We start from the raw sequence: 115343 nt of genomic DNA on the forward strand, positions 1-115343 counted from the left end.
AGCGGTGAACGTCAGCACCGTGACCGCAGCGGGGGTGGGTTCGCTGCGGTGCTCGTCGACGAGAGCGTGCAGGGTGCGGCCGTCGAGCAGGGGGACGTCCGCGGCGGTGACCAGCACGGTCCCGCGGAAGTCGGCGGGCAGGGCGGACAGGCCGCATTCGACCGCGTGCCCGGTGCCGTTCTGCTCCTCCTGGACGGCGATCGCGATCGGGCGGCCCAGTTCCGCCTCGAGGGCGCCGACGGCCAGTCCGACGCGTTCCTTGTCATGACCGACGACGGTGACGAGGTGCGTCGGATCGACCTCCGCGGCGGCGTGCAGGGAATGCGCCAGCATGGTGCGTCCGCCCAGGGCGTGCAACACCTTGGGGGTCTTCGACCGCATCCGAGTTCCCGCGCCGGCGGCGAGGACGACCACGGCGGTCTGCACTGGCATGAAGCTCCCTCTGGGTCGTTCCACTCTTGCTGTTCTCGACAGCTCCACCTGCAGGAAATAGCTCCGCAGGCTTCTGCTCCGCCGCCAGGACTCGAACCTGAACTATCTGAACCAAAATCAGAGGTGCTGCCATTACACTACGGCGGATTGCCACACACACGGGGTGTCACGCCCGTTTGCGCGAGAGAATCCTCGCATGCCGACCCGCCGCCCGTCGAACCGCTGCCGAAATTTGTCTCGGTCGTCCCGATAGAGTGGGTGCTACCTGCAGTGTTTCCGCGCTGCCCGCGGCACTTCGTCGTCGCGAGTGTCAGGAAAGGATGGTGCCTCGGTGCCCCGACCCACGGACGTGGACGCGACCCCCGAGCGAGCGGTCCGCACCCGGATGACCGGCACGCAACGCCGGGAGCAGTTGATCGAGATCGGTCGAGCCCTGTTCGCGGAGCGCGGCTACGAGGCGACGTCGATCGAGGAGATCGCGCAGCGGGCCCACGTCTCCAAGCCGGTCGTCTACGAACACTTCGGTGGCAAGGAGGGCCTCTACGCCGTGGTCGTGGATCGGGAGATGTCGCGGCTGCTGGAGATGGTGACGTCGTCGCTGAAGCAGAACCGCTCCCGGATCCGGGTCGAGCGGGTGGCGCTGGCGCTGCTCACCTACGTGGAGGAGCACACCGACGGATTCCGCATCCTCGTCCGCGACTCGCCGGTGGCGGCGCCGGACGGAACGTACTCGAGCCTGCTCAACGAGGCCATCGGCCAGGTCGGGCACATCCTTGCAGGCGACTTCGCGCGGCGTGGGTTCAATCCGGAACTCGCCCTGCTGTACGCGCAGGCGCTGGTCGGAATGGTGTCCACCACCGCGACGTGGTGGCTGGACGAGCGGACGCCGCCGAAGGAGGTCGTCGCCGCGCATCTCGTCAACCTGTGCTGGAACGGGCTGACCAATCTCGAGGCGGATCCACAGTTGGGCACCGATCGGCCCCGCGCGACGCCGTAGTGAACGTGTTCTCGTTTTCCGACTCGCGGTTCAACTTCCGGAGGGCTGAGCCTGTCAAGTGCTAGGGTTCGCTGGAGTTTGCGCGCCCCGTCGGGGGGGTTGTTCGGGAGGCAGTCGATGGCGAGACAGGTTCGAGCAGAGGTAACTCGGGCTTCGGTCCTCATGGCGGCGGCCGACGTGTTCTTACGGCTCGGCTACGCGAATGCGGGTCTCAACGAGATCATCGAGCAGTCGGGTGTGACCAAAGGCGCGTTGTACTTCCATTTCAGTTCGAAGGAAGACCTCGCCCGCGGTGTCATCGACGAGGGACAGATCCGTCTCACAGCAGGTATGACGTCCGTGAGCGACGGGCCGACGCCGGCGCTGGAGGCGCTCGTCGCCCTGTCCTACGTGGCGATCGAGGCCGCGAGTGCCGATCCGATCGTCGCGGCGATGTTGCGGCTGCAGCACGAGATCGGTGACTACCAGGGCACGCACGGCAACGTCGTGACGTCGTGGCAGCAGGGTTTCGAACGTCTGGTCACCCGCGCACTCGAGGAGGGCGACATTCTCGCGGAGGACGACGTCTCGGCCGCGACACTGTCCACATTCCTGCTCGGGTCGCTGCTCGGGGCTCACGTCGTTGCGAGCGCGACCGGCGCCTTCGAGGATCTCCCACGTCGCATGGAACGGGTCTGGTACTTCATCCTTCCCGGTCTGGTCGAGCCGTCGAAGCTCGTGTACTTCCGGCAGTTCGCCTCGCGCCGCCTGCTGCGCTGAGTGCCTTCTCGAACAGCTGACTCACCGAGCGCTGCGGCGCAGGGCGCGCGTGATCGCCTGTCCGATCTCCGCGGTCGTCGTGGGTGCCACCACGCGGAGCGCACCAAGGTAGACGACGAGGAATCCCAGCCCCTCGAGGGCGATCACGCCGAGTCCCACTGCCGTGGGGAGCTGATCGGAATGCATCACGAAGTGTTCCAGAGGCGCGATCAGGGCGTACGCGAGCAGGGACGCGATCGTGGGCGGCAGCATGCGCCTCGTGATGTCCGCAAACGACACGCCGACTATGGGGCGTGCGAGCACGAGGCCGGTGACTCCGACGACGACAGCCGACACCGAGATCGCTAGTCCCACGCCCGCGAGTCCGAACGGGAGCAGGAGCACGAGTAGGGGGATGCCGGACAGCAGGCCCGCCACAATCATCCAGTTGATGCGATCTGCGCGACCCGCCCCTTTCATCGACTCAGCGCTCACCGAGTTCATTGCCTCGCCGAGCCCGAAGCCCGACATGGCAACCAGCGCGACGCCGGCGGTACGCCATGGCTCACCGAGTAAAACTACTGTGAGTGGTTCGCCCACAGCGGCCAGAACCGCGGCCATCGGCATCGCCGCTACCCAAACCCAGCCAAGCGCACGCAGAAAGGCCTGCCTGAATCGAAGTGGGTCTTCGGCGATCCGCGAGAAGGCGGGGAATAGGACACAGGAACAGATCTGCACGATCGCGAGACCTGGGAACATCGCGATCCGTCGACCGTACCGGTAGTTGCCGATCGCTGAATCGGTGAGACGATGGCCGATCAGCATGAGTTCGACCGCGTCCCGAACGCGCGTCACCACACCGTCCAGTAGTAGGGGGAAGGCGAATACTGCCATTTCTCGCCAGATGCGGATCGAGAAGCGACCACGACCCGGGCGCCATCCGCAGAGCCACCAGCTGGCAAGTATCCAGGTTCCCATCGATGCGTAGTAGCCGATGACGAGTGACCACACGCCGTAGCCCAATGCAGCGAGGGTGATCGCGACGATCGCGAACGTGACCGCCACGGCGGGATCGACTATGACGCGGCGTGAGAACTGGAATCGTCGGTGCATGAGCGCATCCGGCACGGTGGTGACGGCGTGCAGCAGCATGATGCCTGACGTCGTTGCGGCGACGACCCCGACAACAGGATTGTCGAACACTCGACCCACGACGGGAGCCAAAGCTAATGCCGCGAGACTTGCGATCACACCGTTGGCGAGCGTTACCCAGAACACGGTGTCAGCTGCGTCGTCCACATTCTGGCGGCGTTGGATGAGGGCCTGGTTGAGTGAGCCCTGCGCAAACTCTGTCAGCAGAACTGTCAGCACTGTCCCCGCGGCAAATACGCCGACTTCGGCGGGACTGAGGAGGCGCGCGAGGACCAGTGTCTGAACCAAGGCCACGGTCTGGACGATGATCAAGCCCGCCCCCGACACCGTCGCACCCCATCGCAATGTCCGGCTCAGGCTGCCGACCGCGTCCGCTGAGCTCCCCTCAGCCGCGGTTCCGGGGGTCCCTTCGCTTGGGGCGACCATGTGCGGCTTGCTATCTACTGCCAGTCGACTGGCCGTCGGATGTCCTCGCGGCAATGCGCTGGACGACGGCCGTGGCTCGCTGCTTGGTCGGATGGATGCGTCGCACCATACGCGGAGCGACCGCAAGCGCTGCCACGACGAGGGCGGCGCGCAACGTCCGTCGCTGATGGAGCGCCACCTTCGCCGCAGACCGAGCCGCCACGGTGTCGCCCATGAGAAGGGACGACCGGGCGCGCCGCAAGGCCTGGTAGTACCGGACGTTTCGTAGCGCGCACTGAACGGCCTCGCGGTGCTCGAGGCTGCTCGACCGTCGCGCGACTAGTGTGTAGGTGCGCTCAATGCGAGATTCGAATTCCTCCACGAGTTGCGGGTCGTGTGACTGCGAGTCGGCGCGTCGGCGGAAGAGGCACAGCCGGTCCGGAAAGGTCCGCACTTGGTACCCAGCCTCGAGTAGCCTCAGCCACAGCATGATCGACTCGTCGATGTCGGTCGTGTCGGATTGGTAGCCACCTACCGCCCGCCACGCCTCGCGGCGAATCGCGCCGGTGTAATACGGGATTCTTCCCGTCAGTGCCTCCGTGAGGGTCAAGTAGTGGCCTGCGGGATGGGCGTCCGGAAACCCGATCGAGGCCTGATGGGTCCCCGTCAAGACATTCGCCTCCTCATCGAAGATGCAGGCGTCGCACCCAATCGCATCGACGTCCGGCTCCGCCGCGAGAATTTCGCCCATTCGTTGGCAGAAATCAGGGCGCAGAAGGTCGTCGCTGTTGAGTACCGAGAAGTAGCTGCCTCGAGCGGCGGCTGCCGCAGCGTCCACGCCGCCACCGATGCCACGATTTACCTGGCGGATCAATCGAATTCGCGGATCGGTCGTGTAGTGCCTGACGATGCTCGCCATGTCGTCGGACATTCCGTTGTCGACGACGATCATCTCCCAATCCGTGCGCGTCTGTTTCAGCACAGACTCAACGGTCTCGCCCACATATGCCTCGGTCCGATACGCGGTGGTCAGGATGCTGAACGTTGGCTCGGTCCGCACGGTTACCACCCGATCCCCACATAGCCGACGCGGAGGCGGCGACTTTCGGCGTTGGGGAGGCGGACGAGGTCGACGACCACCTGGTGTTGCTCCGCCCGGTCCAGAGCGGCGATGACTTCGGGGTCTTTCGAGCCGGCGACGAGTACCTCGCTGTGATCGAGAACTCGGTCGACGTCGTCGGTGAGGAGGTGGCCGATATGGGGTAAACGTTCGTCGATGTAGGACCGGTTGCCGCCGATCAGCCGAGACAGCGAGACGTTCGAGTCGTAGATCAGGACGTCGTAGCCCTTGCCGAGGAGTCGCTCGGCCAATTCGACTACAGGACTTTCGCGTAGGTCGTCGGTTCCCGGTTTGAAAGCGAGGCCGAATATCCCGACTTTGCGCTTGTCCAACGAGGTGACAATATCCACCGTGCGACGTAGCTGAGATTCATTGGATACCAGCACATTTGAGATCACAGGGATGTCGATGTCATGTTGGCGCGCAGCGTGCAGTAGAGCGCGCAGGTCCTTCGGGAGGCAGGAGCCTCCGAATGCGAAGCCCGGGCGGAGATAGGCAGGGCTGATGTTGAGTTTCGTGTCGGCCAGGAAGACGTTCATGACTGCGTGGGAGTCCAGGCCGAACGAGGCGCAGACGGCGCCGATCTCATTGCTGAACGCCACTTTCAGGGCGTGGAAGCTGTTGTCGACGTACTTGCTCATCTCGGCGACGGCGACGGGTACTCGAAAACGTTGCCCGTGCAGTCCGTCGTAGAGGCTCATCACGATTGTGCCGGAACGCTCGTCGCTCTCGCCGACGACAATCTTCGAAGGTGCGAAGAAGTCGCGCACGCTGGTGCCCTCGCGGAGGAACTCCGGATTGACGCAAACTCCGAAATCGCGCCCGACGTGCTTCCCCGATTCCCGTTCGAGAATCGGGATCAGGATCTCCTCGCACGTGCCGGGCACCATCGTGCTGCGGTAGACGATCACGTGCCATCCGGCCTTCTGTGCGAGCGCCGCCCCGATTTGTTCGGTCGCCCGCTCGAGGAACGCGGTGGAGATCCCGCCGCCCGGCCGCGACGGCGTGCCGACACACACCATGGTGAGGTCGGAGTCGAGAACTGCCCGCTCGGGGTCGTCCGAGACCGTGAGGTTTCCGGATTCGACTGCGCGAGCAGTCACGTCGCCGATCCTTTCCTCGACCACCGGCGCGAGGCCCCGTCGTACCACCTCGGTCTTCTGGGGATTTACATCTACGCCGATGACGCGATAGCCGCGCGAGGCGAGGCACGCTGCTGACACGCAGCCGACGTACCCTAGACCGAAGATGCTCAGTGTCGGTTGTCGGTCGAATCCGCTCGACCGCTCGATCGCATTCATCTCACAAATTGTAGACTTCAAAGTAGGCAAATGGGGTAAAAAACGTACTTGTGGTTTGTTTATGACGGGCATACAGTAGCTTCAGTATCCGAGACGTTCGCAATGCTCGAGCTGACGGTGCCGATCTCCGGCTGCAGCTCTGCATCGCCCATCGGTTGAATTCGTGCCGCGCACAGTGGCGAACTCGTACGCGGACACGTCTCGAATCCGTCAGGGGAGGACAGATGACGAACACGCTGCAAGCTCAGATCCGACGGATCCGGGGTCGCGCCTGGCTGGTCGTGGCAGTGACCGCGATTTCCGTCGGCGGCGCGCTCGCTGCGGTGATGACCGCGGATACCACCTATACCGGCAAAGCCACGCTGACGATCGACTCTGAGGCGCGGTTGCCTGAGCAGGACGTTGCGATCGCGCGGAGCTACGCGGACACCTTGAACTATGCGCCATACCAAGAAAAGCTGCGCGAAGCCGCCGGGTTACCGGAGGACGTCACATTCACGGCCGGTACGGCCGCATCGGGTCCGATGGTGATAGTCGAAGCCACCACGAATGACGAAGCCTCCGCGTCGGCGTCTGCGTCGGTGATTGCCGAGGCCTTCCGTGACGACTTCAACGCGAGTTGGCGCGCCGGCCGGGACAACGCCATTGCCGAGCTGATGGCCAAATGGAACGAGGAGTTGCTGGCGCTGGGCGACCTCCCCCCGGAAGGCGGGGAGACCGCATTACGCACGGTAGCCGTCAATGCGCTCCGGGATCGGATCGGTCAACTCGAATCCGACACGACTGATCAAGTCCAGATTCTGCAGTCTGACGCCGGTGTGACGGAAAACTCTCCGAGCCAGGTCCGTACGATCGGACTGGCGCTGGTCGGCGGCTTTCTCCTCGGCTGCGTCCTCGCTCTGGTGATCGCCGCCGTCGAGAACCGAGTCACCACGGCCGACGATGTCCGAGAACTCGTGGGGCTCGACACGTTGGCCGAGGTGCCACGCGGTGGGTCGGCGGCGGCGGAAAGTGTGCGGCAGAAGCGATTCAGACAGCTGGCCAATGTAGTAGCCCCACCGGCCCCTCCCTCGACGGCCGCCGGGAAACACGAGTCGAACACACTATGGCGCATGCTGAAGAACGCGGCGCACCCCGCAAGTGCTTCCAGCAGGTCGACCGTTCCGGCCGTACTCGCTGTTGTCGCTCCGGTCGCGACCGACGGTACGACGCAGGTCGCTGCGGCACTCGCAGAGCAGAGGGCCGTTCGCGGCGATCGCACACTCCTCATTCGCGCCGACTTCCACCACACACGGCAGGATGAGCGGCAACCCGGCGAGGCCACCGACGCGATCCCCGGTGTCGCCGACTTCCTTTCGCGACACGGGGTCGCAGACATCGACCACCTCGTCCGGGCCGGGATCACGAGTCGCCTTCGGGTGATGGAGCCCGGTCACTATTCGGGCGATCCGTACGCTCTGTTCACGCGTGATCGGCTCGACGCGCTTGTGCAGGCGACCCGCGGCACCGCGGATCTCGTCGTCGTCGAGGCGCCGCCGATCAACGAGGTGGCGGAGGGCCAGGTGATCTGTGCCTCGGTGGACGGCGTCATTCTGGTGTTCGAAAGGGCGGTAACCCGTGGGCCGGATGCAGTGAGGGCGTGCGAGTTGTTAGACCAGGTCGATGCGACTGTTCTCGGTGCGGTCGTGGTCGAATCCCGCACGGCCAAGGCGCCGTCGTCGCGCCGGCGCGTACCTCGGTGGCTCGTACCGTGGCGGCACGCCGAGCCGACGGCCGTGGACGAAGTGCTGTCCACAGGTGAGCCGGATGCACCCCCCACTGACATGCGGGACGAGTTGCGAGCCACGGTGCCGGGTGCGGCCCCGGCGAGTGCGGGGAACGGGGCGAAGCCGACCGTGCCGGATGCGGTGCCGGCGAGTGCGGGGAATGGCGCGAAGCCGACCGTGCCGGATGCGGTGCCGGCGAGTGCGGGGAATGGCGCGCGGCCGACCGTGCCGGATACAACCCCGAAGAGTGAGGGGAATGGGTCGCGGGCGAGCGAGCCGAATGGGATTCCCGATGCGACACAGCCTATCGACCACCCGGAAATGGCTCTGTCCGAACAGGTCTCCTCGAACTCACCCGAGCCGAATCACGCGTGACGGGCAACCGCGATGAGCCTCCCGCACGAGTACATCGGGGTAACGAATCGACCGCGTGCTGTTTTCCGGCGGGGTTACGCCGCCGTCGGTCGCCGCTGGTGGTCCGTCGCTGCCCTGGCCGGAGTGGCAGTCGTCTTGCTCGGACTCTCGGTACGGTCACCCGATCGGTTCGGCGTTCTCGTCGTGCTTCTCGGTTTGGGTTGCATTCTCGTCTTCGTCGGGTTACGCGATCCCGTGTGGGCGGTGTTCTTCCTCCTGATCGCGACCTTCACGCGCCTGGCATTGCCCGACATCCTGCCCGTCGACCCGTTCCTCATCGCGTTTGCCGGTGTCATCGCCTCGGTGGCGATCGGGATCTCCGCGCGCACGATCACCATGCCCGCCCTGGGGCCGGTGGAGGCGGTGATGGCGCTCTATGTGGTGTGGAACATCGGGTCCATGGTTGCGCTGCACACGTATCAGGCGACCGTGCCGACAACTGGTGAGGGCATTTCCATCTGGCGGTTCATCCTCAACGGCACGGTGATCCCGTTCGTCCTGTACTTCGTCGGACGGTCCGTCTTCGACACCGAGGCGTCGGTACGTCGACTCCTCTGGCTCGTGCTGGCGCTGAGCGGCTATTCGGCCGCGGTCAGCATCATGCAGTTCCGGGGTCCGACCTCCCTGGTCTGGCCGCGATACATCGTGGAAAGTCCGGCCTGGGACAGCCGCGCGGTCGGCATATTCAATCAGCCCGTCGTCAACGGCCTGATCCTCATCGTGGGTTTCGTGGTCGCAATGTTCCTCGCAGCCCAGAAGGGTGGGCCTGCGTGGCGCCGGGTGGTCGTGGTCGTGGTCGCGTTCGCCTCCGCGTACGGCATCTATCTCACCCACACCAGGGTGGTGTGGCTGGCCTTCGCTCTGGTTCTGGTCGGGGGCGCGGCGTGCGCCAGAGGATTCCGGTCGGGATTCGTCATCGGCCTGGTCGTCTCCGTACTTCTGGTGGCGACGCATTGGGCCACCTTCACGAGCTCGGACCGCGCTGCGGGGGGCGTGGGGTCGGAAAACGAGCTGGATGACCGGCTGAACACGATTGCAACGTCCCTCGGGGCGGCCCACGAAAGGCCGTGGGCGGGATGGGGGATCGCACGGTTCGCGGCAGTCAATACCTACCACCATTCCCAATGGTCCGACGACATCCCGTGGGAGCGCGGATTCGGGATCGCCTCGCACTTGAACGAGCTCGGCATCCTTGTCGAGCTGGGACTGGTCGGGTTGGCACTGTGGCTGACAGTGCTCGGTCTCGTGCTACTGCGCCTGATCCGCTCCTACCGGACGCTGCCGACCGATGGTCTGTGCAGTTCCCGTCTCGGCTTCGTCGCGTTGACCGCGTTTCTCGTGCTGATCGTCACCGGTCTGACAGTGGACCTGCGGTTCTTCGACTTCCCGAACGCGGTGGTCATGTTGCTCGCAGGCGTCACGATCGGCTGGGCCCGGAGATACACCCACGTGGCGGATGCCGGCGCCGAGAAGGACAGGAATCAGGAAGCGGTGAGGACGTGACGAGGCAACGGGCGGTATGGGTGTCGACCAGTACCGAGACACGCGGAGGCATCGCGACCTTCGTGCGGACGATGCAGCAGACCGCATTGTGGACGGACTGGAATATCCAGCACATCGCGACCCATCACGACGGATCCGTCGCCACCAGGATCCTGGCCTTCGCCCGGGGAGCGGTGGCCTTCACGGTGACGCTCCTGCTGGACCGGCCCGACGTCGTGCATATTCACACCGCTTCCAACGGAAGCTTCGTGCGTAAGGCGACTCTCACCTGGATCGGCCGGGCCGCCAGGGTCCCGGTCGTGTTGCATTTGCACGGCGGCGAATTCGACCGGTTCCACGACCGGTGTCCGCGCCCGCTGCGTCGAGTCATTCGGGCCACCCTGGAGAATGCCGACGCAGTCGTGGCCCTGGGCGGCAGTTGGCGGGCGAGGCTCGCCAGAATCGCCCCGTCGGCTCGAATCATCGTCGTCCCCAATGCTGTTCGACCGCAGCGGGCGGTAAACCAACGGCCGTCGGATCACGAGCCTGTGAACGTGGTGTTTCTCGGTGACGTGCTCGACCGGAAGGGGACCTTCCTGCTCCTCGACGCCTGGGCCAAGATAGTTGCGAATTCAGGAAGCGATCGACCCGGGTTGCTCACGATCGCCGGGGACGGCGAGGTGGAACGCGCACGCACGACGGTCGCCGGCCTCGGCCTGCACGACAGCGTGAGGGTGGTGGGATGGCTCCCGCATCACGAGGCGTCCGAACTCCTGGACCGGTCGCAGATCCTCGTTTTGCCCTCCCGAGCCGAGGGCCAGCCAATGGCGATCCTCGAGGCCATGGCGCGCGGTCTGTGCGTCGTCGCCAGTGACGTCGGAGGGATCCCCGACCTGATCGACGACACGTGCGCGGTGGTCGTCCCGGCCGATGACCTCGACCGCCTCACGTGCGCTCTGAGCCGGGTGCTGCACGACCACGACAGCCGGCGCCGGCTCGGAGCGAGCGCCTGGCAGCGCGTCGCCGACGAATTCGACGCCGATGTGGTCTCGCGCCGTTTCGACGCTCTGTACCGAGAGGTGAGACGATGACCGACCGCCCACTCACTGTGCTGTACGTGGTGCCCGACCTCGGCGTGGGTGGCGCCGAGCGTCACGCCACCACGTTGTTGTCGCATCTGGATCGGTCCCGGTTCACGCCGTCGGTGATCTGTCTCGGACAAGAGGGAGCCTTCTTCGCAGACCTGACCGCTGCCGGGATTCCCGCGCGGGCATTGCACCGGGCAAAGCGTCGGGCGCTTTCCGCCCTCGTCGACCTCGTGCGCGAGATGCGCCGTGCAAGTCCGGACATCGTCATCGTCCGCGGATACAGCGCCGAGATTCTCGGTCGGATCGCGGCCGTGATCGCGCAGGTTCCCCATGTGGTCGTCTGGGTTCACAACTGCGGTGACATCGAGCGCCGCAGCCTCACGAGAAGGTTCGCGGACCGTCTGCTCAGGCCTGGCACCACCGCGTACTTCGGTGTCGCGCACGCGCAGGTCGAGTACCTCGTCGACGAATTGCACCATCCGCCGGGAAAGGTGCGGGTGATCCACAATGGCGTAGATCCCGCACTGTTCGATCCGGCCGGTGACCGGGGCATTCTGGCGGAGTTCGGAATCGCGGGACATGATCCGGTGGTAGGCATACTCGCGGCATTGCGTCCGGAGAAGGATCACGCCATGCTTCTTCGCGCCGCGCGCATGGTGGTCGACGAACTGCCGCACACGCGTGTGTTGATAATCGGCGACGGTCCGCAGCGCGGGGCCCTGGAGAAGCTGACAAGCGAACTGGGCCTGGTCGACAACGTGGTCTTCACCGGTTCGCGCTCGGACGGACCTGCGCTACTGGGCGCTGTGGACGTCTTCGTCCTGAGTTCGTACAGCATCGAGTGCTTTCCGATGGCCCTGCTCGAAGCCATGGCCGCAGGTCGACCCGCCGTCTGCACGGCAGTCGGCGGCATTCCCGAGATGATCTTGGACGGAATCACCGGGCATCTGGTCCCGCCCCGTGACGCGCATGCGCTCGCGAAGGCACTTGTGCGGGTGTTGTCCGATCCGGCTCGGGCGCGGGAGATGGGGCTTGCCGCCCGGGCCCGGGTGGAGAACGAGTTCAGTCTTCGCCACAGTGTCGACGAAGCTCAGTCAGCTCTCGAACAGGTGGCGGGACGGGGAGCCGGGTCGACTCCGGTCCGGCTCGGCGTGGTTCTCGATCGCACATTCGTCGGCGGTGTGGAGATCCTCCTGCTGAACCTCTTCCGGAATTTCGATCCGATGCTGGTTCAGCCGCGATTGATCTGTCTTCGCGAGGCCGGTCCGCTCGTGGACGAGTTCCGTGCTGCCGGGTTCGGCGTGGAAGTCCTGGAGCGCACCGGTCGATACGATCTCCGCACCCTGCCGCGCCTGATTCGCAGCCTGCGACGCGACCGCACGGATGCTGTCCTCGTCACCCATCACCACCGGGCGTCGCTGGCGCTCGGTCGAGTTGCCGCGAGGTTGGCCGGAGTGCCGGTCAACGTCGTCGCGGCGCACGACATGGAGTTGACGTCGGTCGGCAATCGGGTCCTCCCTTGGTGGGCAGTGAACACGATGTTCCTGTCCGACGCGCTCGTACTTCTGTCTCCGCGGCAGGGCGCCTACCTTCGAGCGGAAGAGGGGGTCGGCCGCTACCCGTGGCAGCGGACCCGTAATGCCGTCATCCCCAACGGCATTACGCTCCCTCCCGTCGCCGGCAATCGGGACCGACTGTGGGCCCGGCGAGAACTCGGACTCGGCGAGGAAGATTTTGCGGTGGGCATCGTGGCGCGACTCAGTGCGCAGAAGGCGCACCAAGTTCTGCTACAGGCGTTCAGTGCCCTCGCGCAGAAATGTCCTCACGCTCGCCTCGTGGTGATCGGCGGTGGTGAGCGTGAGGGTGAACTCCGTTCTCTTGCTGCAACGCTCGGGATCACCGAGCGCACCAAGTTCGCCGGATTCCGGCGGGATGCGCAACGATTGCTGCCCGGACTCGACGTGTCCTGCCTGTCATCCGTCCACGAAGGAGTTCCGATGGCGATCATCGAGTCCATGGCCGCCGGCCTTCCCGTGGTAGCAACCCGGTGCGGGTCCGTGCCGGACATGATCGTCGACGGCGTACTCGGCTACCTCGTACCGGTGGGGGACGCAGACGCTCTCGCACAGCGACTTCTCGAGTTGGCGGAAGATCGGAACCTGCGGGCGCGCATGGGAAGGCAGGGGCGCGCATGGGCGGAGGAACACTATCGGATCGAAGGCACGGCGCGGGGATACGAACGACTGCTCACGGAACTGGTATCCCGATGACATGCCACATTCTGATACTCGTCGAAAACCTCTCAGTGCCGTTCGATCGGCGAGTGTGGCAGGAGAGCAGGGCCCTGACGGACGCGGGCTACCGGGTCACCGTGGTCTGTCCGATGGGTTCGAATCAGGACCGGAAGCGGGAGGAGACGGTCGAGGGCGTCCGGATCCTCCGCTACCCGCTGACGGCCGCGACCGGGGGGCCAATCGGCTATCTGCGGGAATACACGCAGGCGCTGTGGCATACCCTCCGCCTGGCGCTGCGGGTGCGGCGCGCGGGTCCGATCGACATCGTGCAGGCCTGTAATCCCCCCGATCTGCTGTTCCTCATCGCGCTGGTGCTGCGCCCCTGGGGAACTCGATTCGTGTTCGACCACCACGACCTCTCGCCTGAGCTGTTCCTCTCCAGGTTCCCTGGCCGGGGTCGTGTGCTGTACTGGGCCACCCGGCTGTTCGAGCGACTCACGTTTGCGGCCGCGGACGCCGTGATCTCGACCAACGAAAGCTATCGGCGTATCGCGCTCGAGCGCGGCAGGATGGCGCCCGATCGGGTGACGGTGGTGCGGAGTGCTCCCGATCTTCGCCGGTTCGTTCGGCGGGAACCCGACGTTGAACTTCGCCGAGGCAAGCCGTATCTTGCTGCCTACCTCGGTGTGATGGGGCCGCAGGACGGCGTCGACCATGCGTTGCGGGCGATTGCTCATCTGCGCTACACGCTCCGTCGTGACGATGTCCACTACATTTTCATGGGTTCCGGAGACTCTTTCGACGATGTGGTGGCTCTCTCGGACAAGTTCGGGCTCCGTGACGTCGTGGAGTTCACCGGGCGGGTATCGGACGAGTTCGTCCAGCGGTGTCTGTCGACCGCGGACATCTGCCTCTCGCCCGACCCTCGCAATCCGCTGAACGACGTCTCGACCATGAACAAGGTAGTCGAGTACATGGCAATGGGTTGTCCGTTGGTGTCGTTCGACCTCGTCGAGGCAAGGGTGTCGGCGGGAGACGCCGCGCTGTACGCCCGGGCCGACGACGAGGAGGCGTTCGCGGAAGCGATCGATGAGTTGCTCGGTGATCGTCGGCGCAGACACGAGATGGGTGAACTCGGGCGCAGGAGGGTCCGGGAGCAACTGTCGTGGGCGACGTCGAGTCGTGCGCTGGTGGACTTCTACGAGGCACTGTCGAATGCGCGGACGACCGTCCTCGCGGACGACCGACGTCTCACTCCGGGGACCGGAGAAGCACGAGCCCATCCTGAGGGACGAGCGTGACCTCGTCGACCGTCTGCCCGTTGTTGGTCGCAGGATCCTGGGTTCCCGTCAACCGTTGGTACGGCCGTTCCAGTGTGATGTTCGCCGGCTCGGTGCCGGTGTTGAGAAGAACGATGCCGTTGTCGAAGTCGCGGCGGAACACACCCTCGCTTGTGGATCCGAATCCGTCGGCGAATTCCTGACTCATTGCCGCCGGACACGGATTCGCCATCAGGGGCTGACCCAGATATCCGCGCCCCAGCCCGCCGCCGTCCATCTCGTCGTAGTACGATAGTTCGCTGTAGTCGATACCCATCGGCGCCCAGTATCCGTTCTGAAGCAGCGTAGCGGCCAGGAAGAAGCGTGCCCGCCGAAAATCCTGTTCGGTGCCGGGCGCGGTTCGACGCTTGTCGATCGTGATAGTGAGGCCTGGAAGGCGGTGCCCCGTTCCGGAACTGACTTCGACGTAGCGGTCGATGTCCGTCAACGGTGCCGAACGGACCTCGGGATCGGCAAAGCTCTCCCACACGCGGCCGTCGAGTTGGCCGCCCCGCAATGTGCGCTCGCCGTTGGCGACGACGACGGCGCCGGGCATGCGCTGGCGCATCCGCACTTCCGCCCTGTCGATGCCACGTTCCCAGGGACCTCCGACGCCGTAGATCTGGTCTTCCGACTCGTCGGTGCCGTTGAGGTCGATGTCCCAACGGTCGTGGTCGGCCCCGAAGATCCGATCCCCCCACACGTCGAGGAAGATGCCGTCCCATACTCCCGTGGACCACACCGAGTCGACGACCCAGTCGGCCGCGTAGTCGGCGTAGATCCGACCGTCGAGTGACGGTGCCTGATCAGTGAGGTTCGCCATCACCGTGTGCGGCCATTGGCTTACGCGGGATCCGTCCTGTGTGGTGGCGAGCCACTGGGCGGGAAAGGTGCTGTCCGTCGCAGTGTCGAACTGCCACAATTTGTACCTGTCACCCCAGTAGTCACGCGTGCCGAGCTGTTCCGGATAGTCGACCACGTTCACGTACGCGAGCAGCCGAACACCGGGGTTGAGCGCACGGATCTCGTCGAAGAACGTGCGGGGGACGCGATGGGCCCACTCGTGGTCGAGGACCACGACGTCGTAGCGGGCGAGTTCCTCGACCGGGGGCAGTACGTGCTGATCCAGGTAGGTCGTCGCCGTTCGCGGGAACGGAAGCGAAGGTGGACCGGCAGTCCCGCAATCGACGGGTCCGCGTTCTTCCTTCTCGCACGCCCCGGCCAGGACGCAGGCGGGCAGGACGACCGCCAGCGCCAGATGGAGGAGTCGGGACCGTCGGCGTATCCGAGGGCCCTGCGCACCGGACACCGGGTCAGTATCTCACCGCAGGGCGACGGTGTCCCGCCCCACGGTTTTCGACCACGGCGGCCTTCAGCTTGCCGCTCGGGGGCCGTGGAATGGCCGGAAGGGCCCGCAAGGTCACCTCCTGTCCGGGGCCGAAAAGCCTGTCCACGTTGCGGCGGGCCTTCAGCTCGACCGCGTCCGAGTCGAATCCGGTACCGGGAACGATTCTGATCTCGAACCGGCCCGGTGCAAGCTGCGCGATCTGTGCCTCGCGTAGTCCGGTGAGATCGTCGATGACCGTCGCAGGGAGGGGGAGAAGGCGACCGTCCGCCGCCGTGAAGGTGTCCTCGGTTCGGCCGTCCACGGGTCCGATCAGCGCAAACCGCCGTCCGCAGGGGCACGGCCCTGCCGGTGCCGGTCCGACCTCGTCGCCCGTCCGATACCGGAAGAGTGGGAATCCCCAATTGTGCAGGGCGGTGCCGACTATTTCCCATCGGTCGGGGACTCCTTCGACGGGAAGGAGTTCGACGATGCCGTAGTCGGGAAAGATGTGGTAGCCGCCCGACTCGCAGGCACCCGCCATGGCGACCCGCTCGGTTTGACCGTAGTGATCGACGATCGGCCCGGCGAACACGGCACGTATCAGCGACCTCTGACCGGGAGTCGTCATTTCGGACGAGGTGATGACGGCGGTGACGGGGAGGCATTCGCCGCGATCACGCAGCAGAGCTGCCAAGAGAGCGATGCTCGACGGCCACCCTTCCACCGCCTGCGGTCGGAAATGCCGGATCCGGTCGAGGATTCCTGGCACCTTCTGCGGCGTCAGATGGTAGCTGGACACCCACAGCTGTCGTCCACCCGCGACGTTCTTCACCGGCACACCTTGCTGCCGATCCGCGTAGAAGTCGCTGCCGCGCAGAATCACTCGGCGCGCGCCCGCGGGTAGCCCGAACCATCGCCATTGGCGCTCGAGAATCGACAACTCGAATATCGAGGAGCCGGGTGTCCGGAATGTGGTCAACGGGCGCCCGGACGTTCCGCTCGAATGTGCGGGCCACATCAAGCGGCGCGGATACACGCAGAACCGTTCCGGATTCTCGACGAGGTCGGCTCGGCTCAGCAGCGGCAACCGGCCGAGGTCGCCGATTGTGCGGATCGACCGGGGGTCGATGCCTGCCTCGGCGAACCAGTCGCGGTAGAACGGCGACTGCACGGCGGCGACCTGCACGAGTCGCCGGAGACGGCGTTCCTGGAATCGGGCGATCTCCTCGGCCGGTGCGCGCTCCATCGACGACAGCGAACGGCACATCGTCCACCGCAATGGGTGAGCGCGCCGGATGCGGTGCTGCACGTTCTGCAGCGATCCCGTGGGTGCCATCTGGACCTGCCTTCGTACTGCGTCGTATCGTTCTAACGGACATGTGAGCAACGGCGTTCACACGTTCCACTCGGAGAGGGGGGACGGTGATGGGCCTGGCCTGGTATGCGCGCCGGCTGCGGTCGATGACACCCCGCGAGGTCGCGTGGCGGGCCGGCCGAGCGGGCCGGGATCTCCTGGCGCCGAGCCTGGACGGACTCACCGATCAGGAGCTGTTCGGCGCCGACGATCCGCTGGCCGAGACCGCGCTGCAACGGTTTCGGGAGAATATCGGACGCCCCGTGCTCCTGTGCCGAGATCGGGCTCTCGAGATCGCGCGAGACCATCCCGATCAGGTCGCGTCCGTCATCGCCGCCGCTGATCGCGCGGTCGAGGGACATGTCCGTTACTTCGGCTACCCGGAGGTGACGTTGGGCCGGCCCGTCGACTGGAATTACGATCCTGTCGCCGACGTCCACTGGCCCCGAGTCCCCGCGTCGAGGATCGATCACCGGACGTCGGTGGGTGATCCGAAGTGGATCTGGGAACTGGCAAGGCTGCAGCATCTGCCGTGGCTTGCCGAGGCATGGTTGTTCACCGGGGACGAACGCTATGCTGCCGCGGCCTTCGACCAACTCGACTCGTGGATCGACCAGAATCCGCCGGGCATCGGGGTCGCCTGGCGTGGCGCGTTCGAGGTCGGCGTCCGTGCGATCTCGATCGCGGTTGCCCTTCAGGGGCTCCGGGAGTCGCGACTGCTGACGCCGGAGCGCTTCCGGAAGATCACCCGAGTGCTGTCGCAGGGCGCTGCACGGTGCCGGCGCGACCGTTCCCTCTACAGTTCTGCCAACAACCATCTTGTCGGAGAACTCGCCGGGCTCGCGACCGTCGCCATCCTGTTTCCCGACGTGGGTCCCGCCCCTCGCTGGGAAAGACATACGATTCGCGCACTCGCCGTCGAGGCGAACCGGCAGATCCTGCCCGACGGTGCCGGTGCGGAGCAGGCTGTGGGCTACCAGATATTCACTGCAGAGTTGTTGCTCACGGTGGCAGTGCTGCTCGACTCCAGAGGTGACCGACCACCGACGGAGATCGTCGACGCACTGAACCGCAGTGCGGACTACCTGGCCGCGTTCGTCGGTGACCGGGACCCGGATCCACGGTATGGCGACGACGACGAGGGTTTCGCGCTGCGTCTCGGCCCCGAGCCACTGCGCACTGTCCGTGATCATCTCGGTGCCGTCGCGGCGTTCACCGGCAACGCGGCGGCGACCCGCGTCGGACGGGAGACAGTCTCCTCGGCATGGCTGCGTCGCACTGCCGGAGTAGGCAACAGCGAGGACGTTTCGCCCGGTGATTTCTTTGCGCCACAGGGCGGGATGGTGGTGTTGCGTTCGGGGGAGCGGCGGTTGACGGTGGATGTCGGTCCCCTGGGATATCTGTCTCCCGCCGCTCACGGTCACGCCGACGCCCTGTCGATCACGCTCAGCGTCGGCGGGGACGAACTGATCGGCGATCCCGGTGCCGCGAGCTACTACGGACATCCGGACTGGCGCACGGTGCACCGTGGAACGCGGGCCCACGCCACCGTTACCGTGGACGGGTTCGATCAGTCGGTCATCGGCGGACCGTTCCTGTGGACCCGGCACGCCCGGACCCGGGTGCGCTCCGTGGACCTGATTCGCGGGGTGGTCGATGTCGAACACGACGGATACCGCCGCCTGTCCGATCCGGTTGCCCACCGCCGATTCGTGATCGCTCCCAGCGAATGGCAGGCGGTGGCCGTGATCGATGTGATCACGGGTTGCGGAACACACGAGGCCCGGACATCCTGGCCGGTGCACCCGGCGCTCGACGTCACGGCCGCCGGCAACGAGCATCTCGTCACGCGGACCGGGACATCGGTTCTTCAGATTCTCCATGGTGCCTCCCGGGACCTCGTGCGCGAGGAGTGGAAGGGGGAGAAGACGACCGGGCTCGGCTGGTGGTCGCGGCGACTGGAGTCGCGCGAACCGTCCTGGCTCGTCGGGGCCCGCACCGTCGGGTCCGTACCTCTCGCCATGGCCACCGTCCTCACTCCGCTCGGCAGTCGCGGCGCCCATGCATCGCATCTCGAGGTCGCCGTGAATGCTGCGGAGATCACGGTCGCATGGCGCGTCGGCGAGACCGGATACCGAATCGAGATAGATACCATCGCGGGGTCCGTCCGCTACCGCGACAGCTGAGCGATGATCGCGCCGCCGGCCTCGACGTCCTGACCGAGATGCCAGTACGTGATGCCGTACCTTTCGTGCCACGCCAGAAGCTGTTCTGCGCACTCGGCCACGGTGCCTGTGAGTACGGCCGGCGAATCCTTCAACATGTCGCTCGCTTCGGCGAGGTGTCCGCTGAAGGAGGACCTGCATTTCGGTCCGTGTGACGGCGCGTCGGTGATGTCGACGTGATAGCAGGTGAATTGGAAGGTCGGCGTGGGCCTGCCCGCCGCCGCAGCCGCCGCGCGAACCCGCTCGATCTTGCGATCGACGCACTCGGCGGTCAGGTCCAGGACGGCGGCCGGATCGAGCGTGGGTGTGGTTTGCCGCAGGTGGATTCCGGCGATGTCGGCGACTCGTCCCGCGAGTTCGAGCATTCGCGGACCCCCACCGCCCACGAACAGAGGAGGTCCGCCGAAGCCGGACCTGCGGGGTAGTGACTCCATATTGTCGACGGCATAGTGCGAGCCGGTGAAGTGCACGTGCTCGCGTGAGAAGTATTGCCGGACGATCTCGAGAGCTTCGGCCAGACGGTCGATGCGTTCGGCAGGTGGGTCGAACGGCAATCCCACCGTCCGGTAGTCGTGCTGCTTCCAGCCGGCGCCGATACCGAGTTCGAGACGTCCGTCGGACAATGCGTCGATTGTCGCCGCCGCCTTCGCGAGCAGAGCGGGGTGATGCAGGTCGTTCGTCAGAACCAGCGACAGAACATGCAATCGGGTGGTGCTCGCCGCAGCGAAGGCCATCGCGGCGAGAGGTTCGAGCACCCAGCCGTCGGTTACGTGCTCCGACACGGCCACGGTGTCGTAACCGAGGTCCTCTATGCGGCGGAGTTCGTTCCGCCAGGACCCGGCATCCGCACGCAGCCGTGGCATGGGTGCAATGAATCGCAGGTTCTCCGGCACGAGCAGTCACTTCCCTCCGGCTTGCTGGGACCGCCGCGTACCAGCGGACATGTCAACGGTCGGAACAACGCGGTTCACTCATGCGCTACGAACTCGCTCGGGGCCCTGTCGCCCGGACGGGTACACCAACCTTGCCACGCAGTCCGAACTATCGAGTCCAGGTCGTGACGGACGCACCAATCCAGATCGGCGTGGATCCGGTCTGCACTGGCTACGACCCGGGGCGGATCACCCGGGCGGGGTTCGGTGACATCCCACTGAAAGTCGACTCCGCTGGCGTGTCGGATCGCGTTCATCATCTGCAGCACACTTGTGCCGGTGCCGGTCCCGACGTTATAGGTGACAGCCAGCTTCGCGACCTCCATGCGTTCGACCACGGCTGCGTGGGCGTCGGCCAGGTCTGCGACGTGGACATAGTCGCGAATGCACGTTCCGTCCGGAGTGGGATGTGCACCGCCGAAAATCTGAGGCCGGGTGCCCTCCGCAACCGAGCGGAAGACGCGCGGTATCAGGTTGCTCTCCCCGCGGTCCGCCAGGCATGGGTCGCCCGCGCCGGCGACATTGAAGTATCGGAGCGATGCCCAGCTGAGCTCGGATGTTGCGGCGGTGTCGCGGATCATTCGCTCGCCCATGAGCTTGGTCCAGCCGTACGGAGATTCGGGCTCCGTGGGTGAATTCTCTGTCACCACGCCATCGGACGGTGTTCCGTACACGGCGGCACTCGACGAATAGACGAGCCGCTTCACGCCGGCGCAGGCCATGGCAGTCAGCAGATCGAGTATGCCGACGACGTTCTCATGGTAATAGGCGAGGGGCCGAGCGACCGACTCTGCGACCGCCTTCTTTCCTGCGAGATGAACTACGCACTGCACGTGGTTCGTTCGCATCACCCGAACCAGCAGGTCTGTGTCGAGGACCGATCCGACATACAACGGTGTGTCTCGACCCAGCCGGTCACCGATACCCGTGGAGAGGTCATCGAGCACCACCGCATCGTGGCCGTTGCTTTGCAGTGACCGCACGACGTGCGCTCCGATGTATCCGGCACCACCTGTCACCAGAATCCTCATAGCGTACTCCTGGGTTGCGCCACAGTTGGTTTCGCACATGCGCTAAATACTCCAGGTTGCCGACGGGACTCCTCTGCTCCGGTGAGCATCGAGTACTCCTGTGGCATGTCCACAACCCATCTGCCGTCGAGTTCGGGGAGTTCTCGTCGCACCTCCGCGTACAGATCCGGGAGCGTCAGGAGTACGAAATCGGGATCGGCCGAGACTAACTCGGCAGGGGAGATGATCCGAAGATCCGTGCCCGGCATACGCCGGCCCTGTTTAGCGCAGGATGCGTCTGCCACCGCCTCCACCAGGCGTCGGTCGACGCCCGCCCGGCTGAACAGGGCAACAGCCCGCGACGCCGCGCCGTATGCGTAGACGCGTTGCCCGCGGTCGGCCATCGTGGCGAGCCAGGTATGCAGCGCACCGGCGTGACCGTCCGCAGCCTGCTGCAGGGTCCGGAGTGTTCGCGGCTCGCACACCCCCAGGGCGTGTTCAGTCGCAAGGATAGTGCGGACGGTGTGCGATGTGTCCGAGCGGACTCCGTGCCGCGCGGCAATCAGGACGGTGCCGCCGTAGAGGTCGAACTCCCACGCGTGCGACACGCGCATCCCCACGTCCGTGAGCATCCGCTGCAGGGCGGTCAACGAGTAGTACGCATAGTGACCGTGCCGCAGCGCGTTCCACTGGCGGTGTGTGACTATCGCAGCGAGAGAGTGGAATTGGAGCAGAAGGACACCGTCACTTGCCGTCGCGTTCACTCGTTCCCGCAGTGCCGACCGCTGGCAGGCCTCGTGCATGAGGCCGAAGCAGTCGAGGACGACCGAGGCAGGTCTCCCCGGGGGCGGCGGGCAGAATCCGCGCGCCGCGAGCAGTCCGAGCCAGCTACCGCCGTGCGGGCTGCCGAACTCGAGTACGGTGTCACCGTCGAGGAATCCTGACATCGCGACCGTCCGGACCGCGTCGGCAGCCTGTGTCCGCAACGCCAGCGGCTCGACGCCTTGTGGCTCCTCGGGCGTCGTGTCGTCCTCCGCGAGTTGCGCGAGACCGCACCGTCGGCACAACTCCATTGCCAGCGGATGCGCCGACTCGCACGTGTCGATCGCCGACCACTCCGGCGGGAAGTGGTCCGCCGCCGGTGTTTGCCCGAGATCGAGCACCCTGACGGTGTCGGATCCGGCACATGCGCGGCAGATCATCGTGGCCACCCTGACTTCCGGAAATTCCTGACGTGCCCGTCGCGATGCGGCACGATGGTGATGTGCGCGTGGAAACCACGGAACTCGAGGACGTCCTGCTCTTCACTCCCGAGCCGTTTAGGGACGGGCGGGGACTCTTCACACGGACGTTCGATGCGCAGATCTTCGACGACGCCGTCGCGCGTCGGCCATCCTCGGGCCGATCGGTCCGTGCCGCGGACTTCGTGCAGGATTCGCAGTCGCGATCGGTGCGCGGCGTGATCCGCGGCATGCACTGCAGATCGGGGGACGGTGAGGCCAAGCTCGTGCGTTGTGCGCGCGGAGCGATATACGACGTGCTCGTGGACGTGCGGCGGACGTCGACGACCTTCGGCCGGAAACAGGCGTTCAGGCTCGACGACGACAGCTTCTCGCATCTGTTTGTGCCACCGGGATTCCTCCACGGTTTTCAGGCCGTCACCGACTGCGACGTCTGTTACCGGATCGACCGCGGCCACGATCCCACCGAAGATCTCGCGGTGGCCTACGACGATCCCAGCCTCGGGATCGAGTGGCCGCTCCCGGTATCCGCTGTGAGCACCCGCGATGCCTCGGCGGGCAGCTGGGAGGCTCTGCTCCGGTGTCTCTGAAGACCGTACGATGCCGATGTCAGCCATGGCCGGCCCCGACACGGAGAAATCGGAGTGACTCGTCGAGTCTGCCCGAGGCGCGCAGCGTCTGCAAGTGAGCCAGCCGGGTGAACCGCGTGGTGAACAGCTCTTCGGTGAGCCCCCACCGCACATAGTTCTCGTACAGTTCGACCGCGCCGTCGGCGACGGTCCACTGCGGTGTGTATCCGTCGAGCGCCGTCCGGATCGCGCTGAAATCGACTCGATACGACCGCGGATCCGGGCCAGTCTCTCCGGTGACGGCGACGGTCGAGTCGGGCACAGCCGCCGCGGCGGCTTCCGCGATCTGCGCCACGGTGACGTTGTTGGTCTCCGTGCCCACGTTGTAGGCGCGGCAGTGAACAGCGTCCACAGGCGCGACGAGTGCGGCGCAGAATGCGGTGGCGATGTCGCGGGCATGTACGAGCGGACGCCATGGCGTGCCGTCCGACAGCACACGCACAGTGCCGGTGAGCATCGCGACGCCGACGAGGTTGTTGAGGACGATGTCGGCGCGAAGACAGGGCGAGAACCCGAACGCGGTCGCGTTTCGCAGAAAGACCGGCGAAAACCCCGAGTCGGCGATGGCGGTCACGTCTTCCTCGACCCGCACCTTGCTCTCCGCGTATGGGGTGAGTGGGCGGAGTGGCGCCGATTCGTTCACCAGGCCCTCGCCCGCCGAGCCGTAGACCGAGCACGTCGAAGCGTACAGGAAGCGTTGCACCCCAGAATCTTTGGCAAGGTGGGCGAGTCGCACCGACGCGTGATGATTGATGTCGTAGGTGATGTCGGGGGCGAGTGAACCCAGCGGGTCGTTCGACAGCGCGGCGAGATGGATCACGGCGTCGAAGCCGGCGAGATGTGACTGCTGCACGTCGCGGATATCCGCGTCGATCGACGGAACCTCGGAAGAGCCGGGTCCGAGGATGCAATCGGCGAACAATCCCGAGTCGAGCCCGACGACGTCGTGACCGGCAGCGAGCAGATACGGAGCCATGACCGAGCCGAGGTAGCCACGGTGTCCGGTGAGGAGTACTCGCATGTCAGGTCCTTCCGAATCGGATGGCCGCCTTCTCGAGGACGAAGGCCTCGGCGTGCATCCGCCGACACTGGACACCCCGCAACCGGGTGACGCCGAGGAATGCTTCTTCGTCGAACCAGTCGCGGTCGATCTGGGATGGGTAGTGCTTCAGGAGAACCCGGGCCTTCTCCTCCGCCACCGCTCGAATCAGAGGATGGAAGACGGTGGGTTGGGGGGTGTCCGCTTCCCACTTGAGGATCTCGTATCCCAACACGAGATGGTCCCGAAACACGGTCGGTACGAGTTCGGCCAGTAACCGGTGATCCTGGTGGGCGTCCTTGCGGTGCGGTGCGAACACGATGTCGGGCTCGCACCGCCGCCGGAATCCCTCGAGCGCAGTCTTGATCGGTTCCCAGTATCCGGGCGCGTGGCCGTCGGGAACGTCGAGGACATCGAGTTCGATGTCAGCGCCGGGGCACAATGCGGTGAGCGCGTGCCGTTCCTCTATCTCTCGTCGGGAGTCGTCGCCCGACAACACCAGAGCGCGCACCCGGAGTCCGGGCGACATCGACGCCAGAGTCAGCAGCGTCCCGCCCATACCGATCGCGATGTCGTCGCAGTGCGCACCGAGAACGGCGATCTCGGCGACACCTGGAGCGCGGAGGTCGAGCATGGGCTATGACACCGCCTGCGGTTGCTCCCACACCATCCACGGATGGATCCCCTTTGCGTAGTTCGCGTCGAGTTCCGCCCGCTCCTTGAACGTATCGGCAGGCTTCCAGAAGCCGTCGTGGCGGTATCCGAACAGTCGGCCCTCGCCTGCGAGGGTTTCGCAGACATCCGCGACCAGATCGCCACCTGGTGGAAGAAGTTCGAAGATCTCGTCGCTGAGGACGAAATAGCCCCCGTTCTCCCAGATCGGTAGCCGACTGACCGGAATGATCTCCTTGACCTCTCCGGACTCGGACACGTTCACGCAGTGGAACGAAGACTGCGGTGGGACGACGAGCATCGACGCCGCGGCGCCGGATTCGTGGAACTTCGCGACCACGTCGTCGAGGGGAGCGTCGGTCAGGACGTCCGCATAGTTCGCAAGGAAGTACTCGTCGCCGTCCAGATGCCGGCGCACGCGGCGCAGTCGTTCACCGATCGCTGATTCCAGACCCGTGTCGACGAACGTGATGGACCAGTCGCTGATATCGGAATGCAGCAACTCGATCTTGTTGGCGTGGAGGACGAAGTCGTTGGACTCCGCTTCGCGGTAGTCGAGGAAGAAGTCTTTGATCGCTTCGGCGCCGTAGCCGAGGCAGAGGATGAATTCCTTGTGCCCGAAATGGGCGTAATAGTGCATCACGTGCCACAGCAGGGGCCGGGGTCCGACCATCTGCATTGGCTTCGGAATGGCGTCGTTACCGTCGTTGCGCATCCGCATGCCGTAGCCGCCACAGAACAGGACAACTTTCATGTCGTGAGCCTCCTTGCCGCGCTGTCGGGTTGAAGTGTCGCTGTGTGTAGGGAGGGGAGCGGGAAGACGAGTTCTCCGCCCCACTCGCCGATATAGCGCAGCTGTTCGGTCAGTTCCGCCTCGAGATTCCAGGGCAGCACGAGGACGACGTCGGGGCGATCCTTCTCGATCTGCCGGGGATCGAGTATCGGGATCCGGGTGCCCGGCGTGTACCGACCATGCTTGTAGGGATTCCGGTCGACCGTGTATTCGAGGAGGTCGGGACGAATTCCGCAGTAGTTCAACAAAGTGTTTCCCTTGCCGGGAGCGCCGTAGCCGACGACGGTCCTGCTCTGGGCCTTGCAGTCCAGGAGGAATCCGAGCAGTTGCTGTCGCACGGCCCTCGCGCGCGGTTCGAGCTCGAGGTAGCCGTCCACGTCGTGTAGTCCGGCCGCTGCCTCTTGGCGCAGCACCTCGGCGACGCGACGAGTCGGCTCGCATTCGACAGTGTCGGGACGCGCCCAGAGCCGTATCGATCCGCCGTGCGTTTCCAGCAGCTCCACGTCCACGACGGCGAGGCCTGCAGTCGCGAGTACCCGGGTCGCGGACAGCACCGTGTAGTACTGGAAGTGCTCGTGATACACCGTGTCGAACTGCGCGAGCCCTACCAGGTTCAGGGCATGGTGAACCTCGATGCTCAGCCAGCCGTCGTCGGCGACGAGGGTGCGCAAAGCGCGAGTGAAACCCCGAAGGTCGGGAACGTGTGCGAAGACGTTGTTCGCGACCACGAGGTCCGCGGGGCCGTGGTCCGCCCGGACGCGCAGCGCGAGGTCCTCGTCGAGAAATGCCGTGAGAGTGGGGACCCCGCGCTCGCGGGCGACCGCGCCGACGTTGCGCGAGGGTTCGATTCCCAGGCAACGGGTGCCGGCGCCGACGAAGTGTTGCAGCAGATAGCCGTCGTTGCTCGCCACCTCGACTACCGACGACGTGACATCGAGTCCGAGCCTGTCCACGGCCGAGAGGACGAACAGCCGCGCGTGCTCCACCCAGGAGTCCGAGAAGGAGGAGTAGTAGGCGTAATCGGTGAACGTGTCCTCCGGGGTGATCAGGGCGGGAATCTGCAGAAGCAAGCAGTCTTCGCACAGGCGGAGATGTAATGGATAGGTGACTTCCGGAACGTCCAGCGCCGGTTCGGTCAGGAACAGTTCGCAGGGCGGAGTCGCACCCAGATCCAGGATGCTGCGCAAGCGATCCGAGTCGCACAGTCTGCAGCGCATGGGCCGTCTCCCTTCCCCAGACCAGGAAGTCGCGACGGAACCTGTGAGGCATGTCACACCGCTGGTCTCCTTCACTCAATAAACCACACCTGAGGTCCATCCACAAGCCTCAAAACCAACTTGAAGTTTGTTAAATGGCAGAAAAAGAGTTTCCCGGGTTTATTGAATAACTGCGCAACCAAGGCGTGTGGGGTGTTAGTTTCGCCACGTCAGGGATTCCGGCACCAATGGCGCAGCCGGTGGATACCGGACGGGGTATGGTGAAATCTCATCCGCTGAATTAATTGCGGGGGAATGGTAATTGCCATTGAGAGCCTGAAGTGCCGATGACATCGGAGGGTGCCCGATGCCGTTCGTCATAGTCGAACGCAAAGAGACGCTGGTCGCCGGACTGGCCGTCCGCAGCCCGAAGAGGGCGCTGGGGAAAGCGCGCGACAAGGATCTCGAAAAGACGTGGTCCACCCTGCTGGCGCAGAACGTGGACAGGCCTCTGGCGTCCGCCTATGTCGACCACGCTCCCGAGATCAACTCGTACTACACGCAAATCGTGGGCTACGAGTGCACTTCGATCGATCAGGTCGGGCGCGGGCACCTGGTCTCACGGATTCCTGCGGGAACCTATGCGAAGTTCTCCTCGGTCGGAACCTTCCCCGACCTCTTCGACGCGCTCTGGGGGCAGATTCGTGATGCGGAGGAATCGCGGCAGATCGAACGGTCCTACACCGGCGACTTCGAGTTCTACCCGCACGCGTTCGGGATCGATTTGTATGTGGCGATAGTGCCACCCGCGACGATGCAGGGGCCGCAATGAGTTTCGAGATCGTCAAGCGTGAGTCCGCCGACTTCGGAGGGCTCGTTCTGCCGCGCACGGAGCTCGGTTCGTCGGCGCATTCGACCGATCTGATGAAGTTCACCCGCGAGCGCATCCAGCAACGCGGCACTGCCGAGCTGGTCACCGTATATGTCGCGGTCCCGGATCTGGGGTGGACCGCCGTGATTGGATATCGGTGTACCGACCTCGGTCAGCTCGAGGTCGGTGACGTACTGGTGCGTATCCCGGCCGGCTACTTCGCCAAGTTCACGCCCGACGGACGGTCGTCCGACCCGATCGAGGACGTGTGGATTCAGGCCGAGCTGGCGGAGAAGGAAGGGCGCATCGAGCGCGCCTACGCGGAGGAGATCGAGGTCTTCCGCGCTCCGAGCAACGTCGAGCTGTTCATTTCTCTCGCCTAAATTCGCGTCGACAATTACCGACCGGAAGTTTGTTTTCGAGCGCATTTGTGGCATCTCAGGTGACAAATCCGGTGTAAACGCGGAAAATAAGTAGCCGCGGGGCTGTGACCGGGTTCGTGTGTCCAGTTCTTGGGGTCTTTACGTAACCCGTGAGTCCCCGGAATTGCCGCACCGACTCCGATGGGAAAGCCAATGCCAGTTGAACAGCTGTTGCGTCCGCAGGTCGACGCACGGTCGACAGACACGCTAATCGACCAAACACTGAGCGTGTGGGATCCACGATCGGAGTGTCGCTTCGTCGTCGCCCGGCCCTCCGAGGAGCCCGAGCTGTGGGAAGCATATCTCGAGGGAGCGGTAGCGGGCTATCGCAAGTACGGCGCCGAGAAGGCGCTCGAGTACCGCCTGATTCAGGACGGCGACAGCACCGCGATCTTCTTCGTCGCGATCGAGCCGAATGGCTCCGTCGCAGCGGGTGTCCGCACGCAGGGACCGTACATTTACGCTGGTCAGGCGCATGCGATCACGGAATGGGCAAACGATCCCGGGGCTCCTGCCGTCCGCCGGATGATCGAGGACCGGCTGCCGTTCGGTGTCGTGGAGGCGAAGGGCGCATGGGTGTCGGACACCGCCGCCCGGCGCGGTGAACTCGTCGGCGCCCTCGGTCGTATTGCTACCTTCTCGATGGATCTGCTCGACGTCCAGTTCATGCTCGCGACCGCCGCATCCCACGTCTTGGACACGTGGCGAACCACCGGCGGGGTAGTGGCCGACCATATTGCTCCCGTGCCCTATCCGGATGAACGCTACGAGACACGGCTGATGTGGTGGGATCGGAGTAGGCGCAGGGGCCGCGCCGAATCCATGCAGCTGGCCCAACTGTTACTCACGACGTCCGGACCGACGCCGTCGGCAGCCATCGCCACGGGGACGGGAGGAGACGTCGTCCGGCCGATGCGGAGCGTCTCGTGAACGAAACACACGGTGAGTACACCGCACTGCTGCTCGACGAGGGCCACTCCGGGGACGCGGCGGTACTCGACCGCCTCCGCCGCGACCCCGCGGTAGTCTTCGTCGATCGACTCGACCATCAGCGGGACGCGCTGCGTTCCCTCGTTCCCGCGCCGGGCCCAGATGTGCTCGATGAGGCTCCGGTGTGGGCGTACTACTCGTGGCGACGGACCGTGGTGCGTCTGCTCGGTCCTACGTCGTTCCGGCTGTTGCGGCTGGACCGGAATCGGAACAAGATCACCGCGCGGGAGCAGGAACGCCTCAGGGACGTCACCGTCGGGATCGTCGGTCTCAGTGTCGGTCACGCCGTCGCGTTGGCTCTCGCGCTGGAAGGCGCGTGCGGCGGCTTGCGGCTCGCGGACTTCGACACGCTCGAGCTGTCCAACCTGAACCGGGTTCCCGGCACCGTTCTGGACCTCGGCGTGAACAAGGCGGTGGTCGCCGCCCGCCGTGTCGCGGAGATCGATCCCTACGTCACAGTGACGTTATGGAAGGACGGTGTCGACGTCGAATCGGTCGCCGACTTCTTGGACGGCACGGACGTGGTGATCGACGAATGCGACTCCCTCGACGTCAAGGTGTCCCTGCGGCGGGAGGCCCGGCGCAGGGGATTGCCGGTGCTGATGGCGACCAGTGACCGGGGTCTGCTGGACGTCGAGCGTTTCGACGTCGAACCCGACCGGCCCTTGTTCCACGGAGTGATCGGTGACGTCGACGTGGAATCGCTGGCGGGGCTCGGCTCGCGGGACAAGATTCCACTCGTGTTGCAGATTCTCGACGCCGGACAGTTGTCGGCAACGATGGCGGCGTCGTTGGTGGAGGTGGACGAAACCATCACCACGTGGCCTCAGCTCGGGGGCGAAGTGCTGCTCGGCGGGGCGGAGGTCGCGGCGGCGGTGCGGCGCATCGGGCTCGGGCAGCCGCTCGCGTCGGGTCGCTGCCGGATGGATCTGGACGATCATCTCGATGCCCTCGCCGATCCACCGCTGCCGCAACCTCTGCCGGAGCAGCCGGTGAACGGGGCCGCGGCCCCGCCGCAGGACGCTGTCGACGCCGTCGTGAATGCCGCGGCCCGCGCGCCTTCCGGCGGCAACGTCCAGCCGTGGACGATCGCGGCGGACGACGCGGGACTGACCATCTCCCTGGCCCCGGAGCACACGACGGCCATGGACGTCGGGTACCGCGGCAGTTGTGTCGCGGTCGGCGCCGCGCTGCACAACGCCCGGATCGCCGCGTCCGCCGCCGGGCTTCTCGGCGCGGTGACGGTCCACGACCGCGGTTCGGGGCTTCCCGTCGCCTCGATGACGTTCGGCAGCGGGAACGACCGGGAACTCAGCGACCGCTACCAGCACATGCTCGACCGGACCACCAACCGCAGGCTGGGCGTCCCCCGGCCGTTGGACGATTCGCAGGCCGGCCTTCTCGCCGAGGCCGCGGCTCGCGAAGGCGCCCGCCTCTGCCTGGTCACCGACCGGGACGACATCGCGGCGATCGGCGCCATTCTGGCGGAGTCGGACCGTATCCGTTTCCTCACACCCACCCTGCACCGCGAGATGATCGGCGAGTTGCGGTGGCCACCCCGGGATTCGATCGACACCGGCATCGACGTGCGCGCGATGGAACTCGACTCGGCGGAACTGTCGACGCTCGCGCTGTTGCGGAGCCCCGAGGTCATGGAACGACTCGGCGCACAGGACGCGGGACAGGCGCTGGGCAAGTCCACCGCGGACCGGATCGCCTCGAGCTCGGCTGTCGCGGTCGTCGCGGTTCCGGGCAGTACCTCACGGGACTATGTGCGCGGCGGTGAGGCGACCGAAAGTGTGTGGATCCACGCGCAGGCGCTCGGCCTCGCCGTCCAGCCGATTTCGCCGGTGTTTCTCTACGGTGTGGAAAGTGCGGAACTCGAACAACTCTCACCGCAGTATGCGGCACCATTGGAGAGGCTGCGGGAAGAATTGTTCGACGTCGTCGGAGCGAAGGCTGGTGAGGCGCTCGCCATGGTGCTACGGCTCAGCCATGCGCCGGGCCCGTCGGTTCGGAGCGAGCGCCGCGCCGACCGGGTGCGAAGGCGGATATCGTAACGAGAGGAGGGCCCGTGAACACCGAGAAGCAAACCGAAAAGCTCGAGACCCTGGTGACAACCGTGGCGTCCCGGCTCACGCCTGTCGACGCGGTCTCGTTCAAGGCCGTGGCCACCCGCGTGCTGCAGGATCTCGTGGAACACTTCGAGGTCGACACCAGTTTTCTCCGGTTCACCGACCACGAGATCGCGGCTACGGTCCTGGTCGCGGAATACCCTCTTCGGCCCTTCATCCCCGACCCCGACCCACTCGGCGTCGTCTACTTCAAGGATGCCGATCCGACGTTCGCTCAGATCGAGCACCAGAAGGAAGTCGCCATCTTCCGTCCGGAGGTGTCCGGTCCGGATTACAACGAACGGGTCCGCGAGGCGTCGGGGGTGCCGCAGGTGTCACTCGCCGCCGTTCCGCTGCTGTCCGGCGAGACGACGACGGGCACGCTCGGATTCATCAAGTTCGGCGACCGTGACTGGACGCCGCCGGAGCTCGACGTCCTCAAGGCGATCGCCGCCCTGCTCGCCCAGGTCCAGGCCCGCATCGTCGTAGAGGAGCAATTGCGCTACTCGGCCGATCACGATTCCCTCACCGGACTCAGCAACCGGCGCGCCCTCTACCACCACCTGGACACCCGCCTGGCGTCGACCGAACCCGGGCCGGTCGCCATTCTGTTCTTGGACCTGGACCGCCTGAAACCCCTCAACGATTTCTTCGGGCACGGGGCGGGCGACGGGTTCATCTCGACGATCGCGGACCGGCTCAGATCGACCAGCGAGGCCGACGACCTCGTCTCGAGGCTGGGCGGCGACGAATTCGTGCTCGTGCTCGGAGGATCGGTGTGTCTCGAGGAGGCGGAGAGGCGGGCGGAGCACATCCGCGACGTCGTGACCGAACGGGTGCGTCTCGGCCGCGAGGTGGTCAGCCGCAGTGTCAGCATCGGGGTCGCGGCGGGGCGTCCGGGCAAGGCCACGACGAGTTCGCTCCTCAGCCAGGCCGACCAGGCCGTCATGGTTGCGAAGACCAAGGGCGGTAACGCGATCAGCGTCTTCACCGACGAGATGCAGGAGGAGAGCGAGAAGCGCAACATGATCGAGCTCAGTCTGCGTGCGGCCATCGCGGACGAGTCGCTGTTTCTCGAGTACCAGCCCGAGGTCGACCTGCGGACCGGCCGGATCATCGGGGTGGAGGCCTTGGTGCGGTGGAATCATCCGTTGCTCGGGCTGCTGCAGCCGGGCTCGTTCATCGACGTCGCCGAGGCGACGAACGTTGCGGGCGAACTCGGGCGCTGGGTCATCCGGAAGGCCTGCCGGCAGTGGGCCGACTGGCGGTCGCAGGCGCCCGAGCTGGATCTGGATCTCCGCGTCAACGTCTCACCGGGACAGTTGGCCGGTCTGGACTTTCTCGACGTCGTCGCGAACGCGTTGACGGAGTTCGACCTTCGCAAGGGCGCACTGTGTCTGGAGATTACGGAGAACGCGGTGCTCAGTGACCTCACCTGGACGCGTGAAGCGCTCGAAGGGCTGCATGCAATGGACGTGGAGGTCGCGATCGACGACTTCGGCACCGGGTACAGCTCCCTCAGCCACCTCAAGGCACTGCCGGTGGGGACGTTGAAAATCGACAAGGGTTTCGTGATGAACCTGGATACCAATCCGGAGGATCGGGCGATCGTGAAGTCGATCATCGGCCTCGCCGAGTCGTTCGGCCTGGAATTGGTGGCGGAGGGCGTCGAGAACGTGGAGTCGGCCCGGCAACTTCTGGAAATGGGATGTCATCGGGCCCAAGGATTCCTGTTCAGCCGCCCGGTCTCGGCGGAGAAGGTCGGCAAGCTGCTGGCCGCAGGCGCAATTGAGGTCGGGCTGTAGCCTTCTGCCTGACACCTAACCGTACCGAAAGTTCGGTTTGCTAGGAATACAATAATTGAAGACATTTGATTGCAGCTATAACAGACCTGGAGTATGTTTTGGAGGTAGTAATCAACTCCACGGCGCGATCAGATCGTTGCGGTGGCGGGCGGGTACCGAGCATGGGTTTGACCAATGTGCGAATGTGGAAGCGATTTCGAGACGCTGAGCGTGTCCGAGCGGACGCAACTTCTCATCAGATCCCAATGCGCACATGGCCGCAGGGGGGCGGGGGTCCCGACCATTCCCGGTCGTTCCGTGCCCGAACCCCCCTCGCCGCGGCCGTCCTGGGAGCGCACGTACTCTCAGGCCGCGATGGGCAGCGATCTGGTCAGCGTCGTCGCTGCCGACCTCTTCGTCACGGTCGTCTACCGCCAAATCCCTCTCTGGACGTGGGCCGGGAGCCTCGCGGTCGCGGTCGCGGTTCCGGTCCTGACGATGCTGTCCCTGGCGTTGGCGCATGCGTGGGATCCGCGCATTCTCGGCAGCGGAGCCGAGGAGTTTCGCAGAGTGGGACGGGCGTACGTGTGGGTGATCGCGGTGATGGCCGTCGCCGGGTACGCCCTGGGTACGGCGAACGGCCACTCGTGGGTGTTCGGCGCTCTTCCGCTCGCGGCGGCGCTGTCGGTGCTCGGACGCTACGTGCTGAGGCGGGCACTGCGCAGGCGCCGGAGATCGGGAGGCTATCTGCGATCCGTCCTCGTCGCCGGCGACGTCGACGAAGTGCTCGAATTGATCAAGCGCACGCCGGACATCTCGCAGGCGGGGTGGCGCGTGGACGCCATCTGCCTGGCCGACGTGAGACCGGGTGAACAGCTTCCGCTCGCCATCGACGACACTCCTGTGATCGGCACGGAGAAGGACATCGTCGGCATCACCAGGCTCCATTCTTTTCAAGCGATCGCGGTTCTCCCCTCGAGCGGCTGGACCCCCGCTCGCACCGAGCGGTTGAGCTGGGAGTTGGAGGGTACCGGTACCGATCTGCTGATCGCGCCCGTGCTCATGGATGTCGTCGGTCCGCGCTTGCACATCGCCCCCGTCGCGGGAGTCCCGTTGATGCAGTTGAGTGCGCCGACATACTCGGGCCCGGCGTGGGTGATCAAGAATGTCTTCGATCGGATCTTCGCTCTCGTCATCGTCATCGCGATCGCGCCCGTTCTTCTCGTCATCGGCGGGGCGATCCGCGCCAGCAGTCGTGGTCCGGCGTTGTTCAAGCAGACTCGCGTCGGACGGGACGGCGAGGTGTTCACGATGTACAAGTTCCGCAGCATGGTGGTGGATGCGGAAGCTCGAATCCGTGAGCTCGCGGCGTTCGACGAGGGCGCAGGCGTCATGTTCAAGATGCACGACGACCCTCGGGTCACCCGGATCGGCAGGTTCATTCGCCGCTACTCGCTCGACGAGCTGCCGCAGTTGTTCAATGTCGTATCGGGCAGTATGTCGCTGGTAGGTCCGCGGCCGCCGTTGGAATGCGAGGTAGCGCGTTACGGCGACGACGGCGCGCGGCGTCGGCTGTTCGTCAAACCGGGGCTCACCGGACTGTGGCAGGTGAGTGGCCGGAGCAACCTCAGCTGGGAGGAGTCGGTGCGCACCGACCTGCACTACGTCGAGAACTGGAGCTTCACGCTGGATTTGCTGATCCTCTGGAAGACCGTTCGCGCTGTGCTGCGACCGGAAGGCGCGTACTGAGGGTGTGTCGGTCCGGCGCCGGTCATGGGCGTGCGAGGCGGTAGGGCGGTCGTCTGGCGAGACTGCGGACAACCCACGGACATCATCGGCTTCGAGGAGACAGCGTTACAGACTCAGGGTATGTTTATGCCCACACCGAAGGACCTCTTGTCTTTATTTGGCAAAGTGCGGTAACTTCTCGAAGGGTTTGCTGGAGAGTCGCTGAGAGTGGCTTCCCGCACGAAACGTGGGACTGTCGAAGACTGGAGCAGGGGGATCGATGTCTGGTGGTTCGGTGTCGCCGATCCCCGAGTCCCGCATCGGGTGCGACGTGATGACGGTCGGGCACGTGCGAAGCAGTGTCGAGCGCTTCGGCGACCGCTATCTGAGCAGAATCTTCACACCCCACGAATTGGAAACCTGCGCAGGACCTGCGCGGGTCCAACGGCTGGCCGCCCGATTCGCGGCCAAGGAAGCCGTGGTCAAGGTGTTGCGGCCAGGGGATGTCGCCCTGCCGTGGCACACCATCGAGATCCGGCGCGAGAGTTGGGGCGGATGCGGAGTGCGACTGTCCGGCAACGCATCGGCACTCGCCGAGCGGCAGGGGCTCGGCGGGTTCGACGTCTCGATCTCGCACGAGGCCGACGTCGCGATCGCGATGGTCACCGCGTCCCGGCTGGGCACGCCCCCCGATCACGAAGGAGAACGCCACCCATGAGCGAGCACACCATCCGCAAGGTTCTCGGCGACCACGCCCGGCTGTCCGTCGACGCCGCGAGCATCGCCGTCGGCGCCGATCTCTACGAACTCGGTCTGACATCCCACGCGAGCGTCAACGTCATGCTGGCGCTGGAGGATTCGTTCGACATCGAATTCCCCGACGAGTTGCTGCGCAAGAGCACGTTCGCGAGCGTCGACTCCATCCGGGGCGCGCTCGTCGAACTCGGCGTGGCATGAGCATCGCCCTCGCGGGTGACACGGGGATCGGGTCCGCCCCGGTTTCCGGACCGTCGGCGCGGGCCGCGAGTGTGGCCGAGGTGGCCGCGCGGTGGGCCGTCGACGTCGATCGTGACGCGCGCTTTCCGCAGGAGGCCGTGGATGCGCTCCGGGACCAGCGTCTGCTCTCGTGTGCCGTCCCTCCGGAACTGGGTGGGGAAGGTGCGACACTTCGGGAACTGTGCACGATCGCCCGGACTCTGGGCCGCCAGTGCGCCGCGACCGCGATGATCTTCGCGATGCACCAAACCCAGATCCTCTCGCTCGTACGGCATCCGGGTGGCGATGGCGTCGCCGGTTTCCTTCGCGACGCGGTCGCCGGTCAGTACCTGCTGGCGTCGGCGACGACGGAACTGGGCATCGGCGGCGACGTCCGCCGCAGCACCTGCGCGGTGGAGCGGTCCGGTGGCGTGGTGTCGCTGGTCAAGAACGCCCCGGTCATCTCGTACGGCGAGTACGCCGACGCGATCCTCGCGACCGCGAGGCGCACCCCCGACAGCCCGCCGAGCGACCAGGTGCTCGTCATCTGCCGGCGTGCCGACGTGACGCTCGAGCGCACCGGTGACTGGAACACGCTGGGGCTGCGCGGAACCTGCAGTCCCGGGTTCGTGCTGCGGGCCACCACCAGCCCGGATCTCGTCTTCGCCGACCCCTACTCGGAGATCTCCGCGACGACCATGCTCCCGGTATCGCACTCGGTGTGGCCGGCGGTGTGGCTCGGCATCGCCGACGCCGCGGTGGAGAAGGCACGCCGGTACGTGCGGGTAGCCGCGCGTAAGCAGCCGGGCACAGCCTCGCCCGCCGCCCTGCGCCTCGCCGAGGCAGCCGCTGTGCATCAGCAGTTCGCGGACGTCGTGTTCGCGGCGGCCGGACGGTTCGACGACGCCGACGCGGCTCCGGCCGGTTCGCCGGAGGCCGAAGTCGCGTGTGGCGTCGGCTATTCGCTGGCGATGAACAACCTCAAGGTCACGGCGTCGACCCTGGCCGTCGACCTCGTCGGCAGGGCCCTGCTGATCTGCGGGATCGCCGGCTACCGCGAAGACACGGAGTACTCGCTCGGCCGGCACCTGCGTGATGCGCACGGTGCGGCCGTGATGGTCAACAACGATCGAATCATGGCCAACTCGGCGCAGATGGCCACCGCATACCGGGGGACGATATGAGCACGGATATCGCAGTGGAGCAGGAAGAGACGAGCGAACTCGAGCGCGCCCGCCGCGCGTTCCGGGCGGAACTGCTGGGAGCCGGGCTCCTGGTGGACACGTCTGTCGCCGGCCTCTACGGACGGTCGGGGTTGTTCGAGGACATCGTCGACGGCATCGACGCCGTCGTGCGGGCAGCGGGCCCGGGCGCGTCCGCGGCCCGATTCCGGTTTCCGCCGGTGTTCCCGCGCACCAGTTTCGAGCGTACCGACTACATCGCGTCGTTCCCGAATCTGACCGGTGCCGTCAACACGTTCACCGGCACCAACGCCGAGCACGCGCAACTCCTCGCGGCGCGGGCCGAGGGCGAGAGCTGGGACAGGTGGCTCGAGCCGACCGACACCATGCTGGTGTCGGCGGCCTGCCACCCCGCGTACCCGATGTTTACGGGAGTGCTGCCGGACGGCGGTGCGCTGCTCGACGTGTACGGCTACTGCTTCCGGCACGAGCCCGCGTTCGATCCCGCCCGCATGCAGGCGTTCCGGATGCACGAGTTCGTGCGGATCGGCACCGCGGACCAGGCTGCGAACCACCGTGACTCGTGGATCGAGCGCGGACTGGAGGTGCTGTCCGACCTGTGGCTGGACGCCACCCCGGTGGTCGCCAACGACCCGTTCTTCGGCAGGGCCGGACGCATGCTGGCCGCCAACCAGCGCGACGAGAACCTCAAGACCGAGCTGACGGTGCGCCTGTACGGCGATCTCGACGACGGGACCGCCGTCGTGTCGTGCAACTGCCATCAGGACCATTTCGGTGTCACGTTCGACATCGCCACCGCGGACGGCGGTGTCGCGCACAGTGCGTGTGTGGGGTTCGGGATGGAACGCATCGCGCTCGCGATGCTGCGGACCCACGGCATGGACCCGTCGCGCTGGCCGAGCGCGGTGAAATCCCGGATGTCGCTGTGACGTCCCGGCTGATCGACATCTCGCCGGACGGCTACGAACCGCACCCCATCCACGCGGACGAACGGACCTGGACCGAGACCAACTGCTACCTCGACCTGTGGGTGGAGGTACTCCACTCGCTCGGGCTCGATCCGGTGCCCGCCGCCGCGTGCGCATTCGGCGCCCGCTTCGACGGATCGCAGTGGACGTTCCTGAAGTTCAAGGCCGAGGATCTGTTCGCCCTGTACGGGATCGACGTGGGGGAGATGAATGTCTGGCGAGGTGTCCTCGACCATGTGGAGGACAATCTCGCAGTCGGGATGTTGTCGACCGTCGAGGTGGATGCGCACTGGCTCCCGGACACGGCAGGCACCGGCTACCGCGAGAGCCACACCAAGACCACGATCGTCGCGAACTTCGTCGACCGCGAGTCCGGTGTGCTCGAGTACTTCCACAACAGTGGGTATCATCGGCTGACCGGGGAAGACTTTCGAGGGCTGTTCGGACTCGACCTCGCCGGATCGGTGACGTTCACGCCGTACGTCGAGCAGGTCCGGTTCGACGGGGAGCCGGAATACCGGCCGGGCCGCTTCGACGCGGTGCTGCGGCATCATCTCGCGACGCGACCGGACGGAAATCCGGTGCGCGCTCTCGCTGAGCGGGTGGTCGCCGACGTGCCCTGGATCCGCGGCGCGGGCATCGACACGTTTCACCTGTGGACGTTCGGGGTGTTGCGGCAGTGCGGTGCCACCGCGGAACTCGCCGCCGACGTCTGCGAGCACCTCGAGCGCAACGGGTTCGCGGGGGCCGCGGCGTTCGCTCCCGGCTTCCGGGAGGTGGCGCGGGGCGCGAAGAGTGTGCAGTTCCAGATGGCGCGCGCCGCTCGCGGACGCAGCGTCGACCCGTCAGCGCAACTCGACGGCATGGCCGAGGCGTGGGAACGGTCGGTGGACGGCGTGGCGCGCGTGGTCGGACACGCGTAGTGGATCTTCTCGACGGTGCCCGGTGGCGTTGCGTGGCAACGGAACCGGGTTCGGTCACCGATCCGTCGGGATTGGCTTGGGTGCCGGGTCCGTGGTATCCCGCGCAGGTTCCGGGTACCGCGGCCGGCGCGATCCGGGCGGCCGACGGCGTCGCGGCGGCGCGCGCGGTGCAGACCGATGCGGTGGACTGGTGGTTCGTCACCGACGTGTCCGGCGGCGGCCCGGGTCCGTGGCGGCTCGAGTTCGACGGCCTGGCCTCGCACGCGGAGGTGTGGGCCGGCGACGACCTCGTCCTGTCCTCGGAGTCGATGTTCGTGCCGGCCTCGGTCGAAGTGGACTCCCGCCCCGGCACGGTCACGCTGGCGATCCGATTCCCGTCGCTCGACGCGGCGCTGCGCAGCCGGCGGCCCCGCGGACGCTGGCGGTCGTCGCTGGTGAGTGCGCAGGGGCTGCGCTGGATGCGTACGAGCCTGCTCGGTCGCGCTCCGGTCTTCGGCGGCGTGCCCGCCCCGGTCGGGCCGTGGCGGCCGGTGCGACTGCACGACCGCACGGCGCCGGTGCTGTCGGACCGTCACGTGGTCACCGCAGTGCAGGACGGGGCGGGCGTGCTGGATCTTGCCGTGCGCGTGCACGGCTCGGCCTGCCCGCCGCCCGTCGTCCGGCTCGGCGACGTCTCCGCGGAGGCGACCGTCGTCGAAACCGGCTCCGGCGCGCAGGACGTGCGCGCCCACCTGCGCATCCCCGACGTCCGGTTGTGGTGGCCCCACACCCACGGCGTCCCGGTGACGTATCCGCTGAGCATCACCCTCGGCGAGCACGTCGTCGACCTGGGCGCCGTCGGATTCCGCACCGTGAGCGTGGCGCGCGGCGACGGCGGGTTCCGGCTGGCGGTCAACGGCGTCGACGTGTACTGCCGCGGCGCCGTCTGGACCCCGGTCGATCCGATCGGGCTGGCGGGCCGGTCACCGACGCGGGAGACCCTCGAGCGGGTGGTCGAGGCCGGGCTCAACATGGTCCGGGTGCCGGGCACGATGCTGTACGAGGACTCCGCATTCTGGGACGACTGTGCCGAACTCGGCGTTCTGGTATGGCAGGACGCCATGCTGTCGACGTTCGACCCGCCCGACGACCAGCCGTTCCTGGAACTGCTGACCGCGGAGATCGAGGCGGTGCTGCGGCCGCTGTCCGGTAACCCCGCGCTCGCCGTGTTCAGCGGCGGCAGCGAAACCGAACAGCAACCCACGATGCTCGGGCTCCCCGCGGCGCACATCCCGGCGGTACACGACGTGATCCCGGCGGTGGTCGCGCGGACCGCGCCGGGGGTGGCGACGGTGTCGTCGTCGCCGTCCCCGCCGCCGGGAGGCGACGCGCTCGCGACCCACGTCGGAACGGGTGTCGCGCACTACTTCGGCGTCGGCGGTTATCGGCTTCCGCCGTCCGACGTCCGCCAGGCCGGGGTGCGGTTCGCCGCCGAATGCCTCGCGTTCTCGATCCCGCCGTCGGACGCGAAAATCGAGACCGAGTTCGGCAGCCTCGCCGCTGCGGGCCACCACCCGCGGTGGAAGGCCGCCGTGCCCCGGGACAACGGGGCGTCCTGGGACTTCGAGGACGTCCGCGATCACTACGTGCGGACACTGTTCGGTGAGGAGCCGTCGACGGTCCGCTGGTCCGATCCCGAGCGGTACCTGGCCCTCGGTCGCGCCGCCGTCTGCGAGGCCTTCGAGGCGGCACTCGGATACTGGCGTCGGCCCGACTCGGGATGCGACGGCGCTCTGGTGCTCGCGCTCCGCGATCTCGAACCCGGCGCCGGATGGGGACTGCTCGACTCCGACGGCAGGCCGAAGGCGCCGTGGTTCGTGATGCGGCGGCTGTCCCGGCCGGTCGCGGTGCTCCTCGGCGAGGACGGGATGGACGGACTGCGCATCGACGCGGTCAACGACTCGGCCCGCGCGATCGTGGGGGAGTTGCGGGTCCAGGTGCACACCCGCACGGGTTCGCGCGTGTTCGACGTCACCGAACCGGTGACCGTCGCCGCGCACGCGGCCCGCCGGTGGTCGCTCGACGCGCTGCTCGGTCGCTTCACCGACGCGACACACGTCCATCGGTTCGGGGTCCGCGGCTACGAGAGCGCGACCGTCACGCTGTCGGGCGAGGGGCGTGTCGTCGCCGAGTCCGTTCACCTCTTCGGCGGCGCCGCTCGTGCACTCGAACGCACCGTCGGCCTGACGGCGGCGGCGCGGGAAACCGCGCCCGGCGACTGGGTGGTCGACGTCGCCACCGACGGCGCTGCGCAGTACGTCCACCTCGAACTCGGCGGATTCGAACCCGCCGACTCCTGGTTCCATCTGCCGCCCGGCGGCACCCGGATCGTGCCGGTGCGCAGGACCGGAACGGCGGAGTCGGTGACCGGGCAGGTGCGGGCGCTGAACTCGGTGAGCGTCGCCCCGGTGGTGCGGGCCGCGACCTGATCCGGACCCCGGTTCGTCGATGTGCGATATCGACTAGGCTGGCTCAGTCCGCAACTGGCCGCTCGTCCCGGCCCGAGCTGTTCGCCGGCAGTTCGTCATCACTGCTCAGGAGTGCGTCGTTGTCTTCCCCGCTCATCGCTGCCGAGCCCTCGTCCGACACCCCGCTCGCCGGGCTGGCGAAGATCGCGCTGGGCGACGCCGTCGTCGCGCAGGTGACCGAGGCCCTCGGCCGGCATCACCTCGACATCGTCGCACCCGCACCCGCCCGGCCCTTCGTGGCCGCGGCCCTCGCCGAGCGCACCCACCTGCTGCTGGTCACCGCGACCGGTCGCGAGGCCGACGACCTCACCGCCGAACTGCAGGAGATGATCGGCGACGCCGTGGCGCAGTTCCCGTCGTGGGAGACGTTGCCACACGAACGGCTGTCGCCGAGCGCCGACACGGTCGGTCGCCGGGTGGAGGTGCTCCGCAGGCTCGCGCGGCCCGGAGACCGCTCGTACGGGGCGCCGCTCCAGGTCGTCGTCACCACCGTCCGTTCACTGGTGCAGCCCATGGCGCCCGGTCTCGGTGAGATCGAACCCGTCACGCTGCGGGTGGGGGTGGAGCACGACTTCGACGGGCTGATCCAGCGGCTCGTCGAAATGGCGTACACGCGCGTCGACATGGTCGGCAAGCGCGGCGAGTTCGCCGTCCGCGGCGGCATTCTGGACCTGTTCTCGCCCACCGCGGACCATCCGGTGCGCGTCGAGTTCTGGGGCGACGAGGTCACCGAGTTGCGCGCGTTCTCCGTCGCCGACCAGAGGTCGCTCGCCGAACTCGACATCGACGCCGTCATTGCGCCGCCGTGCCGCGAACTGCTCCTCACCGAGGACGTCCGCGATCGGGCCGCGCAGCTCGCGGTCGACAACCAGGCCGACGCCGCGCTCGTCGAGATGCTCGACAAGATGTCGGCAGGCATCCCGGTCGAGGGCATGGAGGCACTGCTGCCCGTGCTGCGGCCGGGACAGCTGCAACTGCTCACCGACGTGCTACCCGAGAGCGCGCACGTGCTGCTGTGCGATCCGGAGAAGATCCGGACACGCGCCACCGACCTGGTGCGCACCGGTCAGGAGTTCCTCGAGGCGTCGTGGACGGCGGCCTCGATCGGCGGCGCCGCCCCGCTGGACACGTCGGTGCTGAAGGGCGACGGCATCGACCTCGGCGCCTCCGCCTACCGCTCGCTCAGCCAGGTCCGCGAATCCGCGGAGGCCGCGGGTCTGCCGTGGTGGACGCTGAGCCCGCTCGCGTCCGGCAGCGGCGAGGAACTGGAGCTGGCGGTCACCCCGGCACCGCAGGTCCGCGGTTCCGACGAGCTGCTGTCCGAGCTGTTCGTGAGCCTGCGCGCCCATGTCAGCACGGGCGGCCGGGCCGTCATCGTGGTCGCAGGCGCCGGTACCGCGCATCGTGTGCTCGAGCGCCTCCTCGAGGCCGAGGTGCCCGCGGCGGAACTCGCACCCGGTTCGGAGCCCGCCCGCGGTCAGGTCGGGGTGCTGCGCGGTTCGCTGCACGACGGCCTGGTCTTTCCCGGCGGCGACACCACCCCCGGGCTCGTCGTCGTCACGGAGTCCGATCTCACCGGCAACCGGGTGGCCGCGGTCGGCGACGGCAAGCGGCTGCCCGCCAAGCGCCGCAACCAGGTGGACCCGCTCGCCCTGACGGCCGGCGACATGGTGGTGCACGACCAGCACGGCATCGGGCGATTCGTCGAGATGGTCGAACGGACCATCGGCGGCGCGCGGCGCGAATACCTCGTGATCGAATACGCCGCCAGCAAGCGCGGCCACCCGGGCGACCGGCTGTTCGTCCCGATGGAGTCCCTCGACCAGCTGTCGCGGTACGTCGGCGGCGAACTGCCCGCACTCAGCAAGCTCGGCGGTTCCGACTGGGCCAACACCAAACGCAAGGCGCGCAAGGCGGTTCGGGAGATCGCCGGTGAACTCGTCCAGTTGTACGCGGCGCGGCAGGCCGCGCCCGGTCACGCGTTCGGCCCGGACACCCCGTGGCAGAAGGAGATGGAGGACGCCTTCGCGTTCACCGAGACCCACGACCAGCTGACGGTCATCAGCGAGGTCAAGGCCGACATGGAGAAGGCCGTCCCGATGGACCGCGTCGTCATCGGCGACGTCGGCTACGGCAAGACGGAGATCGCGGTGCGGGCGGCGTTCAAGGCCGTGCAGGACGGCAAGCAGGTGGCGGTCCTGGTGCCGACGACGCTTCTCGCCCAGCAGCACCTGCAGACGTTCACCGAGCGGATGGCGGCGTTCCCGGTCACGGTGCGCGGGCTCTCCCGCTTCACGGATACCGGCGAGTCGAAGGAGATCGTCGCAGGCATGGCCGAAGGCGAGATCGACGTCGTCGTCGGCACGCACCGGCTGCTGCAGACCGGGATCCGGTGGAAGGACCTGGGCCTCGTCATCGTCGACGAGGAACAGCGCTTCGGCGTGGAGCACAAGGAACACATCAAGGCGCTGCGCACCCACGTGGACGTACTCACCATGTCGGCGACGCCGATCCCGCGAACGCTCGAGATGAGCATGGCGGGCATCCGCGAGATGTCCACGATCCTCACCCCGCCGGAGGAGCGGCACCCCATCCTCACGTACGTCGGCGCGTACGCCGACAAGCAGGTGGCCGCCGCCATCCGACGGGAACTGCTCCGCGACGGGCAGGTGTTCTACGTCCACAACCGGGTCAGCTCGATCGACAAGGCCGCCCAGCGGATCCGCGAACTCGTCCCCGAGGCGCGCGTCGTCGTCGCGCACGGCCAGATGAACGAGGACACGCTGGAGCGGACCGTGCAGGGCTTCTGGGAACGGGACTACGACGTGCTGGTGTGCACCACCATCATCGAGACCGGCCTCGACATCTCCAACGCCAACACGCTCATCGTCGAACGCGCCGATTCGCTGGGCCTGTCGCAGTTGCACCAGTTGCGCGGTCGCGTCGGGCGTAGCCGTGAACGCGGCTACGCGTACTTCCTGTACCCGCCGGAGAAGCCGCTCACCGAGACGGCCTACGACCGTCTGGCGACCATTTCGCAGAACTCCGACCTCGGCGCGGGCATGGCGGTCGCGATGAAGGACCTCGAGATCCGTGGCGCCGGAAACGTGCTGGGCGCCGAGCAGTCCGGTCACGTGGCGGGGGTCGGGTTCGACCTGTACGTGCGGCTGGTGGGGGAGGCGGTCGAGGCCTTCCGGGCGGCGGCCGACGGCAAGCCGATCACCACCGAGGACGCCCCGAAGGAAGTCCGGATCGATCTTCCCGTCGACGCGCACATCCCCCCGGACTACGTCACCAGCGACCGTCTCCGGCTCGAGGGGTACCGCAAGCTCGCGGCCGCCACCGAACTCGACGGCATCACCGCCGTCGTGGACGAACTCGTCGACCGGTACGGCCCGCTCCCCGAGGAGGTTCGCCGGCTGGTCTCGGTGGCCAAGCTGCGCCTGCTGGCCCGCGAATACGGCCTCGAGGAGATCGCCGTGGTCGGGACGCAGCTGAAGATCGCGCCGATGGCCCTGCCCGACTCGAAGCAGCTGCGTCTCAAGCGGATCTACCCCAGCGCGCAGTACCGCGCCACCACCGGCATGGTGCAGTTGCCGCTGCCCCGGGCGGGTTCGGGTGGGATCGGCGCCGAGCGGGTGCGCGACGTGGAGTTGCTGCAGTACATCGCGGACTTCGTGCTCGCGCTGGACGGCAAGGCCGCCGGGTCCGTGGTGATGGAGGCCTGACCCGATGACGGTGGTCCTGCTCGACCCGTTGCGGCCCACGACGATCCCGATGGAAGCCGTGGGGGTGGTTCGTGGCGGAGTGGCGTTCACCGACGAGGTGCCCGAGTCCGTGCGGACGCTGCTGTCCGCCGCACCCGGCGCCGCCGTCCTGATCAGTACCGATCCCGACCATCCCACCGTGCGTGAGTGGGTCGCGTCGGGGTCCCGGATCATCGCGGCACCGAAGGTCCCGGGCGACAACCTCGTCGAGGCCGCCGAGGTGATGGACCGGTTGTGGAGCTACGGCGGCTGGGAAGTGACGCAGACACACCGGACGCTGTCGCACTACCTCGTCGAGGAGACGTACGAGGTCCTCGACGCGATCGAGTCCGCCGAGCCCGCTGATCTCCGGGAAGAGCTCGGAGATCTGCTGCTGCAGGTCCTGTTCCATTCACGCATCGCCTCGGCGTCCGGCAATTTCGACGTCGACGACGTGGCCGCGACACTGGTCGCCAAGCTCGTGCACCGCAGCCCCCACCTCGGTGAGGACGTCGTCGGCCCGATCGACATCGCCGAGCAGGAACGGGCGTGGGAGATCCGGAAGGCGGCGGAAAAGGCCCGCAGCTCCTGCCTCGACGGCGTCGCGATGAGTCAGCCCGCGGCGTCCCTCGCGGCGAAGGTCATCGCCCGCGCGAGCAAGGCAGGCCTGCCGCCCGAGCTGGTGCCCGCGGAGATCACGGCGGACAGCGCGGCGGTGGTCGCCGCCGAGTCGAGGCTGCAGGCGGCGACGCACGATCTGATCGCTCGTGTCCGCGCGGCCGAGGATGCTGCGCGCGCGACGGGGAAGACCGAACTCGCCCCCGCGGACTGGCTCGGGTACTGGACGTCCTGATACCGGGGCGACGGGCGCTATCGCTCGGGTTTGCCAAAATGTAACTGAGGGATGAATCACTCTCGTGTCCGTAGTGCGAGAAAAACAAACCTGAGGTAGTTTAAAGCGCGCATAGGAGACCAGTTGGTTGCAAACGCGCGTTTCGAAGTACTGCGAAGTCCTTCGATGCGGGTGTTCGCGGTCTTCGCGCACTGCACGTGGTGGGTATCCGAGCTCCCGGTCGGGCGAGGGCCGATACCCACAGGGGACCACACATAGCGATGCTTCCGGGCCGAGTCGATTGCCCGACGATGAGAGACGGACACATGAGCCTGTACACGCCTGACCGCCTGGAACCTTCCGACGAGACAGACGCGCACGACATCGACGAGACCGGCGCCGCCGACCGCGCTCCCGGCCGCCCGACGGTCACCGTCGTCGTGCCCGCGATGAACGAAGCCAAGAACCTTCCCCATGTCGCCGCGCGCATGCCGGCAGACATCGACGAAATCGTCTTCGTGGACGGCCATTCCGTCGACGACACCGTCGCTGTGGCGCGGAGCCTGTGGCCGGACGCGAAGTTCGTGACGCAGAGCCGCAAGGGCAAGGGAAACGCCCTGGCCTGCGGCTTCCGTGTCGCGACCAGCGACATCGTCGTGATGATCGACGCCGACGGCTCCACCGACCCGGCGGAGATCCCGTTGTTCGTCGGTGCGCTCGTGGCCGGCGCCGACTTCGCGAAGGGAACCCGTTTCGCCGACGGCGGCGGCAGCTCGGACATCACCTTCGGCCGGAAGCTCGGAAACAAGGCGTTGAACGCCATCGTCAACCTCAAGTTCGGGGCCTCGTTCAGCGACTTGTGCTACGGCTACAACGCATTCTGGCGCCACCACGTCCCGGTGATGGCACTACCCGCGGTGGAGGCGACCGAGGCGCAGTGGGGCGACGGGTTCGAGATCGAGACCCTCATCAACGTGCGGGTCGCGAACGCGGGCCTGAAGATCACCGAGGTGCCGAGTTTCGAGCAGGATCGCATCCACGGCGAGAGCAACCTGAACGCGGTGCGGGACGGACTTCGTGTGTTGCGCACCATCAGGAGCGAACAGCGCACGACCGCAACGCACCTGTCCCCGGCGCCCGTCCCGCAGGGCTGAGCGGCCATGACGGTGTCCACGCTCGTGTCCTGCTCCGTCGTCATCTGCGCCTACACCACCGAACGGTGGCGCGACCTGTGCGCCGCGGTCGACTCGGTGCTCACCCAGAGTGTGCCGGTCCTCGAGGTGCTGCTGGTGATCGATCATTCGGAGGAGTTGTTCTCCCGTGCCGAACGGCACTTCGCAGCGGAACCTCGTCTGACCGTGCTCCGCAATTCCGAGTCGAAGGGCCTGTCCGGCGCCCGCAATACCGGCGTCCGCGCGGCGCGCGGCGACATGATCGCGTTCCTCGACGACGATGCCCGCGCCGAGCCCGACTGGTATCGCGTGTCCGCCGCCCACTATTCCGATCCCGACGTGCTCGGTGTCGGCGGATTCGCCAGCCCGGCGTGGCCGGCCGACCGCCCCGTGTGGATGCCCGCCGAGTTCGACTGGGTGGTCGGCTGCAGCTACCTCGGCCAGCCGACGCGCATCGAGCCGGTGCGGAACTTCATCGGCTGCAACATGTCTCTGCGGCGCACGGTCTTCGACACCGTCGACGGGTTCAGTGACGGAATCGGCAGGGTCGGGAAGACGCCGGTCGGGTGCGAGGAGACCGAACTCTGCATCCGGATCCGAACTCACCAGCCCACCGCGCAATTGCTGTTCGACCCCGCGATGAGGGTGGTGCACCGCGTCAGTGACGACCGCACCACGTTCCGCTACTTCCTCTCGCGCTGCTTCCACGAGGGCGTGTCGAAAGCGCTCGTCTCCGATCTCGTCGGGGCCGGCGACGCGCTCAGCAGCGAACGGGCGTACACCGCACGTGTACTCCCACGAGCCGTCGTCGCGGGGATCGTTTCCCCTCGGCACGGCGGACTGATCCGAGCGGGTGCCGTGGTCGCGGGGTTCACGGTGACCGCAGCCGGATACGTCCGAGGTCTCGTCGGTCTGCGACCGACGCGGGTGACGGCATGACCGGAACACTCGATCGCCGGATCGACCTGGCGCCGGCTCTCGAGAGCGATCACGCGCCGACGTGGGACGGCGCCGTCTGGGTCGGCGAACTACGTGGACCTGTCCGGGAAGACACCGAATACCGGCTGGACCGGGCCGCGGGGTATCGGCGCGCCCGGCTGCTGGTGCGAGAAGATCGCACCCTGCTGGGATTCGTCGAGGTGGACATCGAGGACGGCAGGCTCGAGACGGCCGCACTGCGGCACGCACTGGACGGGCTCGTGCCGGTGGCAGTGGCCGACAGCGTCGTCGACACCGAAGCATCCGGCCCGTCCGTCACCGTCGTGGTGTGTACCCGCGACCGGGTCGACAGCCTGAAGGTCGCCCTGCACTCGATCCTGTCGCTCGACCATCCCGGCTACGAGGTGATCGTGGTCGACAACGCATCCCGGACGGATGCCACCCAGCGGTATGTCGCCGAACTCGGTGACCCGCGTGTGCGCGTCGTGACCGAGCCCCGGCCCGGACTGTCCCGGGCGCGCAATGCGGGGGTCCGCGCGGCGAACACCGAGATCGTCGCGTTCACCGACGACGACGTCGTGGTCGACCCGCACTGGCTCACCGAACTCGTGGCCGGCTTCGGTGCAGGGAACGCGGTGGCGTGCGTGTGCGGGATCGTCCCGAGCGGTGAGATCCGCACACCCGCGCAGGCGTACTTCGATCAGCGGGTGGGGTGGGCGAGTTCCTGTGTCCCACGGCTGTTCGACCTCGCGCACCCACCCGCCGACGTGCCGCTCTTCCCCTTCCAGGTCGGGATCTACGGCACCGGCGCGAATTTCGCCGTCGACCGGCAGGCCGTGTACGCGCTCGGCGGATTCGACGAGGCACTCGGGGCGGGAGCCCCCACCGACGGCGGCGAGGACCTCGACATGTTCTTCCGTGTGCTGCACTCCGGGCGGCAACTGGCGTACCGACCCGGGGCGGTCGTGTGGCATCGGCACCGCGCGGACAACGAGGCGCTCGCCGTCCAGGCGCGCGGCTACGGACTCGGACTCGGCGCCTGGCTGGCCAAGATCGCCGTCGATCCACGCACCGCGTGGCTCGCGGTGCGTATCGCGGTGCGGCAGGCGCCCACGTTTCTCCGTCTGTCGCGGAAGATGTCCCACGTCGCCACGCCTCCGGACCGTCTCGCCGGCCACCTTCCCGAAGGGATCGGAGCCACCGAGCTCCGGTCCATCGCACGCGGACCGTTCGCCTATCTGAAGGCCCGCGTCGAGGGTCGGGATCCGGCGCCGATGAGAGGGGTGACTCATGACGGCCCATCCTGACCTCGTCGGCACCGAGCCGCTCGCCGGCCGTGCCGACGGCACCCGGTTCGCCACCTGGTTCGGATCGGACGACGCACCGCTGTTCGGCGTCGTCGACCGTCCTGCCGACGGCCGCTGCCGCGGTGCCGTCGTCCTCTGCCCGCCGATCGGCAAGGAACAGGTCGACTCGTATCGCGCAATGGTGTATCTCGCCCAGCAATTACGTGCTCGAGGGCTGCTGGTGTTGCGATTCGACTACCGCGGCACCGGCGACTCGTCCGGCGCCCAGGACGATTCCGACGCGGTCGAGGGGTGGCTCGACAGCATCCGGAGAGCGGTCGACTACGTGCGCAGCTCCGGCATCACGGACATCGGGTTGGTCGGCCTCCGGGCCGGCGCCCTGCTCGCCGCGCAGGCTGCGGCGACGTGCGGTCCGGTGCGGGCCGTGGCCTTGTGGGATCCTGTGGTTCGTGGCCGCGCCTACCTGCGCAAGCAGACCGCGCTCCACCAGATGGTGGTCGGTCCCGAGTACACGGACGATCCGCGAGTGACGCTCATCGGTGCGGTGCTCGCACCGGCCGCGGCGTCGGCCCTGTCGGCGATGGTTCTGCGTGCCGCGACCCCGCCGTCGGGTGCGAAGGTCCTGATGGCGGTGCGGGACAGTGACGTCGATTCCGTCGCGACGCGTGACGCCGTCGCCGCCTGGAACGCCGAGACCGTCACCGTCCACGACTACGAATCATTCCTCGAGCCGGCGGACTTCGTGGTCCGGCACCCGTTCGGCGACATCGACCGGATCGCGGCATGGATGTCCGCATCCTTCGGCGACCACCACACCGGTGCCGCACTCGATCTCCGCCCCACCGCCGTGGTGGATCGCACCGTCGACGGCAGGCAGGTCGTCGAGACACTGGAGTTCGCGGGAGCGGCCGAACTCTTCACGATCCGTACGTCCGTCGCGGCCGAACAGGGTGCGACGCACAGCCCTGCGGGACCGACGGTGATCTTCCACGGAACCGCCAACGAGCACCGTGTGGGACCGGTCCGGCTGTGGGCCGAGACCGCGCGCGAGCTGGCGGCCCACGGGATCGTCAGCGTCCGCTTCGATCGTCGCGGCACCGGCGACACGGGCCTGGTGCAGCACGGCGAATGCACCACCATCTACACGGACGAATCCCGGGACGACGCCGTCGACATCATCTCCGTCAGCGGTGCGCAGCCCGAATCGGTTGTGCTCGCCGGGATGTGCTCGGGGGCGTGGAATTCGGGCTACGCCGCCATCCGGCACCCCGTCCGGGCAGTGGTCCTGGTCAACATGGCGGACTGGACAATCACCCGGAAGGCGTTCGTGAAGCAGTCCACGATGGACGCCGACCGGAGGTCCCTGAAGGGGGCAGCGCTCGCGCTGCTCCACCGGCACGCGGCCACGGCGAAGAAATACCTGCGGGTGTGGTTGCCCTACCGCGGCTGGTTGTGGCTGGGCCGGGCCGGGCTGCTGCAGGTGCCGGAAGTCATGCTCGCTCCGCTCCACGAGCGCGGCGTGCACGCAACCGTCCTCCTCTCACCGGTCGATTACGCGGCGTTCGTCGAGAACCACGGCGAGCGCAGCCTTCGCCGGCTGCGGGGCGCCGGCTGGAACGGACGTCTGGTCACCTACCCGTCCGGTGACCACTCGCTGTACAGCACCGCCCTGCGCGACAGGGTTCTCCGGGACGTCCTCGCCACTGCGCTCGGTGAACTGACCGTGGGCCGTGTCGACGACGCCCGTGACGATTCCCGGTCGGCGTTGGTCGGATAGTCATGGGATCCCTGACAGCGACGCAGTCGCAACTACGCGCCCGACACCGTGCCGAGCAGCCACCGCGCTCCGCGGGGCGGAATCTACAGCTCAACTCGATGGCGCTGATGCTGTCGAGTGTCGTCACCGGTGTCCTCGGCCTCGCCTTCTGGGGCGCGGCTGCGCGGTTGTTCCCCGCTGATCAGGTGGGCGTGGCGTCCGCACTCATCTCGACGGCGATCATGCTGTCGACGCTCTCGAATCTCAGCCTCGGCTCGATGTTCGAGCGCTTCCTGCCGGTGGCGGGCCACCGCGCGGGACCGTTGCTGGTCAAGGGTTTCGCCGCCGTGGCCACGCTGGCCTTCGTGTCGGCAGTCGGGCTCATCGTCGTCGGTCCGCGGGACACGCTGTTCGAGAACAAACTGGAAATCGCGATCTATCCGGTATTCGTCGTCGTCCTCGCGCTCTTCGCGCTGCAGGACCAGACCGTCTCCGGTCTGGGCGTCGCCCGCTGGGCGGCGTCGAAGAACGTCTTCCACGCGCTGGCGAAACTGCTGGCGGTCGTGGTGCTCGCGGCGTCCGGATCGGCGCTCGCCATCGTCGCGTCCTGGGGGGTCACCGCGGCGGTCGCCGTTGTGGTCCTGCTGACGTCGATGGGGCTGCGCATCCGGTCCGACCCGCGATACCGGCAGGTACCCGCGCTGCCTTCCAACAAGGAACTCGGGGTGTACTTCGGTTCCTCGTACGGTATTTCGGCGCTCGGGGCCATTGCCCCGCTCGTCGTCCCGCTGATCGTCGTCACCCGGGTCGGCACCGCGGCGAACGCGTACTTCGCGGTGACGTGGTCGATCGTCAGCGCCCTCTACATCATGGTGAACCTCATGGTGGGCCCGTTCGTCGCCGAGGCCGCCGCGCATCCGGACAAGATCGTCAGCCTGTCCCGCCGGTTCGTCCGCACCATTGCCGTGATCGCGCTGGTGGGCGGATTCGGGCTGGCCTTCGTCGCGCCGCCCGCGCTCGGAGTCATCGGGGCGGAATACCGTGCGGAAGGAACGCCGCTGCTCCATCTCGCCGCGGTCTTCGTGCCCCTCGCCGTCATCGGCGCCGTCTACGACGGTCTCGCACGGGTGTACCGACGGCTCACTCTCGCCGTCGTCACCCAGTGCCTCGCCACGGTGGTGATCATCGTCGGCAGCCTGGTCTTCAGCGCGTCGATCGGCGTCGCGGGGGTGGGCTGGGCGTATCTCGCCGCCGAGACACTGACCGCCGTGATCCTCGCCGGACCGCTCATCTCCTGGCTCCGCCGACTCCAGAACCGCGCCAAGTGGGAGCGGTGGCTGGCGAAGAAGAGCGCCAACCAGAAACCGATGTGGCAGGTGTCCGATGTCGACGGATAGAGCGAGTTCCCGCGACCTGATGCGCAGCGGCAGCCGGATGATCACCGCAATCGGTCCCGTCCGCCTGCCCAGCATCGGCGAGATCCGGGACACGCTGACCGTGCTCGCGCACGCCGGTGGACGTCACACCCCGATCGGTCTCGTCCCGACCACCGAGTCACGCCGGTGGGAGCACCGGCCGCAGGACTTCCTCGGGAACGTCCAGCAACTGGGGCCGTGCACCCGGGAAGACGTGCCTCGGCTGCTGACCGGGCTGGCGCGCGCGGGTGCATCCGCGTACCCGCTGAACGTCGCGGTCGCGGGTGACTTTCTCCTCCTCGACATCTCGCACGGACTCGGTGACGGAAGGCTCGCACTGTCACTCATCCGCGCTGTCGCCGGCGGACGCAGCGGGACGCCGGTCCCCGAATGGGCCCGGACACGCGACAGCGCACTGCCGCTCGCACGCGCCCTGACCCGGGCGTTCGCGTCGTCACCCGCCTGTGTCGCTCAGCTCCTCGAATCCCGGCCCTCCACCGCACACGATTCCCGTCCCGTCGAGGTCGTACCCTGGGGCAGAGCACCGACTGCGGTCGTCGCGTCCGCAGTGGCCGGAACCACCGCGGAACTCCGTCGTTGGCGGGATCGGGATCTGCCCGGGGCGTCGGTGTCGGCATTGCTGTTTGCGGCCGTCGCGCGGGCGATGCGCCGTCGTGGCCTGAAGATCGAAGACAGGGTCGACGTCCTTTTCGACTGCCGCCGTTACCTCCCGGACGGTGCGACGGTGAACGGAAATTTCGCTGCCGGAGTGCGATTCGCACTGTCCGACCCCGGTGATGCCGCAGAGATGAGTGCGGCGATCGCGCAGGCCACCGCGTCGGGCAGGCCGCTCGCCTCTCTCGCACTCAGCATCGCCACGTTCCGTAGGCGGGTGCGTGCCGGCACGGCGCACACCGCCGCCACCCACGTCGCGGCGACACCCCGGGCGAGACTCGTGTACTCCGACATGGGCGAGGCGGCGCTGCTGGCCGATCTCGACTGGACCGACGAGCCCGGCCGCCGGATCGTCACCGCGCTGAGCGAACCGGCCGATCCGGCGTCGATCGTCTTCACCTCGGTGCGCCGCGGCCCCGAACTCGACGTGTCGGCGTCCCTGCACGACAACGTGTTCGACCCTGAACTCGTCCGCGACGCACTTGCGGACGCCCTGTGTGATCCACTGTCTCTCCTGTCTCGAAGGATTGTCTAGCCATGCCCTCACACGTCCTGGAGACATCGAAGCGAACTCCGCTGTACCTCACCGTCGCCGTGCTGCAGTTCTTCGTCGTCGAATTCCTCGTCGCCGGAACCTGGCGCGGTCACTACAGCTATTCCGCCAACTTCATCAGCGACCTCGGCGTCCCGTTCTGTGGCACCGACGGCACGGCGCCGTGCAGCAGGACGTCGCTGTTGATGGACGCGGCGTTCGTCGTGGCCGGCGTCGCATATGTCGTCGGCGCCGTCCTCTGGTACCGCGTCGAGCGGGTGCTCCCGCTCGTTCCGGTGGTATTCCTCGTCGTAGCCGGAATCGGCGGAATAGTGGTCGGTCTGGCGCCGTCGAACACGCATTGGGAGGTGCATTCGCTCGGTGCCACGCTGTTCCTCATCTTCGGCAGTCTCTTCACACTGACGACGGCGCTCACCGTATGGCCCCAGAGGTCGGGTCCGGCAACGTACGTCGCCCTCGCGCTGGGGGTGATCGGTCTGGTGGGGTACTTCTGTTTCACCTACTCCTGGGACCTCGGTCTCGGCGTCGGTGGTATCGAACGGGTCGCGGCGTACTCGGCGATCCTCGGGTTCGTCGTGTGCGTCCACCTCGTGACACAGTTGCAGTTCGTTCGGCGTTCGGCTGCCGTCCGGGTCGGAGACAAAGCCGGTGCATAGAGTGCTGAACCGTCCACGCAGAGCCCGCGCCGTGTCGTCGGCCGCGGTGTTCCTCGCGCTCGCCTGCGTGGGCGCCACCGGGTGGTATGCGTCGAGCGATGTCGCGCAGGCATCCGGGAAGGGCGAGTCGGTGCTCATGTTCGACGATTTCGTCGGGGCCGCCGGAACCTCACCCGACTCCCGCTACTGGGGGCACGCGGTCGGGGGCGGAGGCTGGGGAAACGACGAGGCGCAGGTCTACACGGACGATCCCGCCAATTCCCGGCTCGACGGCGAGGGCAACCTCGTGATCGAAGCCCGCCGCGACGGATCGGGCTACACGTCGGCCAGGCTGGTCACCCTCGACCGCTTCGCCTTCCAGTACGGACGTGCCGAGGCCCGCATCAAGATGCCGAAGGGGCAGGGCCTGCATCCGGCGTTCTGGTTGATGGGCACGGACGTCAACCGCGTGGGCTGGCCGCAGTCGGGAGAGATCGACGTGATCGAGACGATCAACGACGCGTCGTTCTATCACAGTGCGCTGCACGGCCCGTCCGCGGACGGCACACCCTGGTATCTGAACGTCGAAGGCAGCAACGACGTGTCGGACGATTTTCACGACTACTGGGTGGAACGGTCGGCGGACCGGATCACGTTCGGCATCGACGACAGCGTGACGGGCGAGTTCTCGCGTGCGGATCTGGACCCGGGGCAGGAGTGGGTGTTCGACAAACCGTTCTCCCTGTTGCTGAACGTCGCCGTCGGCGGACAGTGGCCGGGTGACGTCGGAGCCGACACGACGTTTCCGGCCACGATGCTCGTCGACTGGGTGAAGGTGACCGATGAGTGATCTCCTCACCGCGGAGCGCGTGAACAGGACGGCTCCGGAGCTGTCCCGGTACTACGACGTCGCCGCATTGGCGTCGGCCGTCGCGGGATTGACATCCCTTGCGCCGCTTCCGTCGCCGATCAGCGCCGTGCTCCTGACGGTGTTCGTGCTGAGCGGCCCCGGTCTCGCGATCGTGACGTGGCTGCGGATACCGGTCGCCGCAGCCGTCGCGGCCGTCCCCGTCCTCGGGCTGTCCGTGGTGACCGCCGCCACCACCGTCCTGGCGTGGTTCTACCGCTGGCCCGCCATCGGTCTGCTGCTGGTGATGGTCCTGGCCGTCGTCGCGTCCGCGCTGCGGCATCGGTGGCACGACACCGGCGCCGACCCGGTTCGCGCGATCACCCTGCAGCAGGTGTGGTGTCGTCTGTTGCACTGGGGTCGCGCCGCCCGGGTCAATCGACCCCTGATCCTCGTTGCCGTGGCCCTGGCTCTCTGGGGGGCGGTGCTCTCCGGGCTCGGCACCACCGGGTACTCACAGTTCGGCCTGTTGTTCGTCGGAAGCGGGCCCGGCCTGGTGGTGTGCGCGCTGATGATGCTCGGCGCGTTCGTCTGGGCGCTCCGCGCGGGGGCGGTCGGGACCGCGGCCACGGCGCTGCTCGGTGTGATCGTGGTGGAACGGCTCACCCCGACACTCGTCACCGACGTGCCCATCTACGGGTGGACGTACAAGCACCTCGGCGTGGTGGACTACATCCAGCAGTTCCAGACACTGCCGCCCAAGGGCGTCGACATCTACGGTGAGTGGCCGGCTTTCTTCACCGCCTTCGCGTGGTTCGGTGACATCACGTCGGCAGACATGATGTCCATCGCCCACTGGTTCGCGCCGGTGATCCACGTGTTGCTGGCGGTCCTCATCGCCGCGATCGCCCGGCTCCTCGGGTTCGACATGCGGGTGGCGCTGACAGCGGCGATGGTCGCGGAACTCGCCAACTGGGTGGGGCAGGACTACTTCTCGCCGCAGGCCATCGCGCTCGTCATGGCGCTGGGTGTGGTGGCACTGCTCGTCGTGTCGACGGAGCACCGATCCGCGGCGTACCTGTCGATCCTCGTCTTCGCTGCGCTGGTACCCACCCACCAGCTGACCCCCTACTGGCTGTTCGGGGTGACGGCGGCCCTGGCAGTGACGCGGAAGATCCGTCCGTGGTGGCTTCCCGTGCCCTACTTCGCGATCCTCGTCGCCTATCTCGTGCCGCGGCTGGACATCGTGGCACCGTACGGGCTGCTGTCCGGTTTCAACCCGGTCGACAACGCCGCCAGCAACGTGACCGCGGTCGGCACGTTGGGGAAGATCTTCACCTCTGCCGTGTGCCGTTCCCTGTCCGCGGGCATCATCCTGCTCGCCGTGGTCTGCGCGATCCTCCTCTGGCGCAGCAAACGTCCCGCCTGGGTCGCGACCGTCATGGCGTTCAGTTCGTTCGCCCTGCTGGCGGGTCAGAGCTACGGTGGTGAGGCGATCTTCCGGGTCTACCTCTACGCCGTCCCCGGCTGCGCGATCCTCATCGCACCGATTCTCGTGGACGCGCTCACGATCAGGTTCCGGTCCGGATTGCTCCGCGGAGTCGTCCCCGTCGGACTCGCGAGCGGACTGGCATACGTGACGTTTGCCGGCCTGCAAGGGTATTACGGGCTGTGGTCGCTGGTCGTCGGCTATCAGTCCCAGGTGACGTTCGCGGAGGACATCCTCGCGAACGAACAGCCACCGGCAACGATCATGTCCCTCTATCCCGCGGGTCTCCCCACTCGTGTCAGCGCCGACTACATCAAGTTCGCCGTCGTCGACAAGGATTTCGATCAACCCCTGCTGGCCTTGCCGCCGGCCTTGCTGGAGGGCTTCCCGCACGGCGGCCAGATCGAGATGCTCACCGCGGATGCGGCGGAACGCGAAGGCGACACGTATCTCGTGTTCAACACGCAGGGCACTGCCGCCATCCGCTACTACGGCTATCTGCCGGACGGATCGGTCGACAACTTCGAGGACCAATTGCGGTCCAGCCCCGACTGGTCCGTGTCCGCGCAGGACGTCGACAGCACCATTTTCCGTTACACGGGGCCGCGGAGGTAACGGCTACCTGGCGTATTCGGTCACGAACGGTCGAGGCGGGCGCTTAGCATCGGCACATGCAGCGGATGCGGTCGGCCATGTTCGACATGGCGTTGACGTGCTCGGTGGCGCTGTGCGCGCTATCCCTCACCCCAGCTGTTGCGATCGCCGTTCCCGTCGCCGGAGGCGCCCGGACCGCCTATCCCGGGTACACCGTGATCGGCAGCGACGAATTCGACGGACCCGCAAATGCTGCACCCAATCCGCAGTTCTGGGGTTACGACCTCGGAGGCGGCGGGTGGGGCAACAACGAGAAACAGGTGTACACCGACTCCCGCCAGAATTCGCGACTCGACGGCAACGGTCGTCTCGTCGTCGAGGCCCGCAGAAACGGTGGCGGATTCACCTCGGCTCGGCTCGTGACCCGCGGAAAGTTCGAGTTCACGTACGGCGTGATCGAGGCACGGATGCAGGTGCCGTCCGGACCGGGGATCCATCCGGCGTTCTGGACACTGGGAAGCAACATCAACAGCGTCGGGTGGCCCGTCTGCGGAGAGATCGACATCCTCGAAGTGATCGGGGACGGTTCGCGATATCACGCGGGAGTACACGGCCCCACCGTCGGCGGCGGCCATTGGGAGCGCTCGACGGACGGCTCGATCGGCGCGAACCTCAGCGCGGGTTTCCACGACTACGCGCTGATCAAGGCACCCGGCCGCATCTCGGTGGGGATCGACGGGAACATCGTCGGTACCGTCACCACGGCGGATCTCCGACCCGAGGAACGCTGGGTGTTCGACGCCCCCGCGTATCTCCTGCTCGATGTGGCCGTCGGCGGAAACTGGCCCGGCCCGGTCACGCCGTCCACGCGCTTTCCCGCCACCATGCTGGTGGACTGGGTGAGGTTCTCCCAGTGACGTCGGGGACCGGCGTTCGGCGTGTGAATAGAATCAACTTCATGGCCGTGTCGAACTCCGAGTGCCGCTGCGGCCACCCAGTCGCCGCTCACGAGCACTACCGCAAGGGCACGTCCTGTGCGATGTGCGACTGTCCGAAGTTCCGGCGGCCGTTCCCACGATTGATCGGGAAACTCGTCGGCCGCTGACCGCGCACAGAACTCGTCCGCCGTCGCTGAACGACTCGTCGCTCCGCCCCGGGTGTCGCTTTCTGGGTATGCGACGGCATAACATACTTCAAGTATGTATAGGGCTGTATTACAGTATATAGATCGTGTAAATATAGTCTTCTGGAAACTTTGAATCCGATAACGCAACGAACGAATGTATGCGCAGATGGCAGTTCGGATGGTGGCGATGGAACATCGGACAGCCGGACGCATGGGGACGTCGTCGAACGTGAAGGCCGTCCTGTGGAGCGACGTGCTGTGGCTGGTCGCAGTGACGGTTGCCGTGCCGGCGTTGCTGTTCGCGCTGGCTCTGTGGCAAGGGTGGGACCGGGCGTTCGCGGCCACGGTGGTCGTCGGCGTGGGCTTGCTGGTGTTCGCTCTCGTCGCGACCGGGTGTGCCGCGTGGGCGGCATGGAGAGGACGGGGCGGCCGCCGCCGCAGTTGGCTGGCACTGGCCGGTGGGCTCGCGGCCTGGTCGGTGGGCGAAGCCTTCTGGTGCTACTACGAGGTGTGGCAGGGGCTCGATCAGATCCCGTTCCCCTCGCCGGCGGACGCGGCCTTCCTGCTGTTTCCGGTCGGCGCGGGCGCAGCGCTGCTGCTGTTCCCGGCGGGTGACGGCGGGCAATCCCGCACCCGGCTGATTCTGGACGGAATCATCGTGGCCGGTTCACTGTTCGTGGTGTCGTGGGTGAGCGTGCTGGGCAGCGTGTTCCGCGCGGGAAGCGACACGCCGGTCGCTCTCGTCTTGTCCCTCGCGTATCCCGTCGCGGACCTGGTGATCGCCACGATGGCGATTGTGGTGCTGGCCCGGGCCCGGTCCGGGCAACGTCTGACGCTGTGGCTGCTGTGCATGGGGATCGTCCTGATGGCGTTGTCCGCCAGCGCATTCACGTACATGAGCGCGATGGGCAGCTATCGCATCGGCAGTGTGATCGACTTCGGCTGGGTGGCCGCCTTCGCCGCATTCGGGTTGGCCGCGCTGTCGAGCACCCGCGAGCCGTCGCGCGAACCGATTCCGGTGCAGATTCCGTCTCGGACACGGTTGTGGTTGCCGTATCTCCCGTTGCTGGTGGCTGCTGCGGTCGGCTTGCAGCGGGAGCTGCCCGGCCTGGGATCCGGCCCGATTCCCGCGGTGATCATCGTCCTGGTGGTCGCCCTGCTCGCGCGGCAGTTCATCGTGTTGGCCGAGAACCGACGGCTCTTGCTGACCGTGGCCCGGCAAGCCTTTCGCGACCGGCTGACCGGACTGGCGAATCGTGCCTTGTTTCTCGACCGGCTCGACCAGGCCGTGCAGCGCCGGCGCCGGGAATCGACACCGATCGTCGTGCTGTGCATGGATCTCGACGATTTCAAGACCGTCAACGACAGCCTCGGCCACCCCGCAGGCGACGAGTTGTTGATCCGCGTCGCCGAACGGCTCACCGGGTGCATGCGGAGCACCGACACCGTGGCCCGGCTCGGTGGTGACGAGTTCGCGGCACTGGTCGAAGGGAGCGTCGAGGATGCACTGTCTGCCGCGGATCGGGTACTCGAGGCCTTCACCCCCCCGTTCATCATCGACGGCGTCGTCCTTTCCATCCGCCCCAGCATCGGGCTCACCATCGCCACGTCCGAGGTCCCCGACACGACGACCGAGAGCCTGCTCAAACAGGCCGACCTCGCGATGTATGCGGCCAAACGCTGCGGTGGCGGCTGCCTGCGCAGTTACATCCCCGACCGGGCCGACGCCGACGATGTCGAGGCGCTGGCCGACGTCGACCGCCCGACCCACCGCCCCGTCGTCGTCAGCCCCGGGGAGGCCGCACACACACCGCGGCACGCGCGTCCCCTGGCCGTATCGGGCAGCGACAGCGTGCCGGCGGCGACGATCGCACATCGCCTGCAACAGCCGATTCGGGCGAACTGGGTGTCGCCGTCCGACCCGTCGCGGTGCGGCGTCACGGTCAGGCTCGGGATTCTGCTGATCGGTGTGGTCCTGTTGGGGATCTCGATCGGGTCGGAGGATCAAGCCGGTTGGGTGGTGCTGCACGAGGTGCTCTACGACGGACTGGCCCTGTCGGCCGCGCTTCTCGTCGCTGCTCGCGCATGGTGGGTACCGACCGAGAAGAGGGCATGGGCGCTGGTCGCGCTGGGCATGACGAGCTGGGGTGTGGGCGATGTCCTGGCGACGTCGTGGGTGACTGACGGCCAGTCGCCCTCGGTGGCCGATCCGCTGAAGTTGGCGTTCTACCCCCTCGTGTATGCCGGGTTGGTGATGCTGCTGCGCGCACGGGTGCGGCGGATACCGACGGAGATCTGGTTGGACGCGGTCACCGCAGGTCTGACGCTCGCGGCGCTGGCCGCTGCCCTCGCATTCGGCCCGATCGACTCGGTGGCCGACGGATCGCCCGCCACGGTGATCGTCGGGTTGGCCTATCCGGTGGGAGATGTGCTGCTGCTGACACTCGCAGTCGGGGCGCTCGCGATGCTGGGGTGGCGTGCCGAGCAGCGGTGGGTGCTGTTGGTCGCGGGGTTCACGCTGTTCGCGGTGGCCGACACCGTGTACCTGTTCCGGAGTGCTGCCGGCCATGAGGTGGAGATATGGGTCGACGCGCTCCCACACGTCGCCGTGATGCTCGTTGCCGTGGCGAGCTGGCGGGCCCCGGGTCGAGGGAAGACGGGTCAGCTACCGGGACTGGGCATCTGGGTTCCCCCGCTGGTGTGCACCGCCGCAGCAGTGGGGCTGCTGGTCGTCGACCACGATGCGCGACTGCCGAGGCTCGCGGTGCTGCTGGCAGCGCTCAGCCTGGTCGCGGTCGCGGCCCGATTCGCGGTGACGTACCGGGATGTCGTCGTGCTGGCCGACAGTCATCGCGAGGCGAGCATCGACGACCTCACGAACCTGGCCAACCGGCGGGCAATCGTGGCCGCGCTGACCGCCGCGTACGACGACCAGGCGGTACAGCCGGCCGGGCACCACAACCGTCCGGGTCCTGGTCTGCTGCTGATGGACGTGGTCCGCTTCAAGGAGATCAACGACTCGTTCGGACGCCACGTGGGCGATCAATTGCTGTGCCAGGTGGCGGACCGGTTGTCGCGGTCGGTGCGACCGGGCGATCTGCCGGCACGCCTCGACGGAGACGCCTTCGCGGTCCTGCTGCCGACGGGGACCGATCTCGCAGGCGCCCGGGCGCTGGCGGGTCGTCTCCTCGAGGCATTTCGCGAGCCGTTCGACCTCGATGAGGTCACGGTGCGTATCGAGGCGTGCGTCGGGATCGCCCTCTGCCCGCAACACTGCACCAACCCCCAGGACCTGCTGCAATGCGCGGGAGTGGCGATGTACCGCGCCAAGTGTTCCCGCCGCACGATCGCCGTGTACGACGCCACCGAGTACCAGCGCGGCATCGAGGAGCGGCAGACCGTCGAGGAGCTGCGCACGGCGATCACCGGTGGCGAGCTCACGTGCTACTACCAACCCAAGGTCAGCGCCTCCGACGGCCGAGTGCACGGCGTCGAGGCGCTCGTTCGGTGGGAGCATCCCCTCCGCGGCCTACTCCTGCCCGACGAGTTCCTGCCCCAGGCCGAACAGTCCGGACTGATGCGGCCGCTGACGACGAGGGTGCTCGAGCTTGCGCTGGGTCAGGCGCGGAGCTGGCTCGATCGCGGTATCTCGCTCACCGTCGCGGTGAATCTGTCGGTCACCAATCTCCTCGACGTCGACCTGGTCGCCGAGATCAACCGACTCCTGGACGACCTTCGGCTACCCGCCGACACGCTTATCCTCGAGATCACCGAAAGCGTCCTGATGACCGACTACATACGCGCCAGGAGGGTGGTCGAAGCGCTGCAGGGACTGGGAATCGGATTGTCGATCGACGACTACGGCACCGGCTGGTCTTCCCTGGCGTACCTGCAGGACCTGACCGTCGACGAGCTCAAGCTCGACCGGGTCTTCGTCGCACGCCTCGCGAGCGACCCTCGGTCGGTCGCGATCGTGCGTTCGACGGTGGAGCTCGCGCACAGCCTCGGTGCGTCGCTGGTCGCGGAAGGTGTCGAAGACGAGGACACCCTGCGGGCGCTGCGCCGGTACGGCTGCGACGTCACCCAGGGGCACTACCACGGTCGGCCGTTACCCCCCGACCAACTCGACCTTCGGTTGATCGGCGGGCACCGTTGACGCGAGGCGCCGCGCCGGCTACGTGAACAGACCCTGACCCCAGTGCTGCCCCTCGGCGAGTCCGGGCGGGCAGACGAAGAGTGCGGATCCGACGTGCTGGATGTACTCGTTCATCGCGTCGTTTCTCGACAGGTTGAGCTGCATCGGCACGAACTGTTCCTGCGGGTTGCGGCAGTAGGCGATGAAGAAGAGTCCGGCGTCGAGGTGGCCGAAACCGTCGGAGCCGTCGGTGAAGTTGTATCCGCGACGCAGGATCTGGATGCCGCCCAGTTCCTGCGCGGACGCCAGCCGCACGTGGGCGTCGACGTCGATCACCGGGTCGTGGCCTTTCTTGGAGTCGAGGTCGAGTTCGTCGAACTCGGCCTTGCCGCTCAGGGGAGCGCCGCTGCCCTTGGACCGCCCGATCACGCGTTCCTGCTCGCCGAGCACGGTGCGGTCCCACTGTTCGATGAGCATGCGGATCCGCCGCGCCACGAGGTACGTGCCGCCGCCCATCCACGGCTGGTCGTCGTCGGAGGCCACCCAGACGTTCTGGTCGACGACGTCGGTTTCCTCCGCCTTGATGTTGTTCGTTCCGTCCTTGAACCCGAACAGGTTCCGCGGGGTGTCCTGGGTGGTGGACGTGGACGACGTGCGGCCGAAGCCGAGCTGCGACCAGCGGACGGAGGCCGTCCCGAACGCGACGCGCGCCAGGTTGCGGATGGCGTGCACGGCCACCTGCGGGTCGTTGGCGCACGCCTGGATCGCGATGTCGCCGCCGCTGCGCGCCGGATCCAGGTTGTCCGCCCGGAAGTGCGGAAGTTCTTCGAGCGCCGCGGGTTTCTTGGACGCGAACCCGAACCGATCGTCGAACAGGGAGGGCCCGAACCCGATGGTCAGCGTCAGCTGGGACGCCGCCAGGCCGAGCGCCTCCCCGGTGTCGCTGGGCGGAACGTACAGGCCGTCGCCGATGGCCCCGTCCGGGGTGGCCTCCTCGCCGGCGGTCATCCGCTCGGCCATCACGGTCCATTTCTTCAGCAGCGCCTCGAGTTCCTCCCGGGACTTCGTGGTGACGTCGAACGCCACGAAGTGCATCCGGTCCTGGGCGGGCGTCACGATGCCTGCCTGGTGTTCGCCCCGGAAGGCGACGACGTCGGCGTGCGAGAACGGCGGTTCGGCGGCGGTGGCGCGCCCGACCAGTGCACCGGCGCCTGCCAGGGCGGCTCCCGCCCCGACGGCGCCGAACAGACGTCGTCGGGACATGCCCTTGCGCTCGTCCACCGTGGTGGTCGTGTCGGTCGTACCGGTCGGATCAGTCATGATCATGCGCCTGCTACTACGCCCTGAACCTGGCTGACCTCGGCCGAGAGGGCGTCGATCTTGCGCGACAGTTCCTGGCGCTGTTGTTCGTTGACAGTGTCGTAGAAGACGAACCCGTCACCCTGGCGGTATTGAGCGAGTTCGGCATCGAGGTCCGCGAAACGCTGGGTGATGTTCGCGGCCAGTTCGGGATTGCGTTCTTCGATGATCGGCTGCAGTGCGGCGACCGCGGCCTGTGAGCCGTCGACGTTGGCCTGGAAGTCCCACAGGTCGGTGTGCGAGAAGATGTCTTCCTCACCGGTGATCTTCGACGTCGAGATCTCGTCGAGCAGCCCCTGCGCGTCGCCGGCGATCTTGGTGGGGTCGATCGTGTAGTCCTCCGCGTTCACCTGGTCGGCGAGGTACTGGACGTCGACGACGAGTTGGTCGGCGATCGCGTTGGTGTCGGGCTGGGGACCGGTCACCCACAGGTCCTTCTCCAGTCGGTGGAAGCCCGTCCATTCCTGCCCGGGCTCGAGGTCGGCCTCCCTCAGATCGAGCTTGGGATCGAGTTCGCCGAAGCTCTCCGCCTCCGGCTCGATGCGCTCGTAGTAGGTGCGGGCGACGGGGAACAGTGCCTTGGCCTGATCGATGTTGCCGGCCTTGACCGCGTCGACGAACTGCTGCGTGGTGTCCTGCAGGGCGACGACCTGACTGCGGATGTAGCGGCGGTAGCCGTCGGCTGCCTCGGCAAGCTGCCCGCTCTCGTCGGAGGCGCTCATCGAGTCGCCGGTGACGGTGAATTCCTGCCGGATGCCGTTGCCGACCATGCCGGGCTTGCAGGCGAGCTGGTAGGTGCCTGCGTCGGGCAGCGACACGATGAGCTGACGGGTGAGCCCGGGACCGATGTTCTCGACCTCACCCATCGCCCGGTCGCCCTCGGCGTACACGTAGAACTCGGTGACCTTGCTGCCGTTGTTCGTGACCTGGAACGTGCTGCTCCCGGTCGTCCCGGAGTCGGCGCTGACGTCGCAGGTCTCGTCGCTCGCGGTGACGGTGATGTCGTCGGTGTTCGCCGTCGACTTCTCGGTACAGCCTGCGAGGGCAAGCGGCAGCACGGCGACCGAGGCGAGGGCGAAGGTGGATCGGCGCATGGTCTTCATGGGCGGAAGTTACCTTTCACGAAACTGTTTCGTCGGGTGAGGGGGAGGCAGTGCGCTCGGGGGCCGCGGAGGCCGTCGGGGATGCGGAGGGCTCGGTTGCGTGTTTGGGTGCGGAGACGGGCCGGAGGAACAGGAACAGGACCACGACGACGTACACGACCCAGGCGACCGCCTGCAGGACGGTCGGGTCGGGCCGGAAGTTGAAGATGCCGGCGAGGACGGTGCCGTACCAGCTGGAGGCGTCGTATCCGCCGGAGATGTCGAACGCGAGTGCGGAACCGCCGGGCAGGACGCCACCGACCTGTAGGGCGTGGATGCCGTACCCGAGGATTCCGGCGGCGACGATGATCAGGAAGATGCCGGTGTACTTGAAGAATTTCGCGAAGTCGAGGCGGACGGCGCCGATGTACAGCAGCACGGTAAGGACCGCGGCCGCGACGATGCCGAGCAGGAGGCCGACGAGGGGCCACGCACTGCCTGCGGTGTTCTCGGCGTACCCGACCATGAGGAGCGCGGTCTCGACACCTTCTCGGCCGACGGCGAAGAACGCGAGCGTGAGTACCGCGATCGGACCGGCGACCAGTGCCTTCTCCATGCCCGCCTTGAGGTCGTGGGAGATGGTCCGCGCGGCCTTCCGCATCCACAGCACCATCGTGGTGACGATTGCGACCGCGACGAGGGAGGCGACGCCGGCGATGATCTCGGCGGTCAGTCCGGTGACGGTGGATGTTCCGTAATGGATGACGAGGAAGATCGCCGCCACCATCGCCACGGCGATGTCGACGCCGAGCCAGACCCATTTGAGTGCGTCCTTGCGTTCGGCTTTCACGAGGAACGCGGCGAGGATCATGACGACGATGCCCGCCTCGAGGCCCTCGCGCAGACCGATCAATCCACTGCCGAACAGCTGTGTGGCGATCGACGGCGCGGTCCCTGCGGCGAGAACTGACATGCACTACTCCTGATCGAGGCGGGTCGAGCGCGAGCGATCGGCAAGGTTGGATAGGCAACCTTGCAGTAGGCAAGGCGAACCTTAGCCCTGTGGAGAAACATACACCGGGTGAGCGCGTCCGAAGAACCCCTCACCTGCACTTTTATAACTCTTTACCTTAGGTGTGTTGCCGTGTCGTGACCCGTATTCGGTGTGGACGCCGTCTCGCCCGGCCGGGATCGACGAGTTCGGTGTGGATGATGGAGACGTGAACCGATATCCCGCGCGGCCGACACGTCGTTCCCGATGGCCCGGACCGCTGTTCGCTCTGCTTGCGGCGACGGTGGTCGTGGTTCTCGCCTACGGCGCGTGCTCGCGGGAGCAGCAACCGAGGATCGCCATACCGGAAGGCATCCCACCAGGCCCCGGTGCGGCGACCCCGCCGATCGACATCAACGCGCCGGGACGCTCCGCGGATCAACTGCACGAGTGGTCCGCCGGACTGGCCGACTCGATCGGCGTCGGAAGTACCGCGCTCGAGGCGTACGGCTACGCGTCGACGGTGATGGCCGAGACGAAACCCGAATGCGGGATCGGGTGGACCACCCTTGCCGGGATCGCCAGCGTCGAGAGCAGGCACGGCACGCACGCCGGTTCGACGGTCGGGCCGACCGGACAGGTGACGCCCGAGATCCGGGGCATCCCGCTCGACGGCGGACCCGGCGTCGCCGAGATCCCCGACACCGACGGCGGGGCGATGGACGGCGACCCGGTGCACGACCGCGCCATGGGTCCCTTGCAGTTCATTCCCGAGACGTGGAAGAGGTGGGGTGTCGACGCGAACGGTGACGGCGTGGCCGACGCCGACAACATCGACGACTCGGCGTTGACCGCCGCCCGCTACCTGTGCGAGCGGGGCGGCGACCTCACCTCGGCGGAGGGCTGGCAGTCGGCGTTGATGGCCTACAACTTGTCGGGGGAGTACCTCACCCTGGTACGCGACCGGGCGTCCGCCTACTCCGTCGGGGTGCGTCCGTAATCCTTCCACCACCGCTTCGTGACCTGATCGCCGTCGTTTCGCTAGGTGTCGCGCGGGCGGATCGCCGTCGGCGGGGCGCGCCATCCCGCGCCGGTTTCGGTGTGCCGTTACGCTGTGTCCTGGCACGATCTGGTGTCCTGGCACGATCGGACCGGTCGCTGCACAGTGCGAAGGCCAATATAAGGAGAATCAGCAAGTGTCCATCATTGAGCAGGTCGGAGCCCGTGAGATCCTCGATTCCCGTGGTAACCCCACGGTGGAGGTCGAGGTGCTGCTCGACGACGGAAGTTTCGCTCGCGCCGCGGTTCCGTCGGGTGCTTCGACCGGTGAGCACGAGGCCGTCGAACTGCGTGACGGTGGTGACCGGTACAACGGCAAGGGTGTCGAGAAGGCCGTCGAGGCCGTCCTGAGCGAGATCGCTCCGGCCATCATCGGCATCGACGCCACCGAGCAGCGGACCGTCGACCAGGCCCTGCTGGACGCCGACGGCACCCCCGACAAGTCGCGTCTGGGCGCCAACGCGCTCCTGGGTGCGTCCCTCGCGGTCGCCCGCGCGGCCGCCGAGTCGTCCGGTCTCGACCTTTTCCGTTACGTCGGCGGCCCCAACGCCCACGTCCTGCCCGTCCCGATGATGAACATCCTCAACGGTGGCGCGCACGCAGACACCGGTGTCGACGTCCAGGAGTTCATGGTCGCCCCGATCGGCGCCGCCACATTCAAGGAGTCCCTGCGCTGGGGCGCCGAGGTGTACCACGCCCTCAAGTCGGTGCTGAAGGAGAAGGGCCTGGCCACCGGTCTCGGTGACGAGGGCGGCTTCGCCCCCGACGTCGCGGGCACCAAGGAAGCCCTCGACCTGATCAGCGTCGCCATCGGCAAGACCGGTCTGGTGCTGGGCACCGACGTGGCACTGGCACTCGACGTCGCCGCCACCGAGTTCTACACGGACGGCACCGGCTACAAGTTCGAGGGCAGCAACCGGACCGCGGACGAGATGGCGGCGTTCTACGCCGAACTGGTCGACGCGTACCCGATCGTGTCCATCGAGGACCCGCTGGACGAGGACGACTGGGACGGCTGGGTCGCCCTGACCGATCAGATCGGCAACAAGGTCCAGCTCGTCGGTGACGACCTGTTCGTCACCAACCCGGAGCGTCTGGAAGAGGGCATCGTCAAGGGCGCCGCGAACGCGCTGCTGGTGAAGGTCAACCAGATCGGCACGCTGACCGAGACCCTCGACGCCGTCGACCTCGCGCACCGCAACGGCTACAAGACGATGATGAGCCACCGGTCCGGCGAGACCGAGGACACCACCATCGCCGACCTCGCGGTCGCCGTGGGCAGCGGTCAGATCAAGACCGGCGCCCCCGCACGCAGCGAGCGTGTCGCCAAGTACAACCAGCTGCTGCGCATCGAGGAGAACCTGGGCGACGCCGCCCGCTACGCCGGCGAGGTCGCCTTCCCGCGGTTCGCATTCGAAGGCTGACGTTCGACAGTCGAGTGAGGGGTGTTGGGGTAGGTGGCACAGCGCGGCAGGCCGCGGTCGTCCGGAGCAAGTCCGGGCGGCCGTGGCACCGGGCGTGGTGAACGGGCCCGCGGAAGCCGCGCGGACGGCGCTCCCGGAGCGCGACGCCCCCGCACCACCAAGTCGACGACGCCGGGGCAGGCCGACGGCAAACCGGACGCCGTCGACAGCGCCGACACCGGCAAGGTGCTCCCCGGCCGCGCCCGCCCGAGACGGGTGGGCGCGGCCGGGGCCGCCCGCATCCCTCGGACCGAGCACACGATCCTCGGGCTGTCGACGGGCCAGGCGCTCGTCCTCGTCATGGTCGTGCTGCTTCTCGCCCTCACCCTCGCGGTTCCGCTGCGCAACTACCTCACCCAGCGTGGTGAAGCGGATCGTATTGCAGCGGAACAGGTTCAACTCGAGAAGGATCTGCGGGAACTGCGGATCCTCGAGGAGCGTTACTCCGACCCCGCCTACATCGAGGCGCAGGCGCGGGGACGGCTCCGGTGGGTGAAGCCCGGCGACACGCCGTTCCAGGTGCAGCTGCCCGGCGACTACAAGGAGCCGGAGAAGCAGGAGGAGAAGGACGCCGAGATGGCGGGCCCCTGGTACTCCGACCTGTGGAAGACCATTTCAGAACCGCCGGCCGCGCCCCAGGTGCAGCCGGCACCGGCTCCGGCGCCCCCCGTGGTGCCGCCGCCCGTACCGCCAGAACCAGGAGAACCCACCGGGTGACCACTTCGTCCGACCCGTCCAGCCCCGTGCCGCAGGAAGACCTCGACGCCGTCGCCGCCCAACTCGGCCGCGAACCGCGAGGAGTGCTCGCGATCGCGTACCGCAGTCCCGACGGCACACCCGGCGTCGTGAAGACCGCGCCCAAACTTCCCGACGGAACGCCGTTCCCGACGCTGTACTACCTGACCGACCCGCGACTGACCGCGGAGGCGAGCAGGCAGGAGTCCGCGGGGGTGATGCGTGAGATGACCGAACGTCTCGGCCAGGACCCGGAACTCGCGGCCGCCTACCTGCGCGCCCACCAGTCGTATCTCGCCGAGCGTGACGCCATCGAACCCCTGGGAACGGACTTCACCGGCGGCGGCATGCCCGAACGCGTCAAATGCCTGCACGTGCTGATGGCGCACTCACTCGCGAAGGGGCCGGGCGTCAACCCGCTCGGCGACGAGTCGGTGGCTCTCGCCGCGTCCGCGGCAGGCGGAAAGCTGAGGGGCACCGCGATTCCCGCGGACTGGCCCGGCATCGACGACATCGAAAGTCCCGAGCAGTGACGCGCGTCGCCGCCGTCGACTGCGGCACGAACTCCATCCGCCTCCTCGTCGCCGACGTCGACGACAAGGGTGCCCTGCACGACGTCTGCCGCGAGATGCGCGTCGTCCGGCTGGGGCAGGGCGTGGACGCCACCGGGCGTCTGGCGCCCGAGGCCATCGAACGCACCCGCGTCGCGTTGACCGAGTACGCCGGAATGATCGCGGACGCCGGCGCCACCGCCGTCCGCATGGTGGCCACGTCCGCCACCCGCGACGCGTCCAATCGGGAGGATTTCTTCTCGATGACCCGCGACGTGCTCGGTGCCGTCATCCCCGGCGCCGGGGCCGAAGTCATCACCGGCGACGAGGAAGCGCGACTGTCGTTCAACGGTGCGGTCGGGGAACTCGATCCCTCCCAGGGGCCGTTCGTGGTCGTGGACCTCGGCGGCGGTTCCACCGAAGTGGTGCTCGGCGACGAATCCGGCGTTCACGCGGCGTTCTCCACCGACATCGGGTGCGTGCGCATCACCGAGCGCTGCCTCCACGACGATCCGCCGACACAGGCACAGATCGAGGACGCCCGGGCGTTCGCACAGGAACGCCTCGACGACGCGTTCGCGCGCGTCCCCGTCGAACAGGCCCACACCTGGGTGGGCGTCGCAGGCACCATGACCACGATCGCCGCAGTCGCGAAAGAGCTGCCCGAATACGACGCCGAACAGGTGCATCTCTCCCGCATCCCGCTGCCCCGGCTGCGGGAGGTCTGCAACTCGCTGATCGCCATGACCCACACCGAACGCGCCGCACTCGGACCGATGCACCCCGGACGGGTCGACGTCATCGGCGGCGGAGCGATCGTGACCCTCGCCCTCGCCGACGCATTCGAGAAAAAGGCCGGCATCGACCAACTCGTCGTCAGTGAACACGACATCCTCGACGGAATCGCCTTGTCGATCGCCTGAGCTAGGGTGATCTGCGCACGGTTACCGAGCAACACCCTCGGCGACCGGTAGCCCCCATAGCCCAATTGGCAGAGGCAGCGGACTTAAAATCCGCCAAGTGTCGGTTCGAGTCCGACTGGGGGCACCAGAAATGCCAGGTAGATCGGTTTCAGGGTCTGGTGCGCGAGCGTGGAGGCGGTCGCCGCGTTCTGCCGGAGCGATGTCCAGCCGACCGGCCGGTGGGCCGATCGGCTGGTCGCAGTTCCATCCGAGTTCGATCAACGAACTGCAGCGAACCCGCCGTCGACGGGGAGGAGTTGCCCGGTGATGAAATGCGATGCATCGCCGGCGAGGAAGACCAGGACCGGGGCCAGATCCCGCTCGGCGTTTCCGAAGGTTCCGCCGAGCGGGATATCCTTCCGCAGTTGCTCCTGGTACGCGGCGAGCTCTTCGGGTCCGAGTGAGCTGGTGTACTTGTCGAACATCGGTGTGTTCACATACGGAAGAACCGCGTTCACCCGAATTCCCGACGGTCCCCATTCGCGTGCGACGGTCCGGGTCCACGTGTGAACGGCACCTTTCGAGGATCCGTAGGCGGCGTTCGACAGCTCCCCGGTGAAGCCGGACATCGAGCCGAAGTTGATGATTGCCCCGGTCCCTGCGTCCTTCATGATTCGAAAAGCCGACTGGTTGGTGTGAATCGTGCCGAGAACGTTGACTCGGTAGATGCTGTCGAAGAGATCGGCCGTGATGTCCTCTGCCATGGCCGAGTGTTGCAAGCCGGCGATGTTCACCAGTACGTCGATACCGCCGAGTTCTTCTGCGGCGCTGCGGAAGAGTGACTCGGTGGCCGTACCGTCGGTGATATCCAATTTCGAGAATGTCACCGAGCCGGGCCCGGCTTCGTTGGCTTCCTCGGCCGTACTCTGTCCGCCTGCTTCGTTCAGATCGTAGGAGCGGACCTGCGCTCCCTCGGCGACGTACGCCTTGACGATCGCGGCGCCGATCCCCTGCGCGCCGCCGGTGACCAGGATCCGCTTACCTTCTAGTTGCACGAGTGCTTCTTTCGTCGAAGTGGTGTCGAGTCAGAGTTCGAGTTGGTGGTGGTGTTGATTCCGTTGCGCGCCGCGAACCGTCAGAAGGGCAGCGACGCTGATCGCCGCGCAACCCAGGGTGTAGTACGCGGCCGATAGAGGATCGCCCGTGGTCGAGGCCAACCAGGTGATGATGTAGGGAGCTGTGCCGCCGAAGACTGCAACGGAGAGTGCGTAGGTTACCGAAACGCCGGTGGCGCGGTTGCGTGTGCGGAACCGTTCGGACATGAAGGCCGGCATCGGTCCGCCGACCACTCCGATGAGGATTCCGGCGATGACCAGTGCGATCAGTCCGCCGCCGAATCCGAGCTTCAACATGTAGTAGAGCGGGTACGACAGCAGGACCACGGCAACGGATCCGAACATGAGAACGGGACGCCTGCCGACTCGATCGGACAGTGCTCCGAACGGAGGCATCGTCGCACCGGCGACCGCTCCGGTCACGAGAGCGAGAAAGTAGGAGCGCTCGAAGGACATGTCATAACTCGTCGACAGGAAGGTGGGCATGCCGACCATGAACGTGTTGCCGACGGCGTTGTACACGACCACGACGCCCAATGTCGCGAGGAGGTAGGACAGCGGCCTGCGCGAGTTGTCGTCCGATACGGGAAGCTCGCCCGCCGCGATCTCGACCGCGACTTGCCTGAAGTGTGGCGTCTCGTCGACCTTCAGTCTCAGGTAGAGAACGATGATGCCCATCGGGGCGGCCAGGAGGAAACCGATTCGCCAACCCCACTGTGCCATCGCGTCGTCGGAGAGCAGTACCGCCAGCACGGTTGCGACTCCGCCTCCGAGGACGAAGCCGAGCGTGGTGCCGACGAACGACCACGACCCGTACAGGCCGCGTTTGTCGGCGGGTGCCGATTCCACCATCAACGAGACGGCTCCGCCCACTTCTCCGCCGGCGGAGATGCCCTGTGCGATCCGGCACAGGGTCAGGAGCAACGGGGCGACGATACCGATTGCCGCATGCGTCGGAAGGACTCCGATGCATGTCGTCGCGACAGTCATCAACGCGATGATCATCGCGAGGACAGGCTTGCGGCCCATGCGGTCGGTCATCCGCCCGAAGATGATTGCGCCGATCGGCCGGAGGAAGAACGCAAGTGCGAAGAGCAGAAACGTCGACAGGATGGACGCTGTCGGGTTCTCCGACGGAAAGAACAGTGGCGCAATGATCGGCGCCATGTACGCATAGATCGCGAACTCGTACCACTCGATCAGGTTGCCGAGTGATCCGGCCACGAGTGCTTTTCGAGATTTGCGAAGGTCGAGCACCATTTCGGTGCCGGGCGTGGAACTCGTTGTGTTCGACATGGTTGCATCCGTTTCGGGTGTGCACCGCCAGGCGGGCATTACACATCGTTGAGCGACGAGTCGTTGTGACCCGAGCCACAGTGTCGTCAACGTGAATGTTGCCCGGTGCCATCCCGGGTTGTCAACACGTGCGTGGATCGACTGGAAGTGGAGCGTCAACTGTGACGTTGACATCGTCCGTGGCCACTGTCACCATGGGTGGGGGTCAGTCAACGCTTATGTTGAAAGACGGGATGATCTCGGCGAGGAGCGTTCGGCTCCGATCGCCACATCGATGCGAGAGGTACTCGAATGACGGCAGTACATCGTGATCCGGGCGCGGACAGGGCGGCCGGCGACGACTTCAACCCGGACCGGCTCACCGAGTGTGAGATTCGAACAGCGGTCGGCAGGGCGAATGTGCCCTCGCTCCTCATGGTTGTGTTCCAAACGACGGGCGACCAGAAATGGCTCGCTGCTCCGTACACCCCAACCAGAGGCAAGGGCCTCGGCGACCACGACTCGGGAGGCCTCGACGACGCGATCCAGGAGGAGATTCGCGAGGCTGCGGTGAAGGCTGTGATGAGCCTGCAGGACGGAGGCCGGCCTGCGATCGAAACCCCATCGCCGGAACTCACGGTTCGAATGATGAGTGTATGCATGGGCGAACCCGTCGGTGACGAATACGGACCGATGCTCGCACTCGAGTTGGCGCGACGCGCAGCGCCGGACTCGCCGAGCCTGTCACTCGAACCGGTCGATGCGCCCGAGGGATTCTCGGTCATCGTCATCGGGACCGGTGTCGCCGGAATTGCTGCTGCACAACAACTCGAAGACATGGGCGTGAACTACGTCATCCTCGAGAAGCAACCGGAGGCAGGCGGAAACTGGTGGCAGAACACCTATCCTGGTGCGGGGGTGGACACACCCAGCCATCTGTACTCGTTTTCGTTCGCCAAGAACGACTGGACCACGCACTTCGAACTCCGCAACGAATTGCAGGGCTACTTCGGTCGTGTGTTGAAGGACCTGGGTGCAGGTGAACGCGTCCGTTACGGTACCGAGGTTCGATCGGCGACGTTCGACGAGGCGGCCGCGCAATGGTCCGTGGAGGTGCGCAATCCGGACGGCACTGCGTCCATTCTGCGTTCGGACGTGGTGATCAGCGCGGTCGGTGTGCTGAACCGTCCCAAGAGGCCTGAAGTACCGGGAATGGATACCTTCGAGGGGATCAGCTTCCACTCGGCGGACTGGCCGGAGAATCTGGACCTCGACGGCAAACGCGTCGCTGTCGTCGGCACCGGTGCCAGTTCGATGCAGATCGCCCCGGCGATCGCGGACCGCGTCGCGCATCTGTCGATCTTCCAACGCTCGCCGCAGTGGGTGGCGCCGTTCGAGAAGTTCCGGATGCCCATCCCGATGGAACTCCGCAGACTGATGCAGACCTGCCCGATCTACCACAGTTGGTATTGGATCCGGCTCTTCTGGCAATTCGGCGACAAGGTCATCGAGTCGCTGCGAGTCGATCCCGAATGGGATCATCCGGAGCGCTCAGTCAACGCGCGAAACGACGCGCACCGCGAGTACTTCACCAGATACATCACGCAGCAGGTGGGGGACCGGACCGACCTGCTGGACAAGGTGCTCCCGGACTACCCACCGTTCGGTAAGCGAATCCTCCTCGACAACGGCTGGTTTGCAACCCTGCGCAAGGACAACGTGGATCTGATCGACCGGTCCGTCACCGGGGTGCGTGCCGAGGGCCTCGTCGACGACACCGGGACGGAGACGGACGTCGACGTCATCGTCTGGGCGACAGGTTTCGAGGCTGCTCGCTTCATCAGTTCCATGGAGGTGAAGGGCATCGGTGGGCTGACGCTCCGGGAAGCCTGGAACGACGACGATCCCAAGGCGTATCTGGGAGTGTCGGTCCCCGACTTCCCGAACTTCTTCATGCTGGGCGGCCCCAATTCGTTCCCGGGCAGCGGAAGCTTTATGTTCTTCATGGAGGTTCAGATGCGCTACATCCGTGGTCTTCTCACCGAGATGTTCCGCAACGGGATCAAGGCGCTCGATGCGCGTCCGGAGGCGAATCGTGAGTACAACGACCTGGTCGATTCGACGCATGCCCGCACGGTGTGGACGCACCGGGGAATGTCGACGTATTACCGGAACTCTCATGGGCGAGTGGTGTTCGTGATGCCGTTCCTGAATGTGGAGTACTGGAGGATGACTCAGCGCCCGGATCTGGAAAACTACACCGCGCGGTGACACTCGGACGGCAATGCCCCGGAGCCCAATCGGTTCCGGGGCATTGCCGTCGGTGGCGATGACGGTAACCGCTGTGATTCACCAGGTGTCGATGCGGCGCCGGGCGAGGGGGGAGCGGTCGACTCGGGGAGTGGCTGTCACACTCGAGATCCACGACCGAGTGCTCGCAGGATCGATGACGTCGTCGATCTCGAAGACCGATGCGGCGTTGATCGCCCTGCCTTGATGTGCAAAGTCCGCAAGATGGGCGCGGTAGACGCGATCACGTTCCTCGTCGTCCTCGATGGCATCCAACTCGCGACGAAAGCCGAGCTTGACGGCGCCTTCCGGACCCATTGCCCCCAGTTCCGCCGTAGGCCACGCAACAATCGCGTCAGGGACACGGAAACTGCCACCAGCCATGGCTTGTCCGCCGAGGCCGAACGCCCTGCGGACGATCACTGTGCAGAACGGCACGCTCAGCGCCGGTGCGGTCACGAACAATCGGCTGACGTGGCGCACCGACGCCGCGCGTTCTGCATCGGGACCGACGAGGAATCCCGCGGTGTCACACAGCGAGACGATCGGCAGGCCGTGCGCGTCGCACAGCTGCAGGAACCGTGCCATCTTGTCTGCTTCTGCACTACCGATGGTGCCGCCGGCCGTGTTCCCGTCATTGGCGACGAGCCCGAGGGGACGGCCGTCGATGCGGATCAATGCCGTCATCAATCCGGGGCCGAATCTCCTGCGGAGTTCCAGCACCGAATCTTCGTCTGCGAGCGTGCGGACCAGGGTGCGAATGTCGAATGTGCGATTGCGCCTCTCGGGCACGATATGCCGCAGCAGTCGTTGATCGGGTTCACCCCAGACGTCCGTGGCGCCGCCGAAGTAGCTCAGATAGCGTCGAGCGACCTCGACGGCGTCCCGCTCGTCGTCGGCAACGATGTCCACGACTCCGTTGGGCTCCTGGATGGAGACCGGTCCGACGTCGTCCGCTGCGACCGTTCCCAGTCCGCCCCCTTCGATCATGGCAGGCCCGCCGAGCCCGATCGTCGAGTCGCGAGTGGCGACGATGACGTCACAACAGCCCAGTAACGCTGCGTTGCCTGCGAAGCAGCGACCGGACGCGATGCCGACGGTCGGAACTACTCCGTTGAGGCGTCCCAGGGCAACGAAGGTCCCGAGATCCATCCGGGTAGCTCGCGACATGTCGTCGGTGTCGCCGGGGCGCCCGCCGCCGCCTTCGGTGAACAGGACAACAGGCGTTGCTCTCCGGCCTGCGAGTTCGAAGAGCCGTTCCGCCTTCTTGTGGCTCTGTAACCCTTGGGTTCCCGCGAGCACCGTGTAGTCGTACGCGAGCGCGGCCGTCGCACGGCCGTCGACGGCACCGAAGCCGGTGACGACCCCGTCGGCCGGTGTTGCAGCTTCGAGTTCCTCCAGCGTCCTGCGACGCCGTTGCGCGGCAACGACAAGCCCGCCGTACTCGTGGAAGGAGTCCGTGTCGAACAGATCGTGAAGGTTCTCGCGTGCCGTTCGTTTGCCCCGGCGGTGGCGACGCTCGACAGCCTCCGGACGAGCGCTGTCGAGGGTGCGGGCATGTCTCGCGTCGATGTCGGAGACGTCGTCCCGCGTCGCAGCCAGGTCCACAGCCGCCGAGGTTGCGGCCTCGAACGATTGGTCGGCGTCGGGACGAACTGTGGCGAGGACGCTACCCGCCGGCACGGTGTCTCCCAGCGTGACCGCGATGTCGACGACGGTCCCGGCCACCGGCGAGCAGATGTCGGATTCCATCTTCATCGCCTCGACGGTGAGCATCGCTTCACCGCGACCGACGATGCCACCCGGTGTCGACGACAGCGCGACGACGGTACCACCGGAGGTCGCCCGCACCTCGACGATGGAGTTCGTCGCTTCATCCGGCGCTCGAGCAGAGGCCAGGTGGTCGTCGATGGTTCGGGTCGTCATCGTTCCGTTCCGAAAGCCGTCGCTGCCGAGGAACCACGACAGTATCGGAATGTCGGTGTCGAGCGGGTCGAGAACGACGCCACCGAGCGCGGCGTTCAGTTCCTCTGCTGCCGCGAGGAAATCGCCGTCCGGTCGATGCACGATCACTTTGGCCAGAAGAGGGTCGTACCCCGTGCCGACCTGCAGGCCGGGTCGAGCGTGTGATTCGACACGGATCGACGGGCCGGTCGGGAACTGTACTGCGGTGAGCCGGTCGGAGCCGCCCGATTCGGGCGCCCCTGTGACGCGTGCTTCGAGCGCAATTCCGCGGGGTTCTCCCAGGGTCGTCGCCGACAGTTGTAGATCGGCAAGGCTCAACCCCTGGGCGATGTCGAGTTGCAGACCGACCAGGTCGAGTCCGGTGATCATCTCGGTCACGCCGTGTTCGACCTGTAGCCGGGGGGTGGCTTCGATGAAGTACCACCGGTCGAGATCGTCGGCGTCCACCAGAAACTCGAATGTGGCGAGCCCGCGAAGTCCCACCTCGGAGGCGAGCGTCAGCGCGGCCGCATACAGTGCGGTGCGGGTGGTCGCGGGCAGGAAAGCCGCAGGTCCTGTTTCGACCATCTTCTGATGGCGCCGCTGGCCCGTGCAGTCGCGGTCGAAGAGGTGCATCGGTGAGGTGCTTCCGTCGCCGACCACTTGGACTTCGACGTGTCGTGCTCGCGGGAGGTATGCCTCGACGTAGACGTCCGGGACTCCGAAACTGCGGCCGGCCTCCGAGCGGCAGCGGTCCATCGCGTGATCCAGGTGACGCAGGTCTTCGACGATTCGCATGCCGCGGCCGCCGCCGCCCGCCATAGCCTTGACGATGACCGAGCCGGACTCCAGTGATTCGGCGAACTCCCGGGCGGCAGCGGGGGAGGTCGCCCCGCTCGTGGCCGGCAACACCGGAACTCCGCACCTCGTGGCGAGTTCACGCGTCGCGGATTTGTCCCCGAGGAGGCGCAGGGTATCGCCGGCCGGTCCGACGAACGTCAGACCGGCTGCCACACAGGCATCGGACAGCCGGTCGCTCTCGCTGAGGAATCCGTAGCCGGGATGGATCAGGCCGGCGTCGGACGATGCGGCGGCTCCACAGATACCCTCCACGTCGAGGTATGCGGCGGGACCGGTCCCTCGCAGCGCAACCGACTGATCGGCGTGCTCGGCATGCGGTGATCCTTCTTCGTCCTCGCTGTACACCGCGACCGTGCGCAGTCCCCGTTGGGTCGCCGTGCGCATGATGCGGAGCGCTACCTCGCCGCGGTTGGCGATCAGCAGCGCGGTCATGCCTTCGCTTCGTCGGCCGAGAAGCCGCCGTATCCGCCCTGAAAGAAGATGAGCGGCGATTCCGGGGTGTCGAGTTCGAGGTGTTCGACCCGGCCGACGACGATGTAGTGGTCGCCGGCATCGTGGACGGCGTCGATCTCGCAGTCGATCCACGCCAGGGAACCCAGTATGCGGGGCATGCCCGACGGCGTCGCGGTCCAGTCGACGTCGGCAAACTTGTCCGTACCCTTACGGGACATGCTTCGGCAGACGTTCTGTTGGCCGGAAGCGAGCACGTTGGCACAGAACCGCTGTGCAGCACGTATCTTCGGAAACGTCGACGAGGACCTGTCCGGCAGGAATGCGACGAGGGGCGGATCGAGCGAGACCGACGTGAACGAGCCGACGGCCATTCCGACCGGGGCTCCGTTGTCGCCGATCGCGGTCACTGCCACCACCCCGGTCGGGTAATGACCGAGAATCGTGCGGAACAACCCCGGATCGATCGTCCGTCCTTCGTCGACTACCGCTGACTGTTGTGCGTTCACGGAATTCCCCTTGAATGTCACTTGATCTGTATGTCACTAGATCGGTATGTCATTTGATCGTCAGGCCGGCGTCGACGGGCAGCACGACGCCCGTGACGTACCGCGATTCGTCCGATGCCAGCCACATCACCGCATTGCTGATGTCCTGCGGTTCGAGGAGTTCGACGGGCAGCAGATTGCTGATCGATTTCCCCATGTTCGACGGATCTGCGAGTGCCTCGGCCAGTGCGGTGTTTCCGACGACCATCGGAGTGCTCACGCCGGTCGGGTGAACCGAGTTCACGCGGATGCTGTGCTCGGCGAGCAGGACTGCGTACTGTCGCATCAAACCGACGACTGCGTGCTTGCTGGCCGTGTAACCGATTCCTGCCCCGGAGCTTCCACCGACGGCCTTGATTCCGGCCGTCGAGCTCGTCAGGACAATGGAACCGCCGCGGCCTTGGGCGATCATGCGTTCGCGGGCGACCTCGACGGTGTTGAACACTCCGGTGAGGTTGACTGCGATCACGTCGGCGAACACGGCGTCGCGGTCGGGTTCGTCGGACTGCTGTGGAGCGATGCCTGCATTGGCGACGACGATGTCGACACCGCCCAATTCGGCGGCACCGGCTTCGAATGCTGCCGACAGCGCGCGCTTGTCCCGGACGTCGGCGGTCGTGGCGACGATTCGGCGGTCGAGTTTCTCCACCAGTGCGGTCGTCTCGGCGAGGTCGTCCTCCGTGGCCAATGCGTACGGCACCGATTCGATCGGGTTGCAGATGTCGACGGCGATGATGTCTGCGCCTTCCTCGGCCAGTCGCAGTGCATGACTCCGCCCTTGGCCTCGTGCCGCGCCGGTGATGAATGCAATTCTTCCGCTGAGTCTGCCGCTCATGAAGGGTCCCTTTCGTGGACGCACGGGGGCGAGGGAGTGATGTCCACATCTCCTTCGACGCGCGAAGCATCGATGTGACGTGCGTCGCTCCTACCGTCACACCCTGCCCCTGGCATTCCGATCTGTCAACTATGGCGTTGATTTTGTCCACGGCTGCGTAGATTCTGCTTGCACTCTGCCGATGGTTGACATCTGCGAAGGCGGGCACGATGATCGGTGGAAGCGATCTACACTGACGTTGATCGCGGGGTGCGCCGGAAGATGTGTGCGCGCCCTCGAGGTTCGATCCTGTGGAGGAGTGCGCATGTCCGACATCGAGACCAGGCTGCGGAAGTTGGAGGATCGGGCCGAGCTTCACGATCTCGCGGTACGGTACTTCCTGGCGTCCGACTTCGACGACCTAGACGTCATCGCCGACTCGTTCTCCGTCGACGGTACGTTCTCTGCCGGAGGTTTTCCGGGCGCTTCGGGTGGTGCGGGCATTGCGGAGATGATCCGGCAGGCTCGCGAGTCCTTCGGGACGACGATTCACACTCCGAACTACGTTCTGGTGGATTTCGTCGACGACGACCATGCAACGGGTGTGGTGGGTGCTCATCTTGAGATTGCGACCGGGGGTACGACGGTGTTCGGCGCTGTTCGGTACGAGGACGAGTACGTACGGGTAGACGGCCGCTGGAAGTTCGCATCACGAAACATGCGCACCGTGCATCTGGGGCCATGGGGTGAGGTCGCCTCGTCGCTGACCTCTCCGTGCCCGGTCCGCTGGCCCGGCGCCGAGCCTGCCGCCTCGGACTATGCGGTGAAGGCGTGAAGGCCTGAACGGTTCTCGGCTGCAGAGACCTGTGGCCGACGCCGATGTCGAAAATCAACATCAACGTTGATAACGGCTGTCGGGGGTGACGCACCACCGAACGCCGATCTGCTACATCGAATGACAAAGAGGAGATCGAACATGACTGTTGCACAAGAGGTTTCCACTCGAGATCTGGCCGAACTGGTAGAGACGGCCAAGATCGAGCGAGTGATCTACGACTATGCCTACTACCTGGACATGAATCTGCCCGACGAACTCGCCGCGCTGTTCACAGAGGACTGCTACGTCGCCTACGGCCCCGGTTTCGGGGCCGAAGGGCGCCGGGCCTACCGCGAGACGCTCGACGGCATCGGGACGTTTTTCACCGCGACCAGTCATCACGTGTCCAATGTCGCCGTGACATTCGCGGACGACATGACCTCGGCGAGCGTCCGCTCCGTACTGTACGCATGGCATCGCTACACCAGGGAGGGCAAGGCCGACGGCTACTTCTTCGGGCAGTACCACGACGAGTTCGTCCGCGACGACCAGCACGGATGGCGATTCTCGCGCCGGGAACTGCGGTCCTCCGGCGTTGTCGACTTCCATGTGAAGAAGCAGATCCCGATCGGCCGAGCATGACCACCGTGGCGGAATCGACGAACCAGGTTCGGTACGAGAACCTGCGCATCGAGCACAAAGGGTCGATCAGCTGGATCGTGCTCGATCGTCCCGGCAAGGCGAACGCTCTGTCCAACGAGCTCTTGGACGAGTTCAGCGATGCGTTGAACCGGCTGGCGACGACGGGCGGCAAAGTCATCGGAATTCGGGGGGCGGGAAAGGGCTTCTCGGCCGGTTACGACATCGGCCAGGTCGGCAAGGTGGTCGCCGATCCCGATCCGGTTGCAGATCGTGACCGATTGGCTCGCAACGTGAACCGATTCCTGGCGATCTGGGATCACCCGAAGCCCGTCATCGCAGCGGTACACGGATACTGCATCGCGGGTGCAACGCAGATGTGTGTGTTCGCGGACATCACCCTCGTCGCACGAGACGCGAAGATCGGCGAGCCCGCCATTCCGCTCGGCGGCGGATACGTCGCTCCGCTGTGGGCTCCGCTCGTCGGTCCGAAACGCGCGAAGGAACTGGCCTTCGTTCCCGGCAACGCGATCGACGGAACCACGGCTGTCGAATGGGGATGGGCCAACCACGCGGTGGCGGAGGAGGATCTGATCGAGGCCGCCGAAACGCTGTCAGGCCGGATAGCGCGCACGCCGGCTGACATCCTCCGGATCAAGAAGCTCTCCATCAACCGGTCGATGGAGTCGATGGGCGTTCGAACCGCGGCCCAGGGCGGCGCCGAGATGGATGCCCTGCTCCACCTGTCGCCCGCCGTCGCCGAAGTGCGCGCCTTCGTCGCCGAGGTCGGGCTCGGGGCAGCAGTAGCGGCATATCGCGAGCCCGTGGCCGCGACCGAAGAATCGAGAAGGGACATACCGTGAGTAGCGGAATTCAGTTCGAACTGGACGGCCACGTCGCCGGCGTGACGCTCGATCGACCCACAGCACTGAACTCGATAGACCCCGAGATGGATCAGGCGCTGTTCGAGGCATGGACCGAGATCAACTCGAATCCGGACATCTGGGTGGCCGTACTCGGTGCCACCGGGGAGAAGGCATTCTGTGCCGGAGCCAATGTCAGCGGCGGCACCGAGGGCGCCGGGCGCCGGATGGCGCTGGGCGGCGGCCTCACGGGGGTCGGCGGGCCGTTGCTCACGCTCCGCAAGCCCCTGGTGGCGGCGGTTCAGGGATATGCGATCGGTGGCGGTTTCGAACTCGCCATGTGTGCGGACATCATCGTGGCCGCGGACACCGCGCAGTTCGGGATTCCCGAGACCAAAGTCGGGATCATCGGCGAAGCGGGCATCATGCACCGAGCCATTCGGCAGCTACCGCACCACATCGCGATGTCGTTGATCCTGACCGGCGACCGAATCGACGCACAGCAGGCCGAGCGGTACGGGCTCGTCAACGAGGTCGTACCGTTCGAGAAGTTGGCGGAGACGGCTCGTGCCTGGGCCGATCGAATTGCTTCGGCGTCTCCACTTGCCGTTCAGGCCGCGAAAGATGCCGTGCTGTCGCGCGTCGGATGGCCGTTGGATGTCGCGCTGGCGACGAGGTACGAGCCGATCGAGGCCTACGCGAACAGTGCCGACCGGGTCGAGGGCCGTGCTGCATTCGCGGAAAAGCGCGCCGCGCAGTGGACAGGTCGTTGAGGCCGTTTTCAGGTCTTCCGGGCGCCGGGTCGTGTCACATCGTGACGACCCGGCGCCGAGGTCACTGTCGCGCCGGACGGTCCTGGGTGCGTGCGCCCTCGAAGAACAAGGTGAAAAATGCTTCGGTGGCCTGACGAGCATCGACGTTCCGCATTCCAGGCTTCAGCCATCGATGCGTCCAGTTCACCATCCCGAACAACGCCTTGGCCATCAGCGGCACCGGTACGTCGGAGCGGAGTGCTCCGTTGTCGACACCTTCCTGGAGTACGGACAGCACGATCGATTCGAATCGTTTGGTCTTTCTCGCCATCTCCTTGCCCCAGGAAGTGGAATCGAGTTGGAGCTGCGCCATGTCTTCCTGGATATACAGATAGACGAACGGGTAGTTCTCCTCGTACGACGTCATCTGCTGCTCGACGAGTCGGCGAAGCTTTTCGGGCGCGTCCTCGTCGCTTGCGGTAATCTCCTCCGCGACGGCGATATTGTTGTCGAGGACATCCACCAGAATGTCGTGGAACAGGGCCTGGAACAGCTCCTGCTTGCTGGCGAAGTAGTAGTAGATAGACGCGCGATCGGTGCCGAATCGCTCGGCGATGTCGTTCAGGGTGGCAGCCTCGAAGCCCTTCTCCTTGAACACTTCGGCCGCGGTCCGAAGCAATTCCTGGCGCTTGGCCTGGTAATTGGGGCTGCTGTCCTTCTGAGCGCTGCGGCGGCGGCGACTCATTCCGCTGTTTGCTGCTGTCGACGTAGGCACGTGGAGATGATACCGCCGAGATGGACGTCCCCGTCAACGTCGCTGTGAATCAATGTCAACGTTGACGAAGTACACCCTAGCGAGGATCGAGGCACGATGACCGACAACCGAGACTGCAGTGCTCCCGAGGACGGAACCGGACTCGGCGATCTTCGCGACTTCGCCGAGCGGCTCCTCGGTGGCGTGCACGAAGGTCCACCGCTCGACGAGGTGACCCGGGTACTGATCCAGATCGCCGTTCGAGCGGCCGTCACCGCGATGGATGTCGACGGTACCGGGCGCTTCATCGACGAGGCACTTGATCTCGGGATAGACGCCGCACAGATTCAGGAGGCGCTGACGCTGGTCTCCGGATTAGGTGTTCACACGCTGTTCGAGTCGTCCCGGCAGCTGGCGGACGCGGTTCGGCGACGTGCCGGCGGCGAGATTGTGCCTCTGGACGAGGCTCGACGTGCACTCTGGGATCGATACGTCGGGACCGATCCGTACTGGCAGCGTATGGAGACCGAGCTGCCGGGGTTCCTCGACGCGCTGTTGAGGATGTCACCCGAGGCCTTCGAGGCGTTCTTCGGCTATTGCGCGGTTCCGTGGACAACCCGCGCGCTCCGCGGCGTCACGAAGGAATTAATCTCTCTCGCTGTCGATTCCACGCCCACCCACCGATATCTTCCCGGCTTCGCGCTGCACCTGAAGAACGCGCTCGATCTCGGCGCGGGGTCCGGCGCGATCCGCGAGGTCATCGAACTGTCGGCTGCAGCCCCATCTCACCGCGGCGTCCGCTGAGGCCACTCCTCATCCTGCACCCCGCAAAGGGGCCCGGTACGTATGTCGTACCGGGCCTTACTTTGTCTGTTCGAGAAGCGTTGCAGAACGGGTCGATCGGAACGCGAGATCCGACCGCCACTTCTGTACCGAGCACTTCGGGGAACCGCTTGGCGATTCCCCGAAGTGCTCGGCCGACATGTTGTGTCTCAGTCGACGATCAGACCGCCACCGTGTCGTGCGTACCCTCCACCTCGACGTTGGGTACGACCTCGGTGGCGAACAGCCGCAGCGACTCCACCCACGGCTCCGGATCGTCCAGCGCGTCGTGAGTGTTGACCGCGAGTTGGCCGTAGCGGAAGCCGGCAAGGTCGAACGTCTTCTCGATCTTCTCGATCACGGTCTCCGGGCTGCCACACAGCCAGACGTTGTCAGCGAGATAGTCGAGGTCGACGTCTGCGATGTCGATCTTCTGATCCGCGTCATCGATGAATCCCTGCAGGATCCGATACTTCTGGTAGACCGGCATCAGATACTTCAGCCACGCGTGGCCCAGAGCGCCGTTCTTGGCCTTCTCCTTGGCTTCTTCGTCGGTCTTCGCCACGAACACATCGCGGGCGATCTTGAAACGAGACCCTTGTGGCGTCGCCCCGACGGAGCGGCACGCCTCCGAGTACGTCTCCCACTGGGACTTCAACAGCTCCGAACCACCGTAGAACGAAATCGGAGTCCATCCGCGCTCGCCGGCCAAGCGGTGCGACGGCGAGTTCTTGCTCAGACCCGTCACCGCAATCTCCAGGCCGTCGGCTCCGCCGTGTGGTGAATGATCGGCGGTGAGGTGGTACTCCTCGCCTTCCTTGACCTCGAAAGCACCGTGGGAGGCCACGCCTCCGGGATCGATTCCGCTGTCCAGGCGCGCAGCCTTGTAGTACTTTCCCTCGAAGTCGAAAGGCTCCTGGCGCCAGACCTTGTCCATCACCTCGAGCCCTTCCATGAGGCGAGGGTGGGCCTCGGAAAGGTCGCCGGGCTGACCGCGGAGGACTGCTTCGTTCTCCCACGAGCCGGCGCCGACTCCGAGGAAGTAGCGATCCTCGAGCAGCTGCGACGTGTAACCCACCTGGATGGCCAGAGTGGAGGGGTTGTGCAGGGGCACGATGTGCGCCATGGGAGCAAAGCGCATACGTTCGGTGATCTGTGCGGCCGCGACGATCAAGAGCTCCGGATTGGGGATGTTTTCCCAAGCCTGCATCCCGTGCTCGCCCACCATGAAGTCGCGGTAGCCGAACTTGTCAGCGGCGGCAGCGAGCATCAATGAGTACTCGAACGTCTCCTTGTCCTTGCGTCCCGGGCGCATGTACGGGGTGTGGAAGATACCGCATTCCATAATGTGTCCAACTTTCTTGTTGTCGCGAACAGCGATGATCGGTGTTGCATGCGAAGGCGTTGTACGCCGAAGGTGGTCATGAGAATTCGGCAGGCGGGCCGGGAGCACCGGCCGGTCGGGCCTTGTCGATGTCAGCTGGAGGGCCTCAGAATGAGTGAGCGGGTACGAACGACATCGGCCGAGAGAGCCGCAACCAGCTCTTCTTTCGAAGCGAATGTGGTCTGGCCACGCATCCAGTGGTCCAACTGCACGGTGAGCGTGACACCGTACAGATCGCCGCTGAAGTCGAGCAGGTGCGCCTCGACCAGGCGGATTCCGGATCGGCCGTAGAAGGTCGGTCGCCGACCGACGGAGACCGCTGCTGCGACAACCGTGCCGTCGGGAAGAGTGCAGTGGCCGGCCCACACCCCGTCTGCGATCGTGTTGGAATCCGCCAATTCGAGGTTGGCGGTTCTGAAGCCGAGTTCCCGGCCCCGCTGATCACCGCGTACGACTTGACCCACTACCCGGCTGGGTTGCCGTATGCACGAATCGGTGGGGATTCGAATCTCGGACGTGGGGGGCACCGTCACGGTGCTGCTGATGCTCAGTCCGAAATGCCACATCATGGTGCGTGCAGCGGCCGGGAAGTTGTGGAGAGCGCCGGAGCGATAACCGCACTCGCGCACGATCTCGACCAGATCGGCATCGAGGGCGGTGTTCGGAATTCCGCTCACGCGCGGGCGTGCGACGACCACTGTTCCGCCGCCGTTGTCCGATACGGCGGAAAGCGCCTCTCCGACATGGTCGATGGCGGACAGATGCGGGGCAGGATCCACGTCCTGCACGAAGGAGATCAACGGCACAGCGTCCGTGGACGATTCGATCGTGTACGCAATGTATTCGTGTCCCGATGCATCACTTCGATAGCCGACGCAGTTGACGTCGCCGTGCTTCGACCCTCGGACGAACGCGAACTCGGTCGCCATGTGTAGTTCCGTGATACGCCGGTAGATGACGACGTCATCGATCGACACCACGCCGAGTTGGTGGGCGTGGGCGAAGCTCTCCGCCTCGTCCGTACCCGCTATCGTCGTGGGATCCTGCTCGGAGACCAGGGCTGTGAAGGTGCCCGCGCGGCTCAGTCCGGCGATCGTCGCGAGATCGAAGGATGCTTCGGCCGGGCGGCGGTGATCGAGTACTCCGCCACGGGCGGTGCGCGCGGCGAGAACATGGCCTGGTCGCGTGAACGCCTCGGCTGAGGTCGTCGGCTCGGCGAGGCAGCGAAGGGTATGCGCTCTGTCGGATGCGGAGATCCCGGTCCCCGGGCGGTCGGCGTCGACGCTCACCGTGTAGTCGGTTCCGGTGTGGTCTCTGTCGGCACCGGTCATGGTGGTGAGTTGGAGGCGATCGCAGTCTGCACCGGGAAGTGCGGCACACACGAGACCGGAGCCGAATCGAACGAGAAACGCAACGGATTCGACGGTCGCCTTTTCCGCAGCGATGACGAGGTGTGCGTCGCTGTCGGGAGCGGCGCCGGTCAGTACGACGGGCCGACCTGCACTCAGATCGGACAGTGCCCGTTGTACTCGGGTGGTCGGACAATCCATTGTGTTGACCTCGATTCGTACCGGCGTCGGCAAGTGCGCTGTGACGAGCGTCGCAAAGTTCACGCACCTTGTCAACATCAACGTAGATATAGATCGGAGGCCCGGTACGGGTCTAGAACACGACGACGAGTCGTCCGTCGGTTCCGCCCCGTTCGAGTCGCTGCAGACCGGTCGGTATCGCCTCGAACGTGATTCGCTCGACCCGGGGGCGTACCGATCCTTCTGCCACGAGTTGGAGGATCGCGCTTGCCTCGTTCTTGGTGCCGTTGGACGAGCCGACGATGGTGACCTCCTTCATCGTGATGTTCGGGATCGAGACGGAGCCGGTTTCCGCACCCAGTCCGACCTCCACGATGCGCCCGCCCTGCCGGACGGCACCGATTGCCGAGTCGAGGGTTCCCGAGGCCCCGGCGAAGTCGATGATGAGATCCAGGCCCGCGGATTCGAAGTCGCGGATGTCCTGCGCGCACGCCTCGGCGCCGAGGTCGTACGCAAGGGGCCACCTGGCCTCGTGGAGTTCGGCGACGAAGACGGTCGCTCCTGCGGCCTTTGCGATCTGAAGTCCGAAGTAGCCGAGCCCGCCGAAGCCGATGATGCCGACGTTCATACCTGACTCGATACGTCCCGCGGTGTGCACGGCTCGGTACGCGGTTCGACCCGAACACGTTGCCGGCGCGGCATCCTCGAAGGACAGCCCGTCGGGAAGTCTGACCGGCAGGTGCGCCGGCACTTTCACTTTCTCGGCATAGCCGCCGTTCATCGCCGTCCCGGGGCCGTCGGTGGTCGCAGGAATGCCGACGCGGTCGCCCGCCGCGAAATCGCGTACGCGTGCTCCCACTGCTGAGACGGTTCCGACGATTTCGTGACCGAGGACGATCGGAACTTCGCCCAGTAGTTCGGTGATGGTCCCGTCCATGAACCCGATATCGGAGTGGCACAGCCCGACTGCTCCGGTATCGATGACGATGTCGTCGGGCCCCGGAACGGGCTCGTCGGTTTCGACCTGTCGCAGTGGGGCGCCGACCCCGGTGAATTGCCATGCTCGCATCGATTCGAGCCTCTCGCTGAAGGTGTGGGTAGGAGTGTCGAACGAACCGGATTCGCGGAGTGCTCTGACGTCAGCGTCGTCCGGGGCTACAACTCGATCAACACTACAGTTGATTCAGGGAAGGTGGGAACCTTTGGTGAGCTCGAATTCGTCGGAAGGGGTTCGGCAGGCGTTCGACGCTCCGTGGCTTCAGCGTTCGATCAACGCGGCGGTGACCTGCCTGCGTCGCGTGACTCCCAGTTTGCGAAGGAGATTCGAGACGTGGCCGTCGACGGTCCGAACCGACAGCACCATGTGCGTCGCGATCTCCCGGTTGGTGAGGCCCTCCGCGACGTACTGCGCAATGTCCCGTTCGCGAGGGGACAACTCGGGGTTGGAGTGGGGAGTCGCGCCGGTGTCGTCCGGCCGTTTCTCGTTCAATGCATAGGCGATGAGTTGGGACATCGACATTGTCGCGCCCCGGTGCCGAGCACGTTCGTATGCGGCGTCTCCGAGAGACGTTCGTGCTCGTGTTTCGTACACCGCTCGGCGCTGAACCCAATGGCGCGAACCATAGAGTTGCATCCCGAACGAGTCCCACATGCTCGACGCTGCTCCGAGTAGTACTGCCGCTCGTTCACCGGCGCCGGATGCCGCCTCGGCCCACGCGAGCAGATCTATGACGAGGGTTGCGCCGACGGTGTCGTCGAAGGCGCGCTTGAGGCCCAGGCTGGCGGTCGCGTATTCGGTCGCCTGCTGGTAGCGGCCGGACACCAGCGCAACGAGTCCCAATCCGTACACGGCGTAGGACAGCATCCATTTCTCACCTGCGGCCGAAGCCTGTGCTCGGACGAAATCGAAGTGCTCGGCTGCCCGCGCGGTTTCACCGTTCGAGCTGCGCAGCATTCCCATCTCGATGTGCGCGGTCCACATGAGATCGGTGCTGCCCGGAATCCGTTCGTACAGACGCAGTGCCTCGGTCAGGTGCCGTTCACCTGCCTCGAAGTCACCACCGAGATAGGTATTGAGTCCCTGCGTCTGCAGGGCAAACGCCAACGTTGCCTCGTCACCCAGGGCTCGTGCGCGACGGGCGGCGCCGTCGAGGGTTCGCCCGGCTTCGCCCCGATCTCCCTGCATCGTCTGAAGGACTCCGAGGGTTGCGGACAGTTGAGCTGCGCGGGTTTCGGGAACCGTATCCAAGTTCAGGAAGCTCGTAACCCACATTCTGTGCTCACGAACCGAGAACGCCGACGACCACAGGAACCAGGTTGCAACGAAACCAGATGCGACCGAGGTCGTTTCCTCAGCCCGATCGGTGAGCGCCGTCTGCAGTGCCAGCCGAAGATTGGCCCGGTTCTCGCGCAGCCGGCCGCCGGCGAGTTCCTGGCCGTGGCCCGTCCAGGCTTTCCGCGCAGAAGTCACCAGGTCGGCACACCAACGCAGATGAACGCCCCGCAGGCGCAGTGCCTCGTCCGCGGACAGTTTCCCGGCACCGAAGTGCCGGATCGTCTCCAACATCCGGAACCGGACCCGTTCGTTCTCGACGTCGCGTCGAAGGACGGATCTGCTCACCAAACCGGCGAGGAGATCCAGCACCGCATCGGTGTCGACAGGGCCTCCCGCGCAGACTCGTTCGGCCATCGCAAGGTCGAAACCCTCCGCGAACACGGACAACCGCGCCCAGAGAACCTGTTCCTGCGCGGTGCACAGGTCGTAGCTCCACTCGACCGTCGCGTGCAGGCTTCGGTGCCTGTCGGGGCCACCACGGTTGCCCACGGTCAGCAAGGACAGTCGATCGTCGAGCCGTGCTGCGAGGTCGCTCACGGACAGCGCATTCAACCGCGCGCACGCGAGTTCGATCGCCAAGGGCATGCCGTCGAGTTGGGTGCAGACGTGCCGGACCGCGTCTCGACTGGCATCGGTGATGGAGAATCCCGCGATTGCGGCACCCGCTCGATTCTCGAACAGCTCCATGGCGGCGCCGGCCCGCTCCGGGTCGTGTTCGTCGGTCATGGACAGGGGGTCGAGAACATGCACGCGTTCGTCGGGAATGGCGAGGATCTCGCGGCTGGTGATCAGAATCTTCACATGCGTGGTGTTTCGCAAGATCGCCGCGATCGATTGTGCACACGCATCGATCAGGTGTTCACAGTTGTCGAGAACGATCAACAAGTGTTTGTGACGAAGGGATTCGACGAGCGATTCCTGTGCGCTACGTTCCGGCATGTCCGGATCGTCGAACCCCAACGCATCCAGGATCGCTTGGGGAAGCAGGGTGTCGTTGCGCAGGGAAGCCAACTCGATGAAGCGCACTCCGTCGGCGAATGCACGGCGAAAGTCCATCGCGGCTTCGGCGGCGAGTCGCGTCTTGCCGATGCCGCCGGGCCCCGCGATGGTCACCAGTCGGTTGTCGCCGAGTGACAGCCGGAGTTGGCGAAGGTCATCGTTTCGGCCGACGAAGCTGGTGGAAAACCGTGGAATGTCCGAGGTGAGAGTCGTCCGAGTGGCCTGATCGCGTGTGCGCTGTCGGGTGGCTCGATCGCCCCGGACTCGGCGTACCACCTGTGCGAGCGTGTTCCGCGATCCGTTCCACTGGAGTGATCTGTGGAGTTGAGCGACCGTGATCTCGGGATTTTCGTCGAGGAGGGCTGTGATCGCAGGGACCAGCGCATCGGCGGACGATCCGGTTCGTGGACGGTGATCGCCAGGGGGTTCGTCGAAACTCAGAGCACGGCGCACGGTGTTACGAGAGATCTGCAACCGAGTTGCGATTCCGGAGATCGTCACACCCGCTCGTCGAAGGTCGACGATCTGCTGCCATTCGTTCGAGTTCACGGGCCTCGCTTCGATCTCGCTCGGATTGTGATTGACATCACCGGCTGATAGTGCCCCGCACCGACTCCGTGGTCAAGATGTGACATCAACTGTATTGACGGGGTCCTGGGGTGACGGGCCGCAGTCACATGCCCTCTGAACTGGGGAGATCGAAGGCCGATCCGCCGAGCATGTGACCGGGTGATTTCACGGTTCCGTTGCCACGGGCAAACGATGAAGAGTGACTCAGGTCATAGTCAAGTGGATCACCGCACAGACGGAGCAGTAATGAGTACGCCGGAAGAGAACATCGATTTGGCCAACAACTTCGCCAAGATCTTCTCCACGGGTGACGTGGCGCAGATCCTGGCGACACTTCATCCCGAGGCGACCTATTGGGTCTCGGGAGGTATCGACGGCATGTCGGGCACCTACGACAGGGAAGGGCTCGGCGCATTGCTCGGCGGGGTGACATCCGTGTACGAGAACGGTGCGCTCGAGGTGATACCGACAGCCGCGATTGCGCAGGGTGACAAGGTCGCCGTGGAGGCCACCTCGTACGCGAAGTTGAAGAACGGCAAGGTCTATCGGAACCAGTACCACTTCTTGTTCGAGTTCCGCGACGGAACGATCTTCTCCGTCAAGGAGTACATGGATACGAAGCATGCATACGACATCTTCTACGCCTGACGCCGAGTTCGTCGCGCAGCATCCACATCAACCGTAGTGAGAAAGGCAGATCATCATGGCAATGGAAACCGGACTCATCGTCCATCCCTACATGCGCCCGGAGCGTACCGCGCGCCAGACCTTCGACTGGTGCGTTCAGCAGGCGATCACCGCGGACGAGATCGGCTTCGACTCGATCATGCTGTCCGAGCATGCTTCTCAGCGCTGGGAGAACATTCCCAATCCCGAGTTGATCATCGCCGCAGCGGCCACCAGGACCGAGCGGATCAAGTTCGCTCCGATGGCTCACCTGCTTCCCCATCAGCATCCGGCCAAGCTTGCGATCATGGTCGGTTGGCTGTCGCAGATCCTGGAAGGCCGGTACTTCCTCGGTATCGGGGCAGGCGCGTACCCTCAGTCGTCGTATATCCATGGGATCAAGAACGGCGAGGACACGAAGTTCACGAACGAAATGGTCCGTGAATCTCTCGAGATCATGGAGAAGATCTGGAAGCGTGAGCCGTTCTTCCACGAGGGACGTTTCTGGAACGCCGGTTACCCGGAAGAACTCCACGCTGACGACGGCGATGATCAGCACATGCTTGCCGACTTCAGCCCGTGGGGCGGAGCGCCGGAGATTGCAGTCACCGGATTCAGTGCCAACTCACCCTCGATGAGGTTCGCGGGTGAGCGCGGGTTCCGGCCGGTTTCGATCTTCTCCGGCCTCGAGGCACTGAAGACGCACTGGGAGACCTACTCCGAGGCGGCGATGGCGAACGGGCACGCCGCCGATCGATCTCGATACCACGTCTCTCAAACTGTGTTCGTGGCCGACACCGACAAGGAGGCCAAGCGTCTCGTCATGGAAGGACCCATCGGATACTGCTTCGAGCGCTACCTCATTCCCATCTGGTGGCGATTCGGCATGATGGACGGTTTCATCAAGGACGCCGGCGCAGACAGGGCCGACGTCGATCTCGAATGGGTGGTCGACAACGTCTTCTGTGTGGGTTCGCCGGATACCGTGGTGGACAAGATCAACCGCCTGTTCGAGGAAACAGGTGGGTGGGGAACGCTCCAGGTCGAATCGCACGACTACTTCGATGACCCGGCACCGTGGTTCCAGTCGCTCGAGATGATCGCCAAGGAAGTCGCCCCGCGTATTTCGCTGCCGGCGTCGGTGACGGTCTGACCGCAGTTCGGCCTCACACGATCAGTGCTGACTCGAAACGGAAAGGAAGACATGGTAAAGCGTTTGGAGGGCAAAGTTGCCCTCATCACGGGTGCGTCCCGCGGTATGGGGGAGTCGCATGCGAAGACCTTTGTCGAGCACGGCGCCAAGGTGGTGCTCGCCGACGTCTCCGACGCCGCCGGCGAACGGCTTGCCGAGGACCTGGGTTCGAATGCGGTATTCGTTCACCACGATGTCACGCGACTCGACTCGTGGACGAACGCTGTCGCCCGAGGCGTGGACGCGTTCGGTGACATCAACGTCCTGGTGAACAATGCCGGCGTGCTCGGGCCGCTCGCGACAACCGCGGAGTTGACCGAGGAGGACTACCGAACGGTATGCGGCATCAATCAGGACGGGGTGTTCTTCGGGATGAAGGCCATTCTGCCGTCCATGGAAAGGGCGGGTATCGGTTCGATCGTCAACATCTCGTCGATCGCCGGCATGGCTGCGAACTACGGCTTCCCGAGCCTGGCATATGTCGCCAGCAAGTTCGCGGTGCGCGGTATGACGAAGGCGACCGCAGTCGAGTACGGCCGCAGAAACATTCGTGTCAACTCGGTGCACCCGGGGTTCATTCAGACCCCGATGATGGTAGAGGCGACCAACGAAGAGGGCGGCGACGCGTTGGCACAGATCCCGCTGGGAAGGATTGCCGATCCCGTCGAGGTATCCAAACTGGTCTTGTTCCTCGCGTCGGATGAATCGTCGTACATCACCGGAGCGGAGCATCTGGTGGACGCGGGCATGCTCGCCCAGTAGGGGTTCCGTTCTCGAGTGGGGCGCATCGACAGGTGCGCCCCACTTCTGTCGATGTGTATTTCCACTCTCCGACTGTCCGGGGTGCGCAAAGGGGCCGACCGCGACATTGATCGGCCCCCACTGCCGGTGATCAGGAAGCGGGAGACATGCTGTCTGCCTTCTCCAGAAGGATCTGGTGCAACCCTCGTTTGTTGATCTTGGTGGCCGACATCGGCCATGCGCCCGGCTCGATGAAGTACACCTCCCTGGGGATCTTGTAACGTCCGATCTTGCCCTGGCAGAAGGCAAGTAACTCGTCGGAGGAGAGGGAATGGCCTTCGCGGATCTCCACGAAGGCAACAGGCACCTCGTCCAGACGCGCGTCGGGCCGGCCGATCACGGCGGAATTGAGTACGGCGGGATGTTCGCACAGGAACGATTCGATTTCGATGGCCGCTACGTTCTCGCCTCCGACCTTGAGCATGTCTTTCAGGCGCCCGTGGAACACCAGGCAACCTGATTCGGTACGGCTGTACAGATCGCCGGTGTGAAGCCATCGATCGTCGTCGATCGTCTCGGCGGTCTTCTGTGGGTCCTTGTAGTAGCCGTCTGTGACGCAGTAGCCGCGAACGAGAATTTCGCCCGGTACGCCGATCGGTTGTTCTTCGTGGGTGAACGGATCGATGATTCGTACTTCGATGCCCGGTGCGGGTTTTCCCTGCGCGCTCGAGCGGTCCTCGAATGTCTCGGACTCGTCGCTGAGGGCGTAGATTCCCGACGTCTCGGTCATGCCGCAGGCGGCGACGAGTTCGGCCTGAGGGAAGAGGTTCTGTGCCTCCGTAATGAGGACCCGTGGGCCGATCAGGAAGAGGTATCGAACGGAGTCGAGGGCGGCTGCATCGAATGTCGGATGGCTCGTCAACATCTGCATGGGGCCGGGGAACCATGGCCATATCGTCGTGGGGCGTTCGCGGACCATCAGATCGATCGCGCGCCCGGGTTCGAAATACGTGTCCGTGAGGTAGGTTCCACCTGCCCCCATCGCTCCGAGAAGTGGTGCGAGGGCGGCGATGTGAAACAGGGGGCCACCACCCCAGCTGATGTGTGGTGTATCGGTCACCAGGCGATTGCGCGCGCGATGCACCGGTCCTCTGGTGAGTGCCTCATGTGACAGCATGCAACCCTTGGGGTTCGCGGTGGTGCCTGAGGTGTACAGGATGGCAGCGGTGTCGCGAACGCGGACCTGGAGGCGACGGCGCTCCACCTCCTCGATTCCTGTTCGATCGGCTGCGGCGGAGAACGCGATGCGCGGGACGAACCCCTCTCGGTCTTCGCCGCGGAGCAGAATCGCGGACCGTAGACGGGGGGCCTCGGGCAGGGACAGGCGTGCACTTGCCGTCGCTGCCTTCAGAGACGGGACGGCTGCGTAGACGAGCTCGGCGAAGTCGATGTAATCGTTGTCGCCCGTGACGGTCAGAATGGCCGTCAAGTCTGCGTTCTCGATGATGTAGCCGAGTTCCGAAGATTTGTGGCGGGCATTGAGAGGAACGACGACGCAGCCGGCAAGAGCGGCGCCGAAGAATCCTTCGAGGAACTCGATGCTGTTGTGAGCCAGGAGGCCGACGTGGTCGCCCGCCTCGACGCCGAGGCCTATCAGGCCCCGCGCTACGCGCATCGCGCCCTCGTGCACTTGCGAATAGGTGTGGCGGCTGTCCGGGAACACGATCAGATCGCGATCGGGATGGTCGTCGGCGCCACGACCCAGTAGATCCGCGACCGGCGTGACTTCGCACCATTGCGCGTTGTTCGACATCTTGCCCTCAATTATCCGTGGTTCGGGTGATATGGCGGCACAGAAATGGGTTCATGCTGGTATGTGCACAGAACATATGCGACCGCCGTCACACTGTCAACGTTCAAGTTGATTTACGTCAACGTTGACTAGGGGATGCGATTCCCAACTGTATGATTCCGAGGATGGTGACGACTTCGACATCCGGCAGCGGCATGAGCAAGCGCAGGCGGAGTGCTCAGAACGACGGCAGCCCCGGCTATCAGGCCAAGCGTGCCGAGCTGATGTCGGCTGCGGCAGCCGTGTTCAAGGAGAAGGGCTACGAGGCTGCAACGCTCAACGACGTCGCTGAGCGGTTCGGCACCGACAGGGCCTCGATCTACTACTACTTCGCAAGTAAGAAGGAACTCTTCCAGGCCTTGTTCCATGACATTCTCGTCGGTGTACTCGACGAGAACATTGCAGTCGGTGCCGACATCGTCGCTTCCGACCGATCGGTGCCGGACAAGCTCCGGGGATTGGTCGAGCAACAGTTGATGTCGTACGAAAACAACTACCCGTACGTCTACCTGTACATCCAGGAAGACATGGCGAAGCTCAGTCTCGACGGCACCGCATGGGCCCGGGACATGGCACGCAAGACCAAACGGTTCGAGACGCTGGTGACCGACGTTCTTCAGCAGGGCGTCGACGAGGGGGCGTTCCGCGCCGACATTCCCGTTCCTCTCATGGCAAAGGCCCTGTTCGGAATGATCAACTGGACGCACAGGTGGCTGAAACCGGGAATGCGCAAGAGCGACGCTCGCCAGACGATCGACGCCTTCTGTGCGATCTTCTTCGACGGCGCTGCCAATCGGTCGCCCGGACGGCAGTGAATTCGGGCATCTCTGGAGGGCAGCAGTCGGCGACGGTCCTGCCACCGCCGACGCGCTGCTGTCAGGACGTCCGAGCGAATTCCGCCCGCATCTGGGTGAACAGGAACAACCCCGGGCGTCCGGAGATCTGCTCGTACTCGCGTGCGACGTCGTCCATGAACTCGGGGACGGCGGCGTCGTCGAGGTGCGCGGTCCAGTCGGTGGATCCGACGGTGCACCACCGCACGAATTCTTCCCGGGAACCGAAATCCCATTCGACGTCCCGGACGACGAGGTCGGTGGTGTCGAGTCCTGCCGCCTTCGCGAGTCCGCGGAATTTCTCCGGTTCGACGTGGATGAACGGCGGCGTGAAGTCGGTGAAGAACTCCGCCCACCGCGGCCGCGCAGCGACGGTCATCATCACGTCTTCGATGCTGGTTCGCGGGCTTGCGCAGACCATCTGGACGATCACACGGCCACCGTCCACGACGCTGCGGGCGATCGCGGCCAACGCCACCTGCAGGTCGGGAACCCAGTGCAGCGCGTTGAACGACACCGCGACGTCGAATTCGCCGTCGAACGGAAGATCGCGCGCGTCCGCGCTGCGGAACTCGGCGCGGGCGCCGTCCGGCACCACCCTGGACTGGGCCTTCGCGATCATCCGCGGGGAGGCGTCCACCCCCACCACCGAACCGCCGGGGAGCAGTTCGGCGATCCGGAGCGTGACGAATCCGTCGCCGCATCCCACGTCCAGCACACGTTCGGTGCCGGCGAGGGCGAGCTCTGCGATGGACTGCTCCGCGACGGCGCGCTGCAGTGCGCCGACGTCGGCGTAGCCTTCGCCATCCCAATCGACCACGACGGCCTCCGGTTTTCTCAGGCTCCCTGGTGGTGCGGGCTCGAGTGCGCGCCGCCCCCGGATCGCGCGATGGACGCCCGGACGCGGGCCGTGGCCTGCCAGATCTGAGTGCTGTCGTGCACGCTGATACACGGTATGCCCTGTTCACGGGCGTTCTGGATCGCCTGCGCGTCCTGAGGGGAGCCGATTCCGTCGAGGACGTCCTCGGTGACGATCGCGCAGAGCGCGGGGCCGTCCAGCTTCCGGACGGGCTCCAGTCCGTGGACGATCATCCACTGCTTGACCATCGCCCAGTGCGACACCTCTTTGTATCGGGTGGGGTTTCCGATGAAGAGAACCCGACGGGAGCGGCGGGCGCGAGCGATATCGATGTGCGTGACGGTAGCCATGGCGGAGGGTTCCTGTCCGTTGCGGGATTCCGTACTGTCAATCCCCACTCGCACCGGTTTCGTTACGCGTCGGTTCAGGAAGTTCTCCGATCCCGCATACGTGAGTGCAAAAGAGTGCTCGAACACGCTTTGCCGCTCACGTACGCGGGGGCCGTCAGCTGCCGAACGGGCTGCCCGACGAGCCTCCGCCGCCCGGCCCGGACGTGTCGGTGACGGTGACGGTGGTGGGGTCCTCGGTGCCGTTGGTCAGCGGCGGGGCGGTTCCCCACTGCTCGAAAGACGGAATGCTCGAGCAGGACCACTGGACCGTGTACTCGCCGGGGTCGACGGTGGCTCGGAGTTCACCGTCGTCTCCGCCCATCACGACGGTGGGTCCCACAATGGCGGCGGGCGCGGTCCCGTCGACGGGGAGGACGTTCATCAGGCACACCACCGCCCCGGGGATGGCGTATTCGACATCCATGACCACCGCGTTCCCTTCCACGGCGATATCCACGGCGAGGTCTTCCGGCGCCGCGGACGCGGGGGGCGCGGCGAGTAGACCCACGCCGGTGACTGCGGCGGCGATTCCTGCGGTTCGTGCGATCGTGACCTTCATCGGTGCATCCTTCCGGACTTCTCGGTTGCCGGTTTTGAGTACGAGCCAGGAGCCACCCGGGAGTATCGCACCTCCAACCCGGATCCGCTGGGATGCGAAAGGTGGAACACTGCTGGTCTGGGGGTTCTCAGCGTGTCGATCCGGCACCCGGTGCATCGAAGGAGACGGCGAAGTGCTCGGACGGAAGAACTACACGCAGGAAGAGATCGATCACGCCGAGGCGTCCGTCGCGGAGCAACTCGCCGTGTACACGTCGCTGACGGGAGCGATCGCGGGCGAAGTCACAGGCAAGAAGGTCTTCGCCGCCCTGGAGGATTTCGAGCCCCTGTTCTTCGGCAACATGGTTCTCGCGCTGGACCGCTACTTCGTCCACCGGGTCCGGGCGGTGACGGGCAAGGACGCGAACCCGCTCAACGAGGTCGAGATCATTGCCGACTCGTTGATGAACAACGGCGGCGTCCTGCGCGGCATCAGCGTCCTGAAGTATGTCCCCGACCAGTCCGTCCTGAAGCTCGAGATCGGCCACCGGATCAGATTGAGCGCCGACGACTTCACACGCCTGTCGGCAGCGTTCTTCGCGGAGTTGCGGTCGCGGTTCCTGGCATGAGCGTCTGGTTCACCTCCGACCTGCACCTTCGTCACGCGCGGCTGGTGGAGATCCGGGGTTTCGACGCGGAGATCGACGCGCACGACGAATCCATCCTCGACGGTCTGGGCGCCGCCGTCGGGAGCGGGGATCAACTGTGGATACTCGGCGACGTCACCGTCGGCGGGAAGGCGGCCGAGGACTGGGCGCTCCGCGCACTGCACGAATTCTCGCGGAAACGGAACGTCGAGCTGCATCTGATCCCCGGCAATCACGACTCGTGCCATCCGATGGCGAACCGCAACAGTCACATCCGGCAGCGGGTCTTCCTGGACACGTTCGCGTCGGTGCAGCTGTTCGCAAGACGGAAGGTCGCGGGCCGGACGGTGCTGCTGTCCCATTTCCCGTACACCGGCGACCACACAGAGGAGGACCGGGGCGTGAAGTACCGCCTGCAGGACGGGGGAGACTGGTTGCTGCACGGGCACACTCACCAATCCGCGGTGTTGGACGCCGCCGTTCATCCGCGGCAGATCCACGTCGGCTGGGACAGTTGGCGCCGACCCGTCCACGTCGACGAGGTCGCGGAGATCATCGAATCCGGCGCTCCGTCTCCGTGAGCGGGGTGGCCGCGGTGCGATAGGTGCCGGGCGTCGATCCGTGAGTGGCCTTGAACAGCCGGGAGAAGTGAGCGGCGTCGGTGAAACCCCAGCGGGCACCGATGGCCGAGACGGTCAGGTCGCGGTACCGGGGGTCGGCGAGATCCCGACGGCACTGCTCGAGTCGCCTTCGCCGAATCCATCCGCTCGCCGTGTCGCCCTCGGCTTCGAACTTCTTCTGCAGGTGCCGCACCGAGATGTGGTGGGCGGCCGCGATCGACCGCACATCCAACTCGCGGTCGGCGAGCCGCTCGTCGATGAACGCGGTGACCCGGGCCTGCAGTTCGTCGCCGCGCGACAACGGGGTCGGCCTGTCGGCGAGGTGGAGTTGCTCCGCGAACGCAGCCGCGACCAGGTCGAGGACGGCGTCGCCGAGATGCAACGCGACGGTGGGGGAGGCGTCGGCGATCTACTCGCCGAGCCCGCGCACCAGCGGCGTGACGACGGCGCCGAGCCCCTGCCTGCCCGACACCCGGCGCGCGGTGAGCTGCGCGATGCCGTCGGGCGGAACGCGGAGGAGATGCCGGGGGAACATCACGACCACCATCCGGAACCGGTCGTCGAACGATAGCTGGTACGGGCGGGTCGTGTCGTAGATCGCGAAGTCGCCCGGCGTGAGCGCAGCTTCACGGCCGTCCTGGGAGAGCACGCAGCAGCCGCCCACCTGCAGTCCGAGTTTGAAGTAGTCCGGGTTGGCGGCGCGGATCGTCCGCGGCGTGCGCCGAATGACGTGCGGGGCGGCCGTGACCTCGCTGATCCGGACCGCCCCGACCGTCGCGCCGCGCACCACGCCGCTGAAGTCGTCGTGGTCCGCGGACGTCATCTCGAGGGGGACGAACGCGTCGCTCACCGACTCGCGGAACTCGTCGAACGACACGAGACGCTGCTCCCCGGGACTGCTCACGGCCTCCACCTGCTCGACACGGCTAGCTGCGTTTGACGGCTTCGCGGGCGGCGGTGCCCGACGCCATCTTCTCCAGCAACCCGATCAGGACGACCCGCTCCGACGGTGTCAGCGTCTCGGTCCACGTCTGCTCACGCTTGTTGTGCGCCGAGTACGTGCTGACGATGGCCTCGCGCCCGGCGTCCGTCAGCTCGAGATCGACGGCCCGGCGGTCGCCTGCCGACGGTCGCCGGGTCACGAGCCCGTCGCGCTCGAGCGTGTTCACCAGGGCCGACACCGCAGACCTGCTCATCCCGGACAGCGACGCCACTCGCTTGGCCTCGCACGGTCCGGCGAGCCACAACACGAACAGCACCCGGAACCCGGGCCAGCTCCACCCGCTCGGTCGGTGGACCGTCGCCTCGAGGTCGTAGACGAGGGCGCTCGTCACCCGGTGCAGCGCGAGCACCAGCCGCATGGACACCGGATCGACCTCGGGCAACTCGTCCACGGTCTTGCCCACCGCGAAGTCCATGAAGGACAGGAAATCCAAATCGCTCTGGTCGGTCGTCTCCTCGGGCATGAACCCAGGTTAGCGGCCGGTACTGCTTAATCAAAGCCTTGACCAAAAGCGCCCCGTGAGTACTTATCAACGTCCGGCGGTTGATAAGTACTCACAGGCCGCGGGCGGCAGTACCCGCGTCGACGGGCAGGACGATGCCGCTGATGTGCGCGCTGCCCTCGGCGCCGAGGAACAGCACGACGCGGGTGATCTCGGCGGCGTCCAGCCACGCCACGGGCTGGGCGTGCAGGCCGGCGAACACCGGTGCCACATCCTCCGCGGCGGGTGCCTCCAGGTCGGGACGCATCATCCGGTAGAGGGCGTCGTTGTGGATCATCGGAGTCGAGATGTTGCCCGGTGCAATCGCATTCACGGTGATGCCGTGCGGGGCGAGATCGAGCGCGGCGCTCTTGGTGAGCCCGATGACGCCCCACTTCGACGCCGCGTACGCCGCCATGTTGGTGCTGCCTGCGCGGCCCAGCATCGACGAGATGGTGACGATCCGGCCGTATCCCCGCCGGATCATGCCGGGTGCCACCGCCCCCACCGTGTTGAAGACGCCGGTGAGGTTGGAACTGATCGCCTCCGACCACTGTTCCTGCGTGAGCGACTGCACCGGGGCGGCCACGGAGACGCCCGCGTTCGCGACGGCGATATCGATCCGACCGAAGTCGGACTCCGCCTCCGCGACGAGTGCGTCCATCGCTGCCCGGTCGGCGGTGTCCGCCTTGGCGGTGAGGCACCGGCGACCGGTGGCGCGCACCAGTTCGGCGGTCTCGTCGAGGTCGGCGGCGGTGGCCAGGGGGTAGTTCACCGCCGGGTTGTCCTCGCAGCGGTCGCACAGCACGATGTCGGCCCCGCGTTCCGCCAGTGCGACCGCGTGGCTGCGTCCCTGGCCGCGGGCGCCGCCGGTGATCAGGGCGACCCGGCCTTCGAATTCGTTCATCGTCGTTCTCCTGTCCGGGCGGATCAGCGCAGCTTGATGCTGCCGCCGTCCGCCATCAGTGTCTGTCCGGTCATGTACCGCGAATCGTCGGACGCGAGGAACACGGCCACGGGCGCGATGTCGGCCTCGGGGTCACCGATCCGCTGGAGTGGAACCTTCGCCACCGACGCGGCGGCGCGGTCGGGGAATTGTTTCTGCCAGGCGAGGACGCCCTCGGTCGCGGCGAACGGGCAGATCACGTTGACCCGGATCTGATCGGCCGCCCATTCGTTGGCGGCCACCCGGCTCACCCCGCGAATCGCTTCCTTCGCGGCGGCGTACGACGTTTGGGTGGGCATCCCGTCGAGACCGGACCCCGACGCGAAGTTGATCACCGAACCGTTCGCCGCCTTCAACTGCTCGTAGCAGGCCTGCATCAGGTGCACCACCGGATAGAACCCGGTCTGGAACGAGAGGTCGAACATCTCCTGGGTGTGGTCGATCAGCAACGCCTGACGCGACGCGTGGGCGTTGTTGACCAGCACGTCCACCGATCCGAACGCTGCGACCGCGGCGTCCCGGATCTGCTCGGCGGACTCGCTCCGGGAAATGTCGGCGTTCAGGAAGCGGGAGGCCGGTCCGAGTTCCTGCTCGAGTTCCCGGCCGCGTTGTTCGTCGATGTCGACGAACAGGACGTTCGCGCCCTCGCGGACGAACACCGTCGTGACGGCCCGTCCGATGCCGCCGGCGCCGCCGGTCACGATCGCCGTCTTTCGGTGCAGCCTCAACGTGTGCTCCTTCTGTGATCGCGGCTCAGGCACCGGCGAGGTCACCGGTCGCCAGCGCGACCTTCTCCAGTTCGGCGACGCTGAACGCCGCGTAGTTCTCGTACGGTCCGCGACCGGCGAAGTACGGTGTGAGGAGGCCGTCGAGCTCCTCGGGTGAGAACGCGGAACCCGCTGCGTCGAAGCGGTTCTCGACCTTCGGCGCCTCCATGAGCGCGACCATCTTGCCGTAGACGACGAACACCTGCCCGGTGATCGCGTCGGCGGCGGGGGAGGCCAGGTAGTGGACGAGGGTGGCGACCCGTTCGGGGGACAGGGGGTCGAGGCCCGTGTCGCCCGGGTTCTCGCCGAACGCGTCGGCGGTCATGGCCGTCCTGGCGCGCGGGCAGATCGCGTTGGCCCGAACCCCGTAGCGGGACAGGCCCTGCGCCGTCGACAGTGTGAGCGCGGTGATCCCGGCCTTCGCGGCCGAGTAGTTGGGCTGTCCCGCGGACCCGAACAGGAACGCCTCCGACGACGTGTTGACGACCCGCCCGTACACCGGGCCGCCGGCGGCCTTGCTCGCCTCGCGCCAGTGCACGGCCGCGGCGCGGGATGTGGCGGCGTGCCCCTTCAGGTGGACGCGGACGACGTCGTCCCAGTCGGATTCGGAGAGGTTGAAAATCATCTTGTCGCGCAGGATTCCGGCGTTGTTGACGAGGATGTCCATCGATCCGAACGCGCGGACGGCCTCGTCGACGAGGCGCGCGCCGAGCGCCCAGTCGGAGACGTCACCGGTGACGGCGACGGCCCGGCCGCCGGCCGCGGTGATCTGCGAGGCGACCTCGTGTGCGCCGTCGCCCATGTCGTTGACGACGACCGCGGCTCCGGCGGCCGCGAGTGCGAGGGCTTCGGCCCGGCCGAGGCCTGCGCCGGCGCCGGTGACGACGGCGGTGCGTCCGGTGAGGCTGAGTGATTCCGTCATGGGAACTCCTGATTCCGCGAAGAGAAAATTAGATTTCATTCTAGTTGTATCGCATGAACTACTGATCAGTCACTAGATGGTCGCAATATCGTGCAGGAATGTTTTCTACTATTCGTGCCGCTTCGCGTCACCGGGCGCCAGCTGCGGGTAGGTCTCGGTGAGTGGGAACTGTGGTCGGCGTCACTGTGCGTCATGCCAGGTTGGGCGTGCTGATCCTCACGAATCCCCCGGAGCCACCTATGCATAACATGCCCCTGTCCCCAGGCGAGGCGGAGCGCGCACCGCTCTCACGCGGGAAGTCGTTCGCCCTCCTGGCCCTGATCATCCTTCTGGTCGAGGTCATCCCGCTCGCCTACAACTTCGTCACCCCGGCGCTGCCGGAGATCGCGAAACACTTCGGCACCGCGAACGTCGGCTGGGTGATCACGATCGTCACGCTCGTGCTCGCCGCCTCGACCCCGCTCGTCGGCAAACTCGGCGACATCTACGGCAAGAAGCGGATGATGCTCGTGTCTGCCGCGGTATTCGGCGCCGGTTCACTTCTCGGTGCGCTTGCCCCCAACTTCGAACTCTTCCTCGTGGGCCGCGGTCTGCAGGGTGCGGGCATGGCGATCCTCGTGCTCGCGTACGGACTGATCCGCGACATCCTGCCCCCGACGATCATTCCGGTGGCCGTGGGATTCGTCGCCACCGGCATGGGCGCCAGCACCATCCTCGGCCCGATCATCGGCGGCTATCTCATCGACCACTTCGGCTACACCGGCGTGTTCTGGGCGCAACTTGCCCACGTGGTGGTCGTCGGCATCGCGGTCGCGATCTTCGTGCCCGAGACCACGTTGCGCACCCGGTCGAAACTCGATGTGCTCGGTGCGGTGATCCTCGGACTCGGCGCCTTCGTGCTGCTGTTCGGCATCGGCAAGGCCGCCACGTGGGGGTACACGGCGCCTCAGACGCTTCTCTTCGTGGGTGGCGGTCTCGCCGTTCTCGCCGGTTGGCTGGTCTACGAACGCACGCCGAAGGAACCGCTCATCGATCTGCAGATGCTCCGGCACGGACCCGTCGCGAAGACGCTGGCCGCCAGCGGTTTCGTGCAGTTCGTCCTGGTGAGCCATTCGATGCTCATCCCGATGTTCGTGATGACCGATCCCGACCTCGGTCTCGGCTACGGATTCGGCGTCACCGCCCTCGCCGTCGCGATCTACACCGTTCCGACGGGTGTCGTGTCGATGATCGCGGGCCCGGTGGGCGGCTACTTCACCCGGCGCATCGGCCCGGCGCCGGTTCTGGTGTTCGGCGGCGTATCCCTCGCGCTCGGGTCGTTCCTGCTCGCCACCCTGCACGACTCGACGGTCCAGATGATGTTCGGACAGGTGGTGATCGGCCTGGGTCTCGGTTCCGCGTCGGCGACGTTGCCGAACCTCATCATGCGCACCGTGCCCGCGCAGACGCAGGGGATCGCAGGCGGGATGCTGAACCTGTCCGGTTCGCTGGGCAGCGCGATCGGCAGTCAGGTGATGATCGCGATCGTCGCGATCCCCGGTGTCGTGCTGGTGGGCCGCGCCGCGCAGTACTCGGAGAAGGGGTTCGTCTACGCCTTCTCCACGCTCGCCGTCGCCGGGCTGCTGGCCGCGGTGATGGGACTCCTCCTGACCCGCAACAAGATCGAGCGTCCGGCCGACGCGGCCGCACCCACGTCGGAGAGGGTCGCCTGACCGTCGCCCGCCGCACGAGGACGAGGCCCGCAGCACCTGCGGGCCTCGTTTCGGTGCAGCCGAAGCCGTGCTCAGTCGCGCACCCCCGCGGCCAGCAGGGTGCGGGCCTCCTCGCGACCGTCGAGAAGCCGATTGACGCGGCGGGTCACCTTCCACTCGCCGTCGATCTTGGCGAGCTCCCACCGGTTGGCGGTGATCCGGTGGACGCGGAATCCGGCGTCGTCGTGAATGATCAACTGCGACTTGCACGTGGCCACCGCGGTGTCGCCGTCGACGCGGACGTGCCCGGGCTCGAGCATGTGCGCGCAGCCGCCGCCGATCCAGCCCTGATGTGCCTGCGACTGCACCATCGCCGTGATGGCCGCATGCCCGCGCATCACCCCGGTGTCGACGTCGTACACGCCGTCCTCGGTCCACAGACGCGCGACGGCGTCGGCCGACCCGCTGTCGATGGCGGGACCGTAGGCGGTCATCAGTTCCAGGATGGCGAGCTTGTCTTCGAGCGCGGCGACGCGTTCGGCGAGTGCGCGGACGAGTTCGTCGGTGCCGGTCATGGGCGGATCCTGTCTTCGGTCGTGGTGCGGAAGGAGAGGCCGAGGGTGTCGCCCAGCTGCCGGAGGGCCTCCAGTTGCTCGCAGTAGTGGGCTGCGCTCGTGGACGCGAGGGTGGCGCTGACGACGGTGGTGCCGGCCTCGCGACGTCGTTCGAGGGAGCGGGCCACGGCGCCCCGGGAGCCGATCGGATCGAGCGGTGCGCCTGCGCTGAGGACCACCTCGAACTTCTCGGGAAGGTCGACCCGGGCGAGCAGCGCGCACAACTCGTCGAGCGACAGACCGAACGGCACCCAGCCGTCGCCGAGCGTCGTCGCGCGGCGCAGGGACCGCAGTGTGCGTCCCCCGATCCACAGCGGGACTCGCGGCTGGACGGCGTGCGGTTCGACGACGACGCCGTCGAAGTCGTAGAACGGGCCGTGGTACTCGGGCTTCTGTTGCGACAGCGACGCCCGGAGCGCCGCAAGCGCGTCGTCGGCGCGGGCGCCGCGGTCGTCGAAGTGGGCGCCGAGCAGGTCGAATTCCTCGCGCAGGCTGCCCACGCCCAGCCCCAGCACGAGCCGGCCGCCGCTGACGACGTCGAGCGTGCCGTAGCGCTTGGCGATCTCGAGGGGATGGTGATAGCCGAGCACCAGAACCTGCGTGGCCAGGCGGATGCCGGCGGTCTGTGCGGCGAGGAACCCGAGGGTCGCGAGCGGGTCCCAGTAGGTGCCGCCGCGTTCCACTGCGACGTCGGTGGGGACGGCGACGTGCTCGCTGCAGGTGAGGTGGTGGTAGCCGAGGCGGTCGGCCGTGCGGGCGATCGCGGTCAACTCCGCGATGCCGGCGCCGAGTTCCCAGTCCGCGCGGACCGCGGGGTGCGCGATGACGATGGGCGGCGCGATTCCTATGTGCATCAGTTGGTTACTCCGCTGTCGGGGTTCGGTCTGTCGTCACCGTTGTAGTGGAGGTGCCCGGGGGCCGCGCGGGGATTCCCGGTGACCGGGCGCGGCGGTTGTCCGATTCCTTCCCCGCGGCGGGCGCGGCTGGTACATTTTAAGAATTCATTTCAGTTTTTGTCGGACGTATGCGTGTGACCAGGATATTTGGAGGCGTCGATGACTGTCGTCGATTCGGATGATGCACTGTCGGTACCCGCTGCGAAGAAGGGCCTGCCCCCGTCGATGGTGGAACGGATGACGCTCATCCTCGACGCGTTCGACGGCCGGACGTCGCGCCTGACGCTCGAAGAGGTGGCGTGCCGCACCCGGCTGCCGCGGTCCACCGTGCACCGCATCCTCGACCAGCTCGTCCGTCTCGACTGGGTCGACCACGCCAGCTTCGGCTACTGCCTCGGGCGGCGGGCGATGGGACTCGGCGGCGGCGACAACGGGCACAGCCAGGTCCGGGCCGCGGCGGCCCCGCTGCTGCACGAACTGCACATGCAGACCGGAATGGTCGTGCACCTGGCCGTGCTGGACGGCGCGGAGAGCGTGTACCTGGACAAGGTGGGCGGGCGGATGGCCGCCACCCTGCCGTCGCGGGTGGGTGGGCGTGTCCCTGCCTACACGACGGCGGGCGGCAAGGCGATGCTCGCGTGGGTCGACCCGGAACAGGTCGACGGCATGTACGGGCCGCGGCTCGGCCGCAGCACGGACCGCACGATCACCGAACTGTCCACGCTGCACCAGGAGCTCAACCGGATCCGGCAACGCCGCGGTCTCGCTTTCGAGCGCGGGGAGGCGGTGCGCGGGATCGGGTGCGTCGGTGTCGCGGTCCGTAGCGCCGACGGACCGGTGGCCGGCATCTCGCTGTGCGGAGACGCGCGCACCGTCCAACTCGAGCGCGTCGCCCCGCTCGTCGTCGACGCCGCCAGGGAAGTCACGCGGACGCTGCACCCCGAACTGGGAACGCCCCGTCGCGGCCGCCGGGCTCCGGAGATCCCGGACAGCTCGTGGTCGACCGAGACCCTCGACCAGCTCCTCGCGGTGCAGTCGGGTCAGTGGCTGTAGCGCCCGTGCGTGGTTGACGAGTCCCCGGACTCGTTACGCGCGCACGGGCAGCGGGGCGGCATCGAGACCGAAACCGCCCCGGAAGAACACCATCGGCCGCTCCTCGCAGACCGATTCGAGTTCCCGGACGCGTCCGATCACGACGTCGTGATCGCCGGCGGTGTGCACCGACTGCACGTCGGCGTGCACGCGCACGAGGACCCCCGGCAGCGACGGCGTCGACCACCGCGACGGCTCCCAGACGAGCCCGTCGAACTTGGCACCCCGGCTCGAACCGAACCGGGCGCAGAGGTCCGTCTGATCTTCGTGCAGCACGTTGATCGTGAAGCGTCCCGACCGCCGGATGCGCGGCCACGCCCGGCCGCGGTGATCGGCGCAGAACAGGATCAGCGGCGGCTCCAGCGACACCGACGCGAACGACTGGCACGTGAAACCCACCGGACCCTCCGCGTCGAGCCCCGTTACCACCGTCACGCCGCTGGCGAATTGCCCGAGGGCACGGCGCATCTCGTCCGGTGACGGTGCGTCCGGGTGTGCCGCGGGCTTGCTGCCGGCCGGGTCGGTTGCCATCAGACCGCCTCCGATTGCTCTTCCGTCGCCGACCGATTCGGCGATCGACCCCGAGGCTAGGGACGCCCCCGAAGTGTCACGAGATGCCGTCTCGGTCAGTGGAAGTCCCCGGCCGAGCGGTGCCAGGGCGGGGCGGGTGTCTCGCTGACCGGGATCGCTCCTGTCCGAGCCGGGAGCACGCTGGCAACGTGATCGACCATGACGACTGACTCGAGTTACGAGGGCACCCTGAAGGAGCTGACGACCGACCTCGGCGTGCTTCGCTATCACGAGGCCGGCGACGGTCCGCCTCTCCTGCTGCTGCACGGTTCCGGCCCCGGCGTGACGGGGTGGCGCAACTTCCGCGGCAACCTCGACGTCTTCGCCGAGCACTTCCGCACCTTCATCCTGGAGTTCCCGGGATTCGGGGTCAGCGACGATTTCGGCGGCCACCCGATGCTCACCGCGGGCGACGCGGTGCTCCGCTTCCTCGACGGTCTCGGACTCGACGAGGTGGCGATGCTCGGAAACTCGATGGGCGGTATCGTCGCCACCCAGTTCGCGATCGCACACCCCGACCGGGTCGCCAAGTTGATCACCATCGGCGGCATCGGCAGGAACCTCTTCAGCCCCGGCCCCGGTGAGGGCATCAACCTCCTGATGGAGTTCACGGACGACCCCACCCGGGAACGACTGATCGCGTGGCTGCACTCGATGGTGTTCGACCCCGCCATGGTCACCGAGGAACTGATCGAGGAACGCTGGACGCAGGCCACCGACCCCGAGACCCTCGCCAGCGCCCGCAAGATGTACAGCAAGGCCGCGTTCGAGGCCGGCGCCAAGGCCGCACTCGCGTCCGACGCCACCCCGTACTGGGCTCAGCTGCACAAGGTGACGGCGCCGACGCTGCTCACCTGGGGCCGCGACGACCGGGTCAGCCCGCTGGACATGGCGATCATCCCGATGCGGTCGATCCCGCGGGCGGAACTGCACGTGTTCCCGAACTGCGGGCACTGGGCGATGATCGAGCAGAAGACGGCGTTCGAGAGCGCCGTCCTCGCCTTCCTGCTCCGCAAGGACGGCAGCGGACGATGAGCGGCACCGCAGAAACCTTCGACACCACAGTCGATTTCCTCGTCGTCGGCAGCGGTGGCGGCGGCATGGCCGCGGCGATCGCCGCGGCCCACCGCGGGATCGACACCCTCGTCATCGACAAGGGCGCGACGTTCGGCGGATCCACGGCCATCTCCGGCGGCGGCATCTGGATACCCAACGCCCCGACGCTGCGCGCGAAGGGTGTCGTCGACTCCCGCGAGTCGATCCGCCGCTACCTCGACATCATCACCGAGGGCACTGTCGCCGCCGACCGCCTCGACGCGTTCGTCGACAAGGGTCCCGAGCTGATGGAACTCCTCGACCGCAGCCCGCACATGAAGCTGTACTGGGTGAAGGGCTACTCCGACTACCACCCGGAATACGAGGGCGGGCGGCCGCTCGGGCGCACCATCGAATGCACACCGTTCGACACCCGAGCGCTGAAGGAGGACGAGCAGTTCCAGCGCCCCAACAGCATGAAGGGTCCGCTGGGCCTGTGGGTCACGTCCAAGGACTACCACGACCTCGCCATGGTCAAGCGCACGTGGAAGGGCCGCAAGGCGTCGCTGGTGGCGGCGTGGCGGGTGGCGTCCAACGTGATCCGGCGACGCCACATGGCGACCGGCGGACGCGCACTGGTGGCACGGATGCGGATGGTCCTCAAGGACGCCGGGGTGCCGCTGTGGCTGACGACGTCGATGACGGAACTGATCGTCGATGACACCGGAGCGGTCGTGGGTGTGCTCGCCGAGCGCGGCGGACAGACGGTCCGGATCGGCGCCCGCCGCGGCGTGCTGCTCGCGACCGGCGGGTTCGACCACAACCAGGACATGCGGACCAAGTACCTGCCCCGGCACGGCGTTCCGGACGTCAGCGCCGGCGCCCGGGAGAACACCGGCGACGGCATCGTCGCCGGCCAGAAGCTCGGCGCGGCAGTCGACCTGATGGACGACGCCTGGTGGATGCCGTCGGTGCTGCACCCGATGGGTGCCGTGATCCCGCTCGTGTCGGAGCGGTGCATTCCGCCGTCCGTCATCGTGAACGGACGCGGCGAACGCTTCACCAACGAGTCCTCGCCGTACGTGAACTTCGTGCACGACCAACTCGACGGCGGCCACGTCCCGGCGTGGTTCGTCATGGACAACAAGGCGAAGTCGCGGTACCCGTTCGCGCAGGTGCTGCCGGGTGTGCCGTTCCCGCAGGGATTCTACGACTCCGGTGTCGTGCACAAGGCCGACACGCTGCGCGACCTCGCCGAGAAGATCGGCGTCAAGGCCGACGCCCTCGTCGCCACCGTCGACCGGTTCAACGGCTTCGCCCGCACCGGCACCGACGAGGACTTCGGCCGCGGCGACAGCGCGTACGACCGGTACTACGGCGACCCGACGATGAAGAACCCGTGCCTCGACGAGATCACGCAGGGCCCGTTCTACGCGATCCGCTGCGAGGCAGGCGACCTGGGCACCAAGGGCGGACTCGTCACCGACGCCGACGCGCGGGTGCTCCGCGAGGACGGGACCGTCATCGACGGCCTGTACGCCACCGGCAACACGTCGGCGTCGGTGATGGGCAACGAATACGCAGGCGCGGGCGCGACCATCGGCCCCGCCATGGTGTTCGGCTACATCGCCGCGCAGCACGTCGCCCACGTGAGTGGCAAAGAGTCCCGGAACACACGACAGCACTCACGTGCGGGGGAGGTGGCGTGATGCTGAGCGACGCACAACGACTGTCCGCCGCCCACCTCCTGCGGAACGCCGAACGGAACCGCGCACCCATCGATCCGCTGACCACCGTGTTCCCGGGCATCGACGTCGTCGACGCCTACGAGATCGCGCTGCTGAACATCCGGGCACGGCTGGCCGCGGGGGAGACGGTGTACGGCCACAAGGTCGGACTGTCCTCCGAGGTCATGCAGAAGATGATGGGCGTCGACGAACCCGACTACGGACATCTGCTGTCGAGCATGGTGTACGCCGAGGGGACGCCGATCGACACCGCGCAGTTCTGCTACCCGCGCATCGAGGTGGAGATCGGATACGTCCTCGGCGAGACTCTGCCGGGGGAGGGGTGCACCGAGGCGGACGTGCTCGCGGCCACCGAATACATCGTTCCCAGTATCGAATTGATCGACTCCCGCATCACGGACTGGAAGATCGGGCTCGCCGACACGATCGCCGACAACGCGTCCTCGGCCGGAGTGATCCTCGGCGCCGGACGGGTGGAACCGGCGAATGTCGACATCGGCGGGATCTCCGCGGTGCTCTTCCAAGGTGAGAAGGAGATCGCGCGGGGCGAAGCGTCGGCGGTGCTCGGCAATCCCACGAAGGCCGTGGCCTGGCTGGCGCGGAAGGTCGCGAGCTTCGGGGTGCGGCTCGAGGCCGGGCACGTGATCCTGCCAGGCTCCTGCACCCGCGCGATCGACGCCCGCCCCGGCGACGTGTTCCGCGCCGACTTCAGTGACATCGGTTCCGTATCAGTAGAATTCAAGTAAGGCGACAATTGTGACCAAGGCTCTCGCCGCGATCGTCGGATCCGGCAACATCGGCACCGACCTGATGTACAAACTCCTCCGCTCGGAGATCATCGAGCCCCGCTGGATGATCGGCGTCGACCCCGACAGCGAGGGACTGAAGCGCGCCGCCGACCGGGGTGTGATCGCCAGCGCCGAGGGCGTCGACTGGCTGCTCGCCCAGGACGAGCGCCCCGACATCGTCTTCGAGGCCACCTCGGCCTACGTGCACCGGGCGAACGCGCCCCGCTACCGGGAACTCGGCATCCAGGCCGTCGACCTCACCCCCGCCGCGCTCGGACCCGCGGTCGTGCCCGCCGTGAACATGGGCGAGCACCGCACCGCACCGAACGTCAACCTCATCACGTGCGGCGGCCAGGCGACCATCCCGATGGTCCACGCCGTCTCCCGGATCACCGAGGTCGCGTACGCCGAGATCGTCGCCAGCGTGGCCTCGCCCTCGGCGGGACCCGGCACCCGCGCGAACATCGACGAGTTCACGATCACCACGAGTCGGGGCATCGAGACGATCGGCGGGGCGAAGAAGGGCAAGGCGATCATCATCCTGAACCCGGCCGAACCGCCGATGTTCATGAAGGACACCGTGTTCTGCTCCATTCCCGCCGACGCCGACCGCGGTGCCATCACCGCGTCCATCCACGACGTCGCGGCGTCCGTGCAGGCGTACGTCCCCGGCTACCGTCTGCGCGCCGAACCGCAATTCGACGACCCGACGCCGATCAGCGGAGGACTCGCCCGCGTCGGCATCTTCCTCGAGGTCGAAGGCGCCGGCGACTTCCTGCCGCCCTATTCCGGCAACCTCGACATCATGACCGCCGCCGCCACCAAGGTCGGCGAGAGCTTCGCGACGCAGATCCTCGGCGCAAGCGTCTGAGCGCGTCCGCCCCACATTCACTCTTCGAAGGAATACCGATGCCTTACAGTGCCGATCTCGACATCCGGGTGACGGACTCGTCGCTGCGCGACGGCTCCCACGCCAAGCGACACCAGTTCACCGTCGACCACGTCCGCTCCATCGTCGGGGCGCTCGACGCCGCCGGCGTCCCGGTCATCGAGGTCACCCACGGCGACGGACTCGGCGGTTCCTCCTTCAACTACGGCTTCAGCCACACCCCGGAACAGGAACTGATCAAGGCCGCGGTGGAGACGGCGGAACACGCGAAGATCGCGTTCCTCATGCTCCCCGGACTGGGTGTCCAGTCCGACATCCGGGAGGCCGCGGACAACGGCGCGAGCATCTGCCGCATCGCCACGCACTGCACCGAAGCCGACATCTCCGTGCAGCACTTCGGGCTCGCCCGCGAACTCGGACTGGAGACGGTCGGGTTCCTGATGATGTCGCACAGCCGGCCGCCGGAGGTTCTCGCGCAGCAGGCGCGGATCATGGCGGATGCCGGCTGCCAGTGCGTCTACGTGGTGGACTCGGCCGGAGCGCTGATCCTGAACGCCGTCAGCGACCGCGTGTCCGCCCTGGTGACCGAACTCGGCGACGACGCGCAGGTCGGTTTCCACGGCCACGAGAACCTCGGCCTCGGAGTCGCCAACTCCGTGCTCGCCGTCGAGGCCGGCGCCCTGCAGATCGACGGCTCCACCCGGCGCTTCGGCGCCGGCGCGGGCAACACCCCGGTCGAGGCGTTCGCCGCCGTCACCGAGAAACTCGGAATCCGCACCGGCATCGACACTCTGAAGATCATCGACGCCGCCGAGGACGTCGTCCGGCCGATCATGGACGGCGACTGCCTGCTCGACCGGCTGTCGCTGACCATGGGCTACGCGGGCGTGTACTCCAGCTTCCTCAAGCACGCCGACTCCCACGCCCGACGGTACGGCGTGTCCGGTGCAGAAATCCTCATCGAGGCCGGCAAGCGCAAGCTGGTCGGCGGTCAGGAGGACCAGCTGATCGAAATCGCCCTCGGTCTCGCGGACCGGCAGTCCGCGGAACCTGCAGTCGCCGAGAAGAAGTCCGCCTAGGCGTTCCGCCGGGTACCGACACCAGAAAGCCGAGATCATCATGGGCCAGGTTCTTGACAGGATCGAACAGTACGCGGACGAGATCCGCGCGGAAGGCGCCGAGGGCGACAAGCTGATGCGCCTGTCGGACACGTCCGCGAAACGGTTGCGCGACTCCGGGGTGATGCGGATGCTGCAACCCAAGGAATACGGCGGCTACGAATCGCATCCGCGCGAGTTCGCGGAGACCGCGATGGGCATCGGCGCCATCGACGGAGCCGCAGGCTGGGTCAGCGGCATCGTCGGCGTCCACCCGTGGGAGCTGGCGTTCTTCGACCGCAAGGCCCAGGACGAGGTGTGGGGCGAGGACTCCGACATGTGGATGGCGTCGCCGTACGCCCCGATGGGGGTGGCCGTGCCCGTCGACGGCGGCTACGTCCTCAACGGACGGTGGTCGTTCTCCTCGGGCACCGACCACTGCGGGTGGGTCATGATCGGCGCCGCGGTCGGCGACCGGGACGGCAACCGGGTGATGCCACCCAAGATCCTGCACGTGCTGCTGCCACGCACGGACTACGACATCGACCAGGACAGCTGGAACGTCGTCGGGCTGCGCGGCACCGGATCCAAGGACCTGATCGTCGAGGACGCATTCATCCCGCAGCACCGGACGCTGCAGGCCGACAAGGTCTTCGACGGATCCGCGCCGAAGGAGTTCGGCCGCACCCAGACGCTCTACAACTTCCCGTTCTCGTGCATCTTCCCGCTCGGCATCACGTCGTCGCTCATCGGCATCGCCGAGGGCGCGCTGGCCTGCCACCTGAACGCGCAACGCGAACGCGTCACCGTCTCCGGGACCCCGATCAAGGACGACCCCTACGTGCTGTTCGCGATCGGCGAGGCGGCCGCCGAGATCGCGGCGTCCCGCGCAGCGATCCTGGAGACGGTCGACCGGTTCTGGGACATGACCGAGAAGGGGCAGGACATCTCGTTCGAGCTCCGCTCCATCGGTCGGCGCACCCAGACGGCCGCCG

96 protein-coding genes, 2 tRNA genes and 1 pseudogene (2 of these 99 cut by a window edge) are annotated in these 115343 nt (G+C 66.4%); 60 read left to right on the top strand and 39 right to left on the bottom strand.

Going from position 1 to position 115343, the window contains the following annotated elements; genetic code table 11:
* Both glmU and P3H15_RS01525 read right to left on the bottom strand, forming a co-directional pair.
* Window positions 1-432, bottom strand: the 5' portion of a protein-coding gene (gene glmU, locus P3H15_RS01520) for a bifunctional UDP-N-acetylglucosamine diphosphorylase/glucosamine-1-phosphate N-acetyltransferase GlmU (RefSeq protein ID WP_276135626.1). Its footprint begins 1071 nt before the window's first position; the window shows 432 of its 1503 coding nt (coding positions 1-432); its start codon is at window positions 430-432; its stop codon lies off the left edge, out of view.
* Between the two features lie 76 nt (window positions 433-508).
* Window positions 509-579 (bottom strand) — tRNA-Gln (locus tag P3H15_RS01525).
* Window positions 580-817: 238 nt separating this feature from the next.
* On the opposite strand from P3H15_RS01525, the gene P3H15_RS01530 reads away from it, so the two are divergent.
* Together P3H15_RS01530 and P3H15_RS01535 are read left to right on the top strand one after the other, a co-directional pair.
* The gene (locus tag P3H15_RS01530) at window positions 818-1429 is read left to right on the top strand and encodes a TetR/AcrR family transcriptional regulator (protein WP_276135764.1); all 612 of its coding nucleotides are present in this window, start codon (window positions 818-820) and stop codon (window positions 1427-1429) included.
* Between the two features lie 117 nt (window positions 1430-1546).
* The gene (locus P3H15_RS01535) at window positions 1547-2188 is read left to right on the top strand and encodes a ScbR family autoregulator-binding transcription factor (RefSeq protein WP_276135627.1); all 642 of its coding nucleotides are present in this window, start codon (window positions 1547-1549) and stop codon (window positions 2186-2188) included.
* A gap of 21 nt (window positions 2189-2209) precedes the next feature.
* On the opposite strand, the gene P3H15_RS01540 is transcribed toward P3H15_RS01535, so the two are convergent.
* From P3H15_RS01540 to P3H15_RS01550, 3 genes are read right to left on the bottom strand one after another with little or no spacing between them, the layout of a single operon-like run.
* Window positions 2210-3745: an oligosaccharide flippase family protein gene (locus P3H15_RS01540; protein ID WP_276135628.1), complete on the bottom strand. Its 1536-nt coding sequence runs from the start codon at window positions 3743-3745 to the stop codon at window positions 2210-2212.
* Window positions 3746-3755: 10 nt separating this feature from the next.
* A complete protein-coding gene (locus P3H15_RS01545) occupies window positions 3756-4793 on the bottom strand; it encodes a glycosyltransferase family A protein (RefSeq protein ID WP_276135629.1) in 1038 nt (345 codons plus the stop codon).
* The gene (locus tag P3H15_RS01550) at window positions 4787-6145 is read right to left on the bottom strand and encodes a nucleotide sugar dehydrogenase (RefSeq protein WP_276135630.1); all 1359 of its coding nucleotides are present in this window, start codon (window positions 6143-6145) and stop codon (window positions 4787-4789) included. The genes P3H15_RS01545 and P3H15_RS01550 overlap by 7 nt, the downstream gene beginning before the upstream one ends.
* Before the next feature lie 224 nt (window positions 6146-6369).
* On the opposite strand from P3H15_RS01550, the gene P3H15_RS01555 reads away from it, so the two are divergent.
* The 5 genes from P3H15_RS01555 to P3H15_RS01575 all read left to right on the top strand — a co-directional run bounded on the left by P3H15_RS01555 (window position 6370) and on the right by P3H15_RS01575 (window position 14430).
* On the top strand, window positions 6370-8286 hold the full coding sequence (locus P3H15_RS01555; RefSeq protein WP_276135631.1) for a hypothetical protein: 1917 nt from the start codon (window positions 6370-6372) through the stop codon (window positions 8284-8286).
* Window positions 8287-8409: 123 nt separating this feature from the next.
* Entirely contained in the window at window positions 8410-9828 is a 1419-nt protein-coding gene (locus tag P3H15_RS01560) for an O-antigen ligase (protein WP_276135632.1), read from the top strand.
* Window positions 9825-10898 carry a glycosyltransferase family 4 protein gene (locus P3H15_RS01565; RefSeq protein WP_276135633.1) on the top strand — a complete coding sequence of 358 codons (1074 nt, stop codon included), beginning with the start codon at window positions 9825-9827 and terminating at the stop codon, window positions 10896-10898. The genes P3H15_RS01560 and P3H15_RS01565 overlap by 4 nt, the downstream gene beginning before the upstream one ends.
* Window positions 10895-13165 carry a glycosyltransferase gene (locus P3H15_RS01570; protein WP_276135634.1) on the top strand — a complete coding sequence of 757 codons (2271 nt, stop codon included), beginning with the start codon at window positions 10895-10897 and terminating at the stop codon, window positions 13163-13165. The genes P3H15_RS01565 and P3H15_RS01570 overlap by 4 nt, the downstream gene beginning before the upstream one ends.
* Window positions 13162-14430: a glycosyltransferase family 4 protein gene (locus P3H15_RS01575; protein WP_276135635.1), complete on the top strand. Its 1269-nt coding sequence runs from the start codon at window positions 13162-13164 to the stop codon at window positions 14428-14430. Before P3H15_RS01570 ends, P3H15_RS01575 begins: the two co-directional genes overlap by 4 nt.
* Here the strand turns inward: P3H15_RS01575 and P3H15_RS01580 are convergent.
* Together P3H15_RS01580 and P3H15_RS01585 are read right to left on the bottom strand one after the other, a co-directional pair.
* Complete coding sequence (locus tag P3H15_RS01580; RefSeq protein ID WP_276135636.1) at window positions 14381-15757, bottom strand: putative glycoside hydrolase; 1377 nt, start codon at window positions 15755-15757, stop codon at window positions 14381-14383. The two genes, P3H15_RS01575 and P3H15_RS01580, sit on opposite strands and share 50 nt — an antisense overlap.
* Before the next feature lie 4 nt (window positions 15758-15761).
* The gene (locus P3H15_RS01585) at window positions 15762-17111 is read right to left on the bottom strand and encodes a phenylacetate--CoA ligase family protein (protein WP_276135637.1); all 1350 of its coding nucleotides are present in this window, start codon (window positions 17109-17111) and stop codon (window positions 15762-15764) included.
* Window positions 17112-17200: 89 nt separating this feature from the next.
* Between P3H15_RS01585 and P3H15_RS01590 the strand changes: the two genes are divergently transcribed.
* A complete protein-coding gene (locus P3H15_RS01590; protein WP_276135638.1) occupies window positions 17201-19315 on the top strand; it encodes an alginate lyase family protein in 2115 nt (704 codons plus the stop codon).
* Here the strand turns inward: P3H15_RS01590 and P3H15_RS01595 are convergent.
* The 3 genes from P3H15_RS01595 to P3H15_RS01605 all read right to left on the bottom strand — a co-directional run bounded on the left by P3H15_RS01595 (window position 19300) and on the right by P3H15_RS01605 (window position 22498).
* A complete protein-coding gene (locus P3H15_RS01595; RefSeq protein WP_276135639.1) occupies window positions 19300-20217 on the bottom strand; it encodes a TIGR03621 family F420-dependent LLM class oxidoreductase in 918 nt (305 codons plus the stop codon). The two genes, P3H15_RS01590 and P3H15_RS01595, sit on opposite strands and share 16 nt — an antisense overlap.
* A gap of 104 nt (window positions 20218-20321) precedes the next feature.
* Complete coding sequence (galE, locus tag P3H15_RS01600; RefSeq protein ID WP_276135640.1) at window positions 20322-21317, bottom strand: UDP-glucose 4-epimerase GalE; 996 nt, start codon at window positions 21315-21317, stop codon at window positions 20322-20324.
* Entirely contained in the window at window positions 21314-22498 is a 1185-nt protein-coding gene (locus P3H15_RS01605; protein ID WP_276135641.1) for a methyltransferase domain-containing protein, read from the bottom strand. The genes galE and P3H15_RS01605 overlap by 4 nt, the downstream gene beginning before the upstream one ends.
* 62 nt (window positions 22499-22560) lie before the next feature.
* Between P3H15_RS01605 and P3H15_RS01610 the strand changes: the two genes are divergently transcribed.
* Complete coding sequence (locus P3H15_RS01610; RefSeq protein ID WP_276135642.1) at window positions 22561-23127, top strand: dTDP-4-dehydrorhamnose 3,5-epimerase family protein; 567 nt, start codon at window positions 22561-22563, stop codon at window positions 23125-23127.
* Window positions 23128-23146: 19 nt separating this feature from the next.
* Here the strand turns inward: P3H15_RS01610 and P3H15_RS01615 are convergent, their stop codons facing one another.
* Genes P3H15_RS01615 through P3H15_RS01630 form a run of 4 tightly spaced genes read right to left on the bottom strand, consistent with a single transcriptional unit; the run spans window position 23147 to window position 26887 of the window.
* Entirely contained in the window at window positions 23147-24187 is a 1041-nt protein-coding gene (locus tag P3H15_RS01615) for an NAD(P)-dependent oxidoreductase (protein WP_276135643.1), read from the bottom strand.
* A gap of 1 nt (window position 24188) precedes the next feature.
* Window positions 24189-24839 carry a PIG-L deacetylase family protein gene (locus P3H15_RS01620; RefSeq protein WP_276135644.1) on the bottom strand — a complete coding sequence of 217 codons (651 nt, stop codon included), beginning with the start codon at window positions 24837-24839 and terminating at the stop codon, window positions 24189-24191.
* Between the two features lie 3 nt (window positions 24840-24842).
* Complete coding sequence (locus P3H15_RS01625; protein ID WP_276135645.1) at window positions 24843-25631, bottom strand: glucose-1-phosphate cytidylyltransferase; 789 nt, start codon at window positions 25629-25631, stop codon at window positions 24843-24845.
* On the bottom strand, window positions 25628-26887 hold the full coding sequence (locus tag P3H15_RS01630; protein WP_276135646.1) for a class I SAM-dependent methyltransferase: 1260 nt from the start codon (window positions 26885-26887) through the stop codon (window positions 25628-25630). The genes P3H15_RS01625 and P3H15_RS01630 overlap by 4 nt, the downstream gene beginning before the upstream one ends.
* Before the next feature lie 346 nt (window positions 26888-27233).
* Here P3H15_RS01630 and P3H15_RS01635 point away from each other — a divergent pair, with 346 nt between their 5' ends.
* The 25 genes from P3H15_RS01635 (at window position 27234) to P3H15_RS01755 (ending at window position 62592) form a co-directional block, all read left to right on the top strand.
* Complete coding sequence (locus P3H15_RS01635) at window positions 27234-27698, top strand: GyrI-like domain-containing protein (RefSeq protein WP_276135647.1); 465 nt, start codon at window positions 27234-27236, stop codon at window positions 27696-27698.
* On the top strand, window positions 27695-28120 hold the full coding sequence (locus tag P3H15_RS01640) for a hypothetical protein (RefSeq protein WP_276135648.1): 426 nt from the start codon (window positions 27695-27697) through the stop codon (window positions 28118-28120). The genes P3H15_RS01635 and P3H15_RS01640 overlap by 4 nt, the downstream gene beginning before the upstream one ends.
* Before the next feature lie 192 nt (window positions 28121-28312).
* Window positions 28313-29089, top strand: coding sequence for a hypothetical protein (locus P3H15_RS01645; protein WP_276135649.1), 777 nt, complete (start codon window positions 28313-28315; stop codon window positions 29087-29089).
* Window positions 29086-31209: an Rv1355c family protein gene (locus P3H15_RS01650; RefSeq protein WP_276135650.1), complete on the top strand. Its 2124-nt coding sequence runs from the start codon at window positions 29086-29088 to the stop codon at window positions 31207-31209. The genes P3H15_RS01645 and P3H15_RS01650 overlap by 4 nt, the downstream gene beginning before the upstream one ends.
* A 14-nt stretch (window positions 31210-31223) precedes the next feature.
* Window positions 31224-33068: a bifunctional diguanylate cyclase/phosphodiesterase gene (locus P3H15_RS01655; RefSeq protein ID WP_276135651.1), complete on the top strand. Its 1845-nt coding sequence runs from the start codon at window positions 31224-31226 to the stop codon at window positions 33066-33068.
* Between the two features lie 297 nt (window positions 33069-33365).
* Window positions 33366-34796, top strand: a complete 1431-nt coding sequence (locus P3H15_RS01660) for a sugar transferase (protein ID WP_276135652.1) — start codon at window positions 33366-33368, stop codon at window positions 34794-34796.
* Between the two features lie 259 nt (window positions 34797-35055).
* A complete protein-coding gene (gene acpS, locus P3H15_RS01665) occupies window positions 35056-35493 on the top strand; it encodes a holo-ACP synthase (RefSeq protein WP_276135653.1) in 438 nt (145 codons plus the stop codon).
* A complete protein-coding gene (locus P3H15_RS01670; protein ID WP_015889559.1) occupies window positions 35490-35732 on the top strand; it encodes an acyl carrier protein in 243 nt (80 codons plus the stop codon). Before acpS ends, P3H15_RS01670 begins: the two co-directional genes overlap by 4 nt.
* Window positions 35729-36934, top strand: coding sequence for an acyl-CoA dehydrogenase family protein (locus P3H15_RS01675; RefSeq protein ID WP_276135654.1), 1206 nt, complete (start codon window positions 35729-35731; stop codon window positions 36932-36934). Before P3H15_RS01670 ends, P3H15_RS01675 begins: the two co-directional genes overlap by 4 nt.
* Window positions 36931-37881 (top strand): amino acid--[acyl-carrier-protein] ligase, encoded by a 951-nt coding sequence (locus P3H15_RS01680; RefSeq protein ID WP_276135655.1) that lies wholly within the window; start codon window positions 36931-36933, stop codon window positions 37879-37881. The genes P3H15_RS01675 and P3H15_RS01680 overlap by 4 nt, the downstream gene beginning before the upstream one ends.
* Window positions 37878-38843, top strand: coding sequence for a DUF1839 family protein (locus tag P3H15_RS01685; protein WP_276135656.1), 966 nt, complete (start codon window positions 37878-37880; stop codon window positions 38841-38843). Before P3H15_RS01680 ends, P3H15_RS01685 begins: the two co-directional genes overlap by 4 nt.
* Window positions 38844-38875: 32 nt before the next feature.
* A complete protein-coding gene (locus P3H15_RS01690) occupies window positions 38876-41311 on the top strand; it encodes a glycosyl hydrolase (RefSeq protein ID WP_276135657.1) in 2436 nt (811 codons plus the stop codon).
* 119 nt (window positions 41312-41430) lie between these two features.
* A complete protein-coding gene (gene mfd, locus P3H15_RS01695; RefSeq protein ID WP_276135658.1) occupies window positions 41431-45078 on the top strand; it encodes a transcription-repair coupling factor in 3648 nt (1215 codons plus the stop codon).
* Window positions 45079-45082: 4 nt separating this feature from the next.
* Complete coding sequence (locus P3H15_RS01700) at window positions 45083-45949, top strand: MazG family protein (protein WP_276135659.1); 867 nt, start codon at window positions 45083-45085, stop codon at window positions 45947-45949.
* Window positions 45950-46254: 305 nt separating this feature from the next.
* Complete coding sequence (locus P3H15_RS01705) at window positions 46255-47082, top strand: glycosyltransferase family 2 protein (protein ID WP_276135660.1); 828 nt, start codon at window positions 46255-46257, stop codon at window positions 47080-47082.
* A 6-nt stretch (window positions 47083-47088) separates the two neighbouring features.
* A complete protein-coding gene (locus tag P3H15_RS01710) occupies window positions 47089-48039 on the top strand; it encodes a glycosyltransferase family 2 protein (RefSeq protein WP_276135661.1) in 951 nt (316 codons plus the stop codon).
* Complete coding sequence (locus P3H15_RS01715; protein WP_276135662.1) at window positions 48036-49346, top strand: glycosyltransferase; 1311 nt, start codon at window positions 48036-48038, stop codon at window positions 49344-49346. The genes P3H15_RS01710 and P3H15_RS01715 overlap by 4 nt, the downstream gene beginning before the upstream one ends.
* Window positions 49330-51123, top strand: coding sequence for an alpha/beta hydrolase (locus P3H15_RS01720; protein WP_276135663.1), 1794 nt, complete (start codon window positions 49330-49332; stop codon window positions 51121-51123). The genes P3H15_RS01715 and P3H15_RS01720 overlap by 17 nt, the downstream gene beginning before the upstream one ends.
* Window positions 51124-51125: 2 nt before the next feature.
* On the top strand, window positions 51126-52499 hold the full coding sequence (locus P3H15_RS01725) for a lipopolysaccharide biosynthesis protein (RefSeq protein ID WP_276135664.1): 1374 nt from the start codon (window positions 51126-51128) through the stop codon (window positions 52497-52499).
* Window positions 52486-53727 carry a hypothetical protein gene (locus P3H15_RS01730; RefSeq protein WP_276135665.1) on the top strand — a complete coding sequence of 414 codons (1242 nt, stop codon included), beginning with the start codon at window positions 52486-52488 and terminating at the stop codon, window positions 53725-53727. The genes P3H15_RS01725 and P3H15_RS01730 overlap by 14 nt, the downstream gene beginning before the upstream one ends.
* A gap of 2 nt (window positions 53728-53729) precedes the next feature.
* Window positions 53730-54401 carry a DUF998 domain-containing protein gene (locus tag P3H15_RS01735; RefSeq protein ID WP_276135666.1) on the top strand — a complete coding sequence of 224 codons (672 nt, stop codon included), beginning with the start codon at window positions 53730-53732 and terminating at the stop codon, window positions 54399-54401.
* Window positions 54402-54432: 31 nt separating this feature from the next.
* On the top strand, window positions 54433-55230 hold the full coding sequence (locus P3H15_RS01740; protein WP_346348740.1) for a glycoside hydrolase family 16 protein: 798 nt from the start codon (window positions 54433-54435) through the stop codon (window positions 55228-55230).
* Window positions 55223-57331: a hypothetical protein gene (locus P3H15_RS01745; RefSeq protein WP_276135668.1), complete on the top strand. Its 2109-nt coding sequence runs from the start codon at window positions 55223-55225 to the stop codon at window positions 57329-57331. Before P3H15_RS01740 ends, P3H15_RS01745 begins: the two co-directional genes overlap by 8 nt.
* 56 nt (window positions 57332-57387) lie before the next feature.
* Window positions 57388-58227: a glycoside hydrolase family 16 protein gene (locus tag P3H15_RS01750; protein ID WP_276135669.1), complete on the top strand. Its 840-nt coding sequence runs from the start codon at window positions 57388-57390 to the stop codon at window positions 58225-58227.
* A gap of 396 nt (window positions 58228-58623) precedes the next feature.
* Window positions 58624-62592 carry a bifunctional diguanylate cyclase/phosphodiesterase gene (locus P3H15_RS01755; RefSeq protein ID WP_276135670.1) on the top strand — a complete coding sequence of 1323 codons (3969 nt, stop codon included), beginning with the start codon at window positions 58624-58626 and terminating at the stop codon, window positions 62590-62592.
* Between the two features lie 18 nt (window positions 62593-62610).
* Here the strand turns inward: P3H15_RS01755 and efeB are convergent, their stop codons facing one another.
* The 3 genes from efeB to efeU are packed head-to-tail and all read right to left on the bottom strand — an operon-like array spanning window position 62611 to window position 65985.
* Complete coding sequence (gene efeB / locus P3H15_RS01760; protein ID WP_276135671.1) at window positions 62611-63891, bottom strand: iron uptake transporter deferrochelatase/peroxidase subunit; 1281 nt, start codon at window positions 63889-63891, stop codon at window positions 62611-62613.
* A gap of 2 nt (window positions 63892-63893) precedes the next feature.
* Window positions 63894-65033, bottom strand: a complete 1140-nt coding sequence (gene efeO / locus P3H15_RS01765) for an iron uptake system protein EfeO (RefSeq protein ID WP_276135672.1) — start codon at window positions 65031-65033, stop codon at window positions 63894-63896.
* Between the two features lie 16 nt (window positions 65034-65049).
* Window positions 65050-65985, bottom strand: a complete 936-nt coding sequence (gene efeU / locus P3H15_RS01770) for an iron uptake transporter permease EfeU (RefSeq protein ID WP_276135673.1) — start codon at window positions 65983-65985, stop codon at window positions 65050-65052.
* 247 nt (window positions 65986-66232) lie between these two features.
* On the opposite strand from efeU, the gene P3H15_RS01775 reads away from it, so the two are divergent.
* From P3H15_RS01775 to P3H15_RS01800, 6 genes are all read left to right on the top strand, one after another.
* Window positions 66233-67003, top strand: coding sequence for a lytic transglycosylase domain-containing protein (locus P3H15_RS01775; RefSeq protein ID WP_276135674.1), 771 nt, complete (start codon window positions 66233-66235; stop codon window positions 67001-67003).
* Between the two features lie 196 nt (window positions 67004-67199).
* On the top strand, window positions 67200-68486 hold the full coding sequence (eno, locus tag P3H15_RS01780; RefSeq protein WP_072940896.1) for a phosphopyruvate hydratase: 1287 nt from the start codon (window positions 67200-67202) through the stop codon (window positions 68484-68486).
* Between the two features lie 33 nt (window positions 68487-68519).
* A complete protein-coding gene (locus P3H15_RS01785; protein ID WP_276135675.1) occupies window positions 68520-69242 on the top strand; it encodes a septum formation initiator family protein in 723 nt (240 codons plus the stop codon).
* Window positions 69239-69793 carry a DUF501 domain-containing protein gene (locus tag P3H15_RS01790; protein ID WP_276135676.1) on the top strand — a complete coding sequence of 185 codons (555 nt, stop codon included), beginning with the start codon at window positions 69239-69241 and terminating at the stop codon, window positions 69791-69793. Before P3H15_RS01785 ends, P3H15_RS01790 begins: the two co-directional genes overlap by 4 nt.
* Entirely contained in the window at window positions 69790-70734 is a 945-nt protein-coding gene (locus P3H15_RS01795) for a Ppx/GppA phosphatase family protein (protein ID WP_276135677.1), read from the top strand. Before P3H15_RS01790 ends, P3H15_RS01795 begins: the two co-directional genes overlap by 4 nt.
* 50 nt (window positions 70735-70784) lie before the next feature.
* Window positions 70785-70861, top strand: a tRNA-Leu gene (locus P3H15_RS01800).
* A gap of 130 nt (window positions 70862-70991) precedes the next feature.
* Here the strand turns inward: P3H15_RS01800 and P3H15_RS01805 are convergent.
* Together P3H15_RS01805 and P3H15_RS01810 are read right to left on the bottom strand one after the other, a co-directional pair.
* Entirely contained in the window at window positions 70992-71768 is a 777-nt protein-coding gene (locus P3H15_RS01805; RefSeq protein ID WP_276135678.1) for an SDR family NAD(P)-dependent oxidoreductase, read from the bottom strand.
* A 30-nt stretch (window positions 71769-71798) separates the two neighbouring features.
* The gene (locus P3H15_RS01810; RefSeq protein ID WP_276135679.1) at window positions 71799-73124 is read right to left on the bottom strand and encodes an MFS transporter; all 1326 of its coding nucleotides are present in this window, start codon (window positions 73122-73124) and stop codon (window positions 71799-71801) included.
* A 291-nt stretch (window positions 73125-73415) separates the two neighbouring features.
* On the opposite strand from P3H15_RS01810, the gene P3H15_RS01815 reads away from it, so the two are divergent.
* Window positions 73416-75374, top strand: coding sequence for an NAD(P)/FAD-dependent oxidoreductase (locus P3H15_RS01815; protein ID WP_276135680.1), 1959 nt, complete (start codon window positions 73416-73418; stop codon window positions 75372-75374).
* Between the two features lie 78 nt (window positions 75375-75452).
* On the opposite strand, the gene P3H15_RS01820 is transcribed toward P3H15_RS01815, so the two are convergent.
* The 3 genes from P3H15_RS01820 to P3H15_RS01830 are packed head-to-tail and all read right to left on the bottom strand — an operon-like array spanning window position 75453 to window position 80030.
* Window positions 75453-78629: a carboxyl transferase domain-containing protein gene (locus P3H15_RS01820; protein WP_276135681.1), complete on the bottom strand. Its 3177-nt coding sequence runs from the start codon at window positions 78627-78629 to the stop codon at window positions 75453-75455.
* The gene (locus tag P3H15_RS01825) at window positions 78626-79156 is read right to left on the bottom strand and encodes a flavin reductase family protein (RefSeq protein ID WP_276135682.1); all 531 of its coding nucleotides are present in this window, start codon (window positions 79154-79156) and stop codon (window positions 78626-78628) included. The genes P3H15_RS01820 and P3H15_RS01825 overlap by 4 nt, the downstream gene beginning before the upstream one ends.
* Before the next feature lie 49 nt (window positions 79157-79205).
* Window positions 79206-80030: a mycofactocin-coupled SDR family oxidoreductase gene (locus P3H15_RS01830; protein ID WP_276135683.1), complete on the bottom strand. Its 825-nt coding sequence runs from the start codon at window positions 80028-80030 to the stop codon at window positions 79206-79208.
* Between the two features lie 304 nt (window positions 80031-80334).
* Between P3H15_RS01830 and P3H15_RS01835 the strand changes: the two genes are divergently transcribed.
* The 4 genes from P3H15_RS01835 to P3H15_RS01850 all read left to right on the top strand — a co-directional run bounded on the left by P3H15_RS01835 (window position 80335) and on the right by P3H15_RS01850 (window position 83101).
* On the top strand, window positions 80335-80844 hold the full coding sequence (locus P3H15_RS01835) for a nuclear transport factor 2 family protein (RefSeq protein WP_276135684.1): 510 nt from the start codon (window positions 80335-80337) through the stop codon (window positions 80842-80844).
* A 141-nt stretch (window positions 80845-80985) separates the two neighbouring features.
* Window positions 80986-81468 (top strand): nuclear transport factor 2 family protein, encoded by a 483-nt coding sequence (locus tag P3H15_RS01840; RefSeq protein WP_276135685.1) that lies wholly within the window; start codon window positions 80986-80988, stop codon window positions 81466-81468.
* Window positions 81465-82328: an enoyl-CoA hydratase-related protein gene (locus P3H15_RS01845; RefSeq protein ID WP_276135686.1), complete on the top strand. Its 864-nt coding sequence runs from the start codon at window positions 81465-81467 to the stop codon at window positions 82326-82328. Before P3H15_RS01840 ends, P3H15_RS01845 begins: the two co-directional genes overlap by 4 nt.
* Window positions 82325-83101, top strand: coding sequence for an enoyl-CoA hydratase-related protein (locus tag P3H15_RS01850; RefSeq protein ID WP_276135687.1), 777 nt, complete (start codon window positions 82325-82327; stop codon window positions 83099-83101). The genes P3H15_RS01845 and P3H15_RS01850 overlap by 4 nt, the downstream gene beginning before the upstream one ends.
* A 61-nt stretch (window positions 83102-83162) precedes the next feature.
* Here the strand turns inward: P3H15_RS01850 and P3H15_RS01855 are convergent, their stop codons facing one another.
* Entirely contained in the window at window positions 83163-83855 is a 693-nt protein-coding gene (locus tag P3H15_RS01855) for a TetR/AcrR family transcriptional regulator (protein ID WP_276135688.1), read from the bottom strand.
* A gap of 96 nt (window positions 83856-83951) precedes the next feature.
* Here P3H15_RS01855 and P3H15_RS01860 point away from each other — a divergent pair, with 96 nt between their 5' ends.
* Window positions 83952-84638: a carboxymuconolactone decarboxylase family protein gene (locus P3H15_RS01860; protein WP_276135689.1), complete on the top strand. Its 687-nt coding sequence runs from the start codon at window positions 83952-83954 to the stop codon at window positions 84636-84638.
* Between the two features lie 199 nt (window positions 84639-84837).
* Here P3H15_RS01860 and P3H15_RS01865 read toward each other — a convergent pair whose 3' ends face one another.
* The 4 genes from P3H15_RS01865 to P3H15_RS01880 form a co-directional block, all read right to left on the bottom strand.
* Entirely contained in the window at window positions 84838-86001 is a 1164-nt protein-coding gene (locus P3H15_RS01865) for an LLM class flavin-dependent oxidoreductase (RefSeq protein WP_276135690.1), read from the bottom strand.
* Between the two features lie 131 nt (window positions 86002-86132).
* The gene (locus tag P3H15_RS01870; protein ID WP_276135691.1) at window positions 86133-87590 is read right to left on the bottom strand and encodes a 3,4-dihydroxy-2-butanone-4-phosphate synthase; all 1458 of its coding nucleotides are present in this window, start codon (window positions 87588-87590) and stop codon (window positions 86133-86135) included.
* Between the two features lie 112 nt (window positions 87591-87702).
* The gene (locus tag P3H15_RS01875; protein WP_276135692.1) at window positions 87703-88638 is read right to left on the bottom strand and encodes an alcohol dehydrogenase catalytic domain-containing protein; all 936 of its coding nucleotides are present in this window, start codon (window positions 88636-88638) and stop codon (window positions 87703-87705) included.
* A 189-nt stretch (window positions 88639-88827) separates the two neighbouring features.
* Window positions 88828-91452 carry a LuxR C-terminal-related transcriptional regulator gene (locus P3H15_RS01880; protein ID WP_276135693.1) on the bottom strand — a complete coding sequence of 875 codons (2625 nt, stop codon included), beginning with the start codon at window positions 91450-91452 and terminating at the stop codon, window positions 88828-88830.
* A gap of 267 nt (window positions 91453-91719) precedes the next feature.
* Between P3H15_RS01880 and P3H15_RS01885 the strand changes: the two genes are divergently transcribed.
* Genes P3H15_RS01885 through P3H15_RS01895 form a run of 3 tightly spaced genes read left to right on the top strand, consistent with a single transcriptional unit; the run spans window position 91720 to window position 94093 of the window.
* Window positions 91720-92121: a nuclear transport factor 2 family protein gene (locus P3H15_RS01885; protein ID WP_276135694.1), complete on the top strand. Its 402-nt coding sequence runs from the start codon at window positions 91720-91722 to the stop codon at window positions 92119-92121.
* Window positions 92122-92176: 55 nt separating this feature from the next.
* Window positions 92177-93292, top strand: a complete 1116-nt coding sequence (locus P3H15_RS01890; RefSeq protein ID WP_276135695.1) for an LLM class flavin-dependent oxidoreductase — start codon at window positions 92177-92179, stop codon at window positions 93290-93292.
* A gap of 51 nt (window positions 93293-93343) precedes the next feature.
* Window positions 93344-94093 (top strand): SDR family NAD(P)-dependent oxidoreductase, encoded by a 750-nt coding sequence (locus tag P3H15_RS01895; RefSeq protein WP_276135696.1) that lies wholly within the window; start codon window positions 93344-93346, stop codon window positions 94091-94093.
* A 130-nt stretch (window positions 94094-94223) separates the two neighbouring features.
* On the opposite strand, the gene P3H15_RS01900 is transcribed toward P3H15_RS01895, so the two are convergent.
* Complete coding sequence (locus P3H15_RS01900; protein ID WP_276135697.1) at window positions 94224-95885, bottom strand: class I adenylate-forming enzyme family protein; 1662 nt, start codon at window positions 95883-95885, stop codon at window positions 94224-94226.
* Between the two features lie 164 nt (window positions 95886-96049).
* On the opposite strand from P3H15_RS01900, the gene P3H15_RS01905 reads away from it, so the two are divergent.
* Window positions 96050-96739 (top strand): TetR/AcrR family transcriptional regulator, encoded by a 690-nt coding sequence (locus tag P3H15_RS01905; RefSeq protein ID WP_276135698.1) that lies wholly within the window; start codon window positions 96050-96052, stop codon window positions 96737-96739.
* A 61-nt stretch (window positions 96740-96800) separates the two neighbouring features.
* On the opposite strand, the gene P3H15_RS01910 is transcribed toward P3H15_RS01905, so the two are convergent.
* The 3 genes from P3H15_RS01910 to P3H15_RS01920 form a co-directional block, all read right to left on the bottom strand.
* Window positions 96801-97577, bottom strand: a complete 777-nt coding sequence (locus P3H15_RS01910) for a trans-aconitate 2-methyltransferase (RefSeq protein WP_276135699.1) — start codon at window positions 97575-97577, stop codon at window positions 96801-96803.
* Between the two features lie 17 nt (window positions 97578-97594).
* Complete coding sequence (locus P3H15_RS01915; RefSeq protein WP_276135700.1) at window positions 97595-97966, bottom strand: hypothetical protein; 372 nt, start codon at window positions 97964-97966, stop codon at window positions 97595-97597.
* A 154-nt stretch (window positions 97967-98120) separates the two neighbouring features.
* The gene (locus P3H15_RS01920; protein ID WP_276135701.1) at window positions 98121-98564 is read right to left on the bottom strand and encodes a hypothetical protein; all 444 of its coding nucleotides are present in this window, start codon (window positions 98562-98564) and stop codon (window positions 98121-98123) included.
* Between the two features lie 172 nt (window positions 98565-98736).
* Here P3H15_RS01920 and P3H15_RS01925 point away from each other — a divergent pair, with 172 nt between their 5' ends.
* Both P3H15_RS01925 and P3H15_RS01930 read left to right on the top strand, forming a co-directional pair.
* Window positions 98737-99171 carry a hypothetical protein gene (locus tag P3H15_RS01925; protein ID WP_276135702.1) on the top strand — a complete coding sequence of 145 codons (435 nt, stop codon included), beginning with the start codon at window positions 98737-98739 and terminating at the stop codon, window positions 99169-99171.
* Window positions 99168-99770: a metallophosphoesterase gene (locus tag P3H15_RS01930; protein ID WP_276135703.1), complete on the top strand. Its 603-nt coding sequence runs from the start codon at window positions 99168-99170 to the stop codon at window positions 99768-99770. Before P3H15_RS01925 ends, P3H15_RS01930 begins: the two co-directional genes overlap by 4 nt.
* On the opposite strand, the pseudogene P3H15_RS55460 reads toward P3H15_RS01930, so the two are convergent.
* The 5 genes and pseudogenes from P3H15_RS55460 to P3H15_RS01960 all read right to left on the bottom strand — a co-directional run bounded on the left by P3H15_RS55460 (window position 99742) and on the right by P3H15_RS01960 (window position 103928).
* A pseudogene (locus P3H15_RS55460) lies at window positions 99742-100722 on the bottom strand (helix-turn-helix domain-containing protein). The gene P3H15_RS01930 and the pseudogene P3H15_RS55460 overlap by 29 nt on opposite strands.
* Before the next feature lie 13 nt (window positions 100723-100735).
* On the bottom strand, window positions 100736-101275 hold the full coding sequence (locus tag P3H15_RS01945; protein WP_276135706.1) for a MarR family winged helix-turn-helix transcriptional regulator: 540 nt from the start codon (window positions 101273-101275) through the stop codon (window positions 100736-100738).
* A 91-nt stretch (window positions 101276-101366) separates the two neighbouring features.
* The gene (locus tag P3H15_RS01950; RefSeq protein WP_276135707.1) at window positions 101367-102200 is read right to left on the bottom strand and encodes a mycofactocin-coupled SDR family oxidoreductase; all 834 of its coding nucleotides are present in this window, start codon (window positions 102198-102200) and stop codon (window positions 101367-101369) included.
* 23 nt (window positions 102201-102223) lie between these two features.
* On the bottom strand, window positions 102224-102967 hold the full coding sequence (locus P3H15_RS01955) for an SDR family NAD(P)-dependent oxidoreductase (RefSeq protein ID WP_276135708.1): 744 nt from the start codon (window positions 102965-102967) through the stop codon (window positions 102224-102226).
* 25 nt (window positions 102968-102992) lie between these two features.
* Entirely contained in the window at window positions 102993-103928 is a 936-nt protein-coding gene (locus P3H15_RS01960) for a 3-oxoacyl-ACP reductase (protein ID WP_276135709.1), read from the bottom strand.
* A gap of 248 nt (window positions 103929-104176) precedes the next feature.
* On the opposite strand from P3H15_RS01960, the gene P3H15_RS01965 reads away from it, so the two are divergent.
* The gene (locus tag P3H15_RS01965) at window positions 104177-105640 is read left to right on the top strand and encodes an MFS transporter (RefSeq protein ID WP_276135710.1); all 1464 of its coding nucleotides are present in this window, start codon (window positions 104177-104179) and stop codon (window positions 105638-105640) included.
* Between the two features lie 71 nt (window positions 105641-105711).
* Here the strand turns inward: P3H15_RS01965 and P3H15_RS01970 are convergent, their stop codons facing one another.
* Both P3H15_RS01970 and P3H15_RS01975 read right to left on the bottom strand, forming a co-directional pair.
* Window positions 105712-106194 (bottom strand): nuclear transport factor 2 family protein, encoded by a 483-nt coding sequence (locus P3H15_RS01970; RefSeq protein ID WP_276135711.1) that lies wholly within the window; start codon window positions 106192-106194, stop codon window positions 105712-105714.
* Window positions 106191-107087, bottom strand: a complete 897-nt coding sequence (locus P3H15_RS01975) for a TIGR03619 family F420-dependent LLM class oxidoreductase (protein ID WP_276135712.1) — start codon at window positions 107085-107087, stop codon at window positions 106191-106193. The genes P3H15_RS01970 and P3H15_RS01975 overlap by 4 nt, the downstream gene beginning before the upstream one ends.
* Before the next feature lie 201 nt (window positions 107088-107288).
* Between P3H15_RS01975 and P3H15_RS01980 the strand changes: the two genes are divergently transcribed.
* On the top strand, window positions 107289-108182 hold the full coding sequence (locus P3H15_RS01980; protein ID WP_276135713.1) for an IclR family transcriptional regulator: 894 nt from the start codon (window positions 107289-107291) through the stop codon (window positions 108180-108182).
* Between the two features lie 33 nt (window positions 108183-108215).
* On the opposite strand, the gene P3H15_RS01985 is transcribed toward P3H15_RS01980, so the two are convergent.
* A complete protein-coding gene (locus tag P3H15_RS01985; RefSeq protein WP_276135714.1) occupies window positions 108216-108752 on the bottom strand; it encodes a flavin reductase family protein in 537 nt (178 codons plus the stop codon).
* A gap of 198 nt (window positions 108753-108950) precedes the next feature.
* On the opposite strand from P3H15_RS01985, the gene P3H15_RS01990 reads away from it, so the two are divergent.
* The 6 genes in view from P3H15_RS01990 to P3H15_RS02015 are tightly spaced (at most 40 nt apart) and all read left to right on the top strand, a layout consistent with a single transcriptional unit that may run on beyond the window.
* Complete coding sequence (locus P3H15_RS01990) at window positions 108951-109826, top strand: alpha/beta fold hydrolase (protein ID WP_276135715.1); 876 nt, start codon at window positions 108951-108953, stop codon at window positions 109824-109826.
* Window positions 109823-111535: an FAD-binding protein gene (locus P3H15_RS01995; RefSeq protein ID WP_276135716.1), complete on the top strand. Its 1713-nt coding sequence runs from the start codon at window positions 109823-109825 to the stop codon at window positions 111533-111535. Before P3H15_RS01990 ends, P3H15_RS01995 begins: the two co-directional genes overlap by 4 nt.
* Entirely contained in the window at window positions 111535-112320 is a 786-nt protein-coding gene (locus tag P3H15_RS02000; protein WP_276135717.1) for a 2-keto-4-pentenoate hydratase, read from the top strand. Before P3H15_RS01995 ends, P3H15_RS02000 begins: the two co-directional genes overlap by 1 nt.
* 7 nt (window positions 112321-112327) lie before the next feature.
* Window positions 112328-113233 (top strand): acetaldehyde dehydrogenase (acetylating), encoded by a 906-nt coding sequence (locus P3H15_RS02005; RefSeq protein WP_276135765.1) that lies wholly within the window; start codon window positions 112328-112330, stop codon window positions 113231-113233.
* A 38-nt stretch (window positions 113234-113271) separates the two neighbouring features.
* Window positions 113272-114330, top strand: coding sequence for a 4-hydroxy-2-oxovalerate aldolase (gene dmpG, locus P3H15_RS02010; RefSeq protein ID WP_276135718.1), 1059 nt, complete (start codon window positions 113272-113274; stop codon window positions 114328-114330).
* 40 nt (window positions 114331-114370) lie between these two features.
* Window positions 114371-115343, top strand: the 5' portion of a protein-coding gene (locus P3H15_RS02015) for an acyl-CoA dehydrogenase family protein (RefSeq protein WP_276135719.1). Its footprint extends 206 nt past the window's final position; only the first 973 of its 1179 coding nucleotides appear in the window; the start codon lies at window positions 114371-114373; its stop codon lies off the right edge, out of view.

Origin of the sequence: Rhodococcus sp. T2V (assembly GCF_029269925.1) — a bacterium.
Classification (GTDB): Bacteria; Actinomycetota; Actinomycetes; order Mycobacteriales; family Mycobacteriaceae; genus Rhodococcus_F; species Rhodococcus_F koreensis.

Bases quoted from the DNA above. Each gene is read 5' to 3' on its own strand.
- P3H15_RS01575 (WP_276135635.1), top strand. From the start codon at position 13,162: ATGACATGCCACATTCTGATACTCGTCGAAAACCTCTCAGTGCCGTTC.
- P3H15_RS01540 (WP_276135628.1), bottom strand. From the start codon at position 3,745: ATGGTCGCCCCAAGCGAAGGGACCCCCGGAACCGCGGCTGAGGGGAGC.
- P3H15_RS01730 (WP_276135665.1), top strand. From the start codon at position 52,486: ATGTCGACGGATAGAGCGAGTTCCCGCGACCTGATGCGCAGCGGCAGC.
- P3H15_RS01635 (WP_276135647.1), top strand. From the start codon at position 27,234: ATGCCGTTCGTCATAGTCGAACGCAAAGAGACGCTGGTCGCCGGACTG.
- P3H15_RS01895 (WP_276135696.1), top strand. From the start codon at position 93,344: ATGGTAAAGCGTTTGGAGGGCAAAGTTGCCCTCATCACGGGTGCGTCC.
- acpS (WP_276135653.1), top strand. From the start codon at position 35,056: ATGTCTGGTGGTTCGGTGTCGCCGATCCCCGAGTCCCGCATCGGGTGC.
- P3H15_RS01590 (WP_276135638.1), top strand. From the start codon at position 17,201: ATGGGCCTGGCCTGGTATGCGCGCCGGCTGCGGTCGATGACACCCCGC.
- P3H15_RS01835 (WP_276135684.1), top strand. From the start codon at position 80,335: ATGTCCGACATCGAGACCAGGCTGCGGAAGTTGGAGGATCGGGCCGAG.
- P3H15_RS01720 (WP_276135663.1), top strand. From the start codon at position 49,330: ATGACGGCCCATCCTGACCTCGTCGGCACCGAGCCGCTCGCCGGCCGT.
- P3H15_RS01550 (WP_276135630.1), bottom strand. From the start codon at position 6,145: ATGAATGCGATCGAGCGGTCGAGCGGATTCGACCGACAACCGACACTG.
- P3H15_RS01700 (WP_276135659.1), top strand. From the start codon at position 45,083: ATGACGGTGGTCCTGCTCGACCCGTTGCGGCCCACGACGATCCCGATG.
- P3H15_RS01920 (WP_276135701.1), bottom strand. From the start codon at position 98,564: ATGAAGGTCACGATCGCACGAACCGCAGGAATCGCCGCCGCAGTCACC.
- P3H15_RS01750 (WP_276135669.1), top strand. From the start codon at position 57,388: ATGCAGCGGATGCGGTCGGCCATGTTCGACATGGCGTTGACGTGCTCG.
- P3H15_RS01810 (WP_276135679.1), bottom strand. From the start codon at position 73,124: ATGTCGAACACAACGAGTTCCACGCCCGGCACCGAAATGGTGCTCGAC.
- P3H15_RS01965 (WP_276135710.1), top strand. From the start codon at position 104,177: ATGCCCCTGTCCCCAGGCGAGGCGGAGCGCGCACCGCTCTCACGCGGG.
- P3H15_RS01990 (WP_276135715.1), top strand. From the start codon at position 108,951: ATGACGACTGACTCGAGTTACGAGGGCACCCTGAAGGAGCTGACGACC.
- P3H15_RS01980 (WP_276135713.1), top strand. From the start codon at position 107,289: ATGACTGTCGTCGATTCGGATGATGCACTGTCGGTACCCGCTGCGAAG.
- P3H15_RS01890 (WP_276135695.1), top strand. From the start codon at position 92,177: ATGGCAATGGAAACCGGACTCATCGTCCATCCCTACATGCGCCCGGAG.
- P3H15_RS01535 (WP_276135627.1), top strand. From the start codon at position 1,547: ATGGCGAGACAGGTTCGAGCAGAGGTAACTCGGGCTTCGGTCCTCATG.
- P3H15_RS01645 (WP_276135649.1), top strand. From the start codon at position 28,313: ATGCCAGTTGAACAGCTGTTGCGTCCGCAGGTCGACGCACGGTCGACA.
- P3H15_RS01870 (WP_276135691.1), bottom strand. From the start codon at position 87,590: ATGGATTGTCCGACCACCCGAGTACAACGGGCACTGTCCGATCTGAGT.
- galE (WP_276135640.1), bottom strand. From the start codon at position 21,317: ATGAGGATTCTGGTGACAGGTGGTGCCGGATACATCGGAGCGCACGTC.
- efeU (WP_276135673.1), bottom strand. From the start codon at position 65,985: ATGTCAGTTCTCGCCGCAGGGACCGCGCCGTCGATCGCCACACAGCTG.
- P3H15_RS01840 (WP_276135685.1), top strand. From the start codon at position 80,986: ATGACTGTTGCACAAGAGGTTTCCACTCGAGATCTGGCCGAACTGGTA.
- P3H15_RS01585 (WP_276135637.1), bottom strand. From the start codon at position 17,111: ATGGCACCCACGGGATCGCTGCAGAACGTGCAGCACCGCATCCGGCGC.
- P3H15_RS01630 (WP_276135646.1), bottom strand. From the start codon at position 26,887: ATGCGCTGCAGACTGTGCGACTCGGATCGCTTGCGCAGCATCCTGGAT.
- P3H15_RS01555 (WP_276135631.1), top strand. From the start codon at position 6,370: ATGACGAACACGCTGCAAGCTCAGATCCGACGGATCCGGGGTCGCGCC.
- P3H15_RS01705 (WP_276135660.1), top strand. From the start codon at position 46,255: ATGAGCCTGTACACGCCTGACCGCCTGGAACCTTCCGACGAGACAGAC.
- P3H15_RS01570 (WP_276135634.1), top strand. From the start codon at position 10,895: ATGACCGACCGCCCACTCACTGTGCTGTACGTGGTGCCCGACCTCGGC.
- P3H15_RS01885 (WP_276135694.1), top strand. From the start codon at position 91,720: ATGAGTACGCCGGAAGAGAACATCGATTTGGCCAACAACTTCGCCAAG.
- P3H15_RS01625 (WP_276135645.1), bottom strand. From the start codon at position 25,631: ATGAAAGTTGTCCTGTTCTGTGGCGGCTACGGCATGCGGATGCGCAAC.
- P3H15_RS01640 (WP_276135648.1), top strand. From the start codon at position 27,695: ATGAGTTTCGAGATCGTCAAGCGTGAGTCCGCCGACTTCGGAGGGCTC.
- efeB (WP_276135671.1), bottom strand. From the start codon at position 63,891: ATGACTGATCCGACCGGTACGACCGACACGACCACCACGGTGGACGAG.
- P3H15_RS01605 (WP_276135641.1), bottom strand. From the start codon at position 22,498: ATGATCTGCCGCGCATGTGCCGGATCCGACACCGTCAGGGTGCTCGAT.
- P3H15_RS01875 (WP_276135692.1), bottom strand. From the start codon at position 88,638: ATGCGAGCATGGCAATTCACCGGGGTCGGCGCCCCACTGCGACAGGTC.
- P3H15_RS01905 (WP_276135698.1), top strand. From the start codon at position 96,050: ATGGTGACGACTTCGACATCCGGCAGCGGCATGAGCAAGCGCAGGCGG.
- efeO (WP_276135672.1), bottom strand. From the start codon at position 65,033: ATGAAGACCATGCGCCGATCCACCTTCGCCCTCGCCTCGGTCGCCGTG.
- P3H15_RS01975 (WP_276135712.1), bottom strand. From the start codon at position 107,087: ATGCACATAGGAATCGCGCCGCCCATCGTCATCGCGCACCCCGCGGTC.
- P3H15_RS01950 (WP_276135707.1), bottom strand. From the start codon at position 102,200: ATGAACGAATTCGAAGGCCGGGTCGCCCTGATCACCGGCGGCGCCCGC.
- P3H15_RS01820 (WP_276135681.1), bottom strand. From the start codon at position 78,629: ATGACCGCGCTGCTGATCGCCAACCGCGGCGAGGTAGCGCTCCGCATC.
- P3H15_RS01595 (WP_276135639.1), bottom strand. From the start codon at position 20,217: ATGCCACGGCTGCGTGCGGATGCCGGGTCCTGGCGGAACGAACTCCGC.
- dmpG (WP_276135718.1), top strand. From the start codon at position 113,272: ATGCCTTACAGTGCCGATCTCGACATCCGGGTGACGGACTCGTCGCTG.
- P3H15_RS01530 (WP_276135764.1), top strand. From the start codon at position 818: ATGACCGGCACGCAACGCCGGGAGCAGTTGATCGAGATCGGTCGAGCC.
- P3H15_RS01725 (WP_276135664.1), top strand. From the start codon at position 51,126: ATGGGATCCCTGACAGCGACGCAGTCGCAACTACGCGCCCGACACCGT.
- P3H15_RS01860 (WP_276135689.1), top strand. From the start codon at position 83,952: ATGACCGACAACCGAGACTGCAGTGCTCCCGAGGACGGAACCGGACTC.
- P3H15_RS01995 (WP_276135716.1), top strand. From the start codon at position 109,823: ATGAGCGGCACCGCAGAAACCTTCGACACCACAGTCGATTTCCTCGTC.
- P3H15_RS01815 (WP_276135680.1), top strand. From the start codon at position 73,416: ATGACGGCAGTACATCGTGATCCGGGCGCGGACAGGGCGGCCGGCGAC.
- P3H15_RS01830 (WP_276135683.1), bottom strand. From the start codon at position 80,030: ATGAGCGGCAGACTCAGCGGAAGAATTGCATTCATCACCGGCGCGGCA.
- P3H15_RS01620 (WP_276135644.1), bottom strand. From the start codon at position 24,839: ATGCTCGACCTCCGCGCTCCAGGTGTCGCCGAGATCGCCGTTCTCGGT.
- P3H15_RS02000 (WP_276135717.1), top strand. From the start codon at position 111,535: ATGCTGAGCGACGCACAACGACTGTCCGCCGCCCACCTCCTGCGGAAC.
- P3H15_RS01710 (WP_276135661.1), top strand. From the start codon at position 47,089: ATGACGGTGTCCACGCTCGTGTCCTGCTCCGTCGTCATCTGCGCCTAC.
- P3H15_RS01715 (WP_276135662.1), top strand. From the start codon at position 48,036: ATGACCGGAACACTCGATCGCCGGATCGACCTGGCGCCGGCTCTCGAG.
- P3H15_RS01680 (WP_276135655.1), top strand. From the start codon at position 36,931: ATGAGCACGGATATCGCAGTGGAGCAGGAAGAGACGAGCGAACTCGAG.
- P3H15_RS01670 (WP_015889559.1), top strand. From the start codon at position 35,490: ATGAGCGAGCACACCATCCGCAAGGTTCTCGGCGACCACGCCCGGCTG.
- P3H15_RS01970 (WP_276135711.1), bottom strand. From the start codon at position 106,194: ATGACCGGCACCGACGAACTCGTCCGCGCACTCGCCGAACGCGTCGCC.
- P3H15_RS01675 (WP_276135654.1), top strand. From the start codon at position 35,729: ATGAGCATCGCCCTCGCGGGTGACACGGGGATCGGGTCCGCCCCGGTT.
- P3H15_RS01985 (WP_276135714.1), bottom strand. From the start codon at position 108,752: ATGGCAACCGACCCGGCCGGCAGCAAGCCCGCGGCACACCCGGACGCA.
- P3H15_RS01900 (WP_276135697.1), bottom strand. From the start codon at position 95,885: ATGTCGAACAACGCGCAATGGTGCGAAGTCACGCCGGTCGCGGATCTA.
- P3H15_RS01865 (WP_276135690.1), bottom strand. From the start codon at position 86,001: ATGGAATGCGGTATCTTCCACACCCCGTACATGCGCCCGGGACGCAAG.
- P3H15_RS01755 (WP_276135670.1), top strand. From the start codon at position 58,624: ATGGAACATCGGACAGCCGGACGCATGGGGACGTCGTCGAACGTGAAG.
- P3H15_RS01735 (WP_276135666.1), top strand. From the start codon at position 53,730: ATGCCCTCACACGTCCTGGAGACATCGAAGCGAACTCCGCTGTACCTC.
- P3H15_RS01960 (WP_276135709.1), bottom strand. From the start codon at position 103,928: ATGACGGAATCACTCAGCCTCACCGGACGCACCGCCGTCGTCACCGGC.
- P3H15_RS01945 (WP_276135706.1), bottom strand. From the start codon at position 101,275: ATGCCCGAGGAGACGACCGACCAGAGCGATTTGGATTTCCTGTCCTTC.
- P3H15_RS01745 (WP_276135668.1), top strand. From the start codon at position 55,223: ATGAGTGATCTCCTCACCGCGGAGCGCGTGAACAGGACGGCTCCGGAG.
- P3H15_RS01915 (WP_276135700.1), bottom strand. From the start codon at position 97,966: ATGGCTACCGTCACGCACATCGATATCGCTCGCGCCCGCCGCTCCCGT.
- P3H15_RS01845 (WP_276135686.1), top strand. From the start codon at position 81,465: ATGACCACCGTGGCGGAATCGACGAACCAGGTTCGGTACGAGAACCTG.
- P3H15_RS01930 (WP_276135703.1), top strand. From the start codon at position 99,168: ATGAGCGTCTGGTTCACCTCCGACCTGCACCTTCGTCACGCGCGGCTG.
- P3H15_RS01615 (WP_276135643.1), bottom strand. From the start codon at position 24,187: ATGCGAGTACTCCTCACCGGACACCGTGGCTACCTCGGCTCGGTCATG.